Origin of the sequence: Streptomyces sp. HNM0645 (assembly GCF_030056615.1) — a bacterium.
In the GTDB taxonomy this organism is placed as follows: Bacteria; Actinomycetota; Actinomycetes; order Streptomycetales; family Streptomycetaceae; genus Streptomyces; species Streptomyces marianii.
This window is the reverse complement of sequence record NZ_JASHLT010000024.1, coordinates 1-107,111: the sequence shown is the minus strand read 5'-3', so window position 1 is coordinate 107,111 and position 107,111 is coordinate 1. Positions and strand designations below refer to the sequence as shown.

Annotated in this window: 70 protein-coding genes and 9 pseudogenes; 39 read left to right on the top strand and 40 right to left on the bottom strand. The window is 71.2% G+C overall.

All coding sequences use genetic code 11. The features are described 5' to 3' along the window. Positions 1–447: 447 nt before the first annotated feature. Together QMZ92_RS36420 and QMZ92_RS19125 are read left to right on the top strand one after the other, a co-directional pair. A pseudogene (locus tag QMZ92_RS36420) lies at positions 448–873 on the top strand (SDR family NAD(P)-dependent oxidoreductase); the annotation flags it as partial. A 574-nt stretch (positions 874–1,447) separates the two neighbouring features. Then, complete coding sequence (locus tag QMZ92_RS19125; RefSeq protein ID WP_283298576.1) at positions 1,448–2,374, top strand: endo-beta-N-acetylglucosaminidase H; 927 nt, start codon at positions 1,448–1,450, stop codon at positions 2,372–2,374. 610 nt (positions 2,375–2,984) lie between these two features. On the opposite strand, the pseudogene QMZ92_RS19120 reads toward QMZ92_RS19125, so the two are convergent. Continuing rightward, a pseudogene (locus QMZ92_RS19120) lies at positions 2,985–3,304 on the bottom strand (type II toxin-antitoxin system death-on-curing family toxin); the annotation flags it as partial. A 413-nt stretch (positions 3,305–3,717) separates the two neighbouring features. Here QMZ92_RS19120 and QMZ92_RS19115 point away from each other — a divergent pair. Genes QMZ92_RS19115 through QMZ92_RS19100 form a run of 4 tightly spaced genes read left to right on the top strand, consistent with a single transcriptional unit; the run spans position 3,718 to position 6,612 of the window. Beyond that, positions 3,718–4,062, top strand: a complete 345-nt coding sequence (locus QMZ92_RS19115; RefSeq protein ID WP_283298575.1) for an ArsR family transcriptional regulator — start codon at positions 3,718–3,720, stop codon at positions 4,060–4,062. A 17-nt stretch (positions 4,063–4,079) separates the two neighbouring features. Further along, positions 4,080–5,783 (top strand): SulP family inorganic anion transporter, encoded by a 1,704-nt coding sequence (locus tag QMZ92_RS19110; RefSeq protein ID WP_283298583.1) that lies wholly within the window; start codon positions 4,080–4,082, stop codon positions 5,781–5,783. After that, the gene (locus QMZ92_RS19105; protein WP_283298574.1) at positions 5,780–6,190 is read left to right on the top strand and encodes a pyridoxamine 5'-phosphate oxidase family protein; all 411 of its coding nucleotides are present in this window, start codon (positions 5,780–5,782) and stop codon (positions 6,188–6,190) included. The genes QMZ92_RS19110 and QMZ92_RS19105 overlap by 4 nt, the downstream gene beginning before the upstream one ends. Beyond that, a complete protein-coding gene (locus tag QMZ92_RS19100) occupies positions 6,190–6,612 on the top strand; it encodes an ATP-binding protein (protein WP_283298572.1) in 423 nt (140 codons plus the stop codon). Before QMZ92_RS19105 ends, QMZ92_RS19100 begins: the two co-directional genes overlap by 1 nt. A 405-nt stretch (positions 6,613–7,017) precedes the next feature. On the opposite strand, the gene QMZ92_RS19095 is transcribed toward QMZ92_RS19100, so the two are convergent. After that, complete coding sequence (locus QMZ92_RS19095; protein ID WP_283298571.1) at positions 7,018–7,368, bottom strand: anti-sigma factor antagonist; 351 nt, start codon at positions 7,366–7,368, stop codon at positions 7,018–7,020. A gap of 402 nt (positions 7,369–7,770) precedes the next feature. Here QMZ92_RS19095 and QMZ92_RS19090 point away from each other — a divergent pair, with 402 nt between their 5' ends. Further along, the gene (locus QMZ92_RS19090) at positions 7,771–8,121 is read left to right on the top strand and encodes an ArsR/SmtB family transcription factor (protein ID WP_283298582.1); all 351 of its coding nucleotides are present in this window, start codon (positions 7,771–7,773) and stop codon (positions 8,119–8,121) included. Positions 8,122–8,665: 544 nt separating this feature from the next. Here QMZ92_RS19090 and QMZ92_RS19085 read toward each other — a convergent pair. The 4 genes and pseudogenes from QMZ92_RS19085 to QMZ92_RS19070 form a co-directional block, all read right to left on the bottom strand. Continuing rightward, the gene (locus QMZ92_RS19085) at positions 8,666–8,827 is read right to left on the bottom strand and encodes a DUF6126 family protein (RefSeq protein ID WP_283298581.1); all 162 of its coding nucleotides are present in this window, start codon (positions 8,825–8,827) and stop codon (positions 8,666–8,668) included. Positions 8,828–9,325: 498 nt separating this feature from the next. Then, positions 9,326–9,673 carry an ArsR/SmtB family transcription factor gene (locus QMZ92_RS19080; RefSeq protein WP_283298570.1) on the bottom strand — a complete coding sequence of 116 codons (348 nt, stop codon included), beginning with the start codon at positions 9,671–9,673 and terminating at the stop codon, positions 9,326–9,328. After that, on the bottom strand, positions 9,670–9,849 hold the full coding sequence (locus tag QMZ92_RS19075; RefSeq protein ID WP_283298569.1) for a hypothetical protein: 180 nt from the start codon (positions 9,847–9,849) through the stop codon (positions 9,670–9,672). Before QMZ92_RS19075 ends, QMZ92_RS19080 begins: the two co-directional genes overlap by 4 nt. 272 nt (positions 9,850–10,121) lie before the next feature. Beyond that, a pseudogene (locus tag QMZ92_RS19070) lies at positions 10,122–10,232 on the bottom strand (transcriptional regulator); the annotation flags it as partial. Between the two features lie 114 nt (positions 10,233–10,346). Here QMZ92_RS19070 and QMZ92_RS19065 point away from each other — a divergent pair. Next, positions 10,347–11,795: a multicopper oxidase family protein gene (locus tag QMZ92_RS19065; RefSeq protein WP_283298568.1), complete on the top strand. Its 1,449-nt coding sequence runs from the start codon at positions 10,347–10,349 to the stop codon at positions 11,793–11,795. Between the two features lie 278 nt (positions 11,796–12,073). On the opposite strand, the pseudogene QMZ92_RS19060 reads toward QMZ92_RS19065, so the two are convergent. The 3 genes and pseudogenes from QMZ92_RS19060 to QMZ92_RS19050 form a co-directional block, all read right to left on the bottom strand. After that, positions 12,074–12,397: pseudogene (locus QMZ92_RS19060) on the bottom strand (substrate-binding domain-containing protein); the annotation flags it as partial. A gap of 350 nt (positions 12,398–12,747) precedes the next feature. Beyond that, a complete protein-coding gene (locus QMZ92_RS19055) occupies positions 12,748–13,191 on the bottom strand; it encodes a nuclear transport factor 2 family protein (protein ID WP_283298567.1) in 444 nt (147 codons plus the stop codon). A gap of 44 nt (positions 13,192–13,235) precedes the next feature. Further along, positions 13,236–14,051: an SDR family NAD(P)-dependent oxidoreductase gene (locus tag QMZ92_RS19050; RefSeq protein ID WP_502962089.1), complete on the bottom strand. Its 816-nt coding sequence runs from the start codon at positions 14,049–14,051 to the stop codon at positions 13,236–13,238. Positions 14,052–14,565: 514 nt separating this feature from the next. On the opposite strand from QMZ92_RS19050, the gene QMZ92_RS19045 reads away from it, so the two are divergent. The 5 genes from QMZ92_RS19045 to QMZ92_RS19025 all read left to right on the top strand — a co-directional run bounded on the left by QMZ92_RS19045 (position 14,566) and on the right by QMZ92_RS19025 (position 27,419). Continuing rightward, positions 14,566–15,111, top strand: coding sequence for an EF-hand domain-containing protein (locus QMZ92_RS19045; RefSeq protein ID WP_283298565.1), 546 nt, complete (start codon positions 14,566–14,568; stop codon positions 15,109–15,111). 295 nt (positions 15,112–15,406) lie between these two features. Then, a complete protein-coding gene (locus QMZ92_RS19040) occupies positions 15,407–16,675 on the top strand; it encodes a cytochrome P450 family protein (protein ID WP_283298564.1) in 1,269 nt (422 codons plus the stop codon). Then, the gene (locus tag QMZ92_RS19035) at positions 16,672–23,943 is read left to right on the top strand and encodes a non-ribosomal peptide synthetase (RefSeq protein ID WP_283298580.1); all 7,272 of its coding nucleotides are present in this window, start codon (positions 16,672–16,674) and stop codon (positions 23,941–23,943) included. Before QMZ92_RS19040 ends, QMZ92_RS19035 begins: the two co-directional genes overlap by 4 nt. Before the next feature lie 4 nt (positions 23,944–23,947). Next, a complete protein-coding gene (locus QMZ92_RS19030; RefSeq protein WP_283298563.1) occupies positions 23,948–26,488 on the top strand; it encodes an FAD-dependent monooxygenase in 2,541 nt (846 codons plus the stop codon). A gap of 97 nt (positions 26,489–26,585) precedes the next feature. After that, entirely contained in the window at positions 26,586–27,419 is an 834-nt protein-coding gene (locus QMZ92_RS19025; protein WP_283298562.1) for a methyltransferase, read from the top strand. Between the two features lie 141 nt (positions 27,420–27,560). On the opposite strand, the gene QMZ92_RS19020 is transcribed toward QMZ92_RS19025, so the two are convergent. From QMZ92_RS19020 to QMZ92_RS19000, 5 genes and pseudogenes are all read right to left on the bottom strand, one after another. After that, complete coding sequence (locus QMZ92_RS19020) at positions 27,561–28,853, bottom strand: TIGR02679 family protein (protein WP_283298561.1); 1,293 nt, start codon at positions 28,851–28,853, stop codon at positions 27,561–27,563. Beyond that, positions 28,850–31,798: pseudogene (locus tag QMZ92_RS19015) on the bottom strand (TIGR02680 family protein); the annotation flags it as partial. The pseudogene QMZ92_RS19015 and the gene QMZ92_RS19020, both read right to left, overlap by 4 nt. Positions 31,799–32,025: 227 nt before the next feature. Beyond that, positions 32,026–33,042, bottom strand: a pseudogene (locus QMZ92_RS19010) (TIGR02680 family protein); the annotation flags it as partial. Then, positions 33,017–34,438: a TIGR02678 family protein gene (locus tag QMZ92_RS19005; RefSeq protein WP_283298560.1), complete on the bottom strand. Its 1,422-nt coding sequence runs from the start codon at positions 34,436–34,438 to the stop codon at positions 33,017–33,019. The pseudogene QMZ92_RS19010 and the gene QMZ92_RS19005, both read right to left, overlap by 26 nt. Beyond that, positions 34,435–35,985 carry a TIGR02677 family protein gene (locus QMZ92_RS19000; protein WP_502962088.1) on the bottom strand — a complete coding sequence of 517 codons (1,551 nt, stop codon included), beginning with the start codon at positions 35,983–35,985 and terminating at the stop codon, positions 34,435–34,437. Before QMZ92_RS19000 ends, QMZ92_RS19005 begins: the two co-directional genes overlap by 4 nt. Before the next feature lie 200 nt (positions 35,986–36,185). On the opposite strand from QMZ92_RS19000, the gene QMZ92_RS18995 reads away from it, so the two are divergent. The 3 genes from QMZ92_RS18995 (at position 36,186) to QMZ92_RS18985 (ending at position 45,942) form a co-directional block, all read left to right on the top strand. Then, positions 36,186–37,592: a serine/threonine-protein kinase gene (locus QMZ92_RS18995; RefSeq protein ID WP_283298559.1), complete on the top strand. Its 1,407-nt coding sequence runs from the start codon at positions 36,186–36,188 to the stop codon at positions 37,590–37,592. 87 nt (positions 37,593–37,679) lie between these two features. Continuing rightward, positions 37,680–40,745 (top strand): SNF2-related protein, encoded by a 3,066-nt coding sequence (locus QMZ92_RS18990; protein WP_283298558.1) that lies wholly within the window; start codon positions 37,680–37,682, stop codon positions 40,743–40,745. A 34-nt stretch (positions 40,746–40,779) separates the two neighbouring features. Next, positions 40,780–45,942, top strand: a complete 5,163-nt coding sequence (locus QMZ92_RS18985) for a class I SAM-dependent DNA methyltransferase (protein ID WP_283298557.1) — start codon at positions 40,780–40,782, stop codon at positions 45,940–45,942. Positions 45,943–46,003: 61 nt separating this feature from the next. On the opposite strand, the gene QMZ92_RS18980 is transcribed toward QMZ92_RS18985, so the two are convergent. Together QMZ92_RS18980 and QMZ92_RS18975 are read right to left on the bottom strand one after the other, a co-directional pair. After that, entirely contained in the window at positions 46,004–46,201 is a 198-nt protein-coding gene (locus tag QMZ92_RS18980) for a DUF397 domain-containing protein (RefSeq protein WP_078544008.1), read from the bottom strand. A 1-nt stretch (position 46,202) separates the two neighbouring features. Continuing rightward, positions 46,203–47,075 carry a helix-turn-helix domain-containing protein gene (locus QMZ92_RS18975; RefSeq protein ID WP_283298556.1) on the bottom strand — a complete coding sequence of 291 codons (873 nt, stop codon included), beginning with the start codon at positions 47,073–47,075 and terminating at the stop codon, positions 46,203–46,205. A 147-nt stretch (positions 47,076–47,222) separates the two neighbouring features. On the opposite strand from QMZ92_RS18975, the gene QMZ92_RS18970 reads away from it, so the two are divergent. The 3 genes from QMZ92_RS18970 (at position 47,223) to QMZ92_RS18960 (ending at position 52,131) form a co-directional block, all read left to right on the top strand. Then, entirely contained in the window at positions 47,223–47,693 is a 471-nt protein-coding gene (locus QMZ92_RS18970) for an ATP-binding protein (protein ID WP_283298555.1), read from the top strand. Between the two features lie 145 nt (positions 47,694–47,838). Then, complete coding sequence (locus QMZ92_RS18965; protein WP_283298554.1) at positions 47,839–48,219, top strand: effector-associated constant component EACC1; 381 nt, start codon at positions 47,839–47,841, stop codon at positions 48,217–48,219. 6 nt (positions 48,220–48,225) lie between these two features. Continuing rightward, on the top strand, positions 48,226–52,131 hold the full coding sequence (locus QMZ92_RS18960) for a caspase, EACC1-associated type (RefSeq protein WP_283298553.1): 3,906 nt from the start codon (positions 48,226–48,228) through the stop codon (positions 52,129–52,131). Positions 52,132–52,179: 48 nt separating this feature from the next. Here the strand turns inward: QMZ92_RS18960 and QMZ92_RS18955 are convergent, their stop codons facing one another. Beyond that, positions 52,180–53,235 carry a beta family protein gene (locus QMZ92_RS18955; protein WP_283298552.1) on the bottom strand — a complete coding sequence of 352 codons (1,056 nt, stop codon included), beginning with the start codon at positions 53,233–53,235 and terminating at the stop codon, positions 52,180–52,182. A 294-nt stretch (positions 53,236–53,529) separates the two neighbouring features. Between QMZ92_RS18955 and QMZ92_RS18950 the strand changes: the two genes are divergently transcribed. The 5 genes from QMZ92_RS18950 (at position 53,530) to QMZ92_RS18930 (ending at position 67,390) form a co-directional block, all read left to right on the top strand. Beyond that, on the top strand, positions 53,530–54,744 hold the full coding sequence (locus QMZ92_RS18950) for an AAA family ATPase (protein WP_283298551.1): 1,215 nt from the start codon (positions 53,530–53,532) through the stop codon (positions 54,742–54,744). Further along, positions 54,744–55,376, top strand: coding sequence for a hypothetical protein (locus QMZ92_RS18945; protein ID WP_283298550.1), 633 nt, complete (start codon positions 54,744–54,746; stop codon positions 55,374–55,376). Before QMZ92_RS18950 ends, QMZ92_RS18945 begins: the two co-directional genes overlap by 1 nt. 112 nt (positions 55,377–55,488) lie before the next feature. Continuing rightward, positions 55,489–62,424: a DEAD/DEAH box helicase gene (locus tag QMZ92_RS18940; RefSeq protein WP_283298549.1), complete on the top strand. Its 6,936-nt coding sequence runs from the start codon at positions 55,489–55,491 to the stop codon at positions 62,422–62,424. Continuing rightward, a complete protein-coding gene (locus QMZ92_RS18935) occupies positions 62,421–64,712 on the top strand; it encodes a UvrD-helicase domain-containing protein (RefSeq protein WP_283298548.1) in 2,292 nt (763 codons plus the stop codon). Before QMZ92_RS18940 ends, QMZ92_RS18935 begins: the two co-directional genes overlap by 4 nt. Positions 64,713–64,816: 104 nt before the next feature. Continuing rightward, complete coding sequence (locus tag QMZ92_RS18930; RefSeq protein WP_283298547.1) at positions 64,817–67,390, top strand: GmrSD restriction endonuclease domain-containing protein; 2,574 nt, start codon at positions 64,817–64,819, stop codon at positions 67,388–67,390. Between the two features lie 472 nt (positions 67,391–67,862). Here the strand turns inward: QMZ92_RS18930 and QMZ92_RS18925 are convergent, their stop codons facing one another. After that, the gene (locus tag QMZ92_RS18925) at positions 67,863–69,191 is read right to left on the bottom strand and encodes a class I SAM-dependent RNA methyltransferase (RefSeq protein ID WP_283298546.1); all 1,329 of its coding nucleotides are present in this window, start codon (positions 69,189–69,191) and stop codon (positions 67,863–67,865) included. A gap of 108 nt (positions 69,192–69,299) precedes the next feature. Next, positions 69,300–71,348, bottom strand: coding sequence for an APC family permease (locus QMZ92_RS18920; protein WP_283298545.1), 2,049 nt, complete (start codon positions 71,346–71,348; stop codon positions 69,300–69,302). Positions 71,349–71,641: 293 nt separating this feature from the next. Between QMZ92_RS18920 and QMZ92_RS18915 the strand changes: the two genes are divergently transcribed. Both QMZ92_RS18915 and QMZ92_RS18910 read left to right on the top strand, forming a co-directional pair. After that, on the top strand, positions 71,642–72,310 hold the full coding sequence (locus QMZ92_RS18915; protein ID WP_138052659.1) for a potassium channel family protein: 669 nt from the start codon (positions 71,642–71,644) through the stop codon (positions 72,308–72,310). Beyond that, positions 72,310–72,993 carry a potassium channel family protein gene (locus QMZ92_RS18910; protein ID WP_283298544.1) on the top strand — a complete coding sequence of 228 codons (684 nt, stop codon included), beginning with the start codon at positions 72,310–72,312 and terminating at the stop codon, positions 72,991–72,993. The genes QMZ92_RS18915 and QMZ92_RS18910 overlap by 1 nt, the downstream gene beginning before the upstream one ends. A 124-nt stretch (positions 72,994–73,117) precedes the next feature. On the opposite strand, the gene QMZ92_RS18905 is transcribed toward QMZ92_RS18910, so the two are convergent. The 8 genes and pseudogenes from QMZ92_RS18905 to QMZ92_RS18870 form a co-directional block, all read right to left on the bottom strand. After that, complete coding sequence (locus QMZ92_RS18905) at positions 73,118–73,861, bottom strand: DUF3159 domain-containing protein (protein ID WP_283298543.1); 744 nt, start codon at positions 73,859–73,861, stop codon at positions 73,118–73,120. 3 nt (positions 73,862–73,864) lie between these two features. Continuing rightward, complete coding sequence (locus QMZ92_RS18900) at positions 73,865–74,272, bottom strand: OB-fold nucleic acid binding domain-containing protein (RefSeq protein WP_138052662.1); 408 nt, start codon at positions 74,270–74,272, stop codon at positions 73,865–73,867. A 108-nt stretch (positions 74,273–74,380) separates the two neighbouring features. Continuing rightward, positions 74,381–75,067, bottom strand: coding sequence for a response regulator (locus tag QMZ92_RS18895; RefSeq protein WP_283298542.1), 687 nt, complete (start codon positions 75,065–75,067; stop codon positions 74,381–74,383). A gap of 50 nt (positions 75,068–75,117) precedes the next feature. Next, the gene (locus QMZ92_RS18890) at positions 75,118–77,664 is read right to left on the bottom strand and encodes a DUF4118 domain-containing protein (RefSeq protein WP_283298541.1); all 2,547 of its coding nucleotides are present in this window, start codon (positions 77,662–77,664) and stop codon (positions 75,118–75,120) included. A 169-nt stretch (positions 77,665–77,833) separates the two neighbouring features. Then, a pseudogene (locus tag QMZ92_RS18885) lies at positions 77,834–78,498 on the bottom strand (ABC transporter ATP-binding protein). 223 nt (positions 78,499–78,721) lie between these two features. Beyond that, the gene (locus QMZ92_RS18880) at positions 78,722–79,498 is read right to left on the bottom strand and encodes a DUF3710 domain-containing protein (RefSeq protein WP_138052665.1); all 777 of its coding nucleotides are present in this window, start codon (positions 79,496–79,498) and stop codon (positions 78,722–78,724) included. A 1-nt stretch (position 79,499) separates the two neighbouring features. Next, positions 79,500–80,021: a dUTP diphosphatase gene (gene dut, locus QMZ92_RS18875; protein WP_283298540.1), complete on the bottom strand. Its 522-nt coding sequence runs from the start codon at positions 80,019–80,021 to the stop codon at positions 79,500–79,502. Then, on the bottom strand, positions 80,021–80,584 hold the full coding sequence (locus QMZ92_RS18870; RefSeq protein ID WP_283298578.1) for a PaaI family thioesterase: 564 nt from the start codon (positions 80,582–80,584) through the stop codon (positions 80,021–80,023). Before QMZ92_RS18870 ends, dut begins: the two co-directional genes overlap by 1 nt. A 70-nt stretch (positions 80,585–80,654) precedes the next feature. Here QMZ92_RS18870 and QMZ92_RS18865 point away from each other — a divergent pair, with 70 nt between their 5' ends. Further along, positions 80,655–81,137 (top strand): DUF3093 domain-containing protein, encoded by a 483-nt coding sequence (locus QMZ92_RS18865; RefSeq protein ID WP_283298539.1) that lies wholly within the window; start codon positions 80,655–80,657, stop codon positions 81,135–81,137. Between the two features lie 189 nt (positions 81,138–81,326). Here the strand turns inward: QMZ92_RS18865 and QMZ92_RS18860 are convergent, their stop codons facing one another. The 4 genes from QMZ92_RS18860 to QMZ92_RS18845 form a co-directional block, all read right to left on the bottom strand. Further along, the gene (locus tag QMZ92_RS18860) at positions 81,327–82,295 is read right to left on the bottom strand and encodes a hypothetical protein (RefSeq protein ID WP_283298538.1); all 969 of its coding nucleotides are present in this window, start codon (positions 82,293–82,295) and stop codon (positions 81,327–81,329) included. A 13-nt stretch (positions 82,296–82,308) separates the two neighbouring features. Then, on the bottom strand, positions 82,309–82,605 hold the full coding sequence (locus QMZ92_RS18855) for a DUF4193 domain-containing protein (RefSeq protein WP_017946571.1): 297 nt from the start codon (positions 82,603–82,605) through the stop codon (positions 82,309–82,311). Between the two features lie 422 nt (positions 82,606–83,027). Then, the gene (locus QMZ92_RS18850) at positions 83,028–84,272 is read right to left on the bottom strand and encodes a sensor histidine kinase (protein ID WP_283298537.1); all 1,245 of its coding nucleotides are present in this window, start codon (positions 84,270–84,272) and stop codon (positions 83,028–83,030) included. A gap of 2 nt (positions 84,273–84,274) precedes the next feature. After that, entirely contained in the window at positions 84,275–84,928 is a 654-nt protein-coding gene (locus QMZ92_RS18845; protein ID WP_138052671.1) for a response regulator transcription factor, read from the bottom strand. 350 nt (positions 84,929–85,278) lie between these two features. Between QMZ92_RS18845 and QMZ92_RS18840 the strand changes: the two genes are divergently transcribed. Next, positions 85,279–85,452, top strand: coding sequence for a hypothetical protein (locus QMZ92_RS18840; RefSeq protein WP_171052881.1), 174 nt, complete (start codon positions 85,279–85,281; stop codon positions 85,450–85,452). A 92-nt stretch (positions 85,453–85,544) separates the two neighbouring features. On the opposite strand, the gene QMZ92_RS18835 is transcribed toward QMZ92_RS18840, so the two are convergent. Continuing rightward, positions 85,545–86,345, bottom strand: a complete 801-nt coding sequence (locus tag QMZ92_RS18835; protein ID WP_283298536.1) for an inositol monophosphatase family protein — start codon at positions 86,343–86,345, stop codon at positions 85,545–85,547. Between the two features lie 343 nt (positions 86,346–86,688). Next, positions 86,689–87,831: a ferrochelatase gene (locus tag QMZ92_RS18830; RefSeq protein WP_283298535.1), complete on the bottom strand. Its 1,143-nt coding sequence runs from the start codon at positions 87,829–87,831 to the stop codon at positions 86,689–86,691. A 107-nt stretch (positions 87,832–87,938) separates the two neighbouring features. Between QMZ92_RS18830 and QMZ92_RS18825 the strand changes: the two genes are divergently transcribed. Beyond that, positions 87,939–89,183 carry an MFS transporter gene (locus tag QMZ92_RS18825; RefSeq protein WP_283298534.1) on the top strand — a complete coding sequence of 415 codons (1,245 nt, stop codon included), beginning with the start codon at positions 87,939–87,941 and terminating at the stop codon, positions 89,181–89,183. After that, on the top strand, positions 89,140–90,471 hold the full coding sequence (locus QMZ92_RS18820) for a D-arabinono-1,4-lactone oxidase (protein WP_283298533.1): 1,332 nt from the start codon (positions 89,140–89,142) through the stop codon (positions 90,469–90,471). Before QMZ92_RS18825 ends, QMZ92_RS18820 begins: the two co-directional genes overlap by 44 nt. Before the next feature lie 375 nt (positions 90,472–90,846). Here the strand turns inward: QMZ92_RS18820 and QMZ92_RS18815 are convergent, their stop codons facing one another. Then, on the bottom strand, positions 90,847–91,710 hold the full coding sequence (locus QMZ92_RS18815) for a hypothetical protein (RefSeq protein ID WP_283298532.1): 864 nt from the start codon (positions 91,708–91,710) through the stop codon (positions 90,847–90,849). 435 nt (positions 91,711–92,145) lie between these two features. Between QMZ92_RS18815 and sepH the strand changes: the two genes are divergently transcribed. Continuing rightward, positions 92,146–93,210: a septation protein SepH gene (gene sepH / locus QMZ92_RS18810; protein ID WP_283298531.1), complete on the top strand. Its 1,065-nt coding sequence runs from the start codon at positions 92,146–92,148 to the stop codon at positions 93,208–93,210. A gap of 208 nt (positions 93,211–93,418) precedes the next feature. Here the strand turns inward: sepH and QMZ92_RS18805 are convergent, their stop codons facing one another. After that, positions 93,419–94,273 (bottom strand): sulfurtransferase, encoded by an 855-nt coding sequence (locus QMZ92_RS18805; RefSeq protein WP_283298530.1) that lies wholly within the window; start codon positions 94,271–94,273, stop codon positions 93,419–93,421. Between the two features lie 241 nt (positions 94,274–94,514). Here QMZ92_RS18805 and QMZ92_RS18800 point away from each other — a divergent pair, with 241 nt between their 5' ends. Further along, positions 94,515–95,294, top strand: a complete 780-nt coding sequence (locus QMZ92_RS18800) for a VOC family protein (RefSeq protein ID WP_283298529.1) — start codon at positions 94,515–94,517, stop codon at positions 95,292–95,294. A gap of 329 nt (positions 95,295–95,623) precedes the next feature. Here QMZ92_RS18800 and QMZ92_RS18795 read toward each other — a convergent pair. Next, positions 95,624–95,769: pseudogene (locus QMZ92_RS18795) on the bottom strand (thymidine kinase); the annotation flags it as partial. A gap of 171 nt (positions 95,770–95,940) precedes the next feature. On the opposite strand from QMZ92_RS18795, the gene QMZ92_RS18790 reads away from it, so the two are divergent. From QMZ92_RS18790 to QMZ92_RS18770, 5 genes are all read left to right on the top strand, one after another. Then, a complete protein-coding gene (locus QMZ92_RS18790; protein ID WP_283298528.1) occupies positions 95,941–97,413 on the top strand; it encodes a site-specific integrase in 1,473 nt (490 codons plus the stop codon). Position 97,414: 1 nt separating this feature from the next. Further along, on the top strand, positions 97,415–99,142 hold the full coding sequence (locus QMZ92_RS18785; protein ID WP_283298527.1) for a hypothetical protein: 1,728 nt from the start codon (positions 97,415–97,417) through the stop codon (positions 99,140–99,142). After that, complete coding sequence (locus QMZ92_RS18780) at positions 99,139–101,361, top strand: site-specific integrase (protein ID WP_283298526.1); 2,223 nt, start codon at positions 99,139–99,141, stop codon at positions 101,359–101,361. Before QMZ92_RS18785 ends, QMZ92_RS18780 begins: the two co-directional genes overlap by 4 nt. Beyond that, positions 101,358–101,819 carry a hypothetical protein gene (locus QMZ92_RS18775; protein ID WP_283298525.1) on the top strand — a complete coding sequence of 154 codons (462 nt, stop codon included), beginning with the start codon at positions 101,358–101,360 and terminating at the stop codon, positions 101,817–101,819. The genes QMZ92_RS18780 and QMZ92_RS18775 overlap by 4 nt, the downstream gene beginning before the upstream one ends. 262 nt (positions 101,820–102,081) lie before the next feature. Then, entirely contained in the window at positions 102,082–103,005 is a 924-nt protein-coding gene (locus QMZ92_RS18770; RefSeq protein ID WP_283298577.1) for a GNAT family N-acetyltransferase, read from the top strand. Between the two features lie 396 nt (positions 103,006–103,401). Here QMZ92_RS18770 and QMZ92_RS18765 read toward each other — a convergent pair whose 3' ends face one another. From QMZ92_RS18765 to QMZ92_RS18755, 3 genes are all read right to left on the bottom strand, one after another. After that, positions 103,402–104,358, bottom strand: a complete 957-nt coding sequence (locus QMZ92_RS18765; RefSeq protein ID WP_283298524.1) for a DUF4184 family protein — start codon at positions 104,356–104,358, stop codon at positions 103,402–103,404. Positions 104,359–104,627: 269 nt separating this feature from the next. Then, the gene (locus tag QMZ92_RS18760) at positions 104,628–105,434 is read right to left on the bottom strand and encodes a hypothetical protein (protein ID WP_283298523.1); all 807 of its coding nucleotides are present in this window, start codon (positions 105,432–105,434) and stop codon (positions 104,628–104,630) included. Positions 105,435–105,511: 77 nt separating this feature from the next. Then, positions 105,512–105,847, bottom strand: a complete 336-nt coding sequence (locus tag QMZ92_RS18755) for a PadR family transcriptional regulator (protein WP_283298522.1) — start codon at positions 105,845–105,847, stop codon at positions 105,512–105,514. Between the two features lie 58 nt (positions 105,848–105,905). On the opposite strand from QMZ92_RS18755, the gene QMZ92_RS18750 reads away from it, so the two are divergent. Both QMZ92_RS18750 and QMZ92_RS18745 read left to right on the top strand, forming a co-directional pair. Beyond that, positions 105,906–106,052: a DUF4158 domain-containing protein gene (locus QMZ92_RS18750; RefSeq protein ID WP_283298521.1), complete on the top strand. Its 147-nt coding sequence runs from the start codon at positions 105,906–105,908 to the stop codon at positions 106,050–106,052. Between the two features lie 43 nt (positions 106,053–106,095). Beyond that, complete coding sequence (locus QMZ92_RS18745; RefSeq protein WP_283298520.1) at positions 106,096–106,545, top strand: hypothetical protein; 450 nt, start codon at positions 106,096–106,098, stop codon at positions 106,543–106,545. Positions 106,546–106,813: 268 nt separating this feature from the next. Here QMZ92_RS18745 and QMZ92_RS18740 read toward each other — a convergent pair. Continuing rightward, positions 106,814–107,111 (bottom strand): annotated as a pseudogene (locus QMZ92_RS18740) (IS701 family transposase); the annotation flags it as partial.

Sequence of the window (107,111 nt, the reverse complement as noted above, 5' to 3'; positions counted from 1 at the left end):
GTAGCGCGTCGGTGAACGCGGCGGTCAGGCCGGTGGCGTCAGCGAGATCGGCCAGCAGACGGGACCCGGCATGGCTGACCACACCGTGGCCGTCGGCCGAGACGACGAGCTTGGGGCGCGAGGCGGTAGTGTGCACGCAGAAAGTGCCTTCCTGCTGGGATGACAGAGACCTTCGACAAGCCTCATCTTCCCAGCTCAGAGGGCACTTTCGCGTTTCGGATCAAGATCCGGACACCGCGGCAAGTGAAACAGGCAGGCTAGCGTGACGGTCGTTTCATTCGGAACACAGTTCGACGTCACCAGGAAGTCTCCCGTTTCTCCGTCGTCGACGGCGAGCAAGGAGCCGCTGCACACATCTGAATGACGTGCCAATCCGGGATCGTCGCGGGAGGAACGGTAGAGCGTCAATGGACGAGCGAATAGCCGTGGTGACGGGGGGCTGCCGGCGGAATCGGGTCGGCAACGGCCCGGTACCTGGCGCGTCCGGGGACTGCGGTCGCCCTCGTCCAGATCAAGGCCGAGAACGTCACCGGCCTCGCCGCGGAGACCACCGCCGCGGGAGGCCGTGCGCTGCCCGTCCGGTGCGACGTCACCGTCACGGCACAGGTCAAGGCGACGGCGCCAACTGCCGCCCGGGAGTTCGGCGACCCGCACATCCTGGTCGACAACGCGGGCGTCGTCGGGGACGGCGCCCTGCACCTCATGTCCGAGACCGACTGGGACGCGGTCCGGTCCGTGAACCCGCGCGGGGCTTTCCCGTGCGCCAGAGCCGTGCACGAGCACATGGCCAGGGCCCCCTGGGGACGCGTCCTCAACCTGTCGAGCGTCTTCGTGCTCGGCTCCGTGGGTCGCGTCAACCACGCGACGGCGCAAACGCGGTTGGACCCTTGCGACGAACCGTACGCCCGGAGGGAGTGGCGGCGACGCTCGCCCTCCTCGCCGGGGACGGGGCTTGGTGCATCACGGGTCGGACGTTCCACGCCGACGTCGGGATGCCCCGGGGGCGCCCCCTCGACGTGCGTGGGGTGGGAAAACGACGCACCGGCAAGTGGAACGGCATGCGGTCGGTCGGCCCGAAGCATCCGCCGCGCACGTCTTCAGCGCGGGCCGACGGGTGGGCACCGACCGGCTGCGGCTGCGCGACATGGCGGCAGGGGTGCACCCGGGCGAAGGCACGCCCTACGGCGGGTTCCAGGCATCGGGGCTTGCGACGGAGGCGTCCCTGCAGACCCCGGATCGGCGGGACGGCGTCCAGCAGCGCAGGAGCGGGGGACGTCACGGCGGTTCATGCTTCCGTGGCCGAGGTTGTGGCGAGCCGTACGAGGACGCCGTGAAGAGGACGCGCACGGTTCCCGGCACTCGGTCACAGCAGCGGAAACTCGGACAGTCCACCCGGCGCTTCCGAACAGATCGGGCGCCAACCACACCGATGGGAGAACGACCAACGATGTTCATTCTGGTGCGAAACAGAGTGCGGACGGCCGCGCTCGCGCTCTCGGCCGTCGCGGCCCTCGCCTTCGGCGCAACCGGAGCGGCAGCGGCTCCCGCTCCCGCCCCCGCCCCCGCCCCCGCCAAGCAGGGTCCGACCTCGGTGGCCTACATCGAGGTGAACAGCAACAGCCTGCTCAACGTCGGCAAGTACACGCTCGCCGACGGCGGCGGCAACGCCTTCGACGTCGCCGTGATCTTCGCGGCGAACATCAACTACGACACGAACACGAAAGCGGCGTATCTGCACTTCAACGAGAACGTGCAGCGCGTCCTCGACAACGCAGCCACGGAGATACGGCCGTTGCAGCAGCAGGGCATCAAGGTCGTGCTCTCGGTGCTGGGCAACCACCAGGGCGCGGGGTTCGCCAACTTCACGTCTCAGCAGGCGGCTTCTGCGTTCGCGAAACAGATGTCGGACGCCGTGGCCACATACGGTCTCGACGGCATCGACTTCGACGACGAGTACGCCGAGTACGGCAACAACGGCACGGCCCAGCCCAACGACAGCTCGTTCGTGCACCTGGTGACAGCATTGCGCGCGAACATGCCGGACAAGATCATCAGCCTCTACAACATCGGCCCGGCAGCGTCACGTCTGTCCTACGGCGGCGTCGACATCTCCTCCGAGTTCGACTACGCCTGGAACCCGTACTACGGCACCTGGCGGGTACCCGGCATCGCACTGCCCAAGTCCCAGCTGTCGCCGGCGGCGGTTGAAATCGGCCGCACCGCAGAGAGCACCGTGGCGAACCTCGCCCGCCGCACCGTCAGCGAGGGATACGGCGTCTATCTGACGTACAACCTCGACGGCACCGATCGAAGCGCCGACGTCTCGGCGTTCACCAGGGAGTTGTACGGCAGTGACGCCGTCTACACTCCGTAGGGCGCCCGCACGCCCCGGCATTCGCCGCTCCCCTCGGCGAGCCTGCCTCGCCCCATAGCGCCGCGCCCCGTACGGACCGCGCGGGGACAACGATGTCAGGGCAAGAGCCCCACGTCGTACGTCGAGGACGGGAAGTCCGCCTCCGGCAGCCGACCGCCCCGGCACCACCCCCGACACACCCGACGCCCCCGGCACCACCGGGGGCGTCGCACTGCCCGCGCGCGTCCACCCTCACCTGCACAGGTCTCCGTGCCGTCCCGCACGTCCCGCCGCGCGCTCCTCGCCTCCGCCGTCGTGGCCACCGTCGCCCGCATCCGCCGGCCCGCTCACCAGCGCCGCCGCGTTGACGAAGGCGGGAGCTGAGCGCGCTCCTGATCACGTACGGCTCCGGGCCGTGGACGCGGCACGACGCTCACCACCGGCCGCCAGCGGTCCGGTACCGTACGCGCAAGGCGACGACCTTGCCCGCATCGCCGGCGCGGCGGAGCGCCACCGCCACGGCGTGGCAGGGATCGGCTTCGAAGACGGCTGCTTCCCGCGGCGTCATGGCCCCGCCCTGGCAGGCCAGGGTCCGGAGGCTCTCCGAGTCCGTCGGCGGACAACCAACGCGTCAGGAAACGGGAAACCAGGCCGACAGGCGCTTCGCCATGACCGGTACGCCGACATTGTCCTGCGCGACTTCCTCGACGAACGGGCCGGCGATGGAGACGGGCGGCGGAACGACGCTGGCGCTTACGCCGTTGAACCGCAGGAAGACGCGCATGGCAAGCCAGGCGGTGCGTTTGTTGCCGTCGATCAGCGCGTGATGCGGGCGACGGAGTGCAGCAGTGCCGCCGCCTTCTCGTGCAGCGTGGGACATGCCTCGACCCCGAACACGTTGGCCCGGGGCCGCTCGATCGCCGACACCGGAAGGCCCATGTCACGCACGGTCGGAACGCCTTCAAGGGGCGATCCGTCGGCTCGAACCGCCGCATGGCGGGAAACCGGTCGAGCACCTCACCCGAGCCGCCAAGTCGCAGGTCAAAGCCCCCTTTGCGGCGGGCTCCAGAATCGCCGCGCACTCCGCATGATGAGTCATCGGAAACATGTCATGCCGCGTCGAGGTGCGAGAACGTGCAGGTCAGGGCGTTTCCTTCGGTCCCGCCGGCGGGCTGCCGGGTGCCCGGAGCGTCACGGCCGCTGAGCGGTGAGGCGGACGGCCGGGCGAGAGTACACCAGCTGCCGCGCAGACCATATCAACTATAGGAATTGCGAAATTTTGCAATTCATTACATGCTGTAGGAGCTGTGTCCGCAGGTAGCCGCGGGCACAGCCCATGCGTCGACGAGGAAGCGCGAGGGGTCGTGTCGGTTCCGCCGTGTCAGGCCAAGGCCGAGTTCTTCCGGATGCTCGGCCATCCGCTACGGATCCGGGTGCTGGAGCTGCTGCGGGACGGGCCGATGCCGGTACGGGACCTGCTCGCGGAGATCGAGGTGGAACCGTCGGCGTTGTCACGGCAGCCGACGGCGCCGCGCCGGTCGGGGATCGTGGCATCCGCGCGGGAGGCACCGGCTGTGGTCCATGGGCCGGCGGGCGGGGATGCCGCCGCGGATCTGCCGCGGGCCGCGCGGCGGATCCTGACCGAGATGCTTTCGGGTCAGAACGCGCCGCTAGCGGAGTTGCGGGAAGCCGAGGTCGCGGCGAGGTGAACGCGCTGCTGAACCGGATGTGGAGCCCCGTGCGCTCGCTACTGCCTGCGCGAGAGGACTTCGCCGCGATGAAGCGCGACCCGCGGCGCGATCTGCTCGCCGGTCTCACCGTCGCGATCGTCGCACTGCCGCTGGCCCTCGGCTTCGGTGTCTCCTCGGGTCTGGGCGCGGAGGCGGGCCTGGCGACGGCGGTGGTCGCGGGTGCCCTCGCGGCGCTGTTCGGCGGCTCGAATCTGCAGGTGTCCGGGCCCACCGGGGCGATGACGGTGGTGCTGGTGCCGATCGTCGCCGAGCACGGTCCGGGCGGGGTGCTTGCCGTGGGGCTGCTGGCCGGGCTGATGCTGGTCGCGCTCGCCCTGCTCCGGGCAGGGACGTACATGCGGTACGTACCGGCCCCGGTGGTGGAGGGCTTCACCTTCGGCATCGCCTGCGTGATCTTCCTGCAGCAGGTGCCGAACGCCCTGGGTGTCGGAAAGCCGGAGGGCGAGCGTGTCCTGGTGGTGGCCTGGCACGCCGTCCAGGATTTCATGCGCACGCCGAACTGGACCGCTGTCACACTGGCGGCCGGTGTCGCCGCGGTCATGCTGCTGGGCGCGCGGTGGCGGCCGACCGTTCCCTTCTCGATCCTGGCGGTCATCGCCGCGACGGCCGTCGCCCAGCTCCTCCACCTGGATGAGGCGGCCCCCATCGGTGATCTGCCGTCCGGGCTGCCGGCGCCGTCGCTGGGCTTCCTCGATCTGTCCACGCTGGGTTCGCTGGCCGCCCCGGCCCTGGCGGTTGCTGCGCTGGCCGCTCTGGAGTCCCTGCTGTCCGCCACGGTCGCGGACGGGATGACGGTCGGGCAGCAGCACGATCCGGACAGGGAATTGTTCGGGCAGGGCGTCGCGAACCTGGCCGCGCCGCTGTTCGGCGGTGTTCCGGCGACCGCCGCCATCGCCCGTACCGCGGTGAACGTCCGTACCGGAGCGCACTCGCGGCTCGCCGCCCTGACACACGCCGCCGTCCTCGCTGTGGTCGTCTTCGTGGCCGCTCCGCTGGTGTCGAAGATCCCGCTGGCCGCGCTCGCGGGTGTGCTGCTGGCCACCGCGATCCGCATGGTCGAGGTGGGCGCGCTGCGGGCGATGGCGAAGGCCACCCGCTCCGATGCGCTGGTCCTCGTCCTGACGGCCGTCGCCACCCTCGCGCTGGATCTCGTCTACGCGGTGATCATCGGGCTGGTCGTGGCCGGCGCGCTCGCGCTGCGGGCGGTTGCCGGGCAGGCCCGGATGGAGCAGACGTCCCTCGACTTGGCCGACCACAGCGACGAGGAGCACGCGCTGCTGGCCGAGCACATCGTCGCCTACCGGATCGACGGGCCGCTGTTCTTCGCCGCCGCGCACCGCTTCCTGCTGGAGCTGAGCGAGGTCGCCGACGTCCGCGTGGTGATTCTGCGCATGTCCCGCATCACGACGATGGACGCCACCGGTGCGCTCGTCCTCAAGGACGCGATCGAGAAGCTGAACCGGCGCGGCATCGTCGTGATGAGCTCCGGGATACGGCCCGGCCAGCGGCAGGTCCTCGACTCGGTCGGGGCCTTGGACCTCCTGGGCCGGGAAGGCCGGGAGTACGCCACGACGCCTGAGGCGATCGCCGGGGCCCGCGCTCATCTGCACGGCGTCGGGGTCCTGCCCGCCGTCCCCGCACAGTCCGGCGCCCGCGCCGCCGAGGAGGCGTCCCGATGAGCACGCCCGTCTCCCGCCGCATGGTCGAGATCTCCGGAACCGAGGCCCTGTGGCTGCTCGAAGGTGCCGCCCAGGGACGACTGGTGTACGTCCAGCGCGAGACCGCGATGGTCCGCCCGGCCGTGCACCTGCTCCAGTACGGGCGCCTCGTCGTCCGCACTCCCGCCCAGGCGGCGGCCGTCACCGGCAGAACCGTGCTCACGTACCACGCGGACGAGATACGGGGGGCCGGCGGCACCGGGTGGACGGTGACCGCCGCCGGGCCGGCCGAGGCCATCACAGACCCCGACGAGGCCGCCCACTACCGCCGCACCCTGCCCGGCTGGGTTCACGGCCCGCACGACACCCTCGTACGCATCCACCCCCGGACGGTGACCGGCTTCCGCCTCGCCCACGAGACAGCCTGATGACCGACCAGCACGAGACCCTGCCGTACCGGCATGTGCTGACGCTCCCCGCCATGGGCTCCGCAGTCCGGATCGCGCGGGAGACCACCGAGCAGGTCGTGACCGAGTGGGGCATCCACCGGACCCATCGGATCGTCGGCCCCGCGCTGCTGATCCTGAGCGAACTGGTCACCAACAGCGTGCGGCACGCCTCGGCGCTGTCCCCGAACATCATCGTGATCTACGCGGGCGGCCCGGACACCTTCGCGTTCGCCGTCCACGACCGGCACCCGTATCAGCCCTCTCTGCTGCACGCCCATCTCGCGCGACGCGGGGGACTGGCGACCGTCGTCGAACTCACCCTCGGCCTCGGCGGCACCGCGGTCCTGCGTACGGACGCGGACGAACGGGGCAAGAGCATCTGGATCACCCTCCCCCTGTGAGAACGGGAGGCCGATCATGGCCATCGAGCGGCGATGCACGTCGCACGTCGCACGAGAAGCTCGCCGTACACGACCCTGGCCCGGTTCCTGGGTGCCGACGCCGTGGACCGGTTCACCGGGGCCGTCGGCCGGGCCGTCTCCCGGCGCGCCGTGCCGCTCATCCTCACCTCACCGAACTGCGCCGCTGGTCCGTGGGAAGCCGGCTCGAGGTCACCCAGGCAGCCCGCCGGCGCGCGGCAGAAGGACGGAGTCCGGAGTTCGCCGGGGCCACAGCGCCTCGGTAACAGAGAATGCCGGAACCAACGGTTTCTGGTGGGTTTCACTCACGGATCAAGACCGGCTGCCGCCCACCTTCCATGCTCATCGACTCAGCCTTCCCCGGTGGCTGCCGACAGTCTGCGCGGGTCAGCCGACGGGCGGTTGCCGGGCGTCGAGGGCGGCGTCCAGATCCGGGTAGACGGTCATTGACCCGAGACGGTCGGCCCACCCGTCGGCGACCTCCAGGTGGTCCAGGCCGCACAAGCCCAGAGGGCCCCTGCCGCCTCGCAGTCCGGTAGCCGCCTGCATGACCGCCGTCACCCCCTCGGCGCTCCACCCGAGCAGTCCCGTCAGGTCCAGGACGACGGGCCCTGTGCTCCGGGCGACCACCCAGCCGAATCCGTCCGAGAAGCGACCGACGGCGTTGTTGCCGAGGAACCCGACGACAGCCATGACGGCCACTCCGCGATGCTCCTCGACACTCCAGCTGATACTCACTGACGGCTCCTTCTAGGGTGCGCCCTGCGCTTGCTTCCGCTTGCCCGCCGCGTGGGCGCTGCCGCCGATCCGGCCGCGGTCGATGTCCATGCTCAACAGGCGCTCGTTCCCGCAGCGGGGGCATGAGCCGTCCGGGCCGACGGCCGCCGGCAAGCACTTGAGACGGCACGCGGGGCACTTGAGCAGTGCCCCGCCGCCGCGCAGTCGCGGGATTCGCACCCGAACCTCCGTCTCCCAGTCTTCTTAATTGCTAATCTTAGCAATTCTCGAGGTCATCATCTCGGCGGGATGGCGCGAGGATGGGCCCATGGTGAAGAGTTTGGGATGGATGCGATGCACGCGGCAGGCACGACAACGCCCGTCGGGCGGTGCGGCAATCTGTCCGGGAGCGGGGTCGGGGCGGTGAGCGCGCCGCTGTACCAGCTGAAGGCGGAGTTCTTCAAGACGCTGGGGCATCCGGTCCGGATCCGCGTGCTGGAACTGCTGAGCGAGCGCGAGCACGCGGTCTCCGAGATGCTGCCCGTCGTCGGCGTCGAGCCCGCTCACCTCTCGCAGCAACTGGCTGTCCTGCGCCGGGCAAATCTGGTCGTCACCCGCAGGGAGGGTTCCGCCGTGTACTACTCGCTGGCCAGCCCTCAGGTGGCGGAGCTGCTCAAGGTCGCGCGCACGATCCTGTCCGGCGTGCTGGCGGGCCAGGCCGAGCTGCTCGCCGATCTGCAGGCCGCGGCACCGGAGGGCAGGCCGCCGGCCTAGGGCCTCGTACCGGCGGCCGCCCTTCGCCGTACATGGACAGCGCTCTGCGCGGCGAGGGGCGGCCGCCTTCGATTCGCCGGCGGGCATACGGGCGACACGGAACAGGCAATTTCCCGGGCACCCCCTCGTCCACTACGCCGCCCGGCAGGCCGGCATCCCGAGGCGTACGCCCTTGACCGGCCACCCTTGCCGCCCAGGCCGACGGCCTGGATCCGACGATCACCCGGCTCGGGATCGCGCTCGTGATCCTGGGCTTGGGCGCGAAGGCCGGCGTCCCCTCGTCCTGGGCTGCCGGCCCGCGCCGCCCTCGGCGTCACGACCGGCCCTTTCACCGCCCTGCGGCACGATGCCGCCCAGGTGATCGGAGCTCCTGGTGCCCTGTCACGGCGATCGCTGTCGGTCCCCCTGCGTCTGGTGTGCCTGTGACGCCAGGGCGTCCGCCGGCTCGCTCTCCTGATCACGGCCATGCACCGCCGTGCCGGTCGCGCGCCGGATGGCCCCGGCAGACACCACACGGCATCGGTCGCCTGGCGGCGCGCTTCCGCTACTTCTGGGCGTGCTCGCCGACGTAGAAGAGCAACCAGACGAAACCGGCGAACAGATGGGTCGCGAAGACGTACACGAAGACGCGGAGCATGACACCGCGCTCCTTCCACTGTTCGACGTCCTTCTGGCCTTGCGCGGTCCGAGCCGCGTTCTCGGTCATGTCATCGCTCACGGACTCTGATCTCCCTTGGCTCGCTGCTCTGGAATGTCGGGCCGGACGAGAAGGACCTCGCCGTCGTGGTCAACGGCCGACTCCGCACCGACGTCGCCCTCGTGCTCGGCTGCCGGCCCGGTCACCGTCCGCAGCCCCCTCACCATGTGTCCGCGGTCAGGCCGGGAGGGCGCGGGTCGGCGTCCGCGCCGACGATCACCAGTTCTCCGCCCCTGATCGTTGTCCCCACCTCCGCCACCGCGGTGTGCGTGGTGCCGCGGCACTTTCGTGACCAGCTCACCGACCACCGGCAGCACCGCGTCGGCGGACGCGGACTTCGGCGCGACCCTCACCTCGGGCGGGCAGCTCCGCCACCGCCCACGTCGCCTCCCGCACCGCCCCGGTGCCACCTCGACGGACGCCACGTTCCGCTGGATCAGGGGCCGGGTGTGCGCAATGCCGGGGGCGGGCTGCCGCTGCCCCGCGGCCGGAACCGACCGACACCCGTCACGGCACCGACTCCACCGCGCGCAGTTCGGCCAGCAGCTCCTGTTGCCCGGCGAGCAGAACGGACAGGATGCGCCGAGCGGTGGCAAGCAGCTGCGCGACGTCCCCGCCGGCCAGCTCGTACACCACGGTGGGACTTTCCCGGGTCGCGGTCACGATCCCCGACCGGCGCAGCACGGCCAGCTGCTGAGACAGATTCGACGGCTCGATCTCGATCGCCGCGAGGAGGTCCCGTACCGGCATCGGCCCGTCCTGCAGCAGCTCCAGGACCCGGATGCGTACCGGATGACCGAGCATCCGGAAGAACTCGGCCTTGGCCTGATAGAGCGGAACCGGCTTGGCATTCACTGCTGGCTCCCCTCGTCTTCCGTGCCGATGTCGTATCTGCGCGCCAGCCGCAGTGCGTCATCCAGCTCGTCCGCGGCAAGAGCGACTTCGTACGCGTCATCAGCCTCGTGGGCGGCCTCCAGCCTGGCCCGCGCCTCCCGCACCCGCTCCAGCACCGCCTCCACGAACCCGCCCATAGCCACCCTCCCTGTCGCGGCATCGATCTTGACCACCTCGACAACTAGCCAATTGAAGAACTCTTCAATTGTAGCCGTGAGGAGTGCCGATGCATGCGCCCCGCGGCACCAGCGGCCCGAGGCGTCGCCCCGGGCCGCTCCACAGAGTCGGCCGGCGGGGAGAGTTCGGCACCGGTGCCGGACGCGCGCCCGTGCCGCCCTGAGGAACTCGGCGTACCCCATCGGCCAGGGACGGCAGCAGCGCCCGGCGCGCGACCGGTGACGGGGGAACCGCTCATGTCGGCCGGCGCGGCGACCTCGCTCCTGCGCAGACCGGCCTGCACCGGGGTGATCTTCGCTCGCCGCGAGGTGAGGACCTCGCGGGCCTCCTCACGGTTGTCCATGTTCCGTTCCCGTCCGCGAGGAGAACGGCAGTGTCTGCCTGAAGCGGCGGTGAGCGCTGCGCACCGCGGGGAGATCGACGAGCAGGATCACCGGCAGCGCAGGACCATACTGCCATGAGCGGGAAGCCGATCAGTCGCCGCCGGGCGCTGGCTCTGCTCGGGTTGGGTACGGCCGGCGTGGCGGGCTGGGCGACGGGCCCGGGCGCCCGGCCGTGGCCGACCGCCCGGGGTAAGGAGCTGGCCGAGCCTCAGGTGCTGGCCAGCCGCGACGGGCTGCTGGACGTACGGCTTGTCGCCGCCCCGGGTGTACGACTGGCGGGGCGGGACACCACGGGGTGGGGGTACAACGGCACCTCGCCGGGACCGACGTTGCGGGTGCAGCCCGGGGACCTGCTGCGCGTGCGGCTGGTCAACCACATCGGCCAGCCGACCAACCTGCACACCCACGGCCTGCACGTATCCCCTTCGGGCAACGGCGACAACCCGTTCATCACCATCGAGCCCGGCGACGGCTACGACTACGTCATAAGGATTCCGACCGGGCATCCGGCGGGCACGTTCTGGTACCACCCGCACCACCACGGCACCGTCGCGGATCAAGTCTTCGCCGGACTGGTCGGGGCGCTGCTGGTCGAGGGTGCGGGAGGGGTGGCGGACCTGCCGATCAGCGACGACCGGCTGCTGCTGGTCACCGACACCACCTTGGACGGGGCCGGCCGGGTCGCCTCACCGACCATGATGGCCAGGATGATGGGCCGCGAGGGTGAACTGGTGTTGGTCAACGGACAGCACCAGCCCGTCATCACAGCCGCGACCGGGTCGGTGCAGCGATGGCGGGTCATCAACGGTTGCGTCTCCCGAGTCCTGGCGCTACGGCTGGAAGCCCACCGGCTCACCCAGGTCGCCCAGGACGGCGTGTTCCTGCCCGCACCGGTCGACCGGGACCTCGTGGTGCTGGCCCCCGGCAACCGCACCGACCTGCTCGTCCGCCCGACCCGCAGCGGCCGGTACGAGCTGGTCAGCGCCCCTTACGACCGCGGCGGGCTCGGCATGATGAACGGTCGCCCGTCCGCCAGTGGTCCCATCACCCTGGCCTCATTGGTCACTGCCGGCCCGGCCACGACACCGCCCTCGGTGCCCGCGACGCTGCCGGCCCCGGCCGTCCCGCAGGGCCCGGTGACCGGGCAACGCCGACTCACCTTCGCCATGAGCATGGCTCGGACGGGTATGGGTGGGATGGGTTTCACCATCGATGGGCGCACCTACGACCCTGATCGTGACGATCAGGGCGTCACCCTCGGGGCGGTCGAGGAGTGGACCGTGGTCAACACCAGCCCCATGGAGCACCCGTTCCACCTGCACGCCTGGCCCTTCCACGTGCTGGCGGGCAGCGCGGGTACGCCGCCGACCGGCGTACTGCAGGACGTCGTACTCGTCCCGGCGCAGGGGTGGGTGCGCCTGCGGATCTCGTTCAGCGACTTCCCCGGGCGCACCGTGTTCCACTGCCACATCCTCGACCACGAGGATCTGGGCATGATGGCCACCGTGAACGTACGCGGCTAGTACTCCAGCAGGATTTTGACGTCTTCCCTGTTCAGGGGAGGTTTGGGTGGAGTGTGGCCGCGTCGTTTGTAGTGGCTGGTGCGGGCTTGGTGTTGTCTGTGGCGGCGCCAGTTGGACCAGTGCAGGACGTGATCGATGCTGGGGCGGGGTCGGGTAAGGCGGCTCAGCAGGCGTCGGAGTTCGGGGAGGCTGCCCGGCGCAGGACGTGGGCCGCTTCGATGCCGAGATCGGCGAGCAGCGCCAGCGCGGTCGGTTCAGACCGTGCGACCGGCCCGGGGTCAGGAGGGCCGGGCCGTGCTGGCGCGCTCCACCAGTTGGGTCGACAGCTCCACGCGCGGCAGGTCGACCTCCTCGCCGTCCAAGAGCCGGATCAGGGTGCGCGCCGCCATGGCGGCCATCTCGTGCAGGGGCTGGCGGACCGTGGTGAGAGGCGGGCCGCTCCAGCGGGTGACGGGGAGGTCGAACCCGACGACGCTGACGTCCCGCGGGACGGACAGGCCGCGCTCGCGCGGAGCCGCGTAGGCACCGAACGCCTGGAGGTCGCTCGCCGCGAACAGGGCCGTGGGGGCGGGCACTCCGGCCCGCTCGGTGGCGTCGAGCAGCGCGTGGTCTCGGCCCGCCCCGAAGCCGTTCTTCGGCATCCACAGGGGCTTGCCGGAGGCCGAGTAATTGAGGTCGGTGCCCCTCTCCGCGCACGGTGACGAACTCGTAGTCGTCGCGCAGGACCGGGGCACGCCGGGGACGAGGTGTTCATGCGTTCCTCGTCCGTGTCAGCGATAACCGAAACCGAAGGAGCGGACGTACACCCGCCGGCCGATCGGTTCGCCGGTCGTCAGCAGCCGCAGCATCTCCTCGTCGTCCGCGTGGGTGCGCGTCATCGGCCTTGCTCGCCGCCCGTCCAGTGCCCGGAGCGGGTTGAAGGGCATGAGCGGGCGCGAGCCGTGTTGACGAGTCAGCCTCGGGCAAGCGTCGACAGGATCTCCTTCCAGCCGAGTTCGCCGCCGGCGGCCTCCATGACCAACCAGGGATTCCAGAAGTCTCGGTAGAGCGCGATCCGGCCCTGCTCGAAGCGCACCACCGACAGGTAAGTCTGGTGGTACTGGCCCCCCGTGGCCAGCAGAGTGCACTCGCCGGTGAAACCGGCGACGACCAGGCCGTCGCCGGCGGCGTAGAACTCGGGTTCGGAGAACTCGACCTTCAGCTCCTCACGAAACATCGTCATCTGAGCGAGCAGCGCTTCGTGGCCCTGCATCCGGGAAGGGAGGCCCCAGGCCGGATACGGGAATTCGAGGACACCGTCCTCGGCGAAGAGGTCGATCCATTCCTCAATCCTCTTCTCCGACAGCAGGCGCAGACTGTGCGAGAACAGGTCCTTGAGTTCCTGAGGTGTGGACATACCGATGTTCCTCCGGCTGTGATGTCGGGTCGTGCGGCCGGCGTTCAGTTGGCGGGGGTGACGATGCCGTTGAGAATCCGGTCCAGGGCCCGGTCGGGCAGCAGCCTGGCCAGGACACGGCTTCCGATCGCGTCCCGGCCGACGCCGTAGCGGCTCCGGGGTCGCTTGGTGACCAGTGCGCGGAAGACCACTCGGGCGACGTCGTCTGGCGTCGTGTGGCTGGTTCGGGCCGAGGTCTCGTTGGTTTCCATGAACTGCAGGAACGCGCGGCGGTAGAGACCCTGAACCGGCTCCGGGGCGCTCTCCAGCGCCCGGTAGCCGTCCACGGACATCTTTCTCCAGAGTGGGGTAAGGACGGCACCTGGTTGGACCACCACGACGGGGATCAGCTGTGGGGCCAGCTCCCGGCGCAGCGCGTCACTCAGTGCCTCCTTGGCGAACTGGGCGGCGGCGTAGGCGCCGAGGTAGGGGACGGCGATGTTCCCCAGGCCCGAGGTCATGTTGACGATCCGTCCGGCACCGGCCCGCAGCAGCGGCAGGAACCCTTGGATCACCAGCAGTTGGCCAGTCACATTGGTGTCCAGCTGACGACGCATCTGCTCCATCGGTACGCACTCCAGCGGGGCCGTGACCGCGATGCCCGCATTGTTCACAAGCCCCCACAGTCCGGCGCCCCCGAGCAGGTTCGTGACCTCGTAAACGGCTGCCTGTACCGACTTCTCGTCCGTCACGTCGACGACCACCGGGGTCAGCGGCCCCGTGGCGGCAACCCGCAGACGCTCCCCGTCCTCGGGACGACGTACCCCGGCGATGGCGTGGAAGCCGACCCGCGACAGGTGGAGCGCGCAGGCTTCCCCCAAGCCGGATGAGGCTCCGGTGATCAGCACGGCCCGGCCCGCGGGGGGCGTCGGACCCGACGACTTCAACACGTATCTCACTCCAGTTCGGGACCTGGGGGGGCGGGCGGCGCCACATCCAGCGGTTCGCCGACGAGACGCCTCGGTCCGTTCCGGCGTGACCAAGTCCTTGCACAAGTACCCGACATATCACCCTGCGTCATGCCTTGTCGCCCAACCGTAGGGGATGCTGGCGGGCAGTCACTTGATGTGTTCTCTGCGGACTGCGGGCTGCGGCACTTTCGGCAACGCTCGCGAAAGCAGCGCGCAGGAGGCGGAGCATAGCGCCGACGCGTCGCCTTCGCCCTGTTGGCGACGGGTTACACACCCCCCGATCGAGTCAGTATTTGCCGGACATACACACGATGTAGGTGACGCTCCCGCCGAATGGGTGAAGGGTGGGCTCATTGGCTTGCGACCCCACAACAGGCCCGTGATGATCAACGCGACATTCCCCCCCACACCAAAGGGACGCAACATGACCATTGCGGCGCAGGACGTCATCACCGCCAAACTCGAACTCACATTCGATACAATGGACGCCAACCACGACGGCTACCTGGACTGGTCGGACTACCAGCAGCTCGCCGACCGCTACATCCAGGCGTACAAGCTGAGCAAGGACGACCGCCGGGCCAGGGCGCTTCACGCCTTCTTCCAGACGTACTGGCTGGAGCTGCTGCGCCACGCGGGGGTCCAGCAGGACCGGCTCTCGAAGGGCGAGTTCGTCACGGCCAACCGCCTCGCGAGCGTCGACACCAGCCGTCTCAACCTGGCCGACGGTGCCGGGCATGTCGTCTTCGACGTCATCGACACCGACCAGGACAACGAGATCAGCAAGGACGAGTTCGCCCGCTTCCTGAGGGACGTGTGGAAGACCGACGCGCCGATGGACACGTTCACCCGGCTCGACACCGACGGGGACGGTGCGATCTCGCGCATGGAGTTCGTCCGCGCGGTGCGTGAGCACTTCCTCTCGGACAACCCGGACGCTCCGGGCAGCCTGTTCTTCGGGCATGTCTGAGTGAACACGGGTGAGCCGGCCCGCAACCGTACTCGTTGCGAGGGCCGGCTCACCTGACGAGCGTGGCCACGGCGGTGTCCTCGGTCCGTCACAGCGGTCCGAAGTGAGTCCACCCGCGGGCCTCAGCCATCGGGGAAGGCCCCCTGCGGTGGTGTCGGCGTGGCCCGAGGACCCGGGCTGGAGTCGGGGTCACCTCGCACCTGCATGGCCACGATCGGTTCGGCACGGCCCGAAGGTCCGTTACGGCTTCCGGCGACCGTACGCACCCAGCATTCCGAATAGCGAAATCTTGATCATGTCTTCCTTACCCCCCCGCCACCACTGTCCGTACGCCCTGGACGGCAGCGCCGCGGACATCCACGGGGAGGCCGCAGCGCTTCGGACCATGGGGCCCGCCACCCAGGTCGAGCTGCCCGGTGGCGTAGCGGCGTGGTCCGTCACCGACCCGGACCTCGTCCGGCGGCTGCTGGTCCATCCGCACGTCTCCATGGACGCCCACCAGCACTGGCCGGCCTACCTCAATGGAGACCTCCCCGCTGACTGGCCGCTGCAGATCTGGGTCGACATCCGCACCGTCCAGACCGCCTACGGACCCGACCACAGGCGACTGCGTCGACCGCTGGTCCCCGCGTTCACCGCCCGTCGAGTGCGCGCCCTCGCGTCGCGGATCGCGGAAACCGCAGCCGCGGTACTGGACGACGTCGCCGAAGTGGCCGCCACCGCCCCCGACGGGGTGGTGGACCTGCGGACGCACTTTGCCTCCCGGCTTCCATGGTTGATGGTCACTGCGCTCCTCGGCCTGCCGGAGGCCATGCATGATGACTTCCAGAGAATCAACGACACGGTGTTCGCCACGGATCTGACCGCTGAGCAGGCCGCCGCGAACACCGCCGAAGCCACGCGGCTCCTCGGGTCTCTGATCGCGGTCAAGACCGAGCGCCCCGGTGACGATGTCACCAGCGCCCTGGTCGACGCCCACCGCACGGGCCTGCTCGGTGAGCAGGAACTGGCCGACAGCCTCTGGATGATGATGGGCGCCGGCTATGGGACCACAGCGGGCCTGCTGGACCACGCCGTGGTCAACCTGCTGACGCATCCGGCCCAGTTGGACCTTGCCATGTCGGGCCGCGTCGGCTGGGATCAGGTGGTCGAGGAGACTCTGCGTCATCAGGCCCCGGTGGCCAACTTCTTCCTTCGCTTTCTCACCGAAGACCTGTACGACGAGGCGACCGGCCTGACCTTCGCGCGGGGTGACGCACTCGTCATCAACTACGCCGCGGTCGGCCGCGACCCCGGAGTGCACGGCCCGGACGCCCATGTCTTCGACATCACCCGTCCCACCGCCCGCGAGCACCTGGCTTTCGGCTACGGCTCCCACTACTGCCTGGGTGCCGAACTCGCCCGACTCGAAGGGCGCATCGCGCTCCCGGCGCTTTTCTCCCGCTACCCCGGTCTTGCATTCGCGGTCGCGCCCGACCGTCTCACTCCGCTGCCCTCCCTCATCTTCAACGGGCACCGGGAGCTTCCCGTACGGCTTGACAGAACCTCGAACAGGTGGACATGAAGGATCAGACGCCGACCCATCTGACGGGGTATCAGCGAGACGTGTGGTCGGTCGGTTCCCAAGCCCCGGCGTCCCCGCAGTTCAACTGCGTCCTGCATGAGCGCCTGCACGGCGAGGTCGACCGCGACCGGCTTGCTGCCTGTATCAGGCGCGCGTTGCACCGCCATGACACCTTCCGGCTGCGGTTCGGCGACAGCGCGGGCGTCCCCTTCCAGTGGGTGGCGCAGGGGAACGTCCCGGTCTCCGTGCTCGATCTCTCGCGGGAATCCGAACCGGAGGCGGCCTGCGCCGCATGGATGCGTCGCTCGATGGCGACGGCGCTGTCCCTTACAAGCGGTTTCCTGGTCGAAGCCACCGTTCTGCTGGAGAGCCCGGACGTCACGCATCTGCACGTCAAGGCGCATCACATCGTCGCCGACGGCTGGGCCCTCAACCGGCTGAGCCTCGAGATCTTCCAGGAGTACGTCCAGGGGCCGGACGGCGGTCCGCGGCAGGGCAACCGTGAGGCGCCCTCCTATCCGGCGTTCGTCGAGGAGGACGCCGCCTACCGCGTCGGTGCGGACAGTGACCGTGACCGCGCCTTCTTCCGGGAGTACCTCTCCAGCGTGACACCCGCGCTGTTCACGCGGAGGGCAAGCGGGGGCCCGCGTGAACGCGGCCGCCACACCTTTGTGATCGACGGTGCCCTCGCCGGCCGGGTCCGCGCCGCGGGCTTCTCCCCGTTCGCGTACGTCGCGGCCATGCTCGGTACGTACCTGACGCGCCTGCACCGTAGCGAGGAGGTGGTTCTCGGTGTCCCCTTCCTCAATCGTCCGACCGAGCATCACAAGGACATCCTCGGCCAGTTCGCCAACACCCTGCCGCTTCGGGTTCCGGCACGCGGTGGGCGGACCCTGCGGGAACTGCTCACCGACATCCGGAGTGCGACCCGTCAGCTCCGGCGCCATGAGCGGCTCGCGCTCGGCGACGTCCTGCGAGCACAGCCGGCACCGGCGCACGGTTCCCGGCAGCTCTTCGACGTGACCCTCTCCTACATGCACTGGTCCTGGCCGGACCGGATCCCCGGAGTCGAGCGGCGGCCGGCCCTGATGGCCCCCTCGCACGACCAGGACGCACTGGGCGTCGTGGTATCCGCCTTCGACGACACGGCTGACATCCACGTCGACCTGGACTACGCCTGCGAGGTCTTCGACGAGGACTTCCCCATCGCCTCCGTTGTCGGTCACCTCACGACGCTCCTGGAGCACGGTCTGGACCTGGCGGACCGGCCGCTGTCCGACGTACCCATGCTGTCTCCGGCCGAACACGAAGACCTCACCGCCGGGCGCGCGCACGGCCCGCAGGTGCCCTATGCGGACCAGGCGACCCTGCACGGGCTGTTCGAGGCGCAGGTCGCGCGCCGGCCGGACCAGACCGCCGTCATCGCGGCGTCCGGGGAGACGCTGACCTACGCCGAACTCGACGAGCGGGCCAACCGTGTCGCGCGGGCCCTGCGCGCGGAGGGCGTCGGCCCGGACGACCGGGTCGCGGTGATGATGGAGCGGGGACCGCAGCTGTTGGTCGCCCTGCTCGGCATCCTGAAGTCCGGCGGCGCCTACGTACCGGTGGAACCTGGCTACCCGGCCGAACGGGTGGACTTTCTGCTGCGCGACAGCCGTGCCAAAGTGCTGATCGTCGATGACGACGCGCCCGCCGGCCTCCCCGAGGACGTGACCGTGCGGCACGTCAGCGGTCTGCTGACCGGCAGTGGAGCTTCGGTCGAGCCGCTCGCCACCTCCCGTGACCTCGCCTACGTCATCTACACCTCCGGCTCGACCGGGCAGCCCAAAGGCGTCATGGTCGAGCACCACAGCGTGGTCAACCGTCTTGCGTGGATGCAGCGCCGTTACCCGCTCGGGGGACGGGACGTCCTGCTGCAGAAGACGCCGGTCTCCTTCGACGTCTCGGTGTGGGAGCTGTTCTGGTGGGCCGTCGAGGGCGCGTCCGTGGCCCTGCTGCCGCCGGGGGGACAGCGGGACCCGCGTGAGATCCTGCGGGCGGTTCGCGGGCACGGGGTCACCGCCGTGCACTTCGTCCCCTCGACACTCGGCCCGTTCCTCGACCTGCTGGAGGAGTCGGCGACGGCACGCGAGGGCATCGCAACCCTGCGGTATGTCTTCTGCAGTGGCGAGGCCCTGCCCGCCGCCCGGGTCGAGCAGTTCACCCGCCTCGCCGAGCGGTGTCGCCGTGAGGGCGGTGCCGAACACCCGGTACGGCTGGTGAACCTGTACGGCCCGACCGAGGCCACGGTCGACGTCTCGTTCTACGACTGCCCGGCCGATCCCGCGCACGGCATCGTGCGGGTGCCCATCGGCCGGCCGATCGACAACACCAGGCTGTACGTGCTGGGCGCCGACGACCTTCCGCAACCCGTTGGTGTCGCCGGCGAGCTGTGCATCGGAGGAGTCGGCGTCAGCAGGGGGTATCTGGGCCGTCCGGAGCTGACCACCTCGAAGTTCGGCGATGACCCGTTCGTGCCGGAAGGCCGTCTTTACCGCAGCGGGGACCTGGCCCGGTGGCTCGCGGACGGCACCCTGGAGTACCTCGGACGGATGGACACCCAGGTCAAGATCCGGGGCAATCGTGTCGAGCCCGACGAGGTGGCCGCCGCCCTGCGCACGGTCCCCGGCATCCGGGATGCCATCGTGGTCGGCCGTTCCACCCCCGACCGGGGGACTGTCCTGGCCGGCTACTACGTCGCCGATGCTCCGATCGACGAGGTGCTGCTGCGCGAGCGGCTCGGGCGGACGCTGCCGGCGTTCATGGTCCCGGCGTCCTTCACCCTGATCGACGGTATTCCGCTGACCTCCAACGGCAAGGCCGACCACGACGCGCTCCCCCCGCCGCACACCGGCCCGCAAGCCACCACGGGCGGGCAACCGCGCAACCGCACCGAGGCCGTCCTGGCCGAGGTCTGGGCCCGCGTCCTGGGCCATGACACCGTGGGAATCCACGACGACTACCACGCCCTCGGCGGCGACTCGATCACGATGCTCAAGGTGCGCGCCGAGGCGGAGTCCCGGGGCCTGCGCTTCTCGCTCACCGACCTCCTGCGGAACCCGACGGTGGCCGGCCTCGCCATGTGCACCGACCAGTGCGACGCACCCGGTACCGAGGCCGTGCCGGTCCCGTTCGCCCTCGTGGCCGACATCGACCGGGCCCGCCTGCGGGACGCCGAGGACGCCTACCCGCTGACCCGGCTCCAGCTCGGCATGCTCTACCACAGCCGCAGGTACGAGACCTCTGCCAGGTACCGGGACGTCTTCCGGTACACCCTCGAAATGCCGTGGGACGAGTCGGAGTTCCGCCGCGCCTTCGACCGGCTGACGGTAAGGCACCCCGCGCTGCGCTCGGCCTTCGACCTGTCGGGCTCCGAACCGCTGCAGGTCGTCCGCCCCAGGGTGCACGGTGGCCTGGAGGTCACCGACCTGCGTCCGCTCGACAGCGCCGCGGCCGAGGCCGAGGTGCGCGCGCACATCGAGAAACGCCGCCGCCACCCGTATGCGTTCGACCAGGCGCCGTTGTACCTGTTCCGCGCCCATCTGCGGCCCGCCGTCGTCGACCTGGTCCTCAGCTTCCACCACGCGCTCCTCGACGGCGGCAGCGTCGCCACCCTGCTCCAGGAACTGCTCCAGGACTACGCCCACGCCCTCGGCCTGGATGTCGGCTCCGTCGACGACACGCCGCCCCCGTCAGCGGCGCTCCACGTACGGCTGGAGCAGGCCGCCCTGCGGTCGGAGGATGCCCGGCGCTACTGGCGGGAGAAGCTGACCGGCTGCGGGCCGCTGCCCATCGAGGCGTTCGTGCCTCACCGCCCTGGCACCGGCCACCGTCCGGTCTCGCGGTGGGTCGAGCTGCCCGGCGCCCTTGTCGAACGAGTGCGGCACTTCGCGGCCGAACACACCCTGCCCGTGAAGTCCGTACTCTTCGCCGCGCACAGCCTGACGCTGGCCATGCTCGCCGGCACACGCGACGTGACCACCGGCCTGATCACCCATGGCCGGCCCGAACTGGCTGGTGCAGAGCGCACAGCCGGGCTCTTCCTGAACACCGTGCCCGTGCGCCTGGATACCGCGCGGGACAGCTGGCTGGAGGTGGCGCGCGAAAGTTTCCACCAGGAGCAGGAAGGCCACCCACACCGCCACTACCCGCTCAGCGCCATCCAGGAGGACCATGGCGGTCCCGTCGTGGAAACCGCCTTCAACTACGTCCACTTCCACCAGCTTTCGCACGTCCTCAGCCTGCCTGGCCTCCGGCTCACCCGGTTTCGGACCTGGGAGGAGACGGACCTGCGGCTTCTGGTGAACGCGGTCACCGAGCCGAACGGCAGCGGCATGCGGCTGCGGATCGACTGCGACGGGGAGACGTTCTCCGCCGAGCAGGGCGACCTCCTGGCAGCCGGCTACCTGAGCATCCTGCGCCGCTTGGTCGAGCAGCCCGACGACGAACCGGACTTCGCCGTCCTCGCCCCCCTGCCGGTCCGTGCCGTTCCCGCAGAGCACCCCACGGTCGTGGCGCGCTTCGCCGACCAGGCAGCGCGCACCCCGGACGCGACCGCCGTGGTCATGGGTGAGGAGCGGTGGAGCTACGCACAGTTGTCCGAGGCCGCCGAGAACGTGGCCGGACAACTGTGCGCGCTCGGTGCCCCGGTGAACGCCCGGATCGGGATCGCCATGGACCGTACGCCGCGCGTCATGGCCGTGCTCATGGGCGTCCTGCGGGCCGGATGCGCAGTCGTCCCCCTGCCCCCCGGTTACCCTGCCCCCCGGCTGGCCGCGATGGTGGAGCAGGCCCAGCCCTTCCGCGTCGTGGCCGAGGCCCCGTACGCCCATCTCGCCGGAGACCCGGCGCTTGTGCTGCCCGCCGAGACGGTGACGTCACCGGCGGCGGAGTTCGCGACGCAAGCCGGAACCGCCCCCACGACGGTAGGCGAGAGGCAGACGGGAACCGCCCCCACGACGGTGGTCGAGCGGCAGGCCGGAGTCGTCCCCGAGAGCACCGCGTACGTCCTGTTCACCTCTGGCTCCACCGGAACTCCCAAAGGCGTCGCCATGCCGCACCGCACCCTGGCGGGCCTGGTGGCCTGGCAGACCGGGGCGCCCAGCGCGACCCCGGGTGGGGTGACCCTGCAGTACGCGCCGCTGAGCTTCGACATCTCCTTCCAGGAGATCTTCTCCACCCTGTGCTCCGGGGGCACGCTGTGCCTGGCAAGCGATGCCGAGCGGCGCGACATGCCGGCCCTGCTGCGCCTGCTCGACCGCGAGCGCGTCGAGCAGGTCTTCCTTCCCCCGGTGGCCATCCAGCAACTGGCCGAAGCCGCCGGCACGCTGGGCATCATCCCACGCGCCCTACGGGTACTGATCTCATGCGGCGAGCAGCTGCGCGTCACCCAGGAGATCCGCGCGCTGTGCGCCAAACTCCCGGGAGCCGTGCTGGACAACCACTACGGCCCGACCGAGACACACGTGGTCACCGCGTACACCATGACCGGAGACCCCGCGGCCTTCCCCGCGTTGCCGCCGATCGGCCGTGCCATCGACGGCGCCGAGGTGCACCTCCTCGACAAGCGGCTGCGTCCGGTCCCGGTCGGGGCGCCCGGCGACATCTACCTGGGCGGCTTCTGCCTGGCCGACGGCTACGAGGGCCGCCCTGACCTGACCAAGGAGCGTTTCCTCCCGCGGCCCTCCGAGGACGGCGGCGCCGAGCGTCGGCTCTACCACACGGGCGACATCGGCATGCTGCTTCCCGACGGAAACGTCGTCTTTCTCGGACGAGCCGACGCACAGGTCAAGGTGCGGGGCTTTCGCGTGGAGCCGGCCGAGGTGGAACTGGCCATCACCGGCCTGGCGCAGCGGTACCCGGGCCTGCGCGACGCCGCGGTGGTGGCCCGCAGGCACGAGAACGACGAAGCCTTCCTCGCGGCCTTCCTCCTCGGCGAGGGCACGGAGGAGGACCTGGTCGACATCCGCGAGCGGTTGCGCGCCGGCCTGCCCGACTACTTGGTCCCCTCACACCTGCAGTGGGTCTCCCGCTTCCCGCTGACCCCCAGCGGCAAGCGCGACGACGCCGCACTGCGCCGCGCCCCGCTGACCGTCCCGGCCCGCACCCCCGACGCCGGACCGCGCGACGCGTACGAGCAGGCGCTGACCGAGATGCTGGCGGACGCGCTGTCCCTGGAGGCGGTGGGGGTGCACGACAACCTCTTCGACCTCGGTGGCACATCCCTCACCGCGATGCGACTCGTCGTGCGGATCGAACGGCGCTACGGGGTCCACATCGCCCTGGCGGACTTCATCTCGGCACCCACCTGCGCCGCACTCGCGGCACGGCTGCGCGACGGCGGGGCGACAGCCGCGTACGACCCCGTGGTGCCGATCCATCCTCAGGGCACCCGCCCGCCCCTGTTCATGATCCATCCCATGGGCGGCAACGTGCTGTGCTATGTCGGTTTCGCCCGGCACCTTCCGGGCGACCAGCCGGTGTACGCGCTCCAGGCCGCCGGAGCCGACCCGGGCACCACACCGCTGCGCACTGTCGAGGAACTCGCGGACAGCTACCTCACCGCGCTGCGGACGGTGCAGCCGCACGGCCCGTACTCCATCGGTGGATGGTCCTTCGGTGGCTTCGTCGCCCTCGAGATCGCCCGTCGCCTGAGGGCGGCCAACGAGCAGGTGGCCCACCTGCTGGTCCTGGACACCACCGCCCTGGATCCCGGGCCGCGCGCCCCGCACGACGACGAGGCCGTACTGGAGTGGTTCTTCCAGGACCTGCTCCGGCTCAGGGACGGCAACGAGTCACCCGCTCGAGTCATCCCCGAGGGACTCGGCTCCGGGGAGGAGAAGTTCGCGTACATGGCACGCATCGCGAGCGAGCAGGGTGTGCTGCCGGCGGGCGGCTCCCGTTCCCTCATCCGCCGTCTGTTCGGGGTCTACCGGGCGAACTGGCAGGCAGCGCTCGCCTACCGACCCCCGCACGAGGACCACGACCTCACGCTGATCCGCGCCGCCGAGCCTCTGCCCGCCGTCCTGGCCTCCATGCACCGGGCCGCCGGAAGCCGCCATGAGGACACCTTCAACGGTTGGAAAGCCATGACCAGCGGCCGTATCCACGTCGTCGGAGTCCCCGGCGACCACCTGACGATCATGGAGGAACCGCACGTGGCACACGTGGCCGCAACCGTCGCGGGCCTGATCAGGACCGGCTCCGCCCCGACCGACGGGGAGAGTTGACAGCATGGCATCGGCACGGCCCGTGAAAGTCCTCGTCGTCGGTGCCGGTATCGGCGGTCTGACCTGTGCGATCGCGCTCCGACGCGTCGGTATCGACGTCGAGGTGCACGAGCGCGCCGCCGAACTGAGCGACGTCGGCTCCGGTCTGTCGGTCATGAGCAACGCCGTCACCGCCCTGGCCGGCCTCGGCATCGACATCGGCCTGGAGAAACGCGGCCAGGCCGTGGAGTCGTTCACGGTCATGGACCGGCGCGGCCGACGGATCAGAGACCTGCCGTTCCAAGAGGTCTGTGACAAGATCGGCACACCCAGCTACTGCCTGAGCCGCGCGGACCTCCAAGAGGCCCTGCTGGCGGAGGCCGGCGACTGCCCGGTCCACCTGGGAGCGACCGCCGTCGGCTTCGAGACCCACGACACGGGCGTCACCGTCCGCTTCGCGGACGGCCGTACGGCGAGCGGGGACCTCCTGATCGGCGCCGACGGCTTCAACTCGGCCGTACGGCGCCATCTCGTCGGCCCCGAGGCGCCACGCGAGAGCGGCTACCTCTACCGGCTAGGCGTTGTCCCTTTCCAGCACCCGAGCGTCACCACGGGCAGCGTGCGCCACTACTGGGGCAGCGGACAGCGTTTCGGTCTCATCGACATCGGCCGGGGTTGCTGCTACTGGTGGGCGGCCATGAGCACACCCGCCGATCCGTCCGGCCGGGACCGCGTCAAGGACACCGTCAGACAGGCATACACGGGCTGGGCTGACGAGGTGAGGGCGGTGATCGAGGCCACGCCGCAGGAGGACATCCTCACCGTTCCCAGCCATGACCGGGTCTTCCTGGAGCGGTGGGGCGACGGCCCGTTCACCCTGCTCGGCGATGCCGCCCACCCCATGCTGGCCACGCTCGGCCAGGGGGCGGCTATGGCCATGGAGGACGCCGTCGTCCTGGCACGCACGCTCGCCGAATCCGCGACGGGCAAGGACCTGGTCCAGGCCCTGCGCGTCTACGAGGATCGGCGCCGCGAGCGCACCAGGTCGGTGGTGGCCGAGTCCCGCCGGATGAGCGACCTGACCCACGGGGCTCACCGTCGCGGGCGGCTGCTCCGCAACACCTACTTCCGGCTGGTGCCCCGCCCCGTCCTCGCCCGCCAGACCGCGCAGGCCCTCACCTACCAGGACGGACCGGCTACCGAGCCCAGCAGCGTCCGGCGTGAGCTCAGTCCCCTGGAACGCCTGTACTGGATCGCCGACCAGACCTCACCCCTCAGCGTCATCGCCCGGGCCCGCGTCCACGGACACCTGCCCCCGCTACTGCACCGCCGCGCCCTGGACATCCTCCAGGTACGGCACCCCCTGCTGCGCGTCGCGATCACCGACGACGGCACCGGAGAACACCCCGCCTTCACACCGTTGGACGGGCAGCAGATCCCGGTCCGTCATGTCGTCGTCCCACCGGACGCCTCCGAGCCCGACAGCCAGTGGCTACGCGAGATCAACGACCGCGAACTCGCGGAGAGCGTCGACTGGCGCACCGGGCCGTTGCTGCGCGCGGTGGTGATCACCGCGCAAAGAACGGGCGACGAGGGCGAAGAAGGCTTCCAGGACTTGCTTCTGACGGCGTCGCACACCATCGCCGACGGCAAGACGTGTCTGTCCCTGCTCCGGGAGTGGATCGAACTCGCCGCTCAACTGGACCACTCCGCTCTGCCTCAAGCCGCCCTGCGACGGGTACTGCCCGCGACGGAGGACCTGCTCCCACGTCGCCACCGTGGCGCGGCGGGCGTCGCAGGGCTCAGAGCCATGATGCTGCGTGACCAGCGGGCGGCGCGGCGGCTCCCCACGCAGCGGATCGTCCCCAGCCACCAGGTCCCGTTCGAGCAGCGGCGCACCCGGCTGGTGCACAGACTGCTCACCTCCGACCAACTGGGTCCGCTGGCGCAAGCTGCCAGGCGGCACGGCACCACGGTCCACGGAGCCCTGGCCGCCGCGATGGTGACGGCGGTCGCCCGGGACGCGGGCAGTCTGGCGTCCGCACACTTCTCGATCGGCTCGCCGGTCGACTTCCGCGGCGACCTGGAGCCGGCCGTCGCCCACGACGAGGTCGGCACCTTTGTGGCCACGGTGCCCTCCCGCGTCCGCTACGAGCCCGGCAATCCGCTGTGGCCCATGGCCCGGGCGATCAGCCAGGACCTGGTGCGACGCAGGAGACGCCAGGAGCACCTGGCCACGATCAGCCTGCCGCGTTGGGCAGGACCCAGATCGCTGGCCGACAGCGCGGCGTTCATGCGGTTCATGGACGAGGAGGGCCCGATCAACCTGTGCCTGTCCAACGTCGGCCGCTACGAGTTCCCCGTCCGCGCGGGGTCGTGGCGAGTCAGCGACGCCCAGTTCATCACGGGCGTCTCGGTGATGGGCGCCATCGTGGCGACAGCCACCACCACCCACGGCCGGCTCATGTGGAACTTCAGCCACGTCGAGGACCTGATCCCGGTCCCGCGCGCAGAGCGCATCGCTGACGACTCCGTTCGAACCGTGCTCTCCGCCCTCACCGAGTGACCGCCCACCACAGCAGCCCACGCGCCCGACCCGGCCGGACATCCGCACGGCTGGGCCCCTCCGACTCTGCCAGCCCTCCGTCGAAGGATTCACTGCCATGACCGCTGCTCCGATCCAGACGCTGACTCGGCGTCGTGTGCTGCCCGTCGGCGAGAACGGCTCGCTGTGGGAGGCTCGACCCTCGTGCGGGATCTTCACATTCCGCGGCATGCGTCTGCAGCTCACGGTGGAGGACCCTGCGGAAGTCCTGTTCCCGACCGATTGCGGACTGAGCCTGATCGCCGCTCTCAACGGTGACCGCGCCCCTGATCTGGAAGGCGTCAACGCCCTGGACATCGGGGCGGGTTCAGGTCTCTACAGCGTCGCCCTGCTCGCGGCCGGCGCCGAGCGGGTGACCGCTCTGGACATCAACCCCGCCTCAGCCGCCCAGACGGCGGCGAACGTGATGGCCAACGGTCTCGACGCCACGCGGCTCGCCTGTGTCACGTCGCCGCTGGAGGACTACACACCGGACGAGCGGTTCGATCTGCTGATCACCAATCCGCCGCACCTACCCCACGACCCCAGTTATGCGAGGAAGGACGGGCTGGAAACAGCTCTCGTCGCCCGGAGGGGCGGCCGCGCGGTGTACGACTCCGTCGTCGAGCGCGTGGACATGCTCCTGGCGCCGGGCGGCACGCTGCTCATGGCGCACTCCTCACTCGCCGACGTTCCCCGGACCGTCACGGAACTCACCACGCGTGGCTATGCGGCCGAGACGCTTGAGGTCTTCGAGATGGACATCCCGCTCCTGGCGTACGCCGAGCACAAGGAGACCATGCTGACCCTGCTGAAAGAACGGCAAGCAACGGGCCGGGCGGAATTGGACGGGTCGCGCTTCACCGTGCACGCCCTGATGTTCCGGCGCCCTGGGAATGCCATCGGCCGCTGACATCGCTTCAGTGCTGCCCGACAAGATCCGGCGACCACCACGGTCACCGGGCGTCCAGACCTGCCCAAAATAATCGCAGGTCAGCTCACGTGCGCGGCCGCTCCGAACGGCCACTCGGCCGCTCGGAGCGTCAAAAGAGCGTCACGTCGGGCCAGAGGGACGCCTCTGCTGAGCCATGCAGGCGAGGTCTTTCAACAACGCTTCAGCCACCAGTTCCTCGACCACGGCGGTACCGTGCTCCGCCATGACCTCGGTCAGCTCAAGGTCCCAGGGTGCCTCGGTGATGCGCCCCGGCTGAGGACCGCGTGGATTGCGGGCGACCGCGGCACGATAGTCCGCTGCCGTCATGCGCCAGGGCCGCGCCGACGTCTTGTCCAGGACGTACGCGGCGATGCGGATGCCTTCGCCGTCGAAGTCGCCGTGGTAGCGAAGATCCGCGCCGTGGTCCGCGAGCATGCGCAGGAGCTGGATCGCGGCGCTGTTGGGCCAGCCGGACGTACAGACGAGCGGCGGGCAGCAGGACCCGAAGCGGCGTAGGGCCAGTGCCAGGATGCTGGGGTTCTCCACGACGTGGACGGCGGGTGCAGGGGCCTCGGAAAGGATGAACTCGCCCGGGTACCGGACGTGGGCGAGAGTCAGACTGGCGGCCTGACCGGCCTCCGCGCACGCTGTGGTCACCCGGGCGAGCAGGCCGTCGCCGACCGGGCGCAGTCCGCCGACGAGGACGGTGGCGGACAGCTCGTCGTCGGCGACTCCCGCGCGGGTCCACAGGGCGCGCCGCTGCGCGGCGGACTGTGGAGGGACGGTGTCGTACAGGGTCGCAAGGGCACGCAGGACGAGTGCGGACAGGGGTGTGCCGTCGTCGAGTGCGTGCGTCTGACCGCTCAGGACCCGGGCGGCGAAGACGGGCAGGGGTTCTGCCTGGCCGGGCAGTTCGGCGAGCACCTTGAGCGCGTCCGTGAGCAGCGTACGGGTGTGCTCCACCGAGCCGGCGACCACGCCGGCCGCCCGGCAGGTGGCGGCCCAGTCGGAGAGCGCCGGCTGGGCCCTCACCGTCTCGTGCTCGGCCAGCCAGGTCCACAGCTCGGCCCGCTCGTCCTTCTGGCGGCGCCGTTCGCCGGCTCTGTCGCCGAGCGGGCCGACCAGTTCGGTGACGACTTCTCGTACGGTGCGGCCGGACAGTTCGGTGACGGCCTCCTCCAGGCGGGTCAGGGGGACGGAGGGACGTGCGTCCGGCAGGCGGTCGAGGCCGAGGAGGTCGGCGAGCGCCTCGCGCTGGGGGTCGTCGAGCGGTCCGAGGCGCACCCGTGTGACGGGGCGGCCGGAGGAGAGACGGCTGTGGAGCGTGTCCCAGAGGGGGCGCAGTTCCGGGCGGCGCAGGGTGGCCTCGCCCGGGGCCGGTCCCGTGGGGATCGTCGCGTCGGTGCTGGTCATCCCGCTTCCAGGTCGCTGCCGTTCCAGACGAAGCGGGCGCTGGTGACCGCGTCGTCGTCCCCGCCGGTGAGGAGTTGGTGGACGGCGATGCCGGGCAGTTCGCCGTAGGTGCACCATTCGTGGTCGGAGGTGACCATGAGGTCCAGGTCGAGGGCGGTGAGCAGCGCGAAGACCTGTCCGCGGTTGACCGTGTCGACTCCGACGAAGACCTCGTCCAGAAGGATCGGCCGGGGTGCCAGGGGCACGGCCTCGTAGTGGGCGGCGACGGCGGCGAAGAGGGGCAGGTGCAGTGCGATGGCCTTCTCCCCGCCGGAGAGCGCGCCGTGCAGCTTCTTGGTCAGCGGCTGCCAGCCGGTCCCGTTCGCCCGGTCGAGGCGGACGGTGAAGCGGTGCCAGGCGGTGTAGTCGAGCACCTCACCGAGCTGTTCCTCCCAGCTCGCGGCCGTCTCACTGCCCTTGGCCTCCTCGATGCGGGCGCGGAAGAAGACGTGCAGGGCCTCCCGGTCGCTCTCGGTGACCCGGCCGGGGTCCTTGAGCAGCAGCTGACGGGCGGTGCGGGTGCTGTCCGGAAGGTCCGGGCGGACGTCCCAGACGAGTTGGACGGCAAGGTTGGAGGCGGTGCGGACCCGCTCCAGGTGCCCGTTCATGCGGTCGACGAGTTCGCCGGCCTGGCGGATGCGGGCCGCGAGGTGGCGGCGGATGTCGCCGGTGAGGATCTGGTCGAACAGGTGCCGTTCGGCGGCCGTGATGTCGTCCCGGCTGCGGTCCCGCTCCTGGGTGAGCGTGCTGAGCAGGCCCGTCGCCCCCACGCGTACGCCGTCCAGGGTGGCGGTGAAGAGCTGGATGTCGTCGTCCGGTTCCAGGTCCAGGTCGGCGCGGGTGCCGAGGCGCTGGCGGGCCTCGTGGACCGCTTCGGAGAGGCGGGTCGCGGCGTCGCCCAGGTTGCGTGGGGCGTGCGGGAGGTCCGGCCACTTCGCCGCTGTGGCGCGGGCGGCCTCCAGGGTGGCCTTGGTGCCGTCCCCGGCGTCGAGTGCCGGTGTGACGCCGGCGTCCTCGGCCAGTCCGGCCAGGCACAGGTGCCGGTACCGATGCGCCGCCGCGTCCCTGGTCGCGACGGCCTGTTCCCGTCGTTCGGCGTCCTGGCCGCTGGTGGCACGCAGTTCTCCGACCTGTCCTTCCAGGCGCAGCAGGAGTTCGGCGGCCCGGCCGGCCTCCTCACGGCAGCGGCGCAGCTCGGCGCGTGCCTCGGCGAGGCGTGCGACGATCTGCCGGTAGTCCGCGCCGACGGTGGCTTCCACTGCCTCCAGGCGCGCTTTCAGCCCCGTTGCCTCCGCTTCGGCGGCGGCCGCGTCCTCGGCGCGTTCCTCGGCGGTCCGGCGCGATCGGTCCGCCTGGGCGGCCCGCTGGCGGGCCCGGTCGGCGGCGGCGGTCGCGGCGAGCCGGGCGTCCACCCAACTGTCGGCGGTGTCCCGGAACCTGTCGATGGCGTCGGAGAGCGTACGCAACCGGGCGCGGTCGGTGGGCAGTCCGTGTTCGGCGGCTCGGCGGTCGAGCGTGCGCAGAGCGCCCGCCACCGCCCTCTCGCACCGCGCCAGACGTCCGGCGACGTCACGCACGGCGTCGTCCCGAGCCGCCACGGTGTCCTCCGCGCGGTCCCGGTCACGCCGCCGGGCGTCGAGTTCCAGGTGATCGGGGCGGGCGGAGCGGTCGGCGTCCAGCCGGGCGCGGCGGGCGGCGAGGCCGCGCAGCCGGTCGTCGAGTGCGGCGAGGGAGGCGTTGGTCTCGCCGATGCGGTCGGTCAGTTCGCCGATCATGCGTTGCCGGGCACGCTGACGTGCCAGGGCGCCGATGTGGGCGGGTTCCGGCTTGCTCCATGTCCCGGTGGCGAGCGCGAGACGCCAGGCGCCGTCGGCGGAGACGGCAGCGGGGTGCCCGCCCGGCAGAGCGGGGCCGTAGGCGATGCCGGCGAGGATGCGGGTCACGGTGTCGGCCGGGACGGGGAGGTCCTCCTCGGGCCTCAGCACCTCCAGCAGGCTGGGCCCCGGGGCGGTCGCGGCCAGGGCGGCCTCGGCGCGGGTGTCGTGACCCGGCAGCGTGAGTCCGTCGTAGGGACTGACCCAGGCGTCCAGGAGACCCGACGCCTCCAGTGCGGCCTCCACCGCGGACTGGACGGGGAGCGGGACGCCTTCGCGGAAGGCGACCACTCGCCACAGGGGTGCTCCCGCCGTCGCCGTACGGACGGCGGTGCGGGTGGGCGGGGGCACAGGCGGCAGGTCGGTTTCACCGCTCAGCCGTCGCAGCTTCTCCTCCAGTCGGTTCCGCTCGTCCCGCAGGCCTTGGCGTGCGGCTCGGGTGGTGGCCTCCGCCTCGGCGATCTCCTGTTCCGGCGGGCGCGCGGCGGCTTCGGTCAGGGCCGTCACCTCGGCCTCCGCCGCTGCTGCGGCAGCGAGTGCGTCGAGGTCGGTGATGCGTAGCTCCGTGCAGTCCTCGGCCCAGGCGAGCAGACGTTCCACCTGTGTGGCAAGGGCGTCGTCCCAGGCGGCGGACGCCTCGTCCCGCCGGGTGATCGCCTCCGCGAGGCGGGTGCGGGCCTGGTCCAGCAGTTCCTCGGCGGCGCCTCGGTCGCGTACGGCGCGGTCATGCTCGTCGATCGCCTCGGTGACGAGGGTGACCTGCTGCCGTCGGGCGGTGTCCGCGCCGCGCAGCAGCCGACGGGCTTGTCGCGCGCTGTTCTCGCCCGTCGTGCGCGGGCCGCCGCCCTGGTCGCGTCCGGTGCTGTGGGGGCGGGCCACCGCGGGATCCGCGTCGAGGACCGTCCTCACCTCGTGGTGGATGGACTCCAGCCCTGCTGCCCTGGCCGCCCTGTGTGCTTCCCCGGCGGCTTCGCGCGCGTGCTCGCCGAGGGTGCGGGCCTGGTCCGCCGCCTCGTCGGCGTGCCGCTGGTCNCCAGCCCTGCTGCCCTGGCCGCCCTGTGTGCTTCCCCGGCGGCTTCGCGCGCGTGCTCGCCGAGGGTGCGGGCCTGGTCCGCCGCCTCGTCGGCGTGCCGCTGGTCCTCCTCCGACCGGGCCTGAGCGGCCCGGGCGGCGGCTCGCTGCCTCTCGGCGGCGGCTGCCACGTCTTCGGTGCGGCGGCGGAGCCGGTCGAGTTCCTCGCCCTGCTGGTACGCGTCGCTCTCGCGCAGGCCCTCGACGGTCTCGTCCAGCGCATGCGCGCGCAGCTCCTGTTCCTCGCGCCGGGCCTGGGCCGACTCGCGTTCCGCCAGCGCCTGTTCGAGCTCCTCGGCGCTCCGGCGGGCGACGCGGGTGAGGTTGTCCATCTCGGTGGTGGCCGAGATGAGCGCGGCGGAACTCGCGCGCAGGACCCGCCGCGCGTAGGCACGCTGCCGGGACGCGACGGTCTCGGCGGCCGTCACCTCGTCGTCGAGCCGTTTGAGGTGTTCGCGCTGCCGGTCGAGCCGTTCGAAGCCCTCGGCGAGTTCGGCGATCTCCCCCTCGCCCAGCGGGGGCAGGGCACGGGACAGCAGGGTGGAGAGCAGGGACGGGTCGAGCCGCTCGGACAGTTTGGGCTGACGCAGCTGGAGCAACGCCGACAGCAGCGATTCATAACGCTGCTCCCCCATGCCCGCGAAGAGTTCACGCCGTACGGCCGTGCGGTAGTCGGTGGCCGAGGCATGGACGTCGCCTCGGTCGCGCAGGGCTTCGGCGAGGGCGGCCCGGGTCAGTGGCTGTCCCGCGTCGTTGACGAGGAGCACACCGTCGGGAAGGGCGATCCTGGAGCCGGTGGTGAAGTAGTCGGCGTGTACCCCGCTGGTGTGCACGCTCGCCTGCAGGCGCGCCCCGCAGCCGAACCACTGCTCGGTGCCGTCGTCGCCGACGCGGCGGAACTCCATCCACACGTATCCGACGCGGGTCTTGCCGGAGGCGCCCTCGCCCAGCAGGTTCCAGTGCATGGTGCGTTCCGAACCGCCGAACGTGGACAGGCGGTTGGGGCGGAGGCTGGCGTCGAAGAGGAACGGCAGCAGCAGTTCCAGGGCCTTGGACTTGCCCGAACCGTTCTGGCCGCGGAGCAGCAGGCGGCCCTGGTGGAAGGTGAACGTCTCGTCGTAGTAGCGCCAGACGTTGAGGATGCCGGCGCGGTGGGGCTGCCACCGGCTGCCGGCGGCATCAGCCGCTCGGGCGGCCCCTGCCACGGCCGGTCCGGTGGGCTCCGGCCGCCGGGGGAAGGGAAGCTCCGTCACGCTCACTGCTTGTCTCCTTCTGCGGCGACGCCCTCGGCAGCCGTGCCGCCTGCCGCCCGGGGGCGGCGGCGTCCCCATCCGGTCCGGGCTCGTCGTCCCGGTCCGGACTCGTCGTCTTTGTCAGGCGGTAGCGGTAGGCGGCCGGGCACGCGACGACGCGACCCCCGGTCCGGCGGGCCAGGCCGACGTCACGCAGGACGCGTACGGCGTCGTCGGACAGCCGGGCCGCGCCGTCCTCGGACTGGTACGCCCTGGCCCACCGCGGGAAGCGCCGCAGCAGGTCTTCTCCGGCCTCGGCGAGCTGCTCGGGCAGCAGCCCGGCGGGCGTGGCGCACAGCGGCTCCAGGAGGAGCAGCGCGGCGACCCGGGCGGTGGACGTGTCGTCGGGGAAGCGGACGTCGGTGGCGAGCCCGTCCGGGTCCACGAGCAGGAAGCCCTCGGCTCGTTCCTCCAGCAGGAAACCGGCCTGCTCGACCGAGCGGCGCAGGATCTGGCGTCCGGTCAGGGAGGTGACGTAGGCCAGCTCGTCGTCGGTGAGGTCCGTCCGGTACAGCACGGGGTCGTCGAAGAGGCGGCGCAGCACCGAGTGGCGCAGCCTCAGGTTGCGTTGCGCGTCCGTGGCGGCCCGCTCGCCGTGCTCCTCGTCCGCCGTGCCGTCGGCGACCGCGCCGCCGTAGCGGCGCTCGCGCACCAGACCGGTGAGGAGTTCCCCGAACCGCGCGGGCACCTCGTCCGGGGGTACGGCGAGCCGGGAGGCGCCGACGGGCGCGGCGGGCAGCCGCATCAGCAGCGTGGTGTCCACCCGGTAGAGGACCTTCGCCTCGGCCGACTCGACGTACGCCTCGGTGGTCCCGTCGACCGCGCGCAGCACGTCGTACGACTCCAGCAGTTTCAGGACGTCGACGAACGCCATCCGCTCCGGCTTGTGCACCGGATCGAACGCGGCCAGCGCCCGGTCGGTCGACGTGGCCTGCACGACACGGTCGGCGAGCATGCCGATGGTCGTCATCGGCATGGACAGCAGCTCGGCGGCGGTCACGCACAGCAGCACGTAACGCCGGCGGTCGAACGGGGCCCGGCCCGAACGCGCCCTGCGGGCCGGCCGGGAGCCGTCCGGGTCGGCACGGACCTTGGTGAGGCGCGCGTAGCCGCGGCGCGGTTCCACCACCAGGCTCCAGCCGCAGGTGTAGTCGAACCACTGGGCCAGCGGCTCGCGACGGCGGCGTACCAGTTCGAAGCCGGCCGGGTCGGTGGCCTCGGTCAGCAGGGGCCGGGCCAGCAGGAGACGGATGGCACGGGCGACCTGCTCCCTTTCCGCTGCGGCGAGTTGGTTGGCGAGGGTGCTCATCCGGCTGCCTCCCGCCGCACGGCGCCCTGCCGTGGCAGGGCGCTCGCTCCGGCCGCGGTGATGAGCACGACGTAGTCCGGTCCGGCGAGTGTGCCCTTCGTCGTGCGCAGTACGGCGGTGCGCTCGTCGGGAGGTGGGGACAGCGCGATCTCCACCCGGCCGTCCCCCGTCGTGGCGCGGCGTGAGCCGGTCGTGTCCGGCCGGGCGGCCAGGGCCCGGCCCACCAGGTCGAGCAGCCGCTCGAAAACGGCGGGATCCAGGGTGCCGAAGGAGGACAGGCGCACGGGGCCGTCCGTCTGCAACGCCTGCCAGGCACGCCCGAGTTCCGCCCGCTCCGCGCGGGCCCGCTCCGCGCGCTCGGCCCTGACGGCCGTGACGTCCCGCACCCTGGCCGTGCGGGTGAAGCGCTCCGTCCGTCCGCTGGTCCGCAGCAGCGCCGACACCTCCACGGGCGGGGCCTCGGACCAGGAACGGGACGGCGGGATCAACTCCGGGTCCGGGTGGGCGAGGTGGGCGTGGCGCGCCGGGCCGAGTCCGAAGGCTGCCGACCACAGCCGGTGCAGGTCCTCCTCCGCCGGGGCGGCGGCGAACCAGCGCGCCAGCTCCCGGAAGTCCTGTACGGCGCTGGAGGAGCGGCGCCGTGACTCGTTGATCCGCTCCAGGACCTGCAGCAGCGAGACGATGGCGCGCCGGGCGATGTCGTGCAGCTGCTCGATCCGGGGGCGTGCCCCGTCGTCCGGCAGGAACCAGGCCCGCAGGCCCGCCCAGCGCGCCCGCCTGCTCTCCAGCCAGCCGGCCGCGGGGTCCTCACCGGCGACCGGGGGCAGTTCGGCCCCGCGCAGGGCGCGCTCGCGCAGCACGGCGGTCCCCCGCTCCTCCACCCGGGCCACGGCGGCCGCGACCGCCTCTCCGCGCCGGTCGAGGTTGACCAGGAACTCCTGCAGATAGGCGACGGTGGCGGCCTTGACCTCGCGGAAGACCTCCAGGTCCGCTCCCTCGGCGCGCAGGAGGCGCTGCAGTTCGCCGTTGAACGCCTTGGTGTTCTCCACCAGGGCTTCCAGATGCGCCTCCAGCTCGCGCAGCGTGCTGAAGATCCGCCGGTCGGCGGAGGCGGGTTCGCCGGACAGCAGGCACAAGTCGTCCAGGCGGTCGGCGATGGCCTCCAGCACGGCCGTCTGCAACGCCCCTGTGGAGGCCAGCACCTCAAGGGCGTGCCGCACTCCGGCGAGAGCCGCCTCGCCGCGGCGGGTCAGCGAGTACTGGAGGTTGCGCCGCTCGTACTCCTCGGCCGTGCGGTAGTTCTCGGCGTGGTTGTGCACGACGTCGAGGAGTTCCCACTTCACGAGCCGGGCGAGCGCGTCGTGCAGTTCCCCGTCGTCGACGTCCGCCACCCAGCCCACCAGGCGAAGTCGCTCGCGCACCGCGTCGGCCCCCAGCGTGGTCTCGAGGTGCTCGCCGGCCACGCCGAAGGCGTCCAGCACCGCCCCGTACAGGTCGGCCTTCTCCCCCGTCGTGAACCGGAACATCTCCGGTGGCACCCTGCGCACGCCTGTCGTCCCTCCCCACCGCCCCGGCGGCATCGGTGATCTCCACCGTAGAGGGCGGCACCGACATCACGGGCCGTGTCACGGAAGAGGGGTGTGCGCCCCGGTCTCCCGGGGAATGGGCGGTGACCGGCCTCCCGCGGGCACGGGCGGTGGTCTAGCGTGACCGTGAACACCGGTTCCGCCCGATTGTGAGGCCCTTCGTGCACATCGCGCCCCTCAGCCCCGACGACCCTTCCGAGCTGGGCGGATACGAACTGCTCGGCCGGATCGGGCAGGGCGGGATGGGCCAGGTGTACCTGGGCGAGTCGCCCGGCGGGGAACCGGCCGCCGTGAAGGTGATCAAGCCGTCCGTGGTCGACTCCGAGACGCGGACGCGGTTCGCGCAGGAGGTGGAGATCCTCAAGACGATCTGGGGTGCCCGGATCGCCGCCCTCCTGGACGCCGACCCGGACGCCGAGCGCCCCTGGCTGGCGACCGAGTACGTCGAGGGGCTCGACCTGAGCCGGCACGTGGCCGCCCACGGCCCGCTCCCCGCACTGCTGACGGCGGCGCTGGGCGCGACGCTGGCCGAGGCCTTGGCCGGCGTGCACCGGCAGGGTCTGCTGCACCGTGACCTGAAGCCGGCCAACGTGCTGCTCGGCCCGAACGGACCGAAGGTGATCGACTTCGGGCTCGCGGTGTTCGCCGAGTCGAGCGTGTCGCTGACCGCGCCGCACATGGTCGTCGGCACCCCTTCCTGCATGCCGCCCGAGCAGGCGAACGGTGAGAAGCCCCTGACCCCGGCGGTCGACGTGTACGCGCTGGGCGCCGTCCTGCTGTTCGCCGCCTCGGGCCACGCCCCCTACCGCGCGGACAACATCCATCTGCTGTTCCACCAGGTCGTCGACCCGGGGTGCGCACCGGACCTGTCCGGGACCCCGGACGAACTCGTCCCGCTGCTCACCGCCATGCTGGCCCACCGCCCGCAGGACCGGCCGGACCTCGCCGAGGTCGTGCGGCGGTGCCGCGCGCTGATCGAGGCACAGGGGCTGAAGGTCGCCCAGGCACGTCGCAGACTCACCACGTACACCGCCGCTCCCACCCACGTCCTGGACGACCTCCTCGCCGTCGGCCGTGGCTCCGGGGCGGAGGTGCCCGCTGGGTCCGGAACGGCCGGGCCTCCCCTCGTGTCTCCTCCTGCCGAACGGGAACGGGAGTCCGCGGGCCCCCGGCCGGCTCGGCGGCAGCCGCACGGCTTCCCGGCCGGTCCCGAGGTGCCACCGGTGACCGCTCCCCCGGAACCGCCGCTCGGTCTCGGTCCGCACGCGCCCGCTGACCCCCGTCTCCTGTTCCGCCGTGTCGACACCGCGTCGGAGCCGTCCGCCGACGCCCGCGCCGACTCCGCGCCCGCCGCCCGCGCGCGGGCCGAGGCCGGCGGTCCGGTCCGGGACCCGGCCGACGCGCGGTCCGCCGCTCCGTCGTCCCCGCTGTCCCCGCTGTCCCCGCTGTCGCCACGCCGGGCGTCCGGGCGCGGCGGAGCGGACCGGCCCTCTGCGCGGAGTTCGGCGCAGGCCCGGATCACCGCTCGGCGGCTGCGCGAGGCGTATGCGGCCAGTACGCCCTTCTGACCCGTACGCCCCTGTGACCCGCGATAATGGGCGGGCCCCGGAGAGGGCCCGCACCCGCACGATCGACCCCGCTTCAGGAGGCCACCGGTGACCGCCGTCCAGACCAGCGCGGAGCAGACCGGCGCAGAACAGGCCGGTGCCACGAGCGGCCAGGACCAGTACCCGGCCGGCGCCCTGGTGGTCGTACGGGACGAGGAGTGGCTGGTCAAGAGCTCGATGCCGACGTCCGACGACGGCATGCGCATCGAGGTCACGGGGGTGTCGGAGTTCGTCCGCGACCAGGAGGCCGTGTTCTTCTCCGGCCTGGACCGCATCGAACTGCTCGACCCGGGCGCGACCACGCTCGTGATGGACGACTCCCCGAACCACCGCCGCTCCCGCCTGTTCCTGGAGGCGGTGCTGCGCCGCACCGCCCTGCCCCAGTCCGAGCATCGCCTGGCGCTGGCCGACTCGTTCCTGATGGACCCGCTGCCCTACCAGCGGCGCCCCGCCCAGCTGGCCCTGTCCGGCGCCAATCTGCGCCCGCGGCTGCTGATCGCGGACGTGGTGGGCCTCGGCAAGACCCTGGAGATCGGCCTGACCCTGGCCGAGCTGATCCGCCGCGGCCGGGGCGAGCGCCTCCTGGTGGTCACCCCGCAGCACGTGCTGGAGCAGTTCCAGCACGAGCTGTGGACGCGGTTCGCGATCCCGCTGGTACGGCTGGACTCGGTGGGAATCGAGCGGATCCAGCGGGAGATCCCGGCCGGCCGCAACCCGTTCACCTCGTTCAAGCGGGTCATCGTCTCCATCGACACCCTCAAGAACACCGACCAGTACCAGCACCACCTTGAGCAGATCCGCTGGGACGCGGTCGTCATCGACGAGTCGCACAACCTGATCAACCGCGGCTCGCTGCGCAACCAGCTGGCCCGCACCCTGGCTCCCCGCACGGACGCCCTGATCCTGGCCTCCGCGACCCCGCACAACGGCGACGCGAAGTCCTTCGCCGAACTGATCCGGCTGCTGGACCCGGTGGCGATCCGCGACGCGGAGAACTACCGCGCCGCCGACATCGAGCACCTGTTCATCCGGCGGACGAAGATCAGCCCGGAGGTCCGCGAGCAGATGAAGGGCCAGTGGGCGGACCGGGGCCCCTCCCGTTCGGTGCGCTGTCCGGCCACCCCCGCCGAGGAGCGGATCTTCGAGGAGCTGGCCGCCGTCTGGCTGCCCGGCGACGGCACCGCCTCGGTCAGCGCGGTCCCCCTCTTCCCCTACACGCTGCTGAAGTCGTTCCTCTCCTCCCCCGCCGCGCTGCGGGCCACGGTCTCCGCGCGGATCAGGACCCTGGAGAAGAAGGAGGACCGGCGCGGCACCGAGGCCGAACTCGCCGCCCTGCACCGGCTGTCGGAGCTGGCCGCCGGCCTCACCGAGGCGGACTCCGCGAAGTTCGCCGCTCTGGTGCGGCTGCTGCGCGAGGAGATCGGGGTGGGACCCGCCTCCGAGACGCGGGTCGTGGTGTTCTCCGAGCGGGTCCAGACCCTGGAGTGGCTGGCCGGGGTGCTGCCCGCCGCCCTCGGCTTCCGTGGCCGCGCGGCCCGCGACTGCGTCCGTGTCATGCACGGCGGCCTCTCGGACGAGCAGCAGATGGACCGTGTCGAGGAGTTCGGCCTGGCCGACACGCCCGTCCGGGTCCTGCTCACCGGTGACGTGGCCTCCGAGGGCGTCAACCTGCACCGGCAGTGCCATCAGCTGGTGCACTACGACGTGCCGTGGTCGCTGATCCGCATCGAGCAGCGCAACGGCCGTATCGACCGGTACGGGCAGGCCCACCCGCCGGAGTTCCGGGCGCTGATCCTCACCAGTGAGGTGGAGGGCGCGAAGGACGACACGGTGGTCGCCGAGCGGCTGCTGGAACGCGAGGACCAGGCGCACCGTTCGCTGGGCACGGCGGAGGCGGTGACCGGCCTGTACCGGGCGGAGGCGGAGGAGCGGTCCCTCATCCAGGACCTGCTGCGGGGCAGGACCGTCGACGAGTCCCTGGACACGCCCCGCTCCGGGTCCGACGGCCGGGACGCCGGTCTGGACGACTTCCTCGCTGACTTCTTCGGCTCGGTGGACGCGACCGCGGAGAGGGCCGGCGACCCGGATGCCGACGGGCGCGACGAGCCGTCTTCGGCCGGGACGCCCTCGTTGGCCGACCGTGACGACGCGAGCCCGGTGCTCCCCCGCCTCTTCGACTCCACCGCCCACTTCGTGGACGAGGCGCTGCGCGAGGTGTACCCGGACGCCCGGGACCGGCTGGAGCTGGACCGCGACCAGCAGTCCGGGCTGATCTCCTTCCGCCCGCCGGCGGAACTGATCCACCGTCTGAAGGCGCTGCCCTCGGACTACCTGCGTGAGCAGCGGCTGCGGGAGCGGCTGCTGGTGACCTTCAACCGCCGCCTCGCCGAGCACTCCCTCCAGCGGGCCCGGCAGTCCTCCACGTCGAGCTGGCCCGAGATCTCCCTGCTCACGGACCTGCACCCGGTCGTCGAATGGCTCACCGACAAGGTCCTCGTCGGCCTGGGCCGCCAGGAGGCGCCGATGATCACGGCGAACGTGGCGGAGCCGGTCTACCTGGTCCAGGGCGTGTACTCCAACAGACTGGGCCGGCCCACCGTCGTGAAGTGGATGGGCGTGACCTGGCGGGAGGTCGCCATGGAGACGGAGCGGGGGAAGAAGGAGCTCACCTGGGAAGGCCTGGCCGTCGACGACATGGTGTCCCTGCTGCGGCGCGCCGGGGTCGGCCCCGCCATGGCGAACAAGCGGGGCTACCGCGATCCCGAGCCCCTGCGCGCCGCTCTCCCCCGGGTGCTGGAGACAGCCGGGGCGTTTCTCGACGCCCAACGCGACGCCTGGGACGAGCCGCTGCGCCGACCCGTCGAGGAGTACAAGCTGCGGCTCGGCGCCTGGGAGCAGCCCACGCTGGGCGGGGAGCGCACCCGGGAACGCCTCGCCGATCTCGCCGACTCACTGCTGACGACGGGCAGGCCCCTGCTGCGAGTCCTCGCGGTGCTGGTACCGGACACCGACACCGACACCGCCCGCGGGAACGGCGACGGAACCCGTCCCGTCTCCCTCTCGGCCCCGTCGTCGTCCCCCTTCCGCTACTCACCCCCGCTCGCCGCCCTGTGACCCCGGTCTGTGACCCCCTGAGAGAAGCCCTGTCATGACGTACGACTCCCTGGTCAACCGTGGCGACTACTTCTCGGCTCACTACCTGGCCGAGGTGCTGCCGAAGGATCTCAAGTCGGGCCTGCTCCAGAAGTGGAAGGAGCGCGAGGAGGCGGCGAAGCCGCCCGCCGACCACGAGGGTGGAACCGACGAGGAGACGTCCGCCGCGCCGACACCCGGCAGGACCGAACTGCCGGTGACCCCGCGCGCGGGACTGCGGGCGCTGCGCCGGGACTACTTCCGCGCGCGGTCCTCGTTCGCCCTCCCCGAGGACGAGGACGGCATCATCACCGTCCGGGACGCCGACGACGCCTTGACCTACGAGAAGCCGGAGTGGCGGGAGCGGGTACGGGCGCTCAACGCCGAGGTGCTGCGCGCGCTCGGCTACGACGCCAAGCCGCGCGTCCTCTCCGTCGAGCGGGCGGGCCGGGGGTACGAGGTCCCGGTCGCCCACGCCGAGAAGGGCCTCGTCGCGCTGGACTGCGGCTGGGCCGCCGAACCCGACGCCGCTCTCGACCCGAGGGGCCGGGGACGCCTGCTGGAACCGGTGCCGCTGGACGGCCCCGACCCGGTGGAGACCGGCTCCAAGCTCGCCTCCTTCCTGTTCGCCTGCGAGGAGCCGCCCCGGTACGTGCTGCTGCTCGGCGGCGGGGTGATCGTGCTCGCCGACCGCGCGGTGTGGGGCGAGGGACGCTACCTCGGCGTCTCCCTGGACACCGCGCTCCAGCGCAACGACACCCGGGCGGGCGGCGAACTCGACACGGTGGCCGCGCTGTTCGGCGCGGACTCGCTGCGCGTCCCGGAGGAGGGCGGCGAGAACCCGCTGGCCGAACTGGTCGGCAAGTCCGCCAAGCACGCGGTCGGGGTCTCCAGCGAACTCCGCGACGGCCTGCGCAAGAGCGTCGAGCTGATCGCCAACGAGGTGCTCCAGCGGCTGCGTGACCAGGGCGTCCGCCCCGAGGACATCGGCGAACTCCCGGACCTGGGGCGCCGGTTGACCCGGGAGTCGCTGCGCTACCTCTACCGGATCCTGTTCCTGCTCTACGCGGAGGCCCGCCCCGAGCTGGGCATCCTGCCCGCCGTCTATCCCGAGTACCAGCAGGGGTACGGACTCGGCCGGCTCGGTGAACTCGTCGCCGAGCGGGAGCCGGTGAGCGACACCGCCCGCAAGGGCTTCTACCTGTACGAGTCCCTGGACCTGCTCTTCCGCAAGGTGCAGGACGGCTACCGCGCCCGCCGCACGCACGGTGTGGAGGCGGCCGACGCCGACACGGCGGACGCGGCGATCAGTGAGGACGTCGGTCTGCGCTTCGAGCCGCTGCACAGCAAGCTGTTCGAGCGCGACGCCATCCGCCTGATCGGCGCGGACGGCCTTCCCGATCCGCGGTACGACTCGGACGAGGCCCTGGCGCGCGGCGAGTCCGTCCGCTACCTGGACACCCGGCTGCGCAACGCCACCCTCCACCAGGTGCTGCACAGCCTGATGATCACCCAGGGCAAGCGGGGCGAGCGCGGCGGCTTCATCTCGTACGCGCAGCTCGGCATCAACCAGCTCGGCGCGGTGTACGAGGGCCTGATGTCGTACAGCGGCTTCATCGCGGGCGAGGAGCTGTACGAGGTCGCCCGGCACGGTGACCCGAAGGACGGTTCCTGGCTCGTCCCCGCGTCGAAGATCGCCGACTACGACGACTCCGTGTTCGTCCGCGCCCGGGACCGGCACACCGGTGAACTGCTCCGCGTGCGACATGCGCCGGGCTCGTTCGTGTACCGCCTCTCCGGGCGGGACCGGCAGACCTCCGCGTCGTACTACACGCCGGAGTCGCTGACGCGGGTCACCGTGCAGCTGGCGCTCCAGCAACTCCTCACGGAGGAGACCGAGGCGAGGGATCTGCTGAACTGGCGGATCTGTGAACCCGCCCTCGGCTCGGGCGCGTTCCTCAACGAGGCGATCAACCAGGTCGCGGCGGAGTACCTGCGGCGCAGGCAGGCGGAGCTGGGCGAGTCGATCGACACCGAGCAGTACGCCGTCGAGTTGCAGAAGGCCAAGGCGTACATCGCGCTGCACAACTCGTACGGAGTCGACCTCAACGAGACGGCCGTGGAGCTGGCGGAGGTGTCGCTGTGGCTCAACACCATGCACCCCGGCATGGAGGCGCCCTGGTTCGGTCTGCACCTGCGGCGCGGCAACTCCCTCATCGGCGGGCGGCGCGAGGTGTACGCGGCGGAACGGCTGAAGAAGGGCGGCTGGCTGGGGACCACTCCCGAGCGCTTCCCGCTGGCGGAGGCGGTGGCGGGTGCGTCGCTCCCGGAGGGCTCGGTGCACCACTTCCTCCTCCCGGCGAAGGAGTGGGGCGCGGTCGCCGCCGAGAAGGAGGCGAAGGCACTCGCCCCGGCGGAGGCGCGGGCGCTGGGCGCGTGGCGGAAGGCTGTCACGAAGTCGCCTACGGCGAAGCAGACGGCCCGGCTCCAGGGGCTGGCTCGGCGGGCCGAGTATCTGTGGGGGCTGGTCGTACGGCGGCTGGAGCTGTCGGAGCGGGACATCTCCCGGGACATCCGGGTGTGGGGAGCGGAGGACGACTGGCTGCGCCGGCCGAAGGCCGCGGTGCAGCGGGACGCGATCCTCGCCGACCTCCAGGCGGAGGACACCCCGTACTGGCGCCTCAAGACGCTCATGGACGCGTGGTGCGCGCTGTGGTTCTGGCCCGTGCAGAACGCGGCGCTGCTGGACGGTACGGACGAGCGGTACGCGCGGGCGGAGGCGCTGGCGGCGCGGGCGGCCGAGTTGGAGGCGGTGCACGCAGGCGTCGGGGGTGGTGCGGAGAGCGGCGCGGACGATGTTCTGATGGCCTGGGAGGCGGACGCGTTGCCGGGCTTCACCGCCGAGCCCCGGCAGATGACGCTGACGCGGGACTCCGTGTCGCGTCGCCGCACCGGTCGCCGCAAGGGGCAGATCAAGGGTGAGCGCCGTGATGTCATCGCGCTCGCCGACCTGGACGACTGGATCGACTTCGCCGAGGCGCTGCTGGGCACGCAGGATGTGCCGGAGGAGTCGCTGGTGTCGACGTTCGAGGACCTCGACGATCTGTCCCGGTACGAGGACGAACTGCCCGAGTGGATGGGCATGGACCGCTTCCAGTTGCTGGAGGAGCGGTTCCTTTGGGCGGGCGCGGCGAGGGATGTGGCCAAGGCCCAGGGGTTCTTCCACTGGGAATTGGAGTTCGCGCAGGTGTTTGCGCGGGGTGGGTTTGAACTTCAGGTGGGGAATCCGCCTTGGGTGAGGCCGAGGTGGCAGGAGGATCTGGTTCTGGCTGAGCTGGAGCCGTGGTTTGTTTTGGAGGAGAAGCCCAGCCTTGCGGAGTGGCGCCAACGCAAGGAAGAATCACTGGCCACAAGTGCGGACAGCCGAGAATTCTTCCTGATCGAGTTGGCTACTCACTCCGGGTCGGTCGCCACCTTGGGCAGCCCAGCGACCTATCCAATTCTAGTCGGCACGCAGGGCGATCTCTACCGAGCATTCATGGCTCGGGTGTGGCAGCAGGCGTCGCTATCCGGCAGCGCCGGTCTAATCCATCCGGACACACATTTTGGCGGGGTACGTGAGGGCGGCATCCGAGCCGCCGCATATCGACACCTCCGAGTTCACGCACACTTCGTAAACTCGGCGAACTGGGCCTTCGAAGATCTATCCCGTTCACAGGAGTTCGGGATGCACATCTATGGCACAGCACAGGAGCCTGACTTCCTACATGTCAGCCAACTGCGCGACGCCGAGGCACTGCCCGACTCGCTGACTCACGACGGACAAGGAGCAGTACCAGGCATCAAGCACAACGGTTCCTGGGACGTTCGGCCTCACCTTGATCGCGTGGTGCATGTGGACGCGGCCTTGCTGGCGAGTTGGCACGCCCTGACGGGCTCGGTTGGTGGAGCGGCGCAGACACCTCTCCTATACCCAGTTCTAGTCGGCGAACAAGGGGCGATCGAAGCGCTTGCCGCTCATGGAGACAGCCTGGCCGATCATCAACCGATGATCTCAAGCGGCTACCACGAAGCTGGCGCCAAGACGAACGGGCTAATCCGCTGGGGCAACCAAACCGTTCCTGAGCTATCAGACGTCATCCTGCAAGGGCCGCACTTTTCTTGCGCGCTCCCCTTCTCGAATGAGCCGATGATTCCCTGCCGGAACCAAAGACACTGGGATGCGCTCGCGCCAACGGAGCTTCCCGAGACATACGTCCCCGTGACTAACTACGTGCGGGCAACCGATCAGGCGACTTACCTGGCCGCGCAGGATTCCTGGCTTGGCAGGCCGTCCACAACCTTCTTCAGGCTGGCTTGGCGGATCATGATCCCCTTCAATACCAGCCGGAGCCTGCATGCCGCCGTGATCCCACCCGGACCCGCACATATCCACGGCGTACACAGCATGGCCACCAGGACCAACCACGCAACAGTCCTGAACGCCGGGTTTTGGAGTGCTCTACCACTGGACTATCTGCTACGAATCACCGGTCGCGCCAATCTCATGGCAGGTGAAGCCCTGAAAATGCCGGCCCCCGACACGAAGCACCCACTCGCCCCCGCCCTCCTGTTGCGCACCCTTCGACTGAACGCTCTCACCACCCACTACACCCCTCTTTGGACAGAGCTGTTCGACCCCCGCTGGGCAGGTTACGAAGACTGGGTCAGCCCCTGGCCATATGTAAAGCCCCTAGCCGCCGGCCTGAAGCCGACGTGGCATAACGACACCCCTCTCCGCACCGAGCACGAACGCCGCGCCGCCCTGGTTGAACTCGACGCCCTGGCATCGGTTTGGCTCGGCATCACAGCCGACCAGCTCGCCGCCATATTCAAGTCGCGTTACCCGCAGCTCTACGACTACGAGTCCGCGACCTGGTTCGACGCCAACGGCCGCAAGATTGCCGCCGACTTCAACACTTACGGCCACGGCCAGACCAAGCAGGACTACCTCGACCTCATGGCTCACCTGGAAGACCCGGAGCGCACCCCGCCCCCTGAGGGCTACGAGGGCCCCTTCTACAAAGCCGACCGCGAAGCCGAGATGCGGGCGGCGCACGCGCACTTCCAAGCGCGACTGGACGCCGAGATCGCCGCGGGCCGCTGGACCCCGCCCGCCCGTGAGAAAGCGAAGGCGTAGTCGGCCAACGCGGCCTGACACATGTCTGCCCCCGGTGCACTACCAGGGGCAGACATGTCGTCTACTGCGCAGCGAAGCCGACGAACGCCGCCCAAGCGGAAGCAGCGACCGAGAGAGCAGGTCGGCTTGTGTCCTTGGAGTCACGGACACGAACGACGTGTGCGCAGTCGGCGACCTCCACGCACTCTCCTCCGGCCCCACCGCTGTAGCTGCTCTTGCGCCAGCGCAGTTCGCCTACCGCACTCAGGGTCTCGTTCACTTCACACCTCTCCAAGCAGCTTCTCAACGAAGGCCATTGACTCGCGCGGAGTGAGAGCCTGCGCACGGATGATGCCGTACCGTGACGCGATTCCCTGGACCTCCCGCCGGTCGCTGACCATTGTGCTGCGTCCCTGCGCTTCCAGGTAGGCCACTTGATCGCCACCAGAGCGGTACAGCAAGGTGAACGGCCCGTCCACGCCAGCGTTGTCCTCGCGGTCGAGCGGCATGATCTGGATCTCGACGTTCCTATACGCGCCGAGCAGCATCAACTGCTCCAGTTGACCACGCATGACCGGCCAGCCGCCCAACGGTCTTCGTACGACAGCCTCGTCAATGACGAAGCTCACCAGCGGCGCGGGCCTGCGTTCGAAGACACTCTGGCGCGCGAGACGGGCCGCGACCCGCTGTTCCAAGGTCCCCTCGTCCAGCAGCGGACGCCACATCCCGAACACCGCCCGCATGTACTCCTCTGTCTGAAGCAGTCCGGGCACCGCCTGTGTCGCGTACACCCACAGCTCAACCGCCTCCCCCTCCAACCGAGCCGCATCCCGAAAGAACGCCGGATACTGAGCCCGAGCCACCTCCTCCTTCATCTCCTGGAGGACCCCGCCCGCGTCCAGCGCCTCGTCCGCCTGGTCGATGAACCTCGGCGGCGGCACCCGGCGTCCCTGCTCGTACGCGGCGATGGTCGACACCGAATACCCCGTCAGCGAGCCGAACTCGGGCCGCTCCATACCCGCCCGCACCCGGAACCGCTTCAACTGACGCCCGAAGACCCGCAGGACCCCGGAGCCGGCGTCCGATTCCGGATGCCGCTCCTCACTCTCGCCGCCCCCGGACGCCTCGTCCACCAGCCGCGTCGGTTCACTCATCCCCGTACCACCTCCCTCGGCCAACGCACCCCCGCGCCGACCGTCACGCTCCGTCCCGCCTACACCCGCGCACCGGCCACTTACAGCGACGACCCGTATGCGTGCCGTATCTGGCCACGCTAGGACGGCACCGGCAGCGTGGGCCACATGAACAGCCGAATCTCCACCCCCCGGGTGCACACCCCCGGCGCCGAGGCCGAAACGGCCCACCCCCTGCACGAGTTCGCGATGGCGTTCACCTCCTCCCCGCGCGGCGCCCGCCTGGCCCGCAGGCTGGTCTCCCATCGGCTCGACACCTGGGGCCACCCGTACGGCGGCCGGGTCAACGACACGCTCACGCTGATCACCGCCGAGCTGGCCGCCAACGCCGTCCGGCACGGGCATGTCGCCGGACGGGACTTCCACGTCCGGCTCACCCACGCCACCGGCACCGTGCGCGTCGAGGTCACCGACACCCGGACCGAACGCGTCCCCGTGCTCTCCGACCTGGAACCGCCGGGCGACGCGGAGTCCGGCCGGGGTCTGCTGATCGTCGCGGGACTGGCGACCCGCTGGGCCGTCGCGCCGCGCGACGGCGCGCCGGGCAAGACGGTCTGTGCGGAACTGCGCCTGGCGTGAGACGTACACGACCCGGCCATCGGCAAGCGTGTTCACGCCAACGGCCGAGCGGGCACGGCGCATTGGACGGTCGGTGTCAGTGGCGGACGCTAGTGTCGTGCGCCCGGCAAGGAGCCGGTGAACTCACGGGGAGCACGAGAACACCATGCACGACAACCACAGCGGATACCGGATCTCCGTCGTCGACGAGGACCCGCTGCGCGCCCGCAAGGACGCACGCGAACTGCTCGCCGCGCTCGCCGAGGCGGACTCCACGGCCAGGCTGGACCTGCCCGAACCGGGCAGCCTGGCGGGGGTCGGCGACAAGGGCGGGCCGTCCTCCGAGACCGTCGGGCTGCTGCTGAGCGCCGGGTCGTTCGTCGCCGCGCTGGTGCAGGTGTGGCTGGCGCGGATCCCTCAGCGCACCCTCGTCGTCAAGCGGCCCGACGGGGCGGTCCTGCACATCACCGGCAAGGAGGCCCGCGAGGACGACACACTGGTCGAGCGGTTCCTCGCGGACGGCGGCGACGGCACGGCGGCGGGCTGAGCGGCGATGACCGACAACGACCGCCACGCGTTACTCGTCGGTGTCTCCACGTACGACAGCGAGGCGTACCAGAACCTCTCGGCCGTGCGGGCCGACCTGCACTACATGCGGGCCGTGCTGGAGAACACCGAGATCGGCATGTACAACGAGTGCGCTGTGGCCGCCGAGCCGACGCGCGCGGAGATGCTGCACGCCGTCGAGACGTTCCTGGAGGCCCGGCAGCCCAGCGAGACCGCGCTGCTCTACTTCAGCGGGCACGGCGAGTACTGCGAGCAGGACGGCCAGCTGTACTTCCTGACCCGCGACACCGACCCCGCCGACCTGCCGGGCACGGCCGTACCGGCGGAGTTCCTGGAGCGGATGCTCCAGTCCTGCCGGGCCGCCTCCAAGCTCGTCCTGCTGGACTGCTGCTCCAGCGGCTCCGTCGTCCAGGGCTGGACCGCCAAGGGCCCGTCGGGGAAGGAACCGGACCGGCCCGCGCCGAGCACCCTGCTGCGGCCGACCGGCGTGTACTTCATCACGGCGTCCGACGCGCTCCAGGCGGCCTCCGCGATGGCGCCGCCCGGGTCGAGCCTCGGCACCTCCCGGTTCACCGGGGAGATCGTCGAAGGGCTGCGCAACGGCCGGATCAAGGAGGGCGGCTGGATCACCCCGGACGACCTCTTCGACTACCTGACCGCCCAGATGACCCGTGACGGCGTGCCGGAGGAGCAGCGGCCCACCAAGTCCACGATCAGGGCCACCCGTTCCCTCCCCTTCGCCCGGTCGGTGGCCCGCCCCGTGCGCCTTCCCTCGCTCCCCCACGACGCCACCGAGGCCGCCCGGCGCTCCCCCGCGCTGCTGAAGGCCCGGGAGCTGGCCGAGGCGGACGAGCGCGACGGCGTCGACCGGCAGCGGCTGCTGCGGTACTACGCGGACTGCCTCACCGCCCAGGCGGCGGCCGGCATGCGGCCCGACCGGGACGCCGGCCGCGACAAGAAGTACTTCCTGCTGGCCCAGGGCGAGGAGACCGTCCAGTCGGGCCGCGGACCGCACATCGTCGCGCCTGGGTCCCTGCCCCGGCCCCAGGACGGGCGGGCCGGGTCGGACGGCGGGACGGGGACGCGGCAGGAGTACTGGTACGGGTATCCGGCGATCACGCTCCCCTCGCGTGACGGGGGCCGGGGGCGGCGCGCGACGGTCGAGCTGGCGCCGCTGCTCATTCAGCAGATGGAGCTGGCGCCGGACGAGAACGGCCGGGACGTGCTGCGGCCCAGCGGCGTGCCGTCCCTGCACAGCGGCGTCGTATCGGAACTCCTCGACGCGGGCGACGCCGCCGACCTGGTCGCCCGCTGGCAGCCGGCCTGGCAGGAGGGCAACGACGCCCAGATGCTGCGCGCCATAAGGGAGTTGCTGGAGGAACTGGGGCTGCCGGAACTCGAACCGCTGGATCCGTCGGCGCTCAGCGACCGCACGGTCATGCAGGCACTGCGGCCCGGCGCGCACAACGCGGCCGTGCTGCTGGTGCCTTCGGGTGCGGAGGCCATGGCCACCCAGGCGCTGGTGGACAACCTGCTCCAGATCTCCACCCGGACCGCGCAGATCGAAGGCACCGCCCTGGACGCGCTGCTGAACGGCGGGGCCCGGCAGTCGCCGGCCACGTCCGCCACCGCAGCGGACCCGGTGACGCCCGTCGCTCCGGGGCCGTGCAACGAGAGTCAGGAGCAGGTGATCTCCTCGGCGATGACCCAGCCGCTGACGGTGGCGACCGGGCCGCCCGGCACGGGCAAGAGCGAGGTCGTCACCGCGGTCGTCACCACCTGCGTCGCCGCGGGGCAGTCGGTGCTGGTCGCCTCCACGAACAACGAGGCCGTGGACGTCGTCGCCCAGCGCTGCGACGACATCGCGCCCGGCCTGCTGATGCGGACGGGCAACAAGGACGCGCTGGAGCGGGAGGCGGCCACACTGGAACGGCTGCTCGCCGAACCGGCCGGGACGCCGCGGCGCGGATCGGCCACCGTGGGCGGCGAGCTGCGCAACACCCGGGGGACGGCCGACCGGCTGCGGGCGGAGGCGGCACGCCGCGTCGGCGAGGAGGAACGGCTGCTGGACTTGTTCCGCGACCGGGAGGAACGGGCTGCCGCCCTGGAGCTGCCCCTGTCCCTGCTCGAAGGGGCCTGGGCGGCGGACGCGGACGGCGTGGCACCGCTGGGCCGGTGGGCGGAGCGGGCACGGAGGACGGCCGGGGTCCGCTGGTGGCAGCTGGGGGCATGGCGGCGTGGGCGGGCGCTCGCCGCGCTGGTCTCGGCGGTGGCGGAACTCCCCGAGGGGGCAGGTCCGGCATGGCCCGACTGGGCGGCGGGACGACCGGTGCCGCCCGAGCTGCTGGAGTCCCTGGCCGGGGTCGTGTCCGTGGAGCGGGAGGTGCGGGAACTCGTCCGCGGGCACGAGGAGTGGGGCGAGGAGGGGCTCAAGGAGTCCCGGCTCGCGACGGCCGAGGCCCTGTCCGACCTGTCGGCGGAGCTGTCCCGCGCGCTGTCCGCCGAGACTCTCGGCCGGGCCACCGGGCTCATGAACCAGCGGCTCCAGGCGCTGCGCCGCCGCTCCGGCTACCAGCGCAGCCAGAAGAACCTGATGGCGCAGATCAAGGGATGGGCCGTCAGCACCCACTCGGTGCGGCAGCTGGAACTCGCCCCGAAGCTGTTCGATCTCGTCGTCATCGACGAGGCGAGTCAGTGCTCCATCCCCGCGGTGCTGCCGCTGCTGTTCCGGGCCCGCCGGGCACTGATCATCGGTGACCCCATGCAGCTCGGGCACATCCCCGGCGTGTCACCGCAGCAGGAGCGGCAGGCACGGACGCGGGCCGGGCTCAGCGCCGCGCAACTGGAACACCACCGCCTCACCTACCACGTGCACTCCTCCTACCACGCGGCCGAACAGCACGGCGACAGCGCCCTGCTCCTCGACGAGCACTACCGCTGCCACCCACGGATCGCGGACGTCGTCAACGGCCACTGCTACGGCGGCCGTCTGCGGGTGCTGACCGACGTGCGGCGGCAGGTACCGGCGCACGACCCGGTGGGAGCGGCCGACCCGGCACCGGTCCTCGGCTGGGTCGACGTGCCGTCCGGGGAGTCGGCGCGCGGCGGCGACGGGCAGTCCTGGCGGAACGCCGTGGAGGCGGAGGCCGTCCGGCGCGTGGTCGACGGGCTGCTGGCCGGGCTTCCGCCGGACGCGACGGTCGGAGTGGTCACGCCGTTCCGGGCGCAGAAGGAGACCCTGGCACGGATGTGGCGGGACGACGACCGGGTCCGGGTCGGCACCGTCCACACCTTCCAGGGCGGACAGCGCGACGTGATGGTGCTCAGCCCGGTTGCGGCGCCCAACACACCGCCCCGGACCACGCACTGGGTCGCGAGCCAGGTCAACCTGTGGAACGTGGCGATCACCCGGGCCAAGTCGCAGCTGATCACAGTGGGCGGCCGCGCCTTCTGGCAGGACCAGAGCGGCCTGCCCGCCCTCCTCGCGGCACGCTCGGCACCGCTGGGAGCGGGCGACGACGGCACAGCGGCCGAGGCCGGCGGTCACGGCCCGGTGACCGAGGCCCGCGAGGACCTCGCCGACCGCCTCCAGCAGTACCTCGCCGGACGCGGCGTCACCGATCTGGAACGGGCCGTGCTGGTGGGCGGACACCCGGTGGACCTGCTGTTCACCGATGCCGGGGAGAACACGGCCGTGCTGATCGACCCCGGCCCCGGGCCCGACGCGGACCCGGCACGTCACCTCCGGCTGACCCACGCGCGAGGCGACCTGCTCACCGGACTGCCCTCCGGGGGCCACGGCGCCAAGCCCGGCCCGGTGGGCCGGACTGTGCGGGTGCCCGCCTGGCGGATCATGGCGGGCGAGACCGCGCTGGCACCGCTGTTCGACTGAACGCCCGGACAGCGCGGCCGGGTCGGGCTCCCGGACCCGGCGGCCCGCTCAGCCGCCGGGCAGGCTCCGCACGACATGGGTCATGTGCTGGAGGTTGCCCGCCCGCAGCCACTCCGTGGGCCCGCCCACCCCCTCGCTGACCGAGAGCGGGCCGTTCGCGCAGTCGCTGAGCCATGCCTCGCCCTGTCCGGCCCGCGCCCCCCGGAACTCGGGCAGCTCGGTGATCCGGCGGGCAGCGGCACGGTTGACGGCGATCCGGTCGGGCCCCCGGGTCAACGTCCTGACGACGACGTACGAACTGTCGGTGGTGTAGCGGAGCACACCCCAGGGCGGACCGCCCTTCCTCCCGGTTGCCGGGGCCTGCGCGAGGGCACTCGGAGGCTGCACCCCGTAGTCGCCGTAACCGAGCAGCGGAGCATAGGCCCTGCCCGCGGCGCGCACCTCGTGCCACATGCGCCACTCCGCCCGCGACTCCTCACACGCCCCCTCCACCAGCATGTCGGCGCTGACCCGGGGAAAGCCTCCCCCGAGCAGAGTGGCGCTCCGCCAGACCGCCAACGGCATCAGCGCGTCGAGGGCGCGCAGCGCCTCCTTGCCCGCGTCGGGCCGGTCGTCGAGGACCGCGCCCATGTCGAGCAGCAGATCCACGGCCACCTCGGGACCGGTCCCGGCGAGCAGCCCCCGGACCTCCTCCCCCAGACGACCGTCCCACTCCCCCGTGACCCGCACCCGGACACCCAGCCCGCGCAGGCAGCGCCGGGCCGTCTCCACGGCCGCCGCCTGCTGCGCCCGGGTCCTTTCGGGCCCGGTGACCGGCCGCAGCCGCCCCCACTCGCTGTACACGGCAAGGGCATCGGCGAGGGCGGCGGTCCGGGCTTCCTCGCCGAAGGGAGCGTCGATCCATCCGCCGTGACGGCTCACGGCACTCACCGGATCGACGTACGTGCCGACCACCGTGGCCAGCGTCTCCGGAGTCACCCCGGGCAGCGGCGGGAGGTTCCACAGCGGCCTGATCGCGGCCCGGACGTCCGGCCACAGGCCCCGCAAGGCGCCGGCCGCGTGCGGCTTCGTCGGCAGAACGGGAACATAGAGCGGTCCGGACATCGCGGCTCCCCCTCGGCACCGTCCGTGCGCATCCCTTCCCACCAGGGTCCGTTCGCCTCGGAGCAGTTGAAAAGAGAGCGATTCCGGCCCGCGTGGCCGATGTGTTCAACCACCTGGTGACGGTGTGACGCAAGTTGTACGCTTCGTGATGCTCGGTGGTCGGACACGCCAAGTGGACGATGCACATGGGGAACTGAGCGGCACTCAGCGGCACGCCTCGGGACCGTCCGCCGTGCGCCGACCAGTTCGCTGACCGGGCGCGAGTGCCCGGCCGTTCCACGATGGGCGCGAGGCGTGAACCACCGGATACTCGGTCTGACCGTGCGGAACTTCCGCACCCTCACCGACGTGAAGCTGCCACTGGGCCCGCTGACCGTCATGGTCGGTCCGAACGCGGCGGGCAAGTCGAACGTCTTTCACGCGTTGGAGTACTTGCGCGGTGTGTCCAAGGGTGGGATCGAGAAGGCGCTGGAGGGGCTGGGCGGCTTCGAGGCCGTGGCCTTCCGGGGCGGTCCCCGGCAGGTGTCCCGGATCACGGTCGGGGTCGAGGGCATCTGGTCGGAGTTCGCGTCGAAGGAGCAGCCCGACAGCTACGAGCTGAGCGTCAACCTGCGTCGGGGGTCCTCGCGCACCCCTGTCCTCTACCGGCGCGAGCGGTTCACCCAGCACCCGCGCCAGGACACGGAGACCTCCCTCGACCTCAAGAGCGCGGCCGTCGAGATCAGTAGCCCTCTCCCGGCCGACGGCCCGTGGGAGAGCGTCGACCTGCACGGGATGGCGTCCGCGCTCCACCGGGGGGTGCCCCGCGCCGACGGCAGCCCGACGGCCGGTGCGGTGTCGGAGATCAAACGGCACGTCTCCGAGATCCGGGTGTTCGACCCGGACGTGCGGAAGGCGCGGGAGCCGTCTCCGATCACCGATTCGGGGCACCTGCGGGAGGACGCCTCGAACCTTGCGGACTTCCTGAAGACACTTCGGGCGCTGCGAGACGAGGACGGCCGAAGGCATGTATGGGAGGCGCTGCTGGAGGACGTCAGGGCGGTGATCCCGCAGATCCGCGACATCCACGTGGTGGACACCCCGGGAACGTTCGACCACCTGTCCGTCGAACTCGAGGAAGAAGGCCTGCGGGGGCGCACCCGGCTGGAGGACGCCTCCTTCGGCACGGTGCGCGTCCTGTGCCTCCTGGCCGTCTTCCACGACCCCGAGCCGCCGGCCCTCACCTGTATCGAGGAGATCGACCACGGCATCCATCCGCACGCGCTGGAACTTCTCGCGGTGCGTTTGCGGGAGGCAAGCCGTCGGGCACAGTTCCTCGTCACCACGCACTCCCCCGTGTTCGTCAGCGAACTGACCCCGGACGAGTTCGTCGTCTGCGAGCGAGACCCGGACGGCGCGTCGCGCATCCCGGCACTCACACCGGACGAGGTGCGCGAGGTCATCGAAGCCTCCGAGGGCATGCCCATCGGGGAACTGTGGTTCGCGAACACGCTGGGGGGCGGGCTCTGATGGGGAAGGTCAAGGGGAAGGCCGGCGGAAAGAAGGACGCGGTCATAGTCGTCGCGGGAGAGGGCGACTTCGACCGGAAGGTCCTGTGGCACCTGGTCCGGGCCCACCGCCCGGACGCGAAGATCGTCAACCTGCGGGACAAGACCAGCCTCGGACCGGCCGACAAGCAACTGACCCCGCGCATCAACCGGCTACGCACCCTCGTGCAGGGCGCATCGGTGCGGGCGGAGCTGGCGGGCCTCGTGGTGCACGTGGACCTCGACCTGGTGGACGAGGAGAAGTACATCGAGGTCCGCACCCGGATCAGCAACGAACTCCGCAACACCTTCTCCTGCCCGCTGGCGGTGGCGCTGGCGGCCTTCGAGATGGAAGCCTGGCTGATGCAGTTCCCCTCCGCGTTCGCCAAGGTCAACTCCACCTGGGTCCTCAAGTCCCGTTACAAGGGCTGCGACCTCGGCAAGGTCCACGACCCCAAGAAAGTCCTCAGAGAGCACCCATGGCGACCTCCGTATCAGGTGTCGGACGCCCCCCGCATCATGGAGAAGGCGCTCGACAAGGACGGGAAGGTCATCAGCCCCGTAGGGAAGAACCGGTCGTACGAGGACTTCGTCGCCGAACTGGCCGACTGGTAGCCGACCCGCCTGACCTGCGGCTCCGGTCGGCGCCAGGCCGTCGGAAGCGCCCGCACCGCGGATATACGGTGGTACCGATCACCAGGGCACCGGCATCGCAAGGGGGACCGTCGTGAAGCCCACCATGGCCGCCGCGCAGCTCCGCGGCAGTCTGACGCAGTACCTCACGACGACGTACGCCCTTGCCGACGAGACCACCCGCGCCGCCCTCGAACGCTTCCTCGGGCACCCCGAGACCGGCATCTTCCGCGGGCCCTACCTGCGCATCCGGACACCGTTCCACGTCGCCGGCGACGGCTGGCGGCGGGACGTGGAGTGGTCCGCGGGGTTCCCCGGGTTCGCTCCGTGGCGGCACCAGGCCAAGGCGTGGGCCCGGCTGTCCACACTGCACGGGCCCGCACGACCGACGCTGGTGACCACCGGCACCGGCTCCGGCAAGACCGAGTCCTTCCTGATCCCCGTGCTGGACCACTGCCGGCGCCGGAAGGCCGAGGGCGTGCGCGGGATCAAGGCGGTGCTGCTCTACCCCATGAACGCGCTCGCCACCGACCAGGCCGGACGCATCGCCGAGTACCTCGCGCGTCCGGAGCTGGCCCAGGTCACGGCGGGGCTGTACATCGGCGACCGGCCCGACACCGACTTCCGGCGGGTGATGACGCGGCGCGAGGAGATGCGCCTGTCCCCGCCCGACGTGCTGATCACCAACTACAAGATGCTCGACCTGCTGCTCCAGCGCGGCGAGGACCTGGGGCTGTGGGAGGGCGCCGAGCCCGCGTACGTCGTGCTGGACGAGTTCCACACCTACGACGGCGCGCAGGGCACCGACGTGGCGATGCTGCTGCGCAGGCTCGCCGCCGCCACCGGCGCTGCCCGGCCCGGCCGGCCCCTGGGGTCGATCTGCCCGGTGGCGACCTCGGCGACCCTCGGCGAGGGAGCGCCCGGGAAGGAGGCCGGGGGCATCCTCAACGTGGCGGCGCGGGTCTTCGGCATGCCGTTCCCCGCGGACGCGGTCGTCGGCGAGGAGCGGATGACCGCCGACGAGTTCACCGGCGCCGTCGACTACGAACTGCCCGAACCGCCGAGCCCGCAGGAGGTCGTCGCGGTGTCCGGCGGGCCGGACGTCGAGGCCCGGCCCGACCTGCTGGACCTGGACGCGCTCGCCACCCGGCTGCTGGGCCGCAGCGGCCTGGACGCCTTCCGCGTCGGACGGCTGCTGAAGCGGCACGACTTCACCCTCGGCGTGCTGTCGCTGCTCGACGGCGAACCGCTGGACGAGTGGACGCTGCGGGACCGGCTGGGCCCCCGGTTCGGCTACTCCTGGGGCCGCACCGCGCGCGAGAACCCCCGGCTGGCACTCCAGGCGCTGTCCCGGTTCGTGGCACTGCTGTCCGCCGCCCGCGACCCCGACTCCGACGAGCGCAGGCCCCGGCCGCTGCTGCACATCGAGGCGCACCTGTGGGTGCGGCCCGTGACCCGCGTGCTGCGCGGAGTCGGACCGTTCCCCGAGTTCCGCTGGTACGAGGACAACCGGACCGCCGCACGCCGGGCCGCGCTCAACGCCGCACCGCCCGGTGAGGAGGACGCGGACGTCTCCTCCGGCAGCATGCCGTCGTACGCGTCGAGCCGCCGGCCGCAGCCCCTGCCGGGCGCCGACACCGCCCCGCGCCCCGCCCAGGTGCACCTTCCGGCCGTGTACTGCCGCAACTGCGGGCGCTCCGGATGGGCCGCGCTGTCTCCCGAGGCCGACCCGCAGCAGCTCGTCACCGCGCAGGACCGCATCTGGCGGGCCGGTGTGGGCCGGGACAAGCGGCGCCTGCGTTACTTCATCGCCGCCTCTCCCGGTGAGCGACGGCAGACCCTCGACGCGCTCACCGGGGCCCGGCCCTCGGGCGGCGGCGTCGACCCGCTGTCCGTCGTCGTCCTGGACGGGTCACGGGGCACCTACCGGCTGCCCACCGCCGCGGACGACGGGGAACTGGTCGACGCCTGGTTCGCGCTGGCCGTGCTCGACCGCAAGAGCGCCGACCGGGCCGCGAAGGACGACCGGTGCCCGGCCTGCCACACCGACAACAGCATCCGCTTCCTCGGTACCGCACAGGCGGCCCTCGCCTCCGCGACGGTCACTCAGTTGTTCACCGGCGGCGACATCGCGCTCGTCCCGGAGGAACGCAAGACGCTGCTGTTCAACGACTCCACCCAGGACGCCGCCCACCGGGCGGGATACGTCGCGAACGCCTCGTACAAGTTCTCCCTGCGCTCGCTGCTCGCGCACAACCTGGACGAATCGGGGGCTCCGACCGCGCTCAACGACCTGATCGGGCTGGTCCTGGAGTCGGTGGACGACCCCGAGGCGCTGGCCGCCGTAGTGCCCCCCGACCTCCACGACGAGCCGGGCGTCGACCGGCTGCTGTCCGGCCGGGGCACGGGCGACGCACGGACCTGGCGGCTGATCGGCGAACGGCTGGCCTTCGCGACCGTCATGGAGTTCGGGCTGCGCAGCCGCATGGGCCGCACCCTGGAACTGACCCGGACCGCGGCGGCCGAGGTGACGGTGGCCGACCCCGACGGCGTCACCGGCCTCGCCCGGGACGTGCACCTGGCCCTGCCCGGCCAGCTCCTGGCCGTGGGCGGGCTGCCCACGCCCGAGCGTTATCTCGCCTACCTCCGGGGTCTGCTGGAGCGGCTGCGGCTGCGCGGCGCGGTGCGGCACCGCTGGCTCGACACCTGGATCAAGGAAGCCGGCACCAGCCGCTACCTCATCTCCGGGCGCAGACCCGACGGCATGCCCGCCTTCCCCGAGGGCGTCGCTCCACCGCGGTTCCTGCTGGACGGGCAGAAGGACGGATCCGAGTTCGACGCGGTCACCGGACGGCTGGGCTGGTACCAGGACTGGACCCGCCGGTGCCTGGGCCTGGACGCCGCCGGCGCGACCGAGTACCTGCGCCGGCTGCTGCCCCACCTCGCCGACGCCGGTGTCCTGTCAGCGCGCACCACCCGCGACCGGCAGACCCGGGTGTACGGGCTCCAGCCCGGTCACATCCAGGTACGGCTGCTCGACGACGCCGTCGTCAACAAGGCCTTCGTCGCCTGCGAGGACTGCGGCTGGCAGCAGGTCGTCGTCCCCGAGCGGCGCACCCGCTGGTACGGCCACCCCTGCCCCCGCTACCGGTGCAAGGGACGGCTCACCGCGCCGCAGCCCGACCTGTCCACCACCGGGCTCGAAGCCGCCCGCCCCGACCGGCCCGTCCGGGAGCGGGACTACCGCCGGGACTACTACCGGCGCCTGTACCTCACGGGCGGCACGTTCCGCGTGGTGACAGCGGAGCACACCGGCATGCTGAGCCGTCCCGAACGGGAGCGCGTCGAGCGTGCCTTCAAGGCGGGCACGCACTACACCGACCCCAACGTCCTGTCGTGCACTCCCACCCTGGAACTCGGCATCGACATCGGCGACCTGTCGGCCGTCCTGCTCGGCTCCCTGCCCGCCGGGCCGGCCAACTACGTGCAGCGGGCGGGGCGGGCCGGACGACGCACCGGCAACGCCCTGGTGGTCGCGTTCGGCGGGCGCCGGGCACGCGACCTGTACTACCTGGACCAGCCACGCGAGATGATCGCCGGGACCATCCTGCCGCCGGGGTGCTACCTGTCGGCCGTGGAGATCCTGCGCCGCCAGTACACCGCCCGGCTCCTGGACCTGGCGGCCCGCGGGGAACTGCGGACCTCCGACGGCGAGACCCTCCCGCCCGTTCCCCGGCTGTCGTCCGCGCTGTTCGGCACCGGCGGATGGTGCCAGGATCTCGCCGACGCCGCACAGACGCACGGGGCGCGCCTCGTGGAGGACTTCCTCGCGCTGTTCCCCGGCGGCGACGGCCAGGACACCGACATGGCGGGCGTCTCGGAGCACGCGGCGGACGAACTGCGCGCGTACGCCACCGGCGGGATCGTCCGGGTGCTTCAGGAGGCGGAGGAGGACTGGACCGGCCGGCGCGAGGAGGTGCGCCGCAGGATCGCGGCGATCGACGAGGCGGCCGGGCAGCTCGCGGCGTCCGACGACACGCAGGAACGGGAGCGGCGCGAACTGCTGGCCGAGCGCCGTGCCGCCGGGGACCTGCTGCGGGAACTGAGCCAGTCCCCCGCGCACGCCACCCTGGTGGACCTCGGACTGCTGCCGAACTACAGCCTGACGGACACCACCACCCGGCTCGAAGCCACGCTGTACTGGTCGCAGACCCCCGACGAGGAGGACGGCCCGCGGGAGGAGGGGGCCCGGCCCACCGGGGCCAGGGTGTACCGCAGCGAGACCCGGGACTACGAACGGTCCAGCGCCCTCGCCCTGACCGAACTCGCCCCCGGCAACAGCTTCTACGTCAACGGCTACCGGCACGTGGTCCGCGCCCTCGACATCGGCGGTCCCGACCGGCGCTCCTGGTCGGTGTGGCGGCTCTGTCCCGCCTGCGGCTACGTGCGGACCGAGAACGCCGAGCGCGACACGACGCCGTGCCCGCGCTGCCGCGGCCGGGAGATCGCCGACGCGGGCTGCGTCCAGTACGTGCTTCGTCCCCGGCGCGTGCTGTCCCGCGACAGGCGCGAGGACGCGAGGGTGCGCGACGACCGCGACGAACGCGACCGCAGGCGCTACGCGACCCTCACCACCGTCGACATCGACCCCGACCGCCTCGTTCCCGGATCCTGGCGGCACGAGAAGGCCGTCTTCGGCGTGGACTTCACCCGCCACGCCACGATCCGGACCCTGAACCTCGGTCTCGACCGCGAGGACGGCAGCAGCACCGTGCCGCTCGCCGGGGAGGACGTCCGCCTCAACCCCTTCTACGTCTGCACCTCGTGCGGCGGCGCGACGGCCGACGGCAGCCCGGTCGTGGACGTGCCCCAGCACGCGCTCACCGAGTCCGGCGCGACGAGCGCCCCGGCCTCGGCACACCATCTGCTGTGGTGCCCGCGCCGCCGGGTCCGCGGCGCCTCGGCGGGCACGGCCGGAGCGCGGGGCGCGGGCCGGGACGTGCCCCTGCTGCTGGCCCACGAACTGACCACCGAGGCCGTCCGCATCCTGCTGCCCGCCTCGGTGGCCCGCTTCAAGGAGCGCCTCGCGTCGTTCACCGCCGCCCTGTTCGCGGGGATCGCCGCCCGCTACGGCGGCGATCCCGACCACATCGACATCGCCGAGGCCACCATGCCCGACGACGCGGGCGACCCGGAGACCGACTGGCCCCGGCGCTTCCTGGTCGTCTACGACCGGCTGCCCGGCGGCACCGGCTACCTGCACCGGCTGGCCTCCGCGGACGGCTTCCGGGAGGTGCTGCTCAAGGCACGGGAGGTCATCGAGCACTGCCCGTGCCAGGAGAAGGGCATGGACGGCTGCCACCAGTGCCTGCTGCGACGGGTGCCGGCCGCCGACTACGACAAGGTCAGCCGCAACGAGGTCCGGCAGATGCTGGACGAACTCCTCGGCGGAGAAGGAGAACGCTGGCGCACCTCCCGGGTCACGACCACCCAGGACATCCCCATTCAGCGGCAGGCGGAGAGCGACCTCGAGGTCCTGTTCGTCGAGACGTTGCGCGACTGGGCCAAGCTGCCGGAATCCAAGGCCGCCGCGGATGCCTACACCACCTCGGCCGGCACCTACGCCCTGGACCTCCGGCTCACGGCACCGGACGGCTCCACCGTCAGCTGGCGCGTCTCCCAGCAGCGCGCGCTGGACGGCACCCGGCCCGACATACTCCTGGAGCGGCTGGACTCCCCGAGTCCGCGCGTCGCGCTGTACCTCGACGGCTACGCGTACCACGCCACCCCCGGACACAACCGGCTCGCGGACGACGCCGTGAAGCGCACCCGGCTGCGGGCCGACGGGCTGCGGGTGTTCCAGCTGACCTACCACGACGTGACGGCGTGGCGCCGCCGGATCAACGACACCGGGTACGCGGGGACCGACGCGGACACCTCCGTGTGGACGCCCTACGGCACCACCGGCCGGCAACGCGCCCGCGACTACTACGACCGGGTGGGCCGCGGGCTGCCCGGCGAACTCGCCGAGACCATGTGGGTCAACCCGGCCCGGATGCTCCTGGCCTACCTGCGCTCGCCCGATCCCGAACGCTGGCGTCGGCGGGCGGAAGCGGTGGCCGCGGGCATGAGCGGGGCCACCGGAATCCGCGGCGCCGCCCTCACCGGCGCCGACGCCGCGGCGGGCATCCGGGAGGCGCTGCGCGCGGACGTACCCGCCGGGACCTCCGGGCCGGTGCGGATGCTGTACGGCCCCGACGCCTCCGGCTGCCGCCTGGTGCTGACCGCCGACGGCAGACGGACCCCACCCGTATGGACGGGACTGGCCGTCCTCGACGACTCCGCCCCGGCCCTGGAGGAAGGGCCGGCGCACAAGCGGCGCTGGCGCGCCTGGCTCTGGTGGGGCAACGTGCTGCAGTTCCTCGAACACGGCGGTGGTGACAGCGCGCAGCTGACGTCGGGCATGCTCGACGGCTTCGACCCCGAGGTCCTCACCGTGACCGGCGGAGAGGGCTGGTTGTCCTCCGCGCGTATCCCGGTGCCCCGGCCCGCGGAGGAGCCCTCCGCCGTGGAAGCCGCCGCCGTACCGGCCGTCCCCGCCGTCCCCGTCGACGAGACCGTCACGCGGGTGCCGGAGGCGGCGGAGCGGCGCGTCGACACGGACCACGGCCGGGATCCCGGCTGGGACCGGGTCATCGAGCTGCTGGACCCGGAGGAGCCGGGGCTCACCGCCCTCGCACACGCGCTGGCGTCGGCGGCGGTGCCGGTCCCGTGGGACGGCTACGAACTGGACGGCCACGGCTGGCAGGCCGATCTCGCCTGGCCGGACGCCCTGATCGGCGTGGTCCGGGCCCCCCGCCCGGCCGACGACGAGCCGGACTACGAGGCCGAGGACCAGGCACGGGCATTCGCGGCGGCCGGCTGGACGGTCCGCACGGCGGCCGACTGGGACGGCGCGGAGCTGATCGCCCGGCTCGACGGCCGGGACCCGAACAAGGACACCACCAGCGACGGGGAGCCCAAGCCATGACCACCTCCGGCGTCACCCTGCGCCTGCTCGACCGGGCCGACAAGGAGATCCTCAAGCTGCCCCGCACGGTCAAGGGTGCCTTCTTCGACTTCCAGCACAAGTTCAGGACGAACCCGAACACCACCGGCCTCAAACTCCAGCGGCTCAAGGGCGATCACCGGCTGTGGTCGGCACGCGTCAACGACGAGTACCGGGCCCTGCTGCTGCGCCTCGCCGACGACGACTGGCTGATCGTCTCCGTCAAGCACCGCAAGGACGTCTACAACCGGCTCTCGTACGGGGTCAACCAGGTCACCGGCGGCATCGAGTACGTCGATCTGGAGGTGGTGGAGGACAGTGTCCTGGGCAGGCTGCCCGGCGCGGCAGCCCCGGCGCCGGCCACGCCCGAAACGCTCCCGTCGGCCGCCCCCGGACCGCTTCCCCCGGTGTCGGGGCCCGAGCCGCTGTTCACGGCCTGGTCCGACCGCCGGCTGTCCGAACTCGGCGTCGCGGAACCCCTGCTGCCCGTCATCCGCACGCTCACCACCGAGGACCAGTTGCTCGGGCTCGTCGAGTACGCGCCGCAGCTGACCGGCGAGGTGCTGATCGCGCTGTTCGACGGCGCGTCGTACGACGACGTGCTCGACCGGGTGACCCGACCGGTGGCCGCCACGGAGCCGGTCGACCCGGACGACTTCGCGGCCGCCGCCCGGCGACCGGCGACGGTCGTCACCACCACGGACGAGGACCTCCGCGGAGCGCTGGAGAGCGGTGACTTCGGCCGGTGGAAGAGCTTCCTGCACCCCACGCAGGCCAAACTCGTCGAGCGCCGCTACAACGGACCGGCGCGGGTCGGAGGCGGGCCCGGCACGGGCAAGACCGTCGTCGCCCTGCACCGGGTACGCCACTTGGTCCGGCAACTCCCCCCGGGGCACGACAAGCCCGTCCTCCTCACCACCTTCAACAAGAACCTCGCCGCCGACCTGCGCTCCCGGCTGCTGGAGCTGGGCGGTGAGGAACTGCTCGGCCGGGTCGAGGTGAGTCACGTCGACCAGTTGGCGCTGCGTGTCGTCCGCGAGGCCGAACCCGGCAACGGCAAGCAGGCCATCGACGACGGCCAGGCCGTACGCGAGTGGCGCGCAATGCTCGACGAACTGGGCGAGGACACCTGGGACCCGGAGTTCCTGCACGAGGAGTGGACCCAGGTCATCCTCGGCCAGGCGGTCGGCAGCCGCACCGACTACTTCCGGGCCCGGCGGGCCGGGCGCGGCAAGAGCATCGGCCGCGGGGAGCGGGCCGAGATCTGGCAGCTCGCCGAACGCTTCACCCAGCGGCTCGACCGGCTCGGACGGCAGACCTGGGACCAGGTGGCGGAGCGCGCGGCACGCCTGGAGATGGGCCGCGAACAGCGCATCCGGAACATCGCGCGGCAGCGGGATGAAGCGGGTGGCCTCGACAACATCCACCTCCAGGACGGCTCCGGAGGCCGGCTGCGCCACCGCTACCGCCACATCGTGGTGGACGAGGCCCAGGACCTGCGCCCCGCCCATTGGAAGATGCTGCGCGCCATGGCCCCCCGTACATCGGACGACCTGTTCCTGGTGGGCGACACCCACCAGCGCATCTACAAGAACCAGGTGACGCTCGGCAGTCTGGGCGTCAACATCCGCGGCCGGTCCGCGAAGCTGACCCTCAGCTACCGCACCACACGGCAGATCCTGCGCTCGGCCCTCGGAGTCCTGGGCGAGACGACGTACGACGATCTCGACGGCGGCACGGAGACCCTCGCCGGATACCGGTCCGTGCTCAACGGCGGCCTCCCGGTCGGGCACGCCTTCCCGGACTGGGAGGCCGAGCGGGAGGGTGTGGCCGCTCTGATCGCGGAGTGGGACGCGGCCCCGGACACGGCCGTCCCGCACGAGCGGATCGCGGTGTGCGTCCCGACCAACCAGATGGCGACCGAGCTGGGGTACACGCTGAAGCTGCACGGCATCGATTCGGTGGAGATCCGCTCCGACGGACCGAACGGCTCCACCGGGGTGCACATCGGCACGATGTTCCGGTTCAAGGGGCTGGAGTACCAGCGGATGATCATCGCGGGCGTGACCGACGGGCTCGTTCCGCGTGAGGACGTGAGCCGACTGCGTGACCGCGAACCCGTCCGCTACCGGCACGAGATGCAGCGAGCCAGGTCCCTGCTCTTCGTGGCCGCGACCCGGGCCCGCGACAGTGTGGACGTCTTCTGGCACGGCAGGCCCAGCCCGTTCCTCGACAGCTCGTGGGCGCAGACCGACCGCGGCGAGAAGTGACACCGGGCTCCGGGGCAGATTTCCGCCTTGGCCCACCTGCGCTCCGGCGGAGGTCATAGGGTCGTTCCCGCACGTCGTCACACACGGTTCGCCGGGGGGACATCATGCAGGCGAAGGAGACCCTGTTCGCCGATCTCGTGCAGGGCAGGGCCCAGCAGTTCCAGGTGCCGCTCTATCAGCGGACGTACTCCTGGACCGAGCGGCAACTCGGACAGCTGTGGACCGACATCCTGGAGCAGGCCGACCTGCTGGAGTCCGGGGACAGAGCGAGCACCCACTTCCTGGGCTCCGTCGTCCTGGCGCCTTCCCCGCAGAACGAGGCGACGTTCCCTCGATGGCTCGTCGTCGACGGTCAGCAGCGGCTGACGACGCTGTCACTCGCTCTGGCCGCGATCCGCGACCACATCGCGGACGCCCAGCCGGACGAGGCCGAGCGCATCGACGAGGAATACCTGATCAACAAGCGCAAGAACGGCACCGACCATTTCCGGCTGCTGCCGACGCAGGCCGACCGGCCACAGTTCGCCGCGCACGTCCGTGGTCCGCTCGAGACACAAGCCGGCGGCGGAAACGTCGGCACTGCCTACGGCTTCTTCCGCCGCAAACTCGTCGAAGCGGGAGACCCGGCCGCCCCGCAGGACGTGTTCCGCATCGAGCAGGCCATCACGTCCAGGCTCACGCTGGTCGCGGTGACCGCCGAGCGCGGCGACAACGTCCACCGCATCTTCGAGTCGCTCAACAACACCGGTCTCAAGCTCAGCCAGGCCGACCTGCTGCGCAACTACCTGTTCATGCGGATGCCCACTCGTGGCGAACACGTCTACGAGACCTACTGGCTGCCGCTGCAGAACAGCCTGAGCAACGACGAACTCGAACAGCTCATGTGGCTTCAGTTGGTGCTGAGCGGGGACGACCGCGTGCGCCGTCAGGACCTGTACGCGTCTCAGCAACAGCACTTCGAGCGCCGCGAGATCACCGAAGCAGAGATCGAGGCGTACATCAGGGACTTGCACCACCGCGGCGCGCTGTTCCGTCGCCTGCTCCACCCCGAGGAGGAGCAGGACCCCGCCGTCCGTGCCCAGTTGCGTCGTTTGGACACCTGGCAGGCCCAGGTCACCTACCCCGCTCTGATGCTGCTGCTGGATCGACGTGAGCGCGGAGAGGTCGACTCCTCGGACACCGCCCGAGCGATGTCGTACATCGAGAGCTTCCTGGTGCGCCGGATGATCTGCCGGGTGCCGACGAACAACCTCAATCGCATCTTTCAGGCCGTGCCCGGACAGCTGCCGCTGGATGTACCCGTGGCCGACGGACTGCATCAGTTGCTCTCCGCGGACAATCGCTTCTGGCCGGACGACGACGAGTTGCGCGGGAAGATCCGGAGCGCGCCCTTCTACCAGTACGGGCGGTGGCACCAGCGCAAGATGGTGCTTCAGCGGCTGGAGGAAAGCCATGGGCACCCCGAGCCGGTGGACTTCGCCTCCGCGCAGCTCACGATCGAACACGTGCTGCCCCAGTCCGCGGGGGACGAGTGGATGCGGATGCTGAGCGAGGACGCGGCCGCTACGGAAACCGCCGAGGAGCTGCACGCGCGGCTCCGGCACACGCTCGGCAACCTGACCCTCACGGCGGTCAACTCGGAACTGTCCAACCACCCGTTCGAGCGCAAACAGGACCTGCTCAAGGGCAGCCACCTGGAGATGAACCGACGCATCGCCGCCACCGACCGGTGGGGCGCGAAGGAGATTCTGGCCCGCGCCGACGATCTCGCCGAACGCGCGATCGCACTGTGGCCGGCCCCTCTGCGTGGAATCGGCCGGGCAGAACGCAGCCGCGACTGGCAGCTGGCCCATCAGGTACTCGCGGCGCTCCCTCACGGCACCTGGACGTCCTACGGTGACCTCGCCGCGTTCCTCGGTTCGGGCGCGCAGGCCGTGGGGAACCACCTGGCCGCCACCCCGGGCGTGGCCAACGCCCATCGCGTGCTCACCTCCGAGGGCAAGGTCTCCGACGGGTTCCGCTGGACGTCCCCGGGCGAGGGGGGCGACGTCCGCGCCCGGTTGACCGCGGACGGCATCCGTTTCACGGTCAACGGTGCCGCCGATCCGGCCCAACGCATCACTGCCGACGATCTCGCCCTCCTGCTCACCGGCGTCGACGACACCCAGGCGGACGACGAGGACACGGCACAGCGCACGGTGCAAGGCCAGAGCGAGGAGACGCGCGCCGACCGGTTCTTCCGTCAGCTCGCGGCAGACGACTCCCCTGAGACGGTCGACGCGGTCCGTGCCCTCCTAACCCGTTGGGAGGAGCTCGGCGGATGGGTCGGCCACGGAGCCGGGCAGGCCATCACCAGCGCGTACCTCATGCTCGGAGAGGCCGGGGCACCGGGCCGCGGTATCTGGCCGCTGACGCTCTACCCGGGCGGCGGACGCGGCGGCACGGCGGAGGTGGTGTTCCAGCACCTCGCCGCGCGTGAGCCCTTCACCGACCGCAGGCTGCGCGCCGAACTGCTGCGGCGGCTCAACGAGCTGAAGGGTGTCGACATCCTCGAGGGAAAGCTGGAACTGCGTCCCAACTTCCGTCTCTCCCTTCTGGAAGAGAACCACAACCGCCAACTACTGGCCGAGACACTCGCGTGGTTCCGTGACTGCTGGGACGCCCGGGATGCGGCCTGAGGCGGCGACGCACGGGCTTCGACGCACAGGCGGCTGACAGCCCACTCGGTATTTGGTCGCGATGACGGGACCGTCGATCCTCAGTGTCGGCGGTCTCTCGTGGTTCGCCACACTCCCTGACGTCCGGCCCGGCGCCATCGCACGCACACCCGACGGGTGAATCCAAGCTCACCGGTTCCGGACTCAGCGTACGCAGGCATACCGGCAGTCGAGCCCAGTGACGCCTGGCTACCGAGCGGTCGGGCTCCGCCGCTGCTCTTCGGCCACTACGCGCAGGCGGTGTGGCGGCGCAACCCGAGCGGGCGTCATTCGAGCGTCAAGAATTCTCGGCACCACAAGGTAACTCATGCCGCCAGGACCGTGTGCTGTCCCATAACCGCAGGTCAGAATGCCTAACACGAAGACACCGTTCGCTCGACCGGTGCAGGCAGCAAAACAGGTCGAGCGAACCATCCAGACCGCAAACCGCAGTTCAGGATCCCTTTGCGGCCGGTTCAAGGATCGCGACGCACTCCACGTGGTGCGTCATCGGGAACAGGTCGAACGCCCGCAGCGTCCGCGGCCGGTAGCCGTTCTCGCGGAAGTACGCCAGGTCCCGCGCCAGGGCCGCCGGGTCGCAGGCGACGTAGGCGATGCGGCGCGCGCCGAGGCCGGAGACGTGCGCGACCGTGGACTTGCCGGCGCCGGCGCGGGGCGGGTCGAGGACGACGAGGTCGGTTTCGGTGATGCCGGTGCGGGGCAGCACCGACTCGACCTTGCCCTGTTCGATGCGGACCCGCGGCAGGTCCTGGAGGTTGTGGCGGGCGTCCTCCACCGCGCGCTTGCCGGACTCGATGCCCAGTACCGCGCCCTTCTCCCCCACCCGTTGGGCGATGGCCCCCGCGAACAGGCCGACGCCGCAGTAGAGATCGAGCGCGGTGTCTCCCTTGCGCGGCAGCAGACCCTGCATCACGGCCTCGACGAGCGTCTGGGCCGCCTTCGGGTGGACCTGCCAGAAGCCGCCCATGCCGACGCGGTAGGTGCGGTCGTCGGCGCGTTCGCGGACGAAGGGGCGGCCGTGGACGCGGTGCACACTGCCGTCGCCTTCGTGGACGCGCAGGACGGAGACCGGCCTGTCGAGTTCCACGATCGGGAGCCGGGCACCGGGCCTCGGGGTGAGGACCACCTGGCGGTCCTGGGAGCCCGTCGCGGCGATGGCCTCGATCGAGGCCATGCCCTCCCAGGTCCGTCCCTCGATGCCGAGTTCCGAGACCCCGGGCGCGGCGATCATGCAGTGCTCGACCGGTTCCACCTCGTGGGAGCGGTGCCTGCGCAGCCCCGCGCGGCCCTCCGCGTCGACGGCGTACTGCACCCGCGTCCGCCAGGCCGGGACCTCGCCCGCGGGCAGTTTGTCGCCCTCCGCGGGCATGACGGTGCCGTCCCAGCCGGCCTCCTCCGGGGTGAGGCCCGCGAGCCGCTTCAGCTGCTCGGCGACGACCTCGCCCTTGAGGCGCCGTTGCGCACCCGGCTTGGCGTGCTGCCAGTCGCAGCCGCCGCACCGGCCGGGCCCGGCGTAGGGGCACGGCGCCTCGACGCGGTCCTTGGACGGCTCCAGGACGCGCACGGCGTCGGCGCGCAGATAGCGGGAGCCCTCCTCACCCTCGGTGATCCGGGCCACGACCTTCTCGCCGGGCAGCGCGTGCCGGACGAAGAGGACCCGGCCGGCGTCGGTGCGGGCGATGCAGTGCCCGCCGTGCGCGACGGGGCCGACCTCGACCTCGTACTCCTCTCCGACGAGCGAGGCATCGGAAGCGTTCGGCATGGCGGGATGACTCCAGGGGTACGAGAGGGGGCCGTCGTCCGTCCGTGAACGACAGCCCCCCAGTCTACGTGGGCCGGAGGGCGCCCCGGCCCGTGCCCGCACCCGCCGTCAGCTCCGGCCGCTGGGCTCCTTGGACTGATCGCCCACCGGGCCGCGGCGCACCGATCCGGGCGCGTTCCACTCCTGGCGCTTCCTGGCCCGCTTCTTGGCCAGCTCGGAGGACTGGAGCTGGTAGGGGACGGAGGTGACCATGACGCCGGGGGTGAACAGCAGCCTGCCCTTGAGGCGCAGGGCGCTCTGGTTGTGCAGCAGGTGCTCCCACCAGTGGCCGACCACGTACTCGGGGATGATCACGCTGACGGCGTCGCGCGGGCTCTCCCGCCGCAGACTCCTCACGTACTCGATGATCGGCCGGGTGATCTCGCGGTACGGCGAGTGGAGGATCTTCAGCGGAATGTTGATACCGCGCCGGTCCCACTCCTCCTTCAACGCCTTCGTCTCCGCCGGGTCGACGTCGATGCTGAGGGCCTCCAGCTTGTCGGAGCGCATGAGCTTGGCGTAGGCGAGGGCCCGCAGGGTCGGCCGGTGGACCTTGGACACCAGCACGATGGAGTGGACCCGGGAGGGCCGGACACTGTCGTCGGAGGGCTCGACGGGGGCGGCGATCTCGTCGGACACCCGGTCGTAGTGGCGGCGGATCGCCGACATCGTCCCGTAGAAGATCACCATGCCCAGCAGCGCCACCCAGGCGCCGTGCGTGAACTTGGTGACGAGGACGACGACCAGGACGAGACCGGTGAAGAAGGCACCGAAGGCGTTGATCGCCCGCGAGCGGATCATGCGACGCCGTGCCGCCGGGTCCCGCTCCGTCCGCAGATGGCGGTTCCAGTGCCGGACCATGCCTGTCTGGCTGAGGGTGAAGGAGACGAAGACACCGACGATGTAGAGCTGGATGAGCTTCGTGGAGTCGGCGTCGTAGATCCACACCAGCAGCATGGCCGCACCGGCGAGCAGCACGATGCCGTTGGAGAAGGCGAGCCGGTCGCCGCGGGTGTGCAGCTGGCGCGGCAGGTACCGGTCCTGGGCGAGGATCGAGCCGAGCAGCGGGAAGCCGTTGTACGCGGTGTTGGCGGCCAGGAAGAGGACGAGTGCGGTGGCCGCGGCGAGCAGGACGAAGAAGAAGGTCTGCTCGCCGAAGACGGCTGCCGCCACCTGCGAGATCACCGGGTCCTGGACGTAGCCGGGGCCGACCGGCTGTCCGTTCTGGATGAGGTCGTGGGCGGGGTTCTCGGCCATCCGTACGTCGCTGGCCATGGCCAGGCCGATGATGCCGCAGAACATGGTGACCGCGAGCATGCCCATGAACAGCAGTGTCGTGGCGGCGTTCCGGCTCTTGGGCTTGCGGAAGGCGGGAACGCCGTTGCTGATGGCCTCGACTCCGGTGAGCGCGGCACAGCCGGAGGAGAAGGCGCGCAGCAGCAGGAAGACCATGGCGAAGCCGGCCAGGCCCTGCTGCTCGGGCTTGATCTCGAAGTCCGCGGTCGGGGCGCGCATGGTGTCGTCGAGGACGAGGCCCTTGAAGGCGCCCCAGGCGATCATGGTGAAGACGCCGAAGACGAAGACGTACGTGGGGATCGCGAAGAGCTTCCCGGACTCCTTGACCCCGCGCAGGTTCATCAGGGTCAGCAGCAGGATTATGACGACGGCGCTGAGCACCTTGTGCTCGATCACGAAGTGGACCGCGGAGCCCAGGTTCTCCACTCCGGAGGAGATCGACACGGCCACGGTGAGGACGTAGTCGACGAGGAGGGCGCTGGCGACGGTGAGACCGGCCCTCGGGCCGAGGTTGGTGTTCGCCACCTCGTAGTCGCCGCCGCCGCTCGGGTACGCGTGGACGTTCTGCCGGTACGAGGCGACGACGGTGAACATCAGGACCACGACGGCGGCCGCGATCCAGGGGCTGTACTGGTAGGCCGACACACCCGCGATCGAGAGGACGAGCAGCACTTCCCCGGGCGCGTACGCCACCGAGGACAGCGGGTCGGAGGCGAAGACGGGGAGCGCGATCCGCTTCGGCAGGAGCGTCTCGCCCAGCCTGTCGCTCCGCAGCGCCCGGCCGATCAGGATGCGTTTGGGCAGGTCGGTCAGTTTGGACACGGAGAGGATCGTAAGGGGTTCCTCTTGACGGCGCCCACCCGTGGGCCCCTCCGCCACGAAATCGCCTCTGGTCGGCCACGCTGCGGCAACGCACCCGGCACGTAGTGCTACGTCATCGGGTCTACCGGCGGTATCGGCACCGCGGATGAGGGCAACGCGGGGAGCGCGTCATAAGCTCGTCTGGGGCGACAACCGCACTCTGAGCCCCGTCGTTGCCCGGCAGAGCCGAGAGAGAAGAGTGAGCAGGGTGTTTGCGCAGGTCATCGGGATGACCAGGACTGCGGGGTAGATAGGTGCACATCGTGATCATGGGCTGTGGGCGCGTGGGAGCCGCGCTCGCGCAGACCCTGGAGCAACAGGGGCACACGGTCGCCGTCGTCGACCAGGACCCCACCGCCTTCCGTCGTCTGGGCTCCGGGTTCGGCGGGCGCCGGGTCACCGGTGTCGGCTTCGACCAGGACACGCTCCGCGAGGCGGGCATCGAGGAGGCCGGCGCCTTCGCGGCGGTCAGCAGCGGTGACAATTCCAACATCATCGCCGCGCGGGTGGCCCGCGAGATGTTCGGCATCGAGAACGTCGCGGCCCGCATCTACGACCCGCGGCGCGCCGAGGTCTACCAGCGGCTGGGCATTCCCACCGTGGCGACGGTCCGCTGGACCGCGGACCAGATGCTCCGCCGGCTGCTGCCCTCCGGGGCGGAGGAGCTGTGGCGGGACCCGAGCGGCGCGGTGCAGCTCGCCGAGGTCCACACCTCCCCGGCCTGGATCGGCCACAAGGTCAGCCGGCTGCAGGAGGAGACCGGCGTGCGGGTCGCGTTCCTCACCCGGCTGGGCGAGGCGGTCCTGCCGACCTCCCAGACCGTGCTGCAGGAAGGCGATCTGGTGCACGTGATGATGCGCACGGACGAGATCGAGAAGGTCGAGGCGGCGTTCGCCCAGGGTCCCGAGGAGGGCGGTCACTGATGCGGGTCGCGATTGCCGGGGCCGGCGCGGTGGGCCGTTCCATCGCGGGAGAGCTGCTGGAGAACGGGCACGAGGTGCTCCTGGTCGACAAGGCGCCCACCGCCATCTCGGTGGAGCGGGTACCGCAGGCGGAGTGGCTGCTGGCCGACGCCTGTGAGATCACGTCGCTGGACGAGGCGGCGCTGCAACGCTGCAACGTGGTGATCGCGGCGACGGGTGACGACAAGGTGAACCTCGTCGTCTCCCTGCTCGCGAAGACCGAGTACGGCGTGCCGCGCGTGGTGGCCAGGGTGAACAACCCCAAGAACGAGTGGCTGTTCAACGAGTCGTGGGGCGTCGATGTCGCGGTGTCCACGCCGCGTCTGATGTCGGCGCTGGTCGAGGAGGCCGTGAGCGTCGGCGACCTGGTGCGGCTCCTCCGCTTCAGCCACGGCGACGCCAACCTCGTCGAGCTGACCCTGCCGCCGGAGTCGGCGCTGGCCGGCACGCAGGTGGGCGATGTGGCCTGGCCCGAGGACACCTCGCTGGTGACGATCATCCGGGGGCCCCGGGTGCTCACTCCGCACGACGAGGAGACCCTGGAGCCGGGCGACGAGCTCCTCTTCGTGGCCGCGCAGGCGCGCGAGGAGCAGCTGGAGGACCTGCTGTCGGTCCGCCGCGAGGACCCGACGACGGCGGGCTGACTCCGCACGGAACGCGGAAGGCCGATCGCCGGACGGGCTGGGGATCCAGTCGGTCCGGCGATCGGCCTTCCGGCTGCCGGCGCCCTGGGGCGTCGGTGGCGGAGGTCCGTGTGTGCCCGGGCGGTTACGCCTCGCCCTCGCGGGCCGCGGCCGCCTTGCGGGCCTCCTCGGCGCGCTCCTGCTCCTCCATCTCGGCGAAGACGTCGATGGGCGGCGGGGCCTTCGCCAGGAAGACCCAGGTCAGATAGACCGCCAGCAGGAACGGCGGGATCTTCAGCGCGACCAGCACCCAGCCGAGCTGGGTCGTGTCCGCCCACCAGTAGAGCGGGAAGAGGATGGCGCACTTGGCGAGCAGGATCAGGCCCCATGCCCAGCTGGCCTTGGCGTAGGCCTTCTTGCGGCCGGGGTTGCGGGTGCGCCAGGAGAGGTTCTCCTTGAAGACCGGTCCGAGGATGAGGCCGATCAGGGGGACGCCCGCCAGGGTCGTGATGATGTACGCGAGGGCGAGACCCAGCGTGTACAGCATGCCCGGCAGGTAGAAGTCCTTGGCGTTGCCGGTCATCATCGCGAACACGACGCCGAAGGCCACGCCGAACACGCCGCTGAAGGCGTGCTTCACGGTGTCCCGGCGGACGAGCCGGACGGCGACGAGGGCCAGGGACAGCCCGAGGGCCGCGATGGCCGAGACGTGCAGGTCCCTGTTGATCGTGTAGATCGTGACGAAGAGCAGTCCGGGCAGGACCGTCTCGACCGTGCCCCGGATACCGCCGAAGGCCTCGAACAGGGCCGCTTCGGTCACGGCCTTGGCGTGCCGGCCGTGGCCGTCGTCGTCCTGTTCCTGCGTGGTCGGCTTGTCGAGGGACGTCACCGGCTACTCCTGTCCGAGCGGTCGGAGCTCGTATTTGGGATTGAACAGCACCCGCCGGCCCTGGCTCATGGAGATCCGGCCGGAGGCGATCATCTTGCGGCCCGGTTCTATGCCCACGATGGAGCGCCGGCCCAGCCACACCACGTCCAGCGCCGCGGACCCGTCGAAGAGTTCCGCCTCCAGGGCCGGGACTCCGGCCCGCGGACGCAGGGTGACCGTGCGCAAGGTACCAGTCACCTTCACGATCTGCCGGTCGCCGCAGTCGCAGATCGGCGTGCAACCCGATGCCTGCGCGTCCTCCTTGAGCTCCGCGGACTCGAGTTCCTGCTGGGAGCTGGACAGACGGTCGAGCATCCGCCGGAAGCGACCTGCCGGCTTCTCGGCGTTCCCGGATCGAGGTACAGCACTCATGGTGAAAGCGTACCGGGGCGATGTACGGGCACCGTCAAGAGCCGCGTGGTGCGGACCGGCCGAGCCGCCGCCGCGCCCCGCCGTCCCGGGGTGCGGCGGCGCAGGCCCTCAGCGCTCGAAGCGGTAGCCCATGCCCGGCTCGGTGACGAAGTGCCGGGGGTGCGACGGATCGGCTTCCAGCTTGCGGCGCAGCTGGGCCATGTAGACCCGCAGATAGTTCGTCTCGGTGCCGTACGAGGGCCCCCACACCTCCCGGAGCAGCTGCTTCTGGCTGACGAGGCGGCCGGTGTTGCGGACGAGTACCTCCAGGAGGTGCCACTCGGTCGGGGTGAGCCGGACGTCCCTGCCCTCCCGGTTGACCTTCTTCGCCGCGAGGTCGACCGTGAAGCCCTCGGTCTCGACGATCACGATCTCGTCCTCGTCCCCGCCGGCCGGCTCGGCACGGCGCACGGCGGCCCGCAGGCGGGCCAGCAGCTCGTCCATGCCGAACGGTTTGGTGACGTAGTCGTCGGCGCCGGCGTCGAGGGCCTCGACCTTCTCGTCGGAGGTGTGCCGGGCGGAGAGGACCAGGATCGGAACGCGGGTCCAGCCCCGCAGGCCCTTGATCACCTCGACACCGTCCATGTCCGGCAGCCCGAGGTCGAGGACGACGACGTCGGGGTGGCGCGCCGCGGCGACCCGCAGGGCCGTCGCACCGTCGGGAGCGGCGTCGACCTCGTACTCGCGCGCCTTCAGGTTGATCACGAGGGCGCGTACGATCTGCGGCTCGTCGTCGACCACGAGCACTCGGGTCATGCGTGCCTTCCTTCCGTCTCTCGTCCGTTCGTCGGGGTCGGCGTGCGGGGTCAGCCGGCGACCCGGGTGGCGGGGGTCCCGGTGCCCGCCGCCACTGCGCCGGGGGCCGTCCGGAGGGTGAGGACCATCGTCAGGCCGCCGCCGGGGGTGTCCTCCGCGGACAGTGTGCCGTCCATCGCCTCGACGAATCCCCGGGCCACGGCGAGGCCGAGCCCGACTCCGGCGCCGCGCGGAGCGTCGCCGTAGCGCTGGAAGGGCTCGAAGATGCGGTCCTTGGCGTCGTCCGGGACGCCGCGGCCGCGGTCCACGACCCGTACCTCGACCCGGCCGCCGTGGGCGCTCGCGGAGACGGCGACGGGGATGCCGTCGGGGCTGTACTTGACGGCGTTCTCCACGATGTTGGCGACGGCCCGCTCCAGCAGGCCCTTGTCCATGCGCACCATCGGCAGGGTCTCGGGGATGTCCAGCTCGACGCTGCCCTCCGGAACACCGACGAGAGCCATGGGCACGACCTCGTCGAGGTCGATGCCGCGGATGAGCGGGGTGACGGTGCCGGTCTGGAGCCGGGACATGTCGAGCAGGTTGCCGACCAGGTGGTCCAGCCGGTCGGCACCGGCCTCGATGCCTTCCAGGAGTTCGGCCCGGTCGTCCTCGGACCACTCGACGTCGTCGGAGCGCAGCGAGGACACGGCCGCCTTGATGCCTGCGAGCGGGGTGCGCAGGTCGTGGCTGACTGCGGCGAGCAGCGCGGTGCGGATGCGGTTGCCCTCGGCGAGCTTGCGGCCCTCCTCGGCCCGGTGGACGAGCCGCTGCCGCTCGAGGACGACGGCGGCCTGGGCGGCGAAGGCGCCGAGCACGCGCCGGTCCTCGGCGGGCAGGACGCGGCCGGACAGCGCCAGGGCCATGTTCTCGCCGACGGGCATGTCCACATCGGCGTCCTCGGGACGGCCGACGGGCCGGGGTCCGACGCTGCCCGCACGGGTCCACGGGTCCACGTCGCTCGGGCGTTCCAGCAGGGCCACGGACTCCATGCCGAAGGTCTCACGGACCCGCTCCAGCAGGGCGTCGAGGGCCGTCTCGCCGCGCAGCACGCTGCCCGCGAGGAACGACAGGATCTCGGATTCCGCGCGCAGCCGGGCCGCCTGCTGGGTCCGCCGGGCGGCGAGGTCGACGACCGACGCGACGGCGACGGCGACGCCGAAGAAGACCGCGATGGCGACGATGTTCTTCGGGTCCGAGATCGTGAACCGGTGCAGGGGCGGCGCGAAGAAGTAGTTCAGCAGCAGCGAGCCGAAGGCGGCGGAGGCGAGGGCCGGCAGCAGGCCGCCGAGCAGCGCCGCGGTCACCGTCAGCGACAGGAACAGCAGCATGTCGTTGGCCAGCCCGAGGTCCGCGTCGGTGTGTGTGAGAACAAGCGCCAGCACCACCGGGCCGGCGACGCCGACCAGCCAGCCCGCGACGATCCGTGCGCGGCCGAGCCGGGTGCCCCGGGCCACGGGCAGCCCACGGCCCTTGGCGGCCTCCTCGTGGGTGACGATGTGGACGTCCAGGTCGGGGCCCGACTCCCGGGCGACGGTGGCGCCCACACCGGGGCCGAGGACGTACTGCCAGGTCTTGCGCCGTGAGGAGCCGAGCACGATCTGGGTGGCGTTGACCCCGCGGGCGAACTCCAGCAGCGCGGAGGGGATGTCGTCGCCGACGACGTGGTGGAAGGTGCCGCCGAGGTCCTCGACGAGCGTGCGCTGTACGGCGAGTTCCTTGGGAGAGGCGGCGGTCAGTCCGTCGCTGCGGGCGATGTAGACGGCCAGCACCACCCCGCCCGCGCCCTTCTCCGCGAGGCGGGCCGCGCGCCGGATCAGGGTGCGTCCCTCGGGGCCCCCGGTGAGGCCGACGACGATGCGCTCGCGGGCCTGCCAGGTGGAGCGGATGTTGTGCTCGCCGCGGTACTGCTGGAGGTGCTCGTCGACGCGGTCGGCGACCCACAGCAGGGCGAGCTCGCGCAGGGCCGTGAGGTTGCCGGGGCGGAAGTAGTTCGACAGTGCCGCGTCGACCTTGTCGGGCTTGTAGACGTTGCCGTGGGCCATCCGCCGGCGCAGGGCCTGGGGCGACATGTCGACCAGTTCGATCTGGTCGGCGCGGCGGACGACGTCGTCGGGGACGGTCTCCCGCTGCGGCACGCCGGTTATCGACCCGACCACGTCGCCGAGTGACTCCAGGTGCTGGATGTTGACGGTCGAGATCACGTCGATACCGGCGGCGAGGAGTTCCTCGACGTCCTGCCAGCGCTTGGTGTTGCGCGAGCCGGGCACGTTCGTGTGGGCCAGTTCGTCCACGAGGGCGACGGCGGGCCGGCGGGCCAGGACGGCGTCCACGTCCATCTCGGTGAAGACGGCGTCCCGGTGCTCGAGCTCGACGCGGGGGACCTGCTCCAGACCGTTCAGGATGCCCTCGGTCCGCGGCCGGTCGTGGTGCTCCACGAAGCCGACGACGCAGTCCGTGCCCCGCTCGACGCGCCGGTGCGCTTCGGAGAGCATCGCGTAGGTCTTGCCCACGCCCGGTGCGGCCCCGAGATAGATCCGTAGCTTGCCGCGCGCCATGGCCTCATTGTCCTTCACCGGCAGCCGGGGACCGGCTGCTGCGCCCGCCGTGGACACCCCGACGAAACTACATCCAGGAAATCGGGCACATCAGACCGCTTGCTCCGCCGTGGGACGTATTGACGCGATTCTGACGCGTCGGCGCGCCGGGTCGGGAGGACCCCGGGGGTCAGTACTCGGCGATCTCGCCGTCGCTCAGGGCCAGTACCGGGTCGGCGAGGCCCAGCAACCGGGCGTCGTGAGTGGCGACCAGCGCCGTGAGGCCCTCACTGCGCACGACCGCCCGCAGCAGCTCCACGGCGGCGAGGCCCCTCTCGGCGTCGAGCTGACCGGTCGGCTCGTCGGCGATCAGCAGCGCCGACCGGTTGGCGAGGGCCCGGGCGACCGCGACCCGCTGCTGCCGGCCGCCGGACAGCTCCCCGGGCGCTGCGCCGGCTGGTCGGGAGGCCCACCAGTGAGAGCGGCAGTTCGACGCGCTCCTCGCGCTCGCGCGGCCCGGGGCCGCGCAGCCGCATCGGTACTCCGACGTTCTCGGCGGCGGTGAGCGTCGGGATCAGCCCGAAGGGCTGGGAGACGAAACCGACACGGTCCCGCCGGAGCGCCAACAGGCCGTCCTCGCCGAGTCCCGAGGGGCCCGTGCCGTCGACGGTGATCGCGCCCGGTCCGGGCTGTCGAGCCCGCCGACCGGACTGAGCAGCGTGGTCTCGCCCGGCCGGACCGGCCCTTCAGGGCGACCAGCTCACCGCTCGGGACCTCGAACGACACCCCGCGCAGGGCGTGGGCCGCTGCGGCTCCGGTGCCGTACGAGCGGTGCGGGTCCTCGACACGCACCATGGGGCCGGTCCGCCATGCGGTTCCCCTCCCCCGTCGCACCACCGGCGACCCACCGGTGCGGCCGCCGTCGTCCCCGGCTCCCCTGCCCCGGAACGGGGATCGGTGACGGCGGGAACGGCCCCGGGGCGCAAGGAGGTTGAACGGCGGTGGGCCGCACCCCGCCCCCGGGGTACGGCCCACCCGCACGCGTCCGCGGCCCGCCGCCGTGGAGGGGGCCGCCGCCTCAGCGCACCTCGGTGATCTCCGGACCGCGCTGCAGCTGTCCCATGCCTCCGGAGAAGCGCGACGTCTCCTGCTCTTCCTGCTGGACGCCCTCGGGCACCATCTGCGCGTCGTTCGGCAGCTTCAGGACGATCGGGTCGCGGGGCGCCATCGGCCCCTCGCCGCGGACCACGACCGTGTCCCGGAAGATCTGCTCCAGCAGGCCCGCGGCCTGCGGCTGCACGGCGCCCTGCCCGGAGATCACTCCGCGCAGGAACCAGCGCGGCCCGTCCACGCCGACGAAGCGCACCAGCTGGACGCCGCCGGTACCGTCGGGCAGCTGGACCGGGACCTGGGCCCGGAGCTCCCAGCCCAAGGGGCCCTCGACCTCGTCGATGACGCCGCCCTGCTGGGTGATGCCGGAGGCGATCTCCTCCCGGACCTCGCCCCAGATGCCTTCCTTCTTCGGGGCGGCGAACGCCTGCAGCTGGATCGCGCTGTCGCGCAGCACGATGGTGGCCGCGACGATCGCGTCCCCCGCGACCTCCACGCGCAGCTCCATGCCCTCGACCCCGGGCACGTGGAGACCGCCCAGGTCGACGCGGCCCTCCTCGGGCCGGGAGACCTCGGAGACGTCCCAGGGGCCGTCCGGCCGCGGCGCCGGCGGAAGGTTCACCCGGCGGGGCTCGTCGTGCTCCGCCGCGTCGTCCGTGTCGAGCTCGTCGACGACCTGCTCGGCCTCGCCCGCCACGTCCGCTGCTTCTCCAGCGGGACTGCTCTTCTTGCGACGTCCGAACACGTCACTGTCCTTCCCGGTCGGATACGACCGAAGCGTATCGATTCCCACCCTGTGAGCCGCCCGGTCCGTCCACGGCGGCATGACCGCCGGTGGACCCGAAGCCCCCCTCGGCCCGCGCCGAGCCGGGAAGCTCCGCCACCTCGTGGAAGCGCACCTTCTCGACCTGCTGGACGACCAGTTGAGCAATCCGGTCGAACCTCTCGAACCGCACGCTCTCGCGCGGGTCCAGATTGACCACGATCACCTTGATCTCCCCACGGTACCCGGCATCCACCGTCCCCGGGGCATTCACGAGCGCCACTCCGCAGCGGGCCGCCAGGCCGGAGCGCGGATGCACGAAGGCCGCGTACCCGTCCGGGAGCGCGACGGACACCCCGGTCGGCAGCACGGCGCGCTCCCCCGGCGCCAGCTCGGCGGCCCGGGTGGTCACCAGATCCACGCCCGCATCGCCCGGATGTCCGTATTGCGGGATCGGCACCTCCGGGTCCACGCGCCGGATGAGTACGTCGACGGGTTCGCGCATCAGGGGTTCACCTCGAAGGCGCGGGCGCGCCTGACCTGGTCGGGGTCGGCCATGGCCGCCTGGATCTCCTCCGGGCGGCCGTTGTCGATGAAGTGGTCGACCTTGACTTCGATGAAGAGGGCCTCGGCGCGGACGGCGACGGGGCCCTCCGGGCCGCCGATCCGGCCGGTGGCCCGGGAGTAGATCTTGCGGCCGGCGACAGCGGTGACCTCGGCCTCCAGGAACAGCACCGTGTCCACGGGAACGGGACGGACGAAGTCGGTCTCCAGCCGTCCGGTCACCGCGATCACCCGCAGCAGCCAGTTGAGCGAGCCGAGCGTCTCGTCGAGCGCGGTGGCCAGGACGCCTCCGTGGGCGAGGCCCGGCGCTCCCTGGTGGGCGGCGGTCACGGTGAACTCGGCGGTGAGACTGACACCCTCGCCGGCCCGTGCCTCCAGGTGCAGCCCGTGGGGCTGCCCGCCACCGCAGCCGAAGCAGTACTCGTAGTGCGCGCCCAGGAGCTCGCCGGGGGCCGGCGCGTCGGGGTGCCGTACCGGCGCCGCGGCGTCGGCGGGAGGGGTCATTGCAGTACTCACAGCCGCAGACCTTACCCGCGGGGCAACCTGCCGGTCGCGCCGTGCCAAGCTTGGGTTCATGCAGCCCTCCGCCACACCGTCCGGCTCCCCCGCGGCACCCCGCTACGACGAGCGTCTCACCGTTCCCCGATCCTGGTGGCTGATCACCGTTCTGGTGGCGGTCTCGGGCGGTCTGGTCCTGCTGCCGCTGGGGACGGTGCCGATGCTCGGCGGGCTGATCGCGGCGGGCGCGCTGGCGGCGGTCGGCGTGAGCTCGTACGGCTCCGCCCGGATCAGGGTGGTGGCGGACTCGCTGGTGGCGGGCGACGCCCGGATCCCCGTGGCGGCGCTCGGCGAGCCCGAGGCTCTGGAGGCCGAGGACGCCCGGGCCTGGCGTTCGTACAAGGCGGATCCGCGTGCCTTCATGCTGCTCCGCAGCTATGTGCCGACGGCGGTGCGGGTGCCGGTCACCGACCCGGAGGACCCGACGCCTTACCTGTACCTGTCCACGCGGGATCCGAAGGGCCTGATCTCAGCCCTCGAAGCCGTCAGGGAGCGCTGAGGGACGGCTGAGGCCGGCCCGGAACGCCTTCGCCCCGCGTCCGGTACGGGGCGGCAGGGCCCGGGCCGATGCGGCCGGGCCGGGACGGACGGGAGCCGCCGTCGGCGGGCTTCAGCGGGCCCCGCACGCCCGCCCACGGGTGGTCCGTGGGCACGCGCGGGCCCACGAGCGCGTGTCCCGTGCGCGGAGTCAGCGGTCGAGTTCCCGGCGGAGTTCGACGGGGATGGTGTGCGGCAGTTCGCCGGGCTGTTCCAGCCGGGGCTGCGGGGGCAGCGCGTCCCAGGGCACCTGCCTGGCACGCAGGTCCTTGCGGATGCGCTCGGCCAGCTTCCTGGTGTCCCGCCGGTTCATCACGGCGCCGACGGCGGCACCGATCATGAAGGGCATCAGGTTCGGCAGATTGCGGACCGTGCGTTTCATGATCTGCTGCCGGAGCTCGCGCTTCATCCGGCCGCCCAGGGCCGCGTTGATCGTCGACGGTTCGGACACGTCGATGCCGCGCTCCTCCGACCAGCTGCTCAGGTAGGCGGTGGAGCGCTCCTTGATGTTGCCGGGCGGGCGTCGGCCGTAGACCTCGTGAAGTTCGGCGATCAGCTTCAGCTCGATCGCCGCGACGCCGATGATCTCCGTCGCCAGCTCGGCCGGCAGTGCGGGCGGCACCGGCATCATGGCCGCCGCGCCGATCCCGGCGCCCACGGTCGACGTGCCGTTGGCCGCACCCGCGATCAGTTTGTCCGCGATCTGCTCCGGGCCGAGGCCCGGGAACTGCGCCCGCAGGGTGGTGAGATCGCGGACGGGAATCCGCGGCGCGTACTCGATGAGCCGGTCGGCGACAAAGCCCAGCGCGACCTTCGCGGCGTCGCCACTCTTGCGCACGCCGGTCATGGCGGCCGCGCCGCTCCTGCGGACTCCCTGCCTGACGGCGTCCAGGCGCCGGGCCCTGGTCGGGGACCCCGCCTGAGTGGCGGCCTCGAGCGAGGCCGGCAGGCCCCGCTCGTCGTCACGCGCACCGGGAGAGGGCAGGCGGGCAGCCTCGTCATGCCCGTCCGACGGCTTCTCGCCGTCCCACGGGCCGGTACCGCCCGGATGTGCGTCCGGGGGACCCTTCCGGCGGAAGCGCCGTTTCACCGGCTGGTCCGCCGGTCCGTCGCCTGCCACGGCCGACCGGATCTCAGTCGCAGTCGCGGCAGATCGGCTGGCCGTTCTTCTCTCGGGCCAGCTGGCTGCGGTGGTGGACCAGGAAGCAGCTCATGCAGGTGAACTCGTCCGCCTGCTTGGGCAGCACCCGGACGGCCAGTTCCTCGTTCGAGAGGTCCGCTCCGGGCAGCTCCAGGCCCTCTGCGGCCTCGAACTCGTCGACGTCGACCGTGGAGGTCGTCTTGTCGTTCCGGCGCGCCTTCAGCTCTTCGAGGCTGTCGGAATCGATGTCGTCGTCGGTCTTGCGTGGGGTGTCGTAATCCGTAGCCATGTCGCTCTCCCCCTCTGGGTGTTTGCGGTGTCTCCAGCGCACGTAACGCGTGAGAGGCCGGACTTGTGCCCGACCTGAGGCGGAGATTTTGCCTCACATCAAGGTCTGTTACTCAATCGACACCCAACCCGACCCCTCATGAGTGATCAGCTTGGATGGCGATCAGGACCGTACACGGTCCTAATGTCGCACTTCACGGGCGCCACCCCGTGTACTTCCCGTCATCCCGACCCCCGGAAACCCGGACTTTCCCGGCGTTCCGCAGGAATTTTGACGACGGAGAGTACATGGCCGGAATTTCGCCTCTGTGATCGATCACACAGCGAATCTCCGGGTGCGGGTCCCGAAAATTCCGCGCAAAGCGAACAGCGGCGTCTCCCTCGGCGGCCCTTCGGTGTCATACGCGGCCCTGGAGCATGTCCTCAGAGCGGCAGGGTGACGCGCATGACGAGGCCGCCGCCCTCGCGCGGCTCCGCGATGATACGGCCACCGTGGGCCCTCGCGACGGACCGCGCGATCGACAGGCCAAGTCCGACCCCCTTGTCACTGCCGGTGCGCTCCTGGCGGAGCCGCCGGAATGGCTCGAAGATGTTGTCGATCTCGTACGCGGGCACCACCGGCCCGGTGTTCGTCACCACCAGCACCGCCTGGCCGTGCTGGACCTCGGTGGTGACCTCGACCCAGCCGCCGCCCGCGAGGTTGTACCGCACCGCGTTCTGCACGAGGTTCAGGGCGATCCGCTCCAGCAGCACGCCGTTGCCCTGGACGACCGCGGGGACTCGCTCCCCGCGGATCTCGACGCCCTTGGCCTCGGCCTCCGCCCTCGTCTGGTCCACGGCGTGGCCGGCGACCTCGGCCAGGTCGACGGGCTTGCGCTCCACGATCTGGTTCTCGCTGCGGGCGAGCAGCAGCAGCCCCTCCACGAGTTGCTCGCTCCGCTCGTTGGTGGCGAGCAGGGTCTTCCCGAGCTGCTGCAGCTCGGGAGGCGCACCCGGGTCGGAGAGGTGCACCTCCAGCAGGGTCCGGTTGATCGCCAGAGGCGTGCGCAGCTCGTGCGAGGCGTTGGCGACGAACCGCTGCTGTGCGGAGAAGGCCCTCTCCAAACGCTCCAGCATCTCGTCGAACGTGTCCGCGAGCTCCTTCAGCTCGTCGTCGGGGCCCTCCAGCTCGATGCGCCGCGAGAGGTCCGTGCCGACGACCCGGCGGGCGGTGCGGGTGATCTTGCCGAGCGGGGACAGGACACGGCCGGCCATGGCGTAGCCGAAGGCGAACGCGATCACACTGAGGCCGAGGAGCGCGAAGAGGGAGCGGGTCAGGAGTTCGTCGAGGGCGTGCTGGCGCTGCTCGGCGATGCACAGCTTCAGCGCCGCGTTCCGCTGGCCGTTGTCGACCAGGTCGTTGATACGGGGGCACGTGGGGCTGGTGATCGTGACGTTCGCACCCGGCGGCGCGCCGACCTCGACGGACTGGCGGATCCCGTCGTGCAGCGCCTGGGCCGTCAGCAGATAGATGATCGACAGCAGCAGGATGCCCGCGATCAGGAACATTCCGCCGTACAGCAGGGTGAGCCTTATCCGGATGGTGGGGCGCAGCAGCGGCCCGACGGGCTCTCTCGGGTCCCAGGTGGGCTTGGGGGGCGCCGTGGGGGGCGCGGGTGCCGTCGCCACGCTCAGATCCGGTAGCCGGAGCCCGGGACGGTGACGATCACCGGGGGCTCCCCGAGCTTGCGGCGCAGGGTCATGACGGTGACCCGGACGACGTTGGTGAACGGGTCCGTGTTCTCGTCCCATGCCTTCTCGAGCAATTGTTCGGCCGAGACGACCGCGCCCTCGCTGCGCATGAGGACCTCCAGCACGGCGAACTCCTTGGGGGCGAGCTGGATCTCCCGGCCCTCGCGGAACACCTCTCGCCGGTTGGGGTCGAGCTTGATCCCCGCACGCTCCAGGACGGGCGGCAGCGGCACGGTCGTCCGCCGGCCCAGCGCGCGCACACGCGCGGTGAGCTCGGTGAACGCGAAGGGCTTGGGCAGGTAGTCGTCCGCCCCGAGCTCCAGTCCTTCCACGCGGTCGCTGACGTCGCCGGAGGCGGTCAGCATCAGGACGCGCGTGGGCATGCCGAGTTCGACGATCTTGCGGCAGACGTCGTCGCCGTGGACGAAGGGGAGGTCCCGGTCGAGGACGACCACGTCGTAGTCGTTGACGCCGATGCGTTCGAGGGCGGCGGCGCCGTCGTACACGACGTCGACCGCCATGGCCTCCCGGCGCAGTCCGGTGGCCACCGCATCGGCGAGCAGCTGCTCGTCCTCGACGACGAGTACGCGCACGAGGCTGGTCCTTCCTGTGTGACCGCCCGGTACCGTGACCGGGGCAGGTCGGCGGTGACCTCGGGCAGGTCGGTGGTCGAATGATGGTTCGTTGTGTCTCCATCCTGCCCCTTACGCGCGTAAACCGGCCGTAAGACGGAGAAGACGCACCCCAGGGACACCAGGAGTGCACAGGGAATTCACGCGGTTCCCTGTGGAGTTGAGGTTTCCCTGAGGATGGCCGTGGGGAGGACGAGTGCACACCCCGCGATCACGCCGTGTATGTGGCATGCCACACCCCGTCTCTCTGTCCCCCAGAGGGTGCGCGTGATCCACCACCCGCCACCGACCCACGACGAGGGGGCGCGACCATGGACGCATTCACCGCAGGTCTTCTGCAGCGCATCAAGGCCACGGAGACCGACCTCACGCGGGCCCGTGAGGACGGCGACGACTTCCTGGCGGAGGTCGAGCAGGCCGAGCTGGAGGACCTGCACCGTCTCGCGGCGGAGCACGGCGTGAAGTTCGGCGCCGTCAGCGCCTGACCGGCCCGTGAGGGTCCGGTGCCGTGGGACGGCACCGGACCCTCACGCATGTGCGGACCCGTGCCGGCACCGTGAACGGCCGCCGGGCGCGCTCAGTCGTGCCAGGCGCCCAGTTCGTCGAGCAGGCGCTGGAGCGGGGTGAAGACACCGGGCGACGCCGCGACGGCCAGATCGCGGTTCGGCGGTTCTCCCGGGCGGGACCCGGTGAGGGCCCCCGCCTCGCGGGCGACGAGATCGCCCGCCGCGAGGTCCCAGGGGTGCAGGCCCCGCTCGTAGTAGCCGTCCAGACGGCCGGCGGCGACGTCGCAGAGGTCCACCGCGGCCGAGCCGCCACGCCGGATGTCACGGAAGCGCGGGATCAGCTGCCGTGCCACCTCCGCCTGGTGACGGCGCACGGACTGGACGTAGTTGAACCCCGTCGAGACCAGCGCCTGGTCCAGCGGGGGTGCGGGCCGGCACCGGAGCGGGCGGTCGCCGCAGAAGGCGCCGCGCCCGCGCACGGCCCGGTACGTCTCACCGCGCATCGGCACCTCGACGACGCCGACGACGGTCTCTCCGTCCCGCTCGGCCGCGATGGACACGGCCCACGTCGGCAGGCCGTAGAGGTAGTTCACGGTGCCGTCGAGCGGGTCCACGACCCAGCGGACACCGCTCGTGCCCTCCGTGGAGGCCCCCTCCTCACCGAGGAAGCCGTCGTCCGGCCGGGCACCGGTGAGGAAGCCGGTGATCAGCTTCTCGGCGGAGATGTCCATCTCGGTCACGACGTCGATCGGGCTGGACTTGGTCGCGGCGACGGCGAGGTCGTCGGGCCTGCCGTCCCGCAGCAGCTCACCCGCCCGGCGCGCGGCCTCCAGCGCGAGGGACAGCAGTTCGTCGAGCAGAGGGTCGGTCACGGAACGGCTCCAGGGTGAGTGGCTGTGTCATGTGCCGGGACGGGCGGGCAGCGACCGCACGTCCCCGTCCGTCCGTACGGCGGCTCTCCGTCCGTACGTCCGAGGTCCGCGGCACTGGGGCGGGTTTCGAAAGCAGCGTCGTCCGCCCGCCCGCCCAGACGGGGCTTTCGAAACACGCGCTAGTGCTGTGGCCGGTAGGTTCGCCGGGAAGCTCGCGTCGTACGGTGCGGTGCATCGCAAGGCGGAGGATCGCCCTCGCACCGGGCGTACTCGGGCGACTCCGACAACACCGCGAGGTGCCGTGCCGGGCGTCGCGAGCCGGTGAACCCTTCCGGTCACAGCACTAGGCGTAAGGGCTGTCCGCGCCGGCCGCCGCGGGGCGCTCCGACCTCGCGGGGCAGCATCCGATCGGGCAGAGGTCGTGGGACGGACCGAGCGCACCGAGCGCGCACCGCTCCACCACCTTCCCCCGTTCGGTCGCCGCGCGCTCCAGGAGCAGGTCGCGGACCGCCGCCGCGAAACGCGGGTCCGCCCCGACCGTCGCCGACCGACGGACCGCGAACCCCAGTTCCGCGGCCTTGGCCGTGGCCTCCGTGTCCAGGTCGTACAGGACCTCCATGTGGTCCGACACGAAGCCGATCGGCACCATCACGGCCGCCGGGACCCCCTCGCCGTGCAACTCCTCCAGGTGGTCGCAGATGTCCGGCTCCAGCCAGGGGATGTGCGGGGCGCCGCTGCGCGACTGGTACACGAGCCTCCAGGGGTGGTCGGTGCCGGTCTCCTCCCTGATCGCGTCGACGATCACCCGCGCCACGTCGAGGTGCTGCTTCACGTACGCCCCGCCGTCGCCGTGCTCGGCGACCGGACCCGAACTGTCCGCGGCCGCGTCCGGGATCGAGTGGGTGGTGAACGCCAGGTGCGCGCCCGCCCGGACGTCCTCGGGCAGGTCGGCGAGCGAGGCGAGCACGCCCTCCACCATCGGGGCGATGAAACCGGGGTGGTTGAAGTAGTGCCTCAGCTTGTCGACGCGCGGCAGCGGCAGTCCCTCCGCCTCCAGCGCGGCGAGCGCGTCCGCGAGGTTCTCCCGGTACTGCCGGCAGCCCGAGTACGAGGCGTACGCGCTGGTGGCGAGCACGGCCACCCGTCGGCGCCCGTCGAGGACCATCTCGCGGAGGGTGTCCGTCAGGTACGGCGCCCAGTTCCGGTTTCCCCAGTAGACCGGCAGATCGAGGTCGGCGCCGGCGAAGTCATTGCGGAGCGCCTCCAGCAGCGCCCGGTTCTGGTCGTTGATCGGGCTGACCCCGCCGAAGAGGAAGTAGTGCTGACCGACTTCCTCGAGGCGTTCCCTGGGGATGCCGCGGCCGCGTGTCACGTTCTCCAGGAACGGGACCACGTCGTCCGGCCCCTCGGGACCGCCGAAGGAGAGCAGCAGCAGGGCGTCGTAGGGGGCGGGGTCGCGCGGTGCGGGGTCGTGCTGTTCGGCCATGGTGCGATCCTCCCACCAGCCTCGGACAGCGGGAAAACCGCACTGGAGTAAGGGTTGCCTCACCAGTAAGCTGTACCGGCCACTCACATTCCTTACGGAGCGCCGTCTTGCCCAGTCCCTACCGCGCCATATTCGCGGCCCCCGGCACCCTGGCGTTCTCCGCCGCGGGCTTCTTCGGGCGCATGCCGCTGTCCATGATGGGCGTCGGCATCGTGGCCATGGTCTCCCAGCTGACGGGGCGCTACAGCCTCGCCGGCTGGCTCTCCGCGACCCTGGCGCTGTCGGCGGCGGTGCTCGGCCCCCAGGTCTCCCGGCTGGTCGACCGGCACGGGCAGAGAAGGGTGCTGCGCCCCGCCCTGCTGATCTCGGTCGCCGCGGTGGGAGGACTTCTCGTCTGCGCCCAGCAAGGGGCGCCGAACTGGATGCTGTTCGCGTTCACCGCCTGTGCCGGCTGCATTCCTGCCGTCGGCGCGATGACGCGGTCCCGCTGGGCGGCGATCTACCACGGTTCGCCCCGCGAACTGCACACCGCGTACGCCTTCGAGTCGATCGTCGACGAGGTGTGCTTCATCGTCGGCCCGATCATCTCCATCGGGCTGTCCACGGTCTGGTTCCCCGAGGCGGGCCCGCTGCTGGCCACCGCCTTCCTGGTGGTCGGCGTGCTCTGGCTCACGGCGCAGCGCGCGACCGAGCCCGTGCCGCACCCGCGCACGTCCGAGAGCGGCGGTTCCGCGCTGCGCTCCCCCGGCCTGCGGGTGCTGGTCGTGACCTTCGTCGCGACGGGCGCCATCTTCGGCTCGATCGACGTGGTGACGGTGGCCTTCGCCGAGGAGCAGGGCAGCAAGGCCGCGGCCAGCCTGGTCCTGGCGGTCTACGCGCTGGGCTCCTGCCTGGCCGGAGCGGTCTTCGGACTACTGCACCTGAAGGGGGCGCCGGCCCGCAGGTGGGTACTGGGCGTGTGCGCGATGGCCGTGAGTATGATCCCCCTCCAACTGGCCGGGAACTTGGTGGTCCTGGCCGTGGCGCTCTTTGTCGCGGGCCTGGCCATCGCGCCCACCATGGTGACGACCATGGCCCTCGTCGAAACGCACGTACCGCGCACCAAGCTGACCGAGGGCATGACCTGGACCGGTACCGGGCTCGCGGTCGGCGTCTCGCTCGGCTTGTCGGCCTCCGGATGGGTGGTGGACGAGTACGGGGCCGGTGCCGCGTACGCGGTGCCCGCGGTGGCGGGAGCGCTCGCGGTCGTGGTCGCGTTCTCGGGGTACCGCCGGCTGCGCAGGCCGGTGCCGACGCGGGAGGGGCGGGATGACGAGCACATCCAGGACCATGACGAGGAACGCGTGGCATAACTGGGCGGGCACGGTGGCCGCCCGTCCGCGGCGGGAGGTCACTCCGGCCTCGGCGGAGGAACTGGCCGAGACCGTGCGCCGCGCCGCGGAGGACGGCCTGCGGGTGAAGACGGTCGGCACCGGCCATTCGTTCACCGCGATCGCCGCGACGGACGGCGTGCTGGTCCGGCCCGATCTCCTCACCGGCATCCGGGAGATCGACCGTACGGCGATGACGGTGACCGTCGAGGCCGGCACCCCGCTGAAGCGGCTCAACGCCGCGCTCGCCCGCGAGGACCTGTCGCTCACGAACATGGGCGACATCATGGAGCAGACGGTCGCGGGAGCCACCAGCACCGGGACGCACGGCACCGGCCGCGACTCCGCCTCGATCGCCGCGCAGATCCGGGGGATCGAACTGATCACGGCGGACGGTTCGCTGCTGACCTGCTCCGAGAAGGGGACCGAGGAGGAGCGCGAGCTCTTCGCCGCGGCCAGGATCGGACTCGGCGCACTGGGCGTGATCAGCGCGATCACCTTCGCCGTCGAGCCGATGTTCCTGTTGACGGCCCGCGAGGAACCGATGCCCTTCGACCGGGTGACGTCGGAGTTCGACGAGCTGCACGCGGAGAACGAGCACTTCGAGTTCTACTGGTTCCCGCACACGGGCAACTGCAACACCAAACGCAACAACCGCAGCTCCGGCCCCGTCGCCCCGCCCGGAGCGGTTAGCGGGTGGATCGAGGACGAGCTCCTCTCCAACGGACTGTTCCAGGTGGTCAATTCACTCGGACGTGCGATACCGGCCACGATTCCGGCGATCGCCAAGGTCTCCAGCCGCGCACTGTCCGCCCGTACGTACACGGACATTCCTTACAAGGTCTTCACAAGTCCCCGCCGGGTGCGCTTCGTCGAGATGGAATACGCGCTCCCGAGGGAGGCCGCGGTCGCCGCGCTGCGCGAGCTGAAGGCCATGGTCGACCGTTCGCCGCTGCGGATCAGCTTCCCCGTGGAGGTGCGGACGGCACCCGCCGACGACATCACCCTGTCCACCGCGTCCGGGCGCGAGACCGCGTACATCGCCGTGCACATGTACAAGGGCACGCCGTACCGCTCGTACTTCACCGCGGTGGAGCGGATCATGACCGCGCACGGCGGCCGGCCGCACTGGGGCAAGATCCACACGCGCGACGCGGAGTACTTCGAGAGCGTGTATCCGCGGTTCGGCGAGTTCCTGGCACTGCGCGACCGGCTGGATCCCGACCGGGTGTTCGGCAACGACCATCTGCGGCGGGTGCTGGGCGCCTAGTGCCTCGCCAGGCAGGGTTGGCCCGTCAAGGAGCGGCGTCCGGTGCACGGGGTCTCCCGGCCTTACCAGGATCGCAAGGCGCCGGATCGACCTCGCGGTGGGCCTGCTCGGTCGATTCGGCAGCGCCGCGGGGCGCCGTGCCGGGCGCCGCGAGGGGCGAACGTCGCCTGATACGGCGCCGGCCTGCGATCGGGCTCCGCGGCGCCTGCCCTAGTGCTGTGGCCGGAAAGGTTCGCCGGGAAGCTCGCGGCGTACGGTGCGGTGCATCGCAAGGCGGAGGATCGCCCTCGTACCGGGCGCACTCGGGCGACTCCGACAACGCCGCGAGGTGCCGTGCCGGGCGTCGCGAGCCGGTGAACCCTTCCGGTCACAGCACTAGGGGGCGTCCGGCGCGGCACCTCGCGGCGACTCGGCCGGCACGGGCGCGGAGTGCGTCGGGTCCTGCTGCACCGCCGGACTCTCGCCACCGCTGGAAGCGGAGGGCCCGGGGGACGGCCCGCCCCCCTCACCACCGTCCGCTCCCGGAGCGGAGCCCGACGCGGAGCCGGAGCCGCCCCGACCGGCGCCCTCGGTGCCGCTCCCACCCCGGTCGCCCGCGCCGGAGCCGTCGTCCGTTCCGGAGGTGCCGTCGTGGCCGCCGCCCTGCTGCCCCTGCCGCCCGTCGTCCCGGTCTCCGCGGGAACTCGACGACGAAGGCGACCCGCCGCCGACCCGGTCGCCGCCGTGGACGGCCGTGCCCACCGTGGTGCCCGGCCCGCCGCCGAGGTCCCGGCCGGACGCGAGTTCGTACCCGGTGATGCCGAGCATCGCGACGGCGAAGGCGACGGCGGCGGCGATCAAGGACCGTTTCCGGCCGCGGGCGCGGGTGCCGTGGGTGGCCGTCGCGCCGAACTCCCCGTGACCGGACGGCTCACCGAACGCGGGGGGCTCCGTTGCCGAGGAACCGGCGGGCGGCCGGGAGTCCTTCGGGCCGGCCTGCTGCGTGACATCGCGGATCTGTTCGCCGGTTCGCCGGAACAGGTGCTGGAAGAGGGAGCCGCCGCAGGTGGCCACCACACTCACCACCCCGGCGCCCAGAATCGTTCCGTAGACGCCGAGTTGAGAGGCGAGGACGGCCGCCGCGACCGCCGCGAGGGCACTGCCCGCGACCTGCGGAACGCTCAGGTCCAGTCGCCGCTCCTTCCGCTCCGCCGCGCCGTCGTCCCTCGTGTGATGCATATCCGACCTCTGCTTACCCATCTCTCCCACCGTGCACCAAGAAGGGACATATGGGCGAATCGAATAGTTCCGATTATGCGGATTCTGTGAAGCTTGCCACCCCCGAATTCGGGGTAGAGGAAAGGAACTTGCGGCCTCCGCGACAAGTTCGGCGGCGCGCCGGTCCACCCCGATGGCCCGAATGGAGTACTGTGACGAGCCCTGGGTCCGGTCTCTCTCGCGGGTGCGCGGCCCCGGGAACAGGGGGCCGAAAGCGGCACTCGAACCGGCGGCGCCGTGGCACCGTGCGGTCGCCTGCTGTAGTGGGTGACGATGCTCGTCACCCTGCGTTGCAAACAGGTAACCGTGCCATAACGGCGGTCCAGGGCCCATGCCCGACACGCCGGGCAACTCGGCAAGGTTGTGGCAGGCTGCACCCGGGCAGGCCACACTCGACTAGCGGAAGCAGCGACGCACGTGACGTCGGCAGGCACCACCCGGGAGGTCCCCATGCCCGAACTGCGTGTCGTGGCCGTCTCAAACGACGGCACACGACTGGTGCTGAAGGCTGCGGACAGCACGGAGTACACGCTTCCGATTGACGAACGGCTGCGCGCCGCCGTCCGCAACGACCGCGCGCGCCTCGGCCAGATCGAGATCGAGGTCGAGAGCCACCTCCGCCCGCGCGACATCCAGGCGCGTATACGAGCAGGGGCGTCCGCGGAGGAGGTCGCCCAGCTCGCCGGCATTCCCGTGGAACGGGTGCGCCGGTTCGAGGGGCCCGTCCTCGCTGAGCGCGCGTTCATGGCGGAGCGTGCGCGCAAGACGCCCGTCCGCCGCCCCGGGGAGAACACCGGCCCACAGCTCGGCGAGGCCGTGCAGGAGCGCCTGCTCCTGCGGGGTGCCGAGAAGGACACCGTCCAGTGGGACTCCTGGCGGCGCGACGACGGCACCTGGGAAGTGCTCCTGGTCTACCGGGTGGCGGGAGAGCCGCACTCGGCGAGCTGGACGTACGACCCGCCGCGCCGGCTGGTCCAGGCCGTCGACGACGAGGCCCGGGCGCTGATCGGGGAGACGGACGACGCCATCGGCGTCACCCATGAGCCGAGCTTCCCGTTCGTACCGCGCATCGCCCGGCTCCCCCGGGACCGGCCGCTCGACCGCGTCCCGGACCGCCCCGCGCAGCTTCCGGCGCCGGAGGCCGACGAGACCGAGCGGGACTCACTGACCAGCCTGCTGGAGGCGGTCCCGAGCTTCCGCGGCGACCTCGTGGTGCCGGAGCGGCCGGCCCCGGAGACACCGTCCGCCGAGCCCGTCGAGGAACCCGAGGCCGAGGAGCCCCCCGCCCCCGCGGCGTCCGCCGGCGCCGGCTCGGCGTACGCGGACGTCCTGATGCCGCGGTCGGTCGCCGGTCACCGCGATCGCCTCACCGGAACCACGGACCGGCAGGCCGAGGCAGACGGCGTCCGCCCCGGCCGCCGGGCGGCGGTGCCCAGCTGGGACGAGATCGTGTTCGGCACCCGCCGGAAGAAGCAGGAGTAGCACTTTCGGGCCATCGCGGTGGAGGGCTCGTACGGGTTTCCGTACGAGCCCTCCACCGTTCCCCGGGCCGCATCAGGCGACGTTCTCACCGAGCGGGCCTCCTCCGTGGGCACGGATGCACGCCCGGCGCTCCGGCCCTCGCCGCGGCCGGCGGGCCCCGGAAGCGGCCGGCCCCGCGTGGCGCCGGTGCCGGCCCGCCCCCTGCCCGCTACTGCGGGTCGGGGCCCGTCGCGACCGGCCGGGTGGGATCGGAGGACCACTCCGACCAGGAACCGGCGTAGAGCGCCGCCGGGATTCCGGCGATCGCCAGGGCCAGGACCTCGTGGGCGCCGGAGACCCCGGAGCCGCAGTAGACACCGACCTCGCGAGCGTCCTCGGCGCCCAGGCGCTTGAAGCGGGCGGCCAACTCCTCGCGGGGCAGGAAGGTGGTGGCGCCCTTCGGGACGTTCTCCGTCGTCGGAGCCGAGACGGCGCCGGGAATGTGCCCGCCGACCCGGTCGATCGGCTCGACGTCGCCCCGGTAGCGCTCGGCGGCCCGGGCGTCCAGCAGGAGTCCGGACCGGGCGAGGGCCGCCGCACCGTCCGCGTCGAGCAGCGGCAGACCGCCGGGCACGGGCGTGAAGTCCCCCGGTGCCGTGGGAGTGACGTCCGTGGTCAACGGGCCGTCCCATGCCGCGAGACCTCCGTCCAGGACACGGACGTCCGGGTGTCCCGCCCACCGCAGCAGCCACCACGCCCGCGCCGCGCCCCAGCCCTGTCCCCCGTCGTAGACGACGACCGGGGCGCCACCCGACACGCCCGCGCGGCGCATCGCCGCGCCGAAGGTCTCCGTGTCCGGTAGCGGATGCCGCCCGCCCCGTCCGGGCGGTCCCGCCAGTTCGGAGTCGAGGTCGACGTACACGGCCCCGGGGATGTGACCGGCCTCGTAGGCGGCCCGGCCGTCGAAGGGTGCGGCACCGGCGGCCTTGGCCAGGGTGAGCTGCCAGCGGACGTCGAGCAGCACCGGGGGCCGCTGACCGGCTGACTCGCCGACGAGTTCGGTAGCGGTGATGATGGGGTTCATGACGCCATCTTCGCGCAAGGGCCGGCGGGCCCTTGCGCAGCGACGTCAATGGCCGCACCGAGGATGGAAGATGCGGGAACGGGCATCCTTCCCCGGGGGGATCCCCGGGCAGAGCGGCGCGGCCGTGACGCGCGGCGCGCCCGGTGGTGCGAGCATCTGCACGGGGTGAGGGCCGTCCCGTACGACGGCCCACCGGTCCCCCGCACGGCCACGACGACGATGGTCCGAGGAGAGAGTGACGATGACGACCGAGGCGACTCGGCGCAGACCCGGCACGCCCTGCTGGGTGAGCCTCATGGTGCACGGAATCGACGCGACGCAGGACTTCTACCGGGAGCTGTTCGGCTGGGACTTCGCCCCCGGGCCGCAGCAACTCGGCCCGTACGTGCGGGCGCTGCTCGACGGCAGGGAGGTGGCCGGCATCGGCCGGCTGCCGGCGGACCGCCATCTGCCGATCGCGTGGACGCCCTACATGGCCTCGGACGACATCGACGAGACCGCCGAGCGGATCAGGATGTGCGGCGGCACGATCGGGGTCGGGCCGCTCGACGCGGCGGACGCGGGACGGCTCGTCATCGCCGCCGACCCGGAGGGAGCGGTCTTCGGCGCCTGGCAGGCCGCAGCGCACACGGGCACCGCCCTCTTCGGCACCCACGGCACGCCCGTGTGGAACGAGTTGATGACACGGGAGACGTCGGCGGTCGGCAAGTTCTACGAGTCGGTCTTCGATTACGACCTCGAGCCCGTGGTCCCGGCCGGCACCGGCCTGCTGACGCTGCGTCTGGACGACCGCCCGGTGGCCTCGATCCACGGGGTGGGCCCCGCACTGCCGCGCGACAGGGGCTCGCACTGGATGACCTACTTCGAGGTCGAGGACCCCGACGCGATCGCGGTCACGGTGGTGGATCTCGGCGGCCACGTCGTGCGTCAACCGTACGAGGGCACAAGCGGCCGGCAGGCGACGGTGGCCGACCCCGAGGGCGCGGTCTTCACCATCGTGCGAACCGCTCGGAGTAACTGACCCGGGAGGCCGGCCGTCACGGGCCGAGCCCGCCTCTTCCGAGGGGGCGTTGCCGCGGCCGACCCCGCCTCGACCAGACCCGTCTACGTGCCGTGGAGCCCGTTGCCGTGGGAGCCGGAGGCCGGCCTCCGCCACTTGACGCCGGGACCGCGGCGGAGCCCGTCAGCGTCGCGAGCCGCCGGGAAGCCCGCTCCCCGACGGACACCGTGGTGCCCGGGTCGGCTGGGGTACGCCCGTCCCGGACCCGCTTCCACTCGATGCCGTGGTGCGCGTCCCCGGCGGGGTACCCCCCTCCCGGCCCCGCCGGGAGGCGCCGCCGGCGTCCGCTCTCAGTCGGCGGCCACGGGCAGCACGTCGGGCGACAGCGCCGCGGCCCGCGCGGAGGCGGCGGTCGCCCGCCGCCGGTGATGCAGCCGGCACAGCACCTCGTAGCCGATCTCGTCCAGGGCGACTGGTTCACGTCGCCGACGACGACCCCCCTCTCGCCTCACCCGAGGACTTTGAGGACCTGGACGGCTGGACGCTGCACCGGCTCCGGCACTTTGTCTCTGCTTAGTTTTCGTGTGGCGATTGACTTCAACGGGGCTGGTGGCCTGGGAGTTTGGGCTTTGCGCTGAGCCGTGTGGTGTTTCTACTGTCGGCGCTCATGATCCTGAGCTTCTTCTCGTCCCGAGGCTGGGAGTCCTGGGACGTCGAGCATCGGCCGTTGATCCCCGAGGGGATGCCTGTGCTCGTCGACGACGACCTGCGCTTCGAGGACGGTCCGGCCGCGCCGCGCCCGGCGGCAGTGGTGAACCGGTGGCTGTGTGAGCTCCCGGCCAGTGGGGCGCCAGCGCCGAGTTCGTGGGAGAACTACGCGCGGGTCCTCAAGGAGTGGATGGAGTTCCTGGCCGTACACGGAGTGGGTCTGTTCGACTCGCGGGAGCGGTTGAAGGCCGGGCTGAGCCGGTACGCCGAGCACCGGGCCGCGGGCCCGCTGAAGGCCCGGTTCGCGGCGACGACGTGGGGCCAGCACATGAGCATCCTGTCGTTGTTCTACCGGTGGGCGATGAACGAGGGGTACGCGACGGCGGAGCCGTTCACCTACCGCGCAGCGCGGGCCCTGTTCGCCGGGACCGGCCGGGAGGTCAAGGTGAACCTTGCGGTGCGCCGCACGCCGAAGCCGCACGTGACGATCAAGTACCTGGAGCCGGACTTCACCGAGTTGTTCCGCAAGGGGCTGCGCGGGCTGGCCCCGGATGGTTCGCAGGACACCGGGTTCCACGGCCGGGAGATGACCCGGAACGCTGCCATCGGGGACCTGGCGCTGGCCACGGGGCTGCGGCTGCAGGAGTTCACCTACCTGCTGCCGTGGGAGATCCCCGCCCTGCCGCCGGAGCCGACCGCGGTGCCGATCCCGTTTTCGGTGCCGGCCGCTATCACCAAGGGAAGGAAGTTCCGCACCACTTGGATCTCCTTCGAGGTCCTCGCTGCGGTGCACGACTATCTGGAGCTGGACCGGGCGGCCACGGCGGAGGGGGCACGGTGGCGGCCGCCGCGACGGTGGGGCGAGCCGCTGATGGTGTCCGAGCCGGACGCCCGGGGCGGGCTGATCAACGGTGTTCGCAGGCCGTGGGCGTCGCTGACGCCGGCCGAGAGGCGGCGGCTGGTCGCGCCGGACGGGGGTTCGTGCCTGTTGGCGGTGAAGAACGGTGGCGGTCCGTTCACCGCTTGGGCGACGGTTTTCGAGCGCACATCGGAGCGGATCCGGGCCCGGTTCGAGCCGCGTTTCCCGCACGTCTGGCCTCATCGGCTCCGTCATACGTTTTCGATGAGGACGCTGGAATGCCTGGTCACCGGGCACTATCGGCAGGCCGCGAGGCTCGTGACGGAGACGGACGCAGACGCCGCTCTTGTGTTCTACCTCTCCAAGGCCGACCCGCTGCTGGTCCTGCGTGACTTGCTTGGACACAGCACCGTACTCGTCACGGAAAAGTACCTCCGCCGCCTGGACACCACCCGCATCTACCGGGAGGCATACGAGGCCGCAGGGGCGGCGGCCGGCTTGACCGAGGACACGGAGGCCGAAGGCGAGGCCGCGGCAGAATTCGCCGACGACGTCGTGGCCGGAGGTGCCTGAGATGCCGGCCACGCTCATCGACGAACCGCTTGGCCTGGACTGCGTCTTCAGCGACGGCAGGCGCGCGAAGCTTTCCCTGGACGGCCTGCCCAACCCGCAGCTGGCCCGGGACCTGGCCGTCGGCCTGGCCGAGCTGGTCCACCCGCACGGAACCGTGGACGCCGCCGGCAGCATGCAGCACTACACCAGCGCCGCCCGGCACATGGTGCGGACCCTCGCGGACCGCGGGTTCTCCGGCAGTCTCCGACAGCTGAGCCGTGGCGTGCTCGCCGAGTACTGGATGGGCGCCTCCAGGGGACGTGAGGCCCTGACCCGGCACATGGTCCTGGGTTTCGCCGCGGCCGGGGGGACGCTCGTGCCGGGGGTGGAGGAGCTCACGAAGGGGAGGAACTACCACCCGCAGCCCTACCGCAAGCCCCTGCCGCCCTACGACGAGGCCGAGTGGGACCGGCTCACCAGCGTCTGCCGCACGCTGACCGAGGAGTCGTACGCCGGCCACCGCCAGGCACTGGCCGCCGCCTCCCGGGGACGGCACCCCGCCGAAGCAGGGTGGACAGCGGAGAACTTCTGCTGGCTGCTGTCACGGACCGGCCCGATCGGCACCCCCGATTTCGCCCGAGCTATCGGTGTGACCTTCGACGCCCTCCACAAACGCATCGGCGTCGGCCCCTTCCACGACGCCGTCCAGGGCGTCTTCCCTCACCTGGACGTGACGCTCGCCTACCGGCTGCTGTTCGGCATCTACTCCGGCATCGTGCCCGACGGCATCGACGATCTCGGTGTCGGCGACGTCGACTGGGCCGGCGACACCTCGATCCTGCTGTCCTACGTCAAGGGCCGCACCGCCGCCGAGAGTCTGAACCTCCCGCGTCGGGCCGTGCGCCTGCTGGAACAGTGGCTCGCCCACTCCGCGCTACTGCGGAGCTTCATGCCGCCCGGAGACCGGGAACGGCTCTGGCTCTGCCTGGCCCGGCCGGGAAACCCCGCCCTGGCCGCACGGAAGGTCACCAGCGTCTCCCGGCAGTCATGGGCTCGGCGGGACGGCATCCTCGACGCCGAGGGCAAACCACTGAAGATCCACCGGTCCCGGATCCGCACCACCCATCACGCGATGCGCGACAAGCGCACCTGGACAGGCAGCGCACGGGCCACCATCGACCCGAACCACACTCCGGCCGTCGAGGGCGACCACTACCTGAGCGCCACCACACCGGCCCAGCGCAAGGCCGTCGAGGCCATCGTCGAGGACGCCCAGCACGACCTGCTCAGACGCGCTCACCCGCCCACCGTCCTCACCGACGAGGACGCCGCCGCCCTAGCCCAGGACTACCCCGACGTCGTGGCCACCATGGAGCTCGACGACACCGCACTCGCCGAGTTGATCGGCGGGCAGCGGGATGTATTCACCGCCGCCTGCGGCGACCAACTGTCCGGGCTGCACGGTCCCAAGGGCAAGCCGTGTCCGGCCCGCCCCTGGGTCTGCCTGCTCTGCCCGCTGGCGGTGTTCGCCCCGCGGCATGCCGCGAACCTGCTGCGACTGAAGGCGTTCTTCTCCAGGCAGTGGCAGCAGATGCCCGCCGCCCACTTCATGGCCGTCTTCGGCCCCTACGCCACCCGCATTCAGCAAGTCCTGGACCGCTTCGACCCCGTCCTGCTGGCCGAAGCCGCCGCCCACGTCCGCGACAAGGACGACGAACTGCCTCTGCGACCCGAGGAGCTGACCGCATGACCACCGCTGTCACCGCGGCCTTTCACAGCGTGGGCGATGAGTCTCCCTTCGCCGGCGCGGACATCTGCCGAGAGGCGGGCTTCGACCTGCCCGCCGGAACCCGCCGACCGATCTTCGACGACGACCAGTGGGATTTCACCGACGTGATCGGACTGCCAGTACAGATGCCGCTGCACCAACGGCGCTTCGACTTCACCGCGATCACGGACCCGAGATGGAGACTGGTCGCCAAGGAACTCGTACTCGCGCTGCTGGCACCCCGGCATCCGGCAGCCGCACCCCTGCCCCGCGCCTACCGCACCGCATTGCACCTGCGGACCTGCGCAGGCCGACTCGCCGAGCTCAGCGGCTTCTTCCACTGGCTCGCCGACCAGGGCCACACCTCCTCCCTCACCCAGATGGATACCAGGTGCTGCGAGGCATACCTGGCCCACCGGCGCTACGTACTCGACGAGCACGGCACCGTGGTCGGCAGCCAGAGCCCGGCTGTCCGGCGAGCCGCCGCCCTGGTCCCCATCGACCTGGTCAACTACCGCGAACTGTTCACCGCCGACCGACCCAGCGACGATCTTGTCCCCTGGAAAGGCGCCACCGCCTCCGCCGTCGCCGAGATGCCCAACGGCCGGGACGAGAACAAGACTCAGCCCGTCGAGGACAGCGTGCTGCAGCCGGTCCTGGCCGCCGCCCTCTACCTGCTGTCGGCCCTCGGCCCGCATGCGGTCACGCTCGCCGAAGACATCCGGGAAGCTGATCGCATCGGTGTCCGCTATGCCCGCAAAGCCAGCAGCCGTCATGGGCGCAAGCCCCCAACCCAGCACCCAGAGGCGAAGATCACCGCGTTGCTCGCCGAACACGAGAGGACGAACGATCCCCTTCCCTTGCTCCCGGACCGCCACGTTGCCGACCGAATCGCCAAGGGCTGGGCGGCCAATGATCCGCTGGTGCACGTCTCTCTTGACCTCCTCGCCCGCCGGGCCGGGCTCAGCCAGTTCAGCCCACGGTGGCTGACCACCCTGCGTGAGCCGCTGGAGGAGACTCTGGCGAAGGTCGGAGCGGACAGGGAATTCGGCCGCAGCGCCGCCAGCGTCGCGGCGGCGGACGACAACGAGGCGGTGCCCTGGACGCTGCCGCTGCACCGGCTTCAGGCGGTCGCCCTGGTCGGCGTCGTCCGCACCGCCGCGGTGATCGTCCTGGCGGCGGTTTCTGGGATGCGCTCCAGCGAGCTCATGGAGCTGACGGTCGGCTGTCGCCGTCCTCCGGAGGAACCGGCCCCCGGCCTGACCCGTTACCGGCTGGTCAGCAAGGTGATCAAAGGACAGGAACTTGGTGGCACCGTCGACGAGTGGGTGGTCATCGAGCCCGCATACCGCGCCGTCGAGCTGAGCGAGCAGCTTCACCCCGACCCGCGCGAAGGCGCCACACTCCTGGGACGGTTCGCCTTCGACGTCCGCTACCGCTGGTTCCGGAACTGGGTCAACTCCCAGGCCGGACAACGACTCGGCCTGGCCCCGATCCCCACCGGACCGGTCACTCTGCGGCGCCTGCGACGGACCCTCGCGCTGGAGATGGCCTACCGCCCCGGCGGCGTCCTCGCGACCAAGATCCACCTCAAGCACATCGCCGTCGCGACCACCGAGGGCTACAGCTCCCGCCCCGGCGGCGCGCAAGCAGAACTGCTTGCCGAGGTCAACAAGCACGAAAGCGACCGCAACCTCCAGCTCGTCCTGGACGAGTTCCGCAACTACCAGCAGGGCAGCCTCCCCGCTGGCCCCGGAGCACGCGAACTCACCGCGTTCTTCGCCAGCATCGACACCCAGCTCGACGCAGTCTCAGCCGCGGCCCCGAAAACCCAGCGCAACGACCGCGACGTGCTCAACCTGCTGACCAAACGCGCCAAGGTCCTCCACCTCGGCCCGGCGAACTACTGCTGGTTCACCGACCCGTCCCGGGCACTCTGCCTCAAGCTGGCCGGCACTCCTACCGCCGACAAACCGCTGATCGGGATGTGTGACTCCGCCCGCTGCCCGCAGGCCACCCATCATCCCTGCCACCGGCCCGTCTGGGCCGAGTACGCCGAACGCACCGAGACGTTCATCGGCCAGCTCGGCACCACACGCAGGACCGAACGCACCCGGCTCCAGGCAGATCACGACCGGGCCCTCCGAGTCGTCGCCGAGATCGACGCCGCCAGCACCATCGCCCACGAGGAGTCCGCATGAGAATCTCCGCAGCCCAGCGGACCGAGAACGAGAACCGCATCCGGGCCGCCATGGACCGCCTCCTGCGCGGCGAGATCCCGCCAGGCGGAAAGTGCGACATCAAGACCCTCGCCAGCGAGGCGGCGGTCGACCGCACCGCCTTCTACGGCACCCGCCCCTACTCTCACCTCCGCGTCGAGTTCGAACGGCGCCTGAACGCCATGCGCGAGGCTGGCGAGATCCCCGACCCCCGCGAAGCCCAGATCATGCGTCTCAAGGCGGAGAACGCCAAGTTCCGGGAACGGCTGACCGCGTCGGAACAGGCGATCGATGAGCTCACGGACTTCCGCAGCCAGGCCCTCGCCCAACTCGCCGCCCAGCACGAGGAGATCATCCGGCTTCGCAAGTCCGTCGCTGGGACAAGCCCAGTGAGTCGCCTGCCCACGCCTCGAACCACAGTGATTGGAACCTGCAGCTGACAGCCCCGGGCTCGTTGTTCGGCGCTGTCAGAAGCAGAGTGATCGAAAAGGGTTTGCAGACGAGGGCTGCGGTTGGATAGACGTTACCGCTGGACCCCCACCACGAGGGTTGAGGGGCCACGACAGCGAGAGGAGGGATAAGCCCATGATCCCCATGATCACCGCGCTTGTGTCCTCCCGGGGTGCGGACCACGTCTGACCCCGGAGCGGACGGGCGCCTTCACCGGAGAGTGCCTTGACCGTGAAAACGAACGACCTGACCATGCGTCCGATCACCGGGCGCGAAGAACTCGACCTTTTCTCCCAACTGCCTTACGTCCTCAATGAGGAACTGGCGGACGACCTTGCCGCCGGCCGTCGACGTCCGGAGTGGATGTGGGTCGCCCTGCGCGGTGACCGCCTGCTGGCCAGGGCGGCCTGGTGGAGCCGATCAGCCGGCGACGCACCACTCATCCTGGACATCCTCGACATCGAAGACAGCGCCTCGGGCTCCGATCACGTGAACATCGGGGTGCGGCTTCTGCACGCCGCGATGGCCGCTGCCCTCCCGAACGGGTCGCGTCCCCCTGAGTACAGCCGTTTCGTCCCGCCGGACTGGCGTGAGAACGCGGTGACGAGACAAGTCGTCGAAGACCGCATGACGGTACTTGAACGGACCGGTGCCCGGCTCTTCGTCGAACGACTGCGCCTGGAATGGCGTCCGGGATCGCCAGTTCCCGAGCCCAACGGGCGCCTCGTCTTCCGGCCGGTCCACGATGGCGAGGAACTCGTGGCTCTGATGTCCTCAGTTCTGGACGGGACTTTGGACGCACATGGCCGTGACGACCTGACCCGGATGTCCGTACACGAAGCGGCCGTCCGGCACTACGAGGACGAGCTGGCGCGTTACACCAGCCCGCGGGACTGGTGGCGCATCGCAACACTGCCCGATGGAGAGCCAGCGGGGTTCGTCATTCCGGCCCGCAACGACTACAACGCGATCATCGCCTACATCGCGGTCCTGCCCTCACACCGAGGCAACGGCTACATCGACGACATCCTCACCGAGGGCACCCGAATCCTCGCCGAGCAGCACGTCCCCCGCATCCGCGCGTCCACAGACCTCGGCAACATCCCGATGGCGAACGCCTTCCGGCGCGCTGGATACATCAATTTCGAGCGTGAGATCAACATGACCTGGAGCTGATCGAGCACTGGGCGGGGGCTCCGCAGACGGCGTCCCCGCCCCCCAGTCGAGTGATCTACACCACATCAACAAGGCCGGAATGCAACACGTGCCGTTCCCATCATCACGAAAGAGGTCCCGGCAGCGGACCTGCTCAATGACGACACGACCTCACCGCACACGGCCTCTGCGGAGACAAGTCACAGCGCACTCACGCACGACGCCGAGGGCGGCACCTCCACCCCGATGCTGCTCGCACGCTCCCGCCACGCCTCCGTCCGTTCCCTGGAGCGGTACGCCCGGCCCGGCGTCGACGCTGTCGCCCGGCACGTCGCGCGGTACGACCCCGCTGCCCGTCGCCGGGGCTGAACCAGGCACCTCGGCGGTCAGGGCGCGGAAACCGTCTGCCGAGCGCCGTCACTTCCCGTCCTGAGTCGGTTGCGGTGAGGGGTCGGGGCTGGACGCCGTCGCTGGCCGGCGCGAGATAGCGCCGATCTGCCAGGTGGCGGAGTACAGCAGCAGTGCCACCGTGAACGAGGCGCCCGCTCTCTTGGCGGCCCCGGTCAACACGCCTTCGGCGAGGGTCCCCCACGGAGCCTGGACCGTCTTGGAGGGATAGGTGGTCTCCATCGCACCGTCGCCCAGGTCGACGGTAGTCGGTTGGCTGTAGTCCACTTCGGTCACATAGCGGTAGGCGTTGAAGTCGCCACGGGTGTGGACGGCGCCACCCAGCACGGGTGCCGCAACCAGCAGAGTCACCACGCTCCACCGCATGACGGGACCCAGGCAGGCAACGGTGTCGGTGCCGCCATGGGTGCGCAGACGGTCCCGGCGCCGCCAAAGATGCCAGCCGACGGCCGCCAGGCCGAAGGCGGTGCTCGCGTACTGCAGCAGCCGGGCGACCGTCAAGCCGCCCAGGGCCGAGGCGCGCAGCGGCTGCACGTGGGTGACCAGGAAGCCGTCGCCGTGGGTGAAGGAGTCCCACACGAGGTGGGAGGCGATACCGATCAGGGCGGAGACCAGGAGCCACATGGCGTGGTGGGCCTTGGCCAGCAGGCCGGTTGTCCGCTCGGGTTCCGGGAGGCGGAGGCCGGACGGGAGCAGTGCCGTGATGGGCGCGCGCAGCATCCGGTAGGCGGCGACCAGACCGATGGCAAGGAGCAGATCGACCACTGGGCCCACACCGAGCGAGTGGGTCTGCGTGGCGTTGAGGAGTGGCCCGTACCAGTCCTGGGGGCTGTTCTCGGACACGCCGAGGACGTCCAGGAAGTACGGGACGTCGGGGGCCACGGCGCCCGCGACCAGGTACGCCGGAACGAAGGGCCGACGCATCAGCGGCAGCACCGCTGCGGGGTGGGACAAGGTGAACGGCAACTGATGATCTTCTCTGTCCGGAAGGGACCGGGCTGGGGTCACTGCACGTCGCGCTGCGGGTGCCCTTTCGCTGCGGGCACCCAAGATCGCACGACCGGCCCAGACAGCACTCCCGGATAGAACACCGGAGAGAGTATTCATCTCAACGGACTATTGCAACGTGCGCTGGGCACGGTGTGCTGCCAGCGTGGAAGCCGTCAGGCAAGACACATGGTCGGCATGGCAAAGCCGGCCGCCCGTTGGCGGGCGGCCGGAAAGTAAAGGCGGGGTCAGCGTCGGCGGCGCACTGCCTGGAAGAACGCGGTGAGCGCGGCCACGACCGACAGCAGGAGAAGGGTGCCGAGGACGGGCCGGAGATCGCCCCAGGCAGTCGCGTAGGAGTAGGCGACCAGCGGCGGAGAGGCCACGGCCATCGCGCCCATCTCACGCAGACCTGAGGAACGCGCGCGGAGGGCGAGGACGGCCCCAGTGAAGGCGAGGACCAGCACCGGCCAGGCACCGTAGTCCGTGGTCACACCGAAGGCCCCTGTATAGGTCCCTGCATTCACGACGACGACGGGAAACCACCCTGCGGCAGCCATGGCGCCGGCCGCCGCCGACAGCCGCCTGTCACCGCGGCGATCCGAAGGGCAGGCGAGAACGACGGCGACGGTCAGCAACGCCGCGACCGGAGCGGTGGCCCCCTCGTCGTACAGGCGAGTGCCAGCGGCCCACTGCACGGCCGTCCCCAGCAGCCCGCACACGGCCATCCCCACACCCGGCCCCCACCGGCCGGTCAAGGCGATGACCGCGCCGACGCACACCAGCAGTGAGAGCAGCATGTACAGGCTCCACGCACCATCCATGGCGAAGAGCTGTACCCGTACCGGGGCCGGCGAGAGAACAAGCCCGGCGTACCAGCGTGTCAGTTGCAGCCCGCTGTCCACCGCACCGGCCGCCAGTGCGAACGGGGCAGCCAGGGCGAAGAAACGCCCCGCAGGCGACGCCGAGTCAAGCCCCAGCCGAACCCGCAGGGCGTGCGCGACCAGGTCGGCGTCCGCGCGCAGCCGAGCCGCCCGCGGCATGTCTGACGTCATCTCCCGGTGCACATCGATGATTTCCTGCCCGTGAGCAGCCCGGTACGCAGCCGGATACAGACGGACGAGGAGATCACTCACGCCGGCGCCGCCGCACCGTCGGCCAGACGCCGCCTGACTTCCCGGGCGGTCGCGGCCAGCCGCTCCGCCTCAGCCTCCAGCCGCTCCCGCCCGGCGGGAGCGAGAGCGAAGACACGACGAGCCCGGCCGCCCACCACCTCCTCACGCTCCACTTGGATCAAACCCTCCGCCAGCAGCCTGTCCAGCGCCCCGTAGAGCGCCCCGGTACGCGGCGCCACTCGGCCGTCGGTGATGTTCTTGACCTCCTGTGCGATGGCATACCCGTGCCGAGGGGCATTCGCCAGCGCCGTCAGCAGCAGCAGGGCCAGCTCCTGCATTCCTCGTTCGCTCATACCGACAGAGTATTCCGCCCGACGGACCTTCGGCGGGCAGCAGATGCGGCACCCGCAGATGCCCGACCTGCCGCCCTACGCGGTCGAGCACGTCGCGAAGCAGGTGGGCGTCGCCACGTCCGAGCTGGGGTTTTACGACTTCACCTCGCGCGCCGCGAAGCGGCACCGCAGCGAGCTGGGGGATTTGACCGGCTGGCACGAGTGACACCAGGACCGACCTGGTCAAGCTCGTCTCGCACCTGGTGGACGTGATCTGGCACGACGAGCGCCGTGAGGAGCAGGTGCGGGCCGAGCTGCTGAGGCAGATGCGCGTGGACCTGATCGAGCCGCCCACCGCGGCCCAGGTCAACACGATCATCCGTTCCGCGTTGCACCAGGCCGACGAGCGGGCCGTCGCCGAGGTCGCCGCACGGCTCGCCCGGGCGAAGGACTGCACGCCGCGGCTGGACGCGCTGGTCTTCACCGGCCCGACCGGCGACGACACCGATCCGGGCGACAGCGCGACCGTGGACGGCGACGACACGGCGGACGAGGACGATGTCGAGTCGGTGCTGGCCGACATCAAGGCGCATCCGGGCAACGTCAGCCTCAACTCGCTGCTGGACGAGATATCCAAGCTGGGGCAGGTCCGCGCCGTCGGAGTCCCGGCCAAGGCGTTCACCGGCATCGGGTGCGACTCCTGCAGGACTCGGGCCTGAAGCATCCGCAGATGCTTTCGAGGATGGATTGGACCCAGCTGAGGGAAGGACCATGTTTTCCTCGTGCGTCTCATGGCCTAGTACTGCAACGGTCTTTGGTGTGACGGTGGTTTGGGTTCTGGTGGGGTGTGGCCTCGTCGTTTGTAGTGACAGATGCGGGCTTGGTGCTGGCGTCGGCGGCGCCAGGTGGACCAGTGCAGGACGTGGAGGACGGCTGGTCGGGGCCCTGGAGCGAGGCGGGTGATCAGGCGTCTGAGTTCCGGCAGACTCAGGGGGACGAGGCCGGAGGATCCGTTTCTGCTTTCCCGGCCTCGAGTTCGGCGGCCCGCAGGACGGTCAGGCAGGCGTGGGCGGCCATGGCGAGGGTGATGTGCCGGTGCCAGCCTGGGTAGCGGCGGACCTGGTAGTCGTCCAGGCCACACTCCTGCTTCGCGCTCTGGAAGCACTCCTCGATCGCCCACCGGGCTCCGGCCACCTGAATGAGATCGTCGAGGGTGGCCTCGGCGGGTGCGTAGGCGATGTAGTAGGCGATCTCCCCGGGGCGGGTGAGGCTGCGGCGGGCCAGG

Bases quoted from the DNA above. Each gene is read 5' to 3' on its own strand.
- QMZ92_RS19125 (WP_283298576.1), top strand. From the start codon at position 1,448: ATGTTCATTCTGGTGCGAAACAGAGTGCGGACGGCCGCGCTCGCGCTC.
- QMZ92_RS19110 (WP_283298583.1), top strand. From the start codon at position 4,080: ATGTGGAGCCCCGTGCGCTCGCTACTGCCTGCGCGAGAGGACTTCGCC.
- QMZ92_RS19105 (WP_283298574.1), top strand. From the start codon at position 5,780: ATGAGCACGCCCGTCTCCCGCCGCATGGTCGAGATCTCCGGAACCGAG.
- QMZ92_RS19100 (WP_283298572.1), top strand. From the start codon at position 6,190: ATGACCGACCAGCACGAGACCCTGCCGTACCGGCATGTGCTGACGCTC.
- QMZ92_RS19085 (WP_283298581.1), bottom strand. From the start codon at position 8,827: ATGACCGAGAACGCGGCTCGGACCGCGCAAGGCCAGAAGGACGTCGAA.
- QMZ92_RS19075 (WP_283298569.1), bottom strand. From the start codon at position 9,849: ATGGGCGGGTTCGTGGAGGCGGTGCTGGAGCGGGTGCGGGAGGCGCGG.
- QMZ92_RS19065 (WP_283298568.1), top strand. From the start codon at position 10,347: ATGAGCGGGAAGCCGATCAGTCGCCGCCGGGCGCTGGCTCTGCTCGGG.
- QMZ92_RS19055 (WP_283298567.1), bottom strand. From the start codon at position 13,191: ATGTCCACACCTCAGGAACTCAAGGACCTGTTCTCGCACAGTCTGCGC.
- QMZ92_RS19045 (WP_283298565.1), top strand. From the start codon at position 14,566: ATGACCATTGCGGCGCAGGACGTCATCACCGCCAAACTCGAACTCACA.
- QMZ92_RS19040 (WP_283298564.1), top strand. From the start codon at position 15,407: ATGTCTTCCTTACCCCCCCGCCACCACTGTCCGTACGCCCTGGACGGC.
- QMZ92_RS19035 (WP_283298580.1), top strand. From the start codon at position 16,672: ATGAAGGATCAGACGCCGACCCATCTGACGGGGTATCAGCGAGACGTG.
- QMZ92_RS19030 (WP_283298563.1), top strand. From the start codon at position 23,948: ATGGCATCGGCACGGCCCGTGAAAGTCCTCGTCGTCGGTGCCGGTATC.
- QMZ92_RS19025 (WP_283298562.1), top strand. From the start codon at position 26,586: ATGACCGCTGCTCCGATCCAGACGCTGACTCGGCGTCGTGTGCTGCCC.
- QMZ92_RS19020 (WP_283298561.1), bottom strand. From the start codon at position 28,853: ATGACCAGCACCGACGCGACGATCCCCACGGGACCGGCCCCGGGCGAG.
- QMZ92_RS19005 (WP_283298560.1), bottom strand. From the start codon at position 34,438: ATGAGCACCCTCGCCAACCAACTCGCCGCAGCGGAAAGGGAGCAGGTC.
- QMZ92_RS18985 (WP_283298557.1), top strand. From the start codon at position 40,780: ATGACGTACGACTCCCTGGTCAACCGTGGCGACTACTTCTCGGCTCAC.
- QMZ92_RS18975 (WP_283298556.1), bottom strand. From the start codon at position 47,075: ATGAGTGAACCGACGCGGCTGGTGGACGAGGCGTCCGGGGGCGGCGAG.
- QMZ92_RS18970 (WP_283298555.1), top strand. From the start codon at position 47,223: ATGAACAGCCGAATCTCCACCCCCCGGGTGCACACCCCCGGCGCCGAG.
- QMZ92_RS18965 (WP_283298554.1), top strand. From the start codon at position 47,839: ATGCACGACAACCACAGCGGATACCGGATCTCCGTCGTCGACGAGGAC.
- QMZ92_RS18960 (WP_283298553.1), top strand. From the start codon at position 48,226: ATGACCGACAACGACCGCCACGCGTTACTCGTCGGTGTCTCCACGTAC.
- QMZ92_RS18955 (WP_283298552.1), bottom strand. From the start codon at position 53,235: ATGTCCGGACCGCTCTATGTTCCCGTTCTGCCGACGAAGCCGCACGCG.
- QMZ92_RS18945 (WP_283298550.1), top strand. From the start codon at position 54,744: ATGGGGAAGGTCAAGGGGAAGGCCGGCGGAAAGAAGGACGCGGTCATA.
- QMZ92_RS18935 (WP_283298548.1), top strand. From the start codon at position 62,421: ATGACCACCTCCGGCGTCACCCTGCGCCTGCTCGACCGGGCCGACAAG.
- QMZ92_RS18930 (WP_283298547.1), top strand. From the start codon at position 64,817: ATGCAGGCGAAGGAGACCCTGTTCGCCGATCTCGTGCAGGGCAGGGCC.
- QMZ92_RS18925 (WP_283298546.1), bottom strand. From the start codon at position 69,191: ATGCCGAACGCTTCCGATGCCTCGCTCGTCGGAGAGGAGTACGAGGTC.
- QMZ92_RS18910 (WP_283298544.1), top strand. From the start codon at position 72,310: ATGCGGGTCGCGATTGCCGGGGCCGGCGCGGTGGGCCGTTCCATCGCG.
- QMZ92_RS18900 (WP_138052662.1), bottom strand. From the start codon at position 74,272: ATGAGTGCTGTACCTCGATCCGGGAACGCCGAGAAGCCGGCAGGTCGC.
- QMZ92_RS18895 (WP_283298542.1), bottom strand. From the start codon at position 75,067: ATGACCCGAGTGCTCGTGGTCGACGACGAGCCGCAGATCGTACGCGCC.
- QMZ92_RS18890 (WP_283298541.1), bottom strand. From the start codon at position 77,664: ATGGCGCGCGGCAAGCTACGGATCTATCTCGGGGCCGCACCGGGCGTG.
- dut (WP_283298540.1), bottom strand. From the start codon at position 80,021: ATGCGCGAACCCGTCGACGTACTCATCCGGCGCGTGGACCCGGAGGTG.
- QMZ92_RS18870 (WP_283298578.1), bottom strand. From the start codon at position 80,584: ATGACCCCTCCCGCCGACGCCGCGGCGCCGGTACGGCACCCCGACGCG.
- QMZ92_RS18865 (WP_283298539.1), top strand. From the start codon at position 80,655: ATGCAGCCCTCCGCCACACCGTCCGGCTCCCCCGCGGCACCCCGCTAC.
- QMZ92_RS18855 (WP_017946571.1), bottom strand. From the start codon at position 82,605: ATGGCTACGGATTACGACACCCCACGCAAGACCGACGACGACATCGAT.
- QMZ92_RS18840 (WP_171052881.1), top strand. From the start codon at position 85,279: ATGGACGCATTCACCGCAGGTCTTCTGCAGCGCATCAAGGCCACGGAG.
- QMZ92_RS18830 (WP_283298535.1), bottom strand. From the start codon at position 87,831: ATGGCCGAACAGCACGACCCCGCACCGCGCGACCCCGCCCCCTACGAC.
- QMZ92_RS18820 (WP_283298533.1), top strand. From the start codon at position 89,140: ATGACGAGCACATCCAGGACCATGACGAGGAACGCGTGGCATAACTGG.
- QMZ92_RS18815 (WP_283298532.1), bottom strand. From the start codon at position 91,710: ATGGGTAAGCAGAGGTCGGATATGCATCACACGAGGGACGACGGCGCG.
- QMZ92_RS18805 (WP_283298530.1), bottom strand. From the start codon at position 94,273: ATGAACCCCATCATCACCGCTACCGAACTCGTCGGCGAGTCAGCCGGT.
- QMZ92_RS18800 (WP_283298529.1), top strand. From the start codon at position 94,515: ATGACGACCGAGGCGACTCGGCGCAGACCCGGCACGCCCTGCTGGGTG.
- QMZ92_RS18790 (WP_283298528.1), top strand. From the start codon at position 95,941: ATGATCCTGAGCTTCTTCTCGTCCCGAGGCTGGGAGTCCTGGGACGTC.
- QMZ92_RS18785 (WP_283298527.1), top strand. From the start codon at position 97,415: ATGCCGGCCACGCTCATCGACGAACCGCTTGGCCTGGACTGCGTCTTC.
- QMZ92_RS18780 (WP_283298526.1), top strand. From the start codon at position 99,139: ATGACCACCGCTGTCACCGCGGCCTTTCACAGCGTGGGCGATGAGTCT.
- QMZ92_RS18775 (WP_283298525.1), top strand. From the start codon at position 101,358: ATGAGAATCTCCGCAGCCCAGCGGACCGAGAACGAGAACCGCATCCGG.
- QMZ92_RS18770 (WP_283298577.1), top strand. From the start codon at position 102,082: ATGCGTCCGATCACCGGGCGCGAAGAACTCGACCTTTTCTCCCAACTG.
- QMZ92_RS18760 (WP_283298523.1), bottom strand. From the start codon at position 105,434: ATGACGTCAGACATGCCGCGGGCGGCTCGGCTGCGCGCGGACGCCGAC.
- QMZ92_RS18755 (WP_283298522.1), bottom strand. From the start codon at position 105,847: ATGAGCGAACGAGGAATGCAGGAGCTGGCCCTGCTGCTGCTGACGGCG.
- QMZ92_RS18750 (WP_283298521.1), top strand. From the start codon at position 105,906: ATGCCCGACCTGCCGCCCTACGCGGTCGAGCACGTCGCGAAGCAGGTG.